Origin of the sequence: Legionella lytica (assembly GCF_023921225.1) — a bacterium.
Taxonomy (GTDB): Bacteria; Pseudomonadota; Gammaproteobacteria; order Legionellales; family Legionellaceae; genus Legionella; species Legionella lytica.
The window spans coordinates 2061698-2177040 of the sequence record NZ_CP071527.1; the positions used below are offsets into that span (position 1 = coordinate 2061698).

A 115343-nucleotide genomic window follows, 5' to 3' on the forward strand; every position below is an offset into this window, starting at 1 on the left:
GAAGCGATGTATCAGAAAGAAAAAATACCCTACATTAATTCCACGAAGTACTCTATTGAAGAAATTTCTACCAAAATACTCGCCGCTGCGGGTTTACAACGAAAAATTTAAGTACTTAACGTAGCCTGGATAGAGGGCAGCGCAATCCGGGATCTATGGCTCCAATAACCAAGCCTCGATCCCGTATTACGCTGCGCTATACTGGCTCTACATTTGTCGTCATTACAATGACGGCAGGGTTTAAATTGAGGCCTATATGGCCCCATACCCCATAATCATGTCTACCTACAACGTCCACATTGCCATAAAATCTTCAACCTTCATGGCAGCTAAAGAGTTGGTATCACTCATTGCCTTCGTGATCTTTTCTACACGATCGGCAGAAAACTGAGTACTCAAGTTCTTCTTGAATTTAGACAATAGAACAGGAATGCCTTCTTCACGTCGACGCTTGTGACCAATCGGATATTCAACCGTGATCAATTCACTCTCAGTGCCATCTTTAAACACTAATTTGATGCTATTAGCAATCGAACGCTTCTCAGGATCATGATACTCACGTGAAAAACGCTCATTTTCAGTCACATGCATCTTTGCGCGTAACGCATCAATGCGAGGATCTGCGGCAACATCATCTTCATAATGCTCAGCGGTTAAATCACCAAATAATAGGCCAATAGCCACCATGTACTGTAAGCAATGATCCCGATCTGCTGGGTTATGAAGTGCGCCTTGCTTACTGATAATACGAATCGCTGATTCATGAGTAACGAGCTCAACCCGCGCAATATCATCAAATCGCTCTTTAACCATAGGATGTAATGCCACCGCACACTCAACTGCTGTTTGCGCATGGAACTCCGCTGGATAAGATAATTTAAACAGCACATTCTCCATCACATAGCTGCCATAAGAACGCTGGAATTTAAATGGTTTCTTACCAAATAGAACATCATAAAAGCCCCAGGTAGGTACACTTAGAGCGCTGGGGTAACCCATTTCGCCCTGCTTGGCAATTAACGCCAGGCGCACTGCGCGCGACGTAGCATCACCTGCAGCCCAAGATTTACGTGAACCCGCATTAGGAGCATGTCTGTAAGTTCTTAAACTTTGGCCATCCACAAAGACCTGAGACAAAGTTCTTAGCATCATGTCTCGGTCTGCTCCAAATAACAAAGCAGCAACTGCTGCACTGGCAACTTTTACTAAAATAACATGGTCCAAACCGACACGGTTAAAACTGTTTTCAAGGGCCAAACAACCTTGAATTTCATGGGCTTTAATCATCGCAGTAAGAACATCTTGCATTAAAATTGGAGCCTTACCTTGAGCACAATTTTGTCGACACATATAGTCAGCAACTGCAAGAATAGCACCCAGATTATCAGATGGATGTCCCCATTCTGCCGCCAGCCAAGTATCGTTAAAATCCAACCAACGAATCATCGTACCAATATTAAACGCCGCTTGAACAGGATCCAGTTCGTACGAGGTTCCTGGAACACGAGCCCCACCCGCTAAAGTAGCACCAGGAACAATTGGTCCCATTAACTTAGTGCATTCAGGAAAATTAAGTGCCAAGATACCACAGCCTAAAGTGTCCATTAAACACAAACGTGCTGTTTCGTAGGCTACAACACTATCAATTTTTTTACTTAACACATAATCAGCAATATCAATAATCACCTGATCGTAATCAGGCTTCACATTATCTTCTACATAACTGCTCATATTAACCTCTAGTATTAATTGCAGGGAATTCTCTAGGCTCAGGACCAGTGTATTTTGATGATGGGCGGATTAATTTATTATTCGCACGTTGTTCAAATACATGGGCAGCCCATCCAGTAATGCGGGACATCACAAAAATTGGCGTGAATAAGAAGGTCGGAATTCCACAGTAATGGTATGCAGAAGCACTGTAGAAATCGAGATTAGGGAATAATTTCTTCTCTTGCCACATCACTTCTTCGATGCGCTCAGAAACATGATACAAATCAAGCTGTTTCTTTCCTTCACCCAAACGGAATGACCACTTTTTAATAATATCAGAGCGTGGGTCACTGGTTGTATAAACTCGATGACCAAAGCCCATAACCAATTCTTTGTTTTCCAGCATTTTTTTCAAACCGGCCTCAGCCTCATCAGGAGTTTTAAAACGCTCGATAACTCCCATCGCTGCTTCATTCGCACCGCCATGTAAAGGCCCACGTAAAGTACCAATAGCGCTAACAATAGCTGAATAAAAATCAGAAAGTGTTGCGGCAGTCACACGAGCTGCAAAAGTTGAGGCATTAAACTCATGTTCCGCATATAAAATCAAGGAAACATTCATCATGTCGACCTCAAGCTGGCTTGGCTTACGACCATGCAATAAAGCAAGAAAATGCCCCCCGGTAGTAGGCTCTTCACTTAAGCCGGATATTTCTTTATTGTTAAAATGATAGTTATACCAATAACAGATCATGCCGGGGAATAATGCGAAAAGACGATCTGCAATTTGATGCTCCTCAGAAAAATTATGTTCTGGTTCAATATTACCCAAGAAAGAGCAAGCTGTTCTTAATACATCCATCGGATGGGCATCTTTAGGGATCATTTTTAATATAGTTTTTAGTGCATCAGGCAAAGTACGCAAGCCTACAATTTTCTTCGTATAGGCATCCAACTCGCTCTGTGTTGGCAACGAACCATAGAGCAATAAATAAGCAACTTCCTCAAAAGTGGCATGCTCTGCTAAATCATGAATGGAATAACCTCTATAATTCAAACCATTTCCCAGCCCAACTGTAGCAATAGCTGATTCCCCAGCAATAATTCCGGCTAAACCGCCACTTTTAACACTCATTGTCTTCTTCCTCCATCAATTGGTCTAGTTTTTGTTCGTAAAGGTGATAACCAAGAACTCCATATAATTCTTCACGAGTTTGCATTTTACTCAGCATGGATTGTTGTGTGCCCTGCTGAATAATTGCTTGATAAGTAGTTAAAGCAGCTTGAGACATTGCTCTAAACGCGCTTAATGGATATAGAATTAAAGAAACACCCGCTCCGGCTAGCTCGTCACGAGTAAATAATGGGGTCTTCCCAAATTCTGTAATGTTCGCAAGGATTGGTACATGAACTGCGCTACTAAAGGTTTTATATTCATCCAAAGTAGTCATTGCCTCAGGGAAAATCATGTCTGCGCCTAATTCAACGCAAAGCTGCGCGCGCTCAATTGCAGCATTCATGCCTTCAACGGCATAAGAGTCTGTGCGTGCCATAATTACAAAATCAGGATCTTGACGTGCGTCCACTGCGGCCTTAATGCGGTCTCCCATCTCTTTCATGGAAACAATGGCTTTATTGGGTCGATGCCCGCATCGTTTTGCCAGGATCTGATCTTCAATATGAATTGCAGCGACACCTGTTTTTTCCATCAGCTTAATGGTTCGTGCAATATTAAATGCGTGCCCCCAGCCAGTATCAACATCAACAAGAAGTGGTAAAGGAGAAGCTTCCGTAATACGACGAGCATCTTCAAGTACTTCGGCTAAACCAGTCATTCCTAAATCAGGTATCCCATAAGAAGCATTCGCTACTCCAGCACCTGAAAGATAAATCGCCTGTGCACCTGATGATTGAGCCAACATTGCAGAATAGGCATTGATTGTGCCAAGCACTTGTAACGGCTTATTATCTTGTACAGCCTGCCTGAATGCTTTCCCCATAGAACGAGCCATTAACGATCACTCCTTGATTTTTAAGGATTATCATTATGCGCTCATCGTTGAAGAAATCAAGAGATGTGAACTGTTATCTCCCACTTGCAAAATATAAGCTTTCTGCACTATATTTATAGTTTGAGAATTACCCTATTTTTTATCTATATATGTTTGAGGATAACCAACAAGCGATGACTCACCACGTCAAGCTATCACGTAAACTAATCACTGCACGAAACGACAAGCAAGCTGCTTTTCTCGATTCTATTGATCGTAATGCCATCACGTTCGCTGTAGGCCCTGCTGGAACAGGTAAAACCTATCTTGCCGTATCTAAAGCCATTCAATGCTTTGAGAAAGGTGAGGTCCAACGACTTATTTTTGTAAGACCCGCGGTCGAGGCAGGCGAGAAACTTGGTTTTCTTCCTGGTGATTTAGTAGAAAAAGTACTGCCCTATTTAAGGCCAATTTACGATGCTTTATATGAAATGATTGGTTTTAAAGAAACTCAAAAACTCATTCAAAGCGACATCATTGAAGTATTACCATTAGCATTTATGCGTGGACGTACATTAAATGAATCGTTCATTATCCTTGATGAGGCTCAAAATACCACTGTGATGCAAATGAAAATGTTTTTAACACGTATGGGCTTTGGCTCTAAAACAGTGATTACTGGGGATATGACCCAGGTGGATTTGCCTCGAGGTATTGATTCGGGACTCGCCCATGCAGTAGGATTATTCAAAAAAATTCCAGAGATTAGCATTCATACTTTCACAAGCCGTGAAGTAGTAAGACATCCTCTGGTATCAAAAATTGTTGATTGCTATGATCGTGACTCAACAGGAAAAACTAAATAATTTATTATGACTTATTATATAGACATTCAAAATGCAACAGATGAACCTCTGGCAATGGATGAGGATCAAATAACGCGATTGGCCTCACTAGCATTGAGGGATCACAAAAAAGAAGCTGAACTAACAGTTCGCTTTGTTACTTCAGAAGAAATTACTCATTTAAACCATACGTATAGGAAAAAAGATAAGCCTACAAATGTTTTATCCTTTCCCAGTGATTTGCCTCCTGAAATCCAACTAGAATGCCCTCTTTTAGGCGATGTAATTATTTGCCCACAGGTATTACTTGCGGAATGTGAAGAGCTGAATAAAACGTTAGATGCTCATTGGAGCTTAATACTGATTCATGGAATACTGCACTTATTAGGCTATGATCATATTAAGGATGATGATGCAGCCGTAATGCAGGCAATTGAAATCAAATTGTTAGCAGAATTAGGTTATACTAATCCTTATGATGCAGAGGGTAATCAACTTGACTAAAGAGGAAGATGGAAGTTCGTGGTTTGCACGCTTAAAACATTTTTTACAAGGTGAACCACAAAATCAAGAAGAGCTAGTTAGTTTATTAAGAGATGCTCAAATTCGTTCCCTTATCAATTCAGAAACGTTAGCAATGATTGAGGGTGCTATTCTTTTCTCGAAAATGCGTGTTCGTGACATCATGTTGCCGAAAAACCAAATGGTTTGCTTTAAACAAAATGATGAATTCAGCGAGATTATCAAAACAGTGACCCAAACGGGGCATTCACGCTTTCCAGTAACTGACGAGAATGGAGAAGAAGTCATCGGCATATTGCATGCCAAAGACTTACTACGCAATCAAGCTGATAGCAGTAACTCCTTTGATTTACTTGATATTTGCAGACAAGTCACCTTTGTTCCTGAAAGCAGGCGTCTTGATAGTTTGCTTAGCGAGTTTCGCAGTAATAAAAATCATATGGCAATTGTTGTGGATGAATACGGGGAAGTTTCCGGATTTGTCACTATTGAAGATATAATAGAACAAATCATAGGTGATATTGAAGATGAGTTCGATATCGACGAAGATGCCTACATAAAAGCCCATGACAATGGGCATTACATTGTTAAAGCGCATACGCCAATTGACGAGTTTAATGAACAACTCCACACTAATTTTAGTAATGAAACCTATGATACAATCGGTGGAATTGTAATGAACAGTTTTGGTTACTTACCTACACGCGGAGAAACCATAACCATTGATTCTTTAGAATTTAAAATCATTAATGCAGATGCACGCCGAATTAAGCTTATAGAGTGCATTGAGAAACGCTCTTAAACCAAGGCATATCATGAATGGAAATATACTTGTAATCGATGATGATACGGAATTAACTGATTTGCTAGCCCAATACTTAGAGCCGGAAGGTTATCATGCTATTTGCGTACATGATGGTGAAAGTGGCGTGAAAAAAGCACTAAATCAACCTTTTGACGCCATTATTTTGGATGTAATGCTCCCGAAGTTAAACGGTTTTGAAGTATTAAAATCGATTCGTGAACATCTTGAAACCCCGGTGTTGATGTTAACCGCACGTGGCGATGACATTGATCGTATCGTAGGTTTGGAAATTGGAGCAGATGACTATTTGCCAAAGCCATGTAACCCACGTGAACTAGTTGCAAGATTACGCGCTATCTTAAGACGTACACAAAAAATACCTACTAGCAAACCCATAATTGAACATCATAATATTGTTGTCGATTGCTCTAAACGACACGTTACTATGGCTGGGCATTATCTTGAATTAACTAATGCAGAATTTAATATTCTCGAAATGTTAATTAAATCTCCTGGACAAGCTTTTTCTAAAGAAGAGCTGACTGAATATGCTCTGGGAAGAAAATACACGGCTTATGATCGCAGTATCGATGTGCACATCAGTAATTTAAGAAATAAGTTGGGTGATAATCCAGAAGGCGAACCTATTGTAAAAACAGTAAGAGGCTTTGGATATTTATTTAATGCGTAGTTTATACTGGAAAATTTTCGTTTCTTTCTGGTTAGCAACTATCCTTATCATTATCACCACAGCTTGGGTTATCAGTCATGTAGCCCAAAAGTCCTCTCTACCTGCTCAAGAACAGCTTTTTATGGATAGCTATGCAAATGCTGCAGTGGCTACTTTTGAATCCGGAGAACACGCCGCACTGCTAAAATGGCTGAATAAAATTGGGATTTCCCGGCATATGACCATGTTCCTAATTTCGAGTACAGGCGAAATTATCGGCACAGAGGCCCCCCCTGAGAATGTCAAAGAAGTTGCAGAAAATTTGCTTAAAGATCAATTAAGCGAAGGAATTTTAAAATCAGGAAAATTGATTGTTAGTCATGAAATCCTATCCACCTCAGGTAAATTCTATCGTTTGGCAGCAGTAAGTGAAAAGCCTCTATCTCATTTTGTAGGTATTCCCTGGGCAGGCCTTGCAATTCGTCTTATCTTGGCTACATTTATTAGTGGTCTAATTTGCTACTTACTTTCGCGTTACCTAACCCAACCTTTACGCTCATTAGGTATGGCAGCAAAGTCTATTGCCAAAGGTCAGCTAAATACGCGTGTTGGGCAGTTAAAAGGGCATCATAAAGACGAAATCGCAGAATTAAGTGACGAATTCGATCGCATGGCAGAACAGCTTGAAACCTTAGTTAACTCAAAAGAGCGCTTGTTACAGGATATTTCCCATGAATTAAGATCACCTCTTGCACGCCTGCAAATTGCAATCGAATTAGGACGAAATAAAACCAACCAACTTGCTGAAACTGAATTTAAACGTATGGAGCTTGAGTGCTCACGATTAAATGCGTTAATTACTGAAGTATTAGATTTTGCACGACTGGATAAATCTACTACTGAATTGCATCTGTCTCTGGTCGATATGCCTGCTTTACTACAAGGTGTTGTGCAAGATGCCAATTATGAATGTAATCACGAAACAAATCGCGTACGCGCAGAAACATTAGAACCTTGCCAGTTATTAGTTGATCCGCGCTTAATTCATCGCGCCATTGAGAATATCGTACGTAATGCCTTACATTACTCTCCTGACACAGAACAAATATGCGTATCGCTGCGCTATGATGAACGTAGAGAACATGTATACATTGACATTAGTGATAAAGGCCCCGGCGTTCCTGAGGAACAACTAGAAAAAATCTTTAATCCTTTTTATCGGGTCGATACCTCTCGTGAGAAAAAGACGGGCGGCTATGGTTTAGGTTTAGCTATTGCGTTTCGCGCCATTCAATTACACCAAGGCATTATTAGCGCTGAAAACAACCGCGATGGTGGTTTATTAGTGCGAATTATACTGAAGGTGCCAACCTAATCTGATTGTTTTTTCTTAATCATCGGCACCTCGTTGCAAGCTACCAAATCCTCTTTAATGCACTAAAAATACACATCGTCAAACCCCATGCTAGTCGCGCACGATTAGACTTTCCAGCTCTTATAAATACTGGATTTCCTTGTCCAATTAAGATACAATATGCAAGACATAGTGCAATCGGAACAACAACTATATGCCGAATACCAAATATTTAGAAAAATCGAGTGGCCCTCTTTTCTTTACCGGCTTTATAGCATCCAAACTTCAGTACGTGCCCTTTGCTGCGGCAGCTGCTGCCTTCCGATTTATTTCATTAGGCCTCTATCTTATTGCTTACAGTTTCTGGTTTGCTGCAAGCTACAACCAACCCGAGCATGAACGAGCGGATAAAGAATGGTACGGTTTTGCTCAAATTAAAGAACAATTTCTTTTTTCATCATTAACTGGGTTTATCGCGACCGTTGTTAGTGTTGCCGCTATTTTTGTACCAGCCCTCTTCCCACCAGCAGCCTGGCTGTTTGTTCTTGGTAATGCTTTTTGGACTATAGGGGAATACCATAAACTAAATAATCCACCCAAAGATCAAGATTTTTCTTATTCACAACAGGAAGCGTACACATCCTATGCGCTATCCACATCAATTATCAGTGTAATCAGCGCCATCTCAGCCACAATAATGTTTGTATTTCCCCCAATTACTATGCCTCTTTCTATCTTCACCATCCTTGTTTGCGCCGGTTTTGGGGTGTTAGCTTGTGAGTATTTATTAGACTATAATTTTGGCGATCATCCGACAACCTTTACCTCATCAGCTGATGCAATGGAAAAAGGCCTAGGCGCAGGCGTATCCCCCCAAAATGACCATACTCCTTCTCAAGAACCCGTACATACAAAACAAATCTTTCAAGATGCTTCTCCTGGGGCTCAAGAGAGTTTAAATCCAGTAGTAACCGAGAATACCATTCCAAATAATCTAGCCATACAATAACTTCTACTCTATAATCTAGCCTTTTCAATTTTGTTCAGGCAAGAAATAAATGGACCCAGTAATTGCGAAAATGATTTCCAAAGCCCACGATGTGCTTGCACATTCGTATGCGCCCTACTCTAAATTTACTGTTGCATGCTGTATTCGTACTGAAAATGATAATTTTTACACAGGTACCAATGTTGAAAACGGCTCCTACAGTTTAACTGTCTGTGCGGAAACATCTGCTATTTCAGCGATGGTTACAGCCGGAGAACAGCGTATTAAAAGTATGGTCGTACTTGCTGGGACAAATACATTATGTTCTCCTTGTGGTGCATGCCGACAAAGAATTCATGAGTTTTCAGCTCCTGATACGATGATACATCTTTGTACTAAAGACTCAATCATTCGTAGCATAACTGTTAAAGAACTCTTACCATTAGCTTTTGATTTTAACCCCTAATAGGATAATTTGTATGATGAACACTGCAGCAAAGCAGAGCTATCCCCATTTAGCAGCGGACTATATTAAAAATTTGCACCCATCGTTTAAACCAACCGTTGCTGTTGTTTTAGGCTCAGGTTTAGGCCAATTTGCTGATGAATTACAAGACTCCGTTCGTATTAGCTTTGACGATCTACCTGGCTTTCCTAAAATCACAGTGCAAGGCCATGGCGGAAATTTAATTTTGGGCTATTGGAATGGCGTGGGTGTTATTTGCTTGCAAGGCAGAGCTCATACTTATGAGGGTTTAGAAAATTATGAAACCGTAAAGACCTATGTCCGTACCTTAAAACTTTTAGGATGTAAGTATTTTATTGCAACGAATGCATCTGGTTCCTTAAGAGAAGATGTAGGGCCCGGTGAATTAATGCTGATTCACGATCACATTAATCTACAACCACACAATCCTTTAATTGGCCCAAATGATGAAGAATTTGGCCCCCGATTCTACCCACTCGATAATGCTTATGATAAAACCATGCGTAATGATTTACTTGCTATTGCGCAAAAGCAATCGATTAAGCTAGCACAAGGTGTTTATATCTCCGTATTAGGCCCACACTACGAAACTGCAGCCGAAATCAAAGCCTTTAAAATTTGGGGCGCTGATGCAGTAGGAATGTCTACAGTGCCTGAAGTATTAGTAGCGAATCATTGCGGTATGCAGGTAGCCGTTATTGCAACCATTACTAATTATGCTACAGGGTTAACGCAAACAGCCCATAGCCATGATGCGGTTGTTGAAATGGCTGCCAATGCCGCAAAACAGCTTAATAAACTGATCAAAGAATATATTGCAGGACTCAAGTGATTTTGGAATCTTCGTTAAATGAGGTTTTGGGATTATTGCTCAATGCCCAGCCCCAAACTGTAATTAGCGCGAAGCGGTTAATTCACGCTCTTGACCTCACCTTATTAGATGAGGAGGCCTCTAGTGCCTCCTTGTCTCAGCTGAAACACGATGCCTGCGAGAATCAGGTCGCGGCGGTGTGTGTGTACGGTAAACATCTCCCAAGCTTCCAACAACTTGGCGCAATTGAGCTAGCCACCGTAGTTAATTTCCCAGACGGCAACGAAGAACTTAATCAGGTTTTAGACTCAATTCATACAGCAATAGAACTTAATGCTACTGAAATAGACTACGTACTTCCCTATAGGTTTTACTTGGAAGGTAGAAAAGATGATGCATTAACTCAATGCCAAGCAGTTATTAATTTATGCAAGCAAGAAAATCGTACATTAAAAATAATATTGGAAACTGGTGCTTTTGCTAAGCTTCAGAATATTTATGAAGTAAGTAATCAGTTAATTGAGCTGGGTTGTAATTTTTTAAAAACATCCACAGGAAAAATTCCCCAAGGTGCTTCATTGCCCGCAGTATTTACGATGTTAACTGCGATAAAAGATTCAAGCTCACAATGCGGTATTAAAATATCTGGTGGGGTGAAAACACCAACCCAAGCGGCCAACTATGCAAAATTAGCAGAATTGGTATTGGGTAAACCGATTGATAAACGTTGGTTTCGCATTGGTGCAAGTAGTTTATTAGCAGAATTAAACGCTACATTAACAAAAGTGTAGATCAGGTCCATGACCTGGTATTTCATGCTCGGGGAATTGTTCGAGCATGAAGAATGATACACCCTATTGAACTTCAGAAAATTCCGGGCCATGAGTCCGACCTACTATATCCCGTCTTTTAATAGCAATAAGCAATTAAATTCGCTAGAATGCCCTAGCAATCAATGAGCAATTACTGGAGTTTATTTACCATGAAAAACAAATCCGTATTTAAATTCATTTTAGTGGCCTTTTTAGGACTGGCCTTAAGCAGTTGTAAAACAACACCACTAGGGGAATATGATGCCAATGAAGTAGGCAAAATTAAAAAAGTTATTCCCGGTACCGTTATCTCCAAACGTACGGTTAATTTACACCGACAAACTGCCGCAAAGAACTCATCCAGCGGTGACTTTGTTGATAATGGATACAATCAAACACGTGGGGTTGAATACGTTATTAAATTAAAATCTGGCGGTATTATTTCAGTTGTTCAATCTGAAGATCTCAACTTGAAAAATAAGCAAAAGATTTTGGTAATTTATGGCAAGCACACGCGTGTAGTTGCCGATAATGGTAGTGAAACATTTTAATTTCTATAACTGAGGTCCCAAAGACCTCAGAATTCTCGTTAGTAATCTAGTCCTAAAGCAAGCCAACAATTCGATAGACTTCACTGCGTTCGCAATGACGACAAGGGTTAAATGAAACGACTGTTCCCGTCATTGCGAGAAACGTAGTGACGAAGCAATCTATGTGTACGTGGCACAGAGCCCTAAATAGTCTCACTTCATCACCATGACGGCAGCATGTGAATGCTACATAAATTCCAACGACATTTGCTGATTATCTGAAAACTGGCTTAAGGTTTTTGTTAAAATAAAATTCTCATATTTCGACATCAACAATTCAGCGATTAATGTCGATTGTTTTCCCGCAATCGCTGCTTCCTTTATTGTCTTAGTAACAAAACGCATAAGCCGACTAAATAAGGCATCTAATTGCTCTGGCTTCGCAATCAGATAAGCTTCAATTTCACTAATATTATCTTTAATTGCATCAACGAAGATATCATGAGCATTTGTAGCTAGCGATGGAACAGAAGAGGCGAAATGCTTATTATCATTAATCATTCGTTGATTATGTTTATGAATAGACGCCATTCTATTGGGCGCAACTTCATGTTGAGGGTTCAATTTTAAAACGGTGCTATACAGTGAATAAGCAGTTATAGGCAGATTTTTAAATGGTAGCTCCCTGGTTTTATAATAAAAATCAGCAACAACTGATAATAAATTCGCTAAGAATCCAGCATTATTATAATTTTCAGCAATGTGATACATCGCATGCTTAAATGCTTTATGGTGCCCTTTAGGTGCGACTGGTGGAACTTGAGGGGCCATATCCTGAGGTGCAAAAAAACTATTCCCCGCCAACGCTAAAGTAGTTGGTCTAGTTGTTACCACATCGATATGTGGCCCAAGGCGTCCAGAATGAATAACCAACTCATCTGCAGTCTCAATTTGAATATTTATATCAAGCCGAGGTGAAGAATCAGCTACATCCACTGCTCTGAGAGAAGAGCCCTCTCCTGATTTAATATCAGTTGCTTTTCTATACTTTGACTTACTTTCAACTGTAACTTCAGAAAGTTCCGTGGAAGTGGCGGTAACGACCTCATCATCCTCATCCTCGATAATGCATGGGCGCTTTCTTTTTTTATTCTTCATAGGGATGATCACTTCATCCTCAACTACAACTGGCAACCGAGCCATTAATTTGCGAAGATCGATAAGTAACTCACTCTCTTCATCTAAGTCTATAGTCTTATTTATAAGGTCATTACACTTCTTGGCAAGTTTATGAGCATGCGGATTATTATTCTCAACAGCAACTAAAAGTTCATATCCTAGAAGTTCCAGTTTACGATGAGATGACAAATCTAAATCATGCAATGAATTATCTCTGATATAGTCTGCCATTCGCTTAAGAATCCGTTTGTTTTTTTCGCAATGAAAAGCTCGCTCTAAAACATTTAGATAGCCTAAGTGTAATTTGGTTTCAATCTCAACACCGGCTAACTTCTTATTATTTATGGCACGTGTTAACCAAGTTAAGGCAATTAGAAATTGTTTTTCCGTTGGCTTATTTTTCGTATTATTATCGAGCCAGTCGACTAAGCGATCACTAACTGCTTCTGCAGCCAAAGCAACCGCAGAATAAACAGTATCCATGCGCTCAGGAGTTGTCTGAGAACCTACATATCGTTGAATACTATCACTATTATAAACAACATTCAGCTCTTGAAGACTCGCGCTGATGTCCTTCCACAGTTCAAGCACTTCGGGATAATTTAACCTACCGGTAAGTGATGCTCTAAGCAGATCGGTAGCGCAAACAACAACATCGCAAAGAACATAAGCCAATGCATCGTTATAAACTCTGCTCGCAGTAAAACCTCGTTGTGCTGCGAGTTGCAACAGATGCTTAAGACCTCTTTTATAACAGGTTAATGCACCTGCAAAATCATGTTCATTATATTTGATATCCCCGTTGATCTGTTCTTGACTACCAAAATAATAGGTCATGATAAATAAATACTCAAAAAAAGAAGGCATCCTACCATATGGACTACTTCTGATCAATTAAGTATTTAACATAAAGTACTTACTTAGATATAACTGTAATATTACAAAACAATTGCTACTGCAAGCCACATGAGTGCACCATAATAAACACTGATGATAAATGCTCTAAAACACTGTTCACGCTCGCGTTTACTGATCAATTTTTGCTGATACAGCAAAACCATGGCCGCAGCAAACCAAAGAGCGTAAAAGCCGATGCTGCCTAGCTTGTTACTCAATGCCCAATAAAGCCATAAACCATGTACCAAGCATTGTAATAAACCAATAATAAAACGATCGTAACTAGCAAAATAAATTGCCGTAGATTTTACGCCGATGCGTAAATCGTCTTCCTTATCAGTCATCGCATACATCGTGTCATAAGCCACAATCCAAGCAAAGTTAAGTAAAAACAATAAAGTACATTCCGCATTTAAAGGCGCATGAGAGGCCACATAAGCCATGGGAATTCCCATCGAAAAGGCTAAGCCCAGAATGAACTGAGGCGCGCTTAAAAATCGTTTACAAAACGGATAAAGAATCGAAATGAATAAGGCAATTACCCCTAAATACCAACAATCCCAAGGTAAACAAAGCAATACAAGTAATGCAGCAAACAGTAAAATAAACAATACCCCCAGAGCCTCTTTTAGGCTGATTTCCCCCGAAGTTAACGGGCGAAATTTGGTTCGTGCTACATGTTTATCAATATTGCGATCCGCAATGTCATTAACCACGCAGCCTGCTGCACGCATTAATAATGTACCGCTTAAAAATAAAACAAATAATTTAAACGAGGGAATCCCTTTATTTGCTAGCCACAAGGCCCAGGCCGTAGGAAACCAAAGTAATAAAATTCCCACCGGCTTATCAAAGCGCATAAGGCGCCAGTATGCAGACCACTTCATGGAGTAATTTCTCCTAACTCAGGAAACATAATTTCTACTAAATAAAACGATTCTTTTTCCATGAATAAAAATTCGGCGATACGAACCCAAAGTACATCTCGAATCGTGGGAATATATTTTTTTACCCAATAAAACTCAACACATTGGTCATCTACAGGATAATGAATAGAGTTAATACGTCTTACCTCCTCCATATTAAAGATCAAATTCTTAACTGACTCTTTACGTAGGCGACCAAAGAATTCCGTATTTAAATCATAACAGCGCTTTGGAATAATCGTCCGTGCGTACCAGTAAGGGACATCATGGCTTTTCATGAGAATTTCACGTTGAAAAACAGAAGCATCACGCACATCAAGCAAGCTTTTAGACCAAAAGTCTGTTCTAACCCATTGCTGAGATAACAACTCAATTCGTGCATCGCCTTGCGTATCGCGTAATTTATCAGTTAATGATTGTTTATAATTCACCCACTCTAAAAATGTTCTAGAGCTCTCGGCTTTCAGTGAAAAAATAAGGCGTGTATTAATTGGCATGTAGTTCAGATCAGCGATAAAGTGATTCGCCACCATCTTACAAAATTAATGATTTAGCGACAAGTTATTGATTTCTCTTATTCACCCTCAAGTTGCAACTTATTATGATCCCTCAGGGCTTTTTTAAAGAGCCACTTCTTAATTTGGAACATTTAGTTTAAAATATGCTCATAAATTAAAGTACAAAGACAAGCAATGTTCCAAATCATTAATCCAAAAACGCTTAGCGCTAAAAACGCCGAAAAACTTTATGCTTTTTTTAACGCACAATATCAGCAAAGTATAGATACGTGGTCAAAGGATTCGACGTATGTTTTTGCCGATGGGAGTCGCTTTTCATTTTCATCTAATGTGGTTATGCGCCTGCGTAAAGAGGGAAAAGTTGGTGTTCGTTATGAATTTGTAAGTGATCGTTTGCTTGGTAAAGGACAGTTTGGAATGGTTTATCAAGTAGAGGGTACCTTCGCAATTAGCAAAGACTCTTTTCGGTTTAAAGAACATGGTTCTAATGGGAAGACGAGAGCTATCAAAATACAACATCATGATTACCGCCGCCCCCAACATCAAGCTTTGCACGAATATTATTTATCGAAAAAGGCTTTACACCTGGCGATTAAACAGCCTACCTTTGAAAAAAAAGGAAATAATTCGGTAAGTTATACAGTAATGAACAAACTAAAAGGTGTTGAGTTACGTAAAATTATTCAAGCTGACCAATTAGGTAATCGTACTTTAACCTTAAAAGAACGCATCGAGTTAAGTAAAGCTTTATTAATAGCCCTTAAAGAACAGGTAACTGATAACGGGATAATCCATAGAGACATAAAACCAGAAAACATCTTAGTTGATATGAGCACCAACCCAATTACCGTAAACATTATTGATTTCGGGCTCAGTACAAATGCTGACCATGCGGATGGAATATTTCCTGGAACCCCCCTTTATCAAGCACCAGAAATGTGGGATCAGGTATCGCAAAGCTGTAAGGCAGATGTTTTTTCCATGGCACGACTTATTGCAGAATTATGGCACGATAAAACTATTTTAGAGCTCGAAACAGTTGGTACCTCTGAGCATGCAAGAAATAACGCCCATAATGTGAGTTTACATACCTTATTTACTGGGATCAGTGAATTAGATGAGAAAGATAGGTTTATTATTAGAGCAACTCTTGCAGGAATGTTTCTTGCTGACAGTAACCAGCGCTACTCAATTGAGCAGGCTATAAAACTTTTTTCCCAGGTTGGTTTGAAGCCTGCACAAAACATTGACGAAGAAGCTATAGAGGTCCTTCCTCCTGCCAATCTAGTTCCTACGATTGAACAAAACATCGAGAATAACGCCATTCTTACTAGGTATCATACTCAAAGTATACTGCGAATTGAAGCTATTTTAGCTCAGATAAAATTATTGAGAAAACATGAAATTGATTTAATAAATAGAGATTCGGTCGATGTAGCAGAAAAACTCGGTCGACTGGCTACGGATATTGAAGAAAAGATGAATCAACTAAAATATATGTCTCTCACAAATTACAATCAGAGTGTTGAGCATTATGCCGCTGATTGCCAAACCTTAATCAATAACAGTAAAGAGGATTTTGCCAATCATCGAAATATTAACTATATTTGGGCGAATATTGCGTTGGCAATTGCAGGACTTGGCGTTGTGTATTTAACCGCTGGAGTTATTAATCTGGCGTTGACCAGAGGTAATGATTTCTTATTCTTTAAAGAAACCAAAACCAGCTCTTTAGTGAGATCCGTAGAAAAAAATCTAGATGAAATGGGGCAACTAATGAAACAAGAACAAGCACCCGTTTCTGCTGTGATTAAAGCTGATATATAGCAGGTTAGGCTCATGGCCCACAATAAAAATCGAGCCACACCAATACTCAATGCTCCCATACAGAGTAGCCCTGCGTACATGAGAATAAAGCTAAAGTTCCCTTATTCTCCCCAAGCGATTTAAAATAATCTCTGTAGACTCATCTTTATCCCTGCTCACCAAGATAAAACGACCGTTACACATCGCATTTGCAGGATTATTAGAAAAAATAATCCTGTTTCCAGGGCGTGCACCAATCCAAGACAGCTGCCAACGAGGATGATGCCATTGCCATTGATACAGGGGTTCTATTTTATTAGTCTTTTTATTTTGAGTACTCAACTGCAGCCCATTAGCCCAATTTAAGGAATCATCTATGGGAGAAAGAAAAACGGTACTGTTTAAAATAAGCGCTTGTGTTTTCGCATATTGAACTGCGTTCTTTAATTCATCCACAAGTGTTTGCCGTTCGTTTTTACGTAAAAAAGAAGAATACGATGCGATTGCAACTAAAAACAAACTAAGCACTAACATCATGGTGATTAGTAGTTCAAGTAATGTAAATCCCTTTAATTTCATAATACAAAAATTTAGGATACCAGCTGCTTAATTTCGCTAAGAACCTTAAAAACTGTTCTTTTTTCTTTAGGATTACTGAGTAAATAATCCAAATCGAGCGTATTAAAAACAGGCGTTTGCTCCTTAGCAAGCAACTGTTCCTGGCTTAAACCAAATACCAATGTTGCGAAAGGCGTCAAAGAAGCATAACGATGCAGTTCCTCTTTTTGAGTAGGAATAACAGTTAGCTCATCCTCATTCAAATTCAGATACCTTATCATTTGCTGTAGCAGAGATCGCGCTTTGGTGCTCAGAGTTGATGAAACAAATACAGCTACCTTTACTGAATTTGGTTTTTCTTGAAGTTGCTCTTGTACTTCTCTCTTAATCCAAGGCCTAATTCCTATTTGATTTAGATAGTAAAGCGTCAGGTTACTGTACATAAATTAGGCTCAGACAAAAAATTTAGTATATCTTGAAATAGGCATGCAGTCAGTATATTCATGCACTAAAACTCGTTAAAGGCTGCATCTCATCGGAAAAATCCTCATTATCCTCACAATATTCTCCATTGACGACTTTTTGCAAAGGCTCATCTCCTCTACTCAAAGAGTTCAGCAATCCAGTCGCAACAAGGTCCGTGTAGTTATTCAATACATGTAATACACGTAAACTTTGGGTAAAGGATAAATTCCAATGTGCATAAAATTCATTTTTATAAACTGAACGATTACTTTTAAATGCTTTTATTACTTCAGCAAATGCATCATAAACTTCTTGTCTTGGATTTTCTCGCAATTCACTAAATAAATTAATCACGATATGTAGCATGACATTAATCGGCTGTTTTAGCTTTACCAAATATTCTAAGCTGGCAAAAGGAGTCCGCAGCGCTAAGGCATGCCTTGCCTCCTCAAAAAGTCGTTTATCCGCATTATCTTTTAATAAATCAGGCGTTAACATCAAAAACACAGGGTATACGGCAAGTAACACTTTATAATTCTCATTATCAATCAGAGGCTGTGGCTCTTGAGGTATTGCATTACCAAAAAATGTTAAGGAATTGTCTTCTATTGGCCTGTCATTTTTTGGTGTGGTCTTAGTTTTCGCTTGAAAATATAACGATCTCAATTCATTAATTTGACTTAATATTCCTGCTTTATTCGGTATGTTTGCCTCTACGGCGATACGGTTAATGCGTTCAAACCAATCAAACTCATCGCGATAACAACAATAAGATAATAAATCCCCTAAACAAGTATATTTAGAATACATATACTCATCATTTTCAAACCCCCCATCTTCCTTACAGATGTACCGCATCTTTAAATAACTTATCGTTGCATCATATCCGGCCTGAATCATTTTATTCCGACTTTCATCATCAACTGTAAAAGATGTAGTGGAAACATTATCCACATTAATCACAATGGATTGGGAGGAATATTTACGGAGTTTTAAACGATCCTGCTCCCAACCACTTGCTGGATCATCTACGCCGGTAAGGACGCGATAACCCCAATTCATGAAAAAATGCTCTTTATAAACCCGCTCCATCACGCGATCAATTGCGGTTCGCTCAGTTCCATTATCAAATTGAACTGCCAAAACCTTCAAATTATTACCATATTCCGACTCCAATAAGGTCGAATGATCATCAAAAAACGCTTCAGTTGGAAAGTTCGTTAAAATTCCTCCATCATTATGCTCATCACCATCTAATACAGTTGAACGATAAACAATAGGAAAACTTGCAGAAATTTTCACGGCCTCACTCACCTCAAAATCCGGTGAACGCTGTAATGAAAAATAGCGTGTTTTTCCTAATCGTTTATTGGTTGCCGTAACAACAAGCTCTTGACCTAGCCCACAATCAGGAACACGCTGTCTTATAGCTTCAAGCGTTGCAAAGGTAATTTTTCCTTGCGGATAAGGAATACCGTATTGGGAAACAATTTGGTTTAACTTATAAGTAATTGCATAATCAAGGGCCGTCTTTAACGAGCGCGGATCAGACATACCATTTATATCTATGTCAAAATGAACTAAGTGTTCTTGTTTAAAACTTTTGAAGAACTCTGTAATTTCGTTCGCGGTATAACCTAAGTAACAGAGTAAAGCCATAATCGCGCCAGCGGAGCTCCCTGCAAATTTTGTGGGATGAATTTGCGCGTCATTAAGAGCCTTCCAAAAACCTACATGCCCATAAATCTTCGCCCCACCGCCACAATAAACAATATTATCAATATCAGGACGTTTCTCTCTTACCAGAATTTCCTGGGTCTTACTGTAGTAATCAATTTGTACCGTCTCGTCTTGATATAAAGAAATTAAATGATTCTCCTTAACCACACTACTTTTGGTTTTGTTAGCCTCAGAAGAGCCAGGAATTATCCAATTCCACAAGCGCACATACCAAGGCGGGTGCGCTAAATAACGTTGTGTACTTCGGTAATCATACATCTGTGCCAAACGCTCTTGCAGATTAGCAACATAAACAGAATGAGGATGTGGATTTTTACAAATAGATTCAAATTCTAAGTGTTGAATATCTTTATGAATTAATTGGTCAACAAGCTGTTCGGTAATAAATACCCTCTTTGTATTCCCTAAGGGGGCTTTTTGTAAGTCATTTGGGTCATGGTATTTGGTATCTGAACCAGGAACCAAAAATTGATCAAAACCGATTAAAATACCATGTTTACCATGGCACATTTCCACACCAATTAATTGGTAATTTAGGGAAATATTTAAGTCCGTTATTTTCCAGTACTCAGAATAGCGCTTATTGATCCAGCTTTTGACAATGCCCCACCAGTTCAAAAAAGCTTCTGCTGTGAAACCACGATACTCATTAACTGTCGCACCTCTAAAATGGGCTCGTGTCTTATCTTTCTGATGTGGTCCCAAAAGCCATTGTGTAAACAGCTTTCTTTTCTCTTCGCACAAACGAGTAAAATCGAACATAATATTTTCATTATCAAATAGATAGCTTGCTAATGAAATTTTATTATCAGGTGGCAATCCATTAATTTGTAAACGGCCTAATTGAGCAGTGATAATAATTTTTTTTAATAAGTCCAGGTTTTTGGGGTATTTGGTGTCCGATTCTAGTAGTTGACTTATTACGTGTTGTGGTGTCATCACTTAGCTCCCGAGTATGAAAGTCCTTTCCATAAACATCTGGATAATTTTTTTTGCCTTTACTCCTGATAATTAATTGGTTGTGAACAAAGTTTTCTATCGGTCCCATCCAGGGAATTAATCTTATCCATGACATAACCTAGGTTAAAGCCTCGCCGTAATCTAAGATCCTGAGTCAAGCCCTACTCCCGAATTACACTACACTCCATCCAGACTACAGTTTGTTTCGCCACTGTTCTGCAACATGAGGAAAAAAGCCTGTATAAAATATAATTAACATGATTTTGTGTAATGCGTCAAACTTATTGATCCTTAGATTTTCTCGATCATCTGAGTTATAAACCCTTTGTACAAAAAGATCCGCTTGCTTAGTCCATAACTTTGGATGTAATAAGGTTTTCTCAGCAGTTTTAACACGTAAAAAAATTTGGTGGGGCTGCAAAAGCTCGTAATCGACGTGAACCTGTGTGTCAAATGAAATCAGCGTACAAAAGTTAGATTAAATCGGAATAGGAGCACAGATACCATAAGAAACTCTCCTTGATAAGCTAATACTTTATTCAATGAACGGGCAATATAGTTTGTATGTTTATGGGTCTTGGTATTGAATGGGAATCAGAAGCATCTAGATTTGTATTCACTTATGTTTTTTATGTCAATAAAAAATCCTAAAAACATAATAATTAACCAATATAATCAGTAGGCTGGAGTTAAAAACCGTATAGCAAAAGACTATAGTGAGGTTAATATCTTTGCAATAACCTGCTCAGGATCACTTGCTTGAGTAATTGGACGGCCTACGACCAAATAATCACTGCCCGCTGCTTTTGCTTCTGCTGGCGTCATAATGCGTGTCTGATCATTTTTAGCATCTGTTGCCAGTCTGATTCCTGGCGTTACGGTAATAAAGTTATTTCCGCATTCATTTTTAATTTCGCGAACCTCGTGCGCCGAGCTTACAACGCCATCTAAACCGGACTCTTTAGCTAGATGCGCTAAATTCTTAGCATGCTCTATTACAGGAATAGTAATGCCTATTGAGGCTAGGTCCGTTTGGCTAAAACTGGTTAATACAGTTACCGCAATTAAAATGGGTCTGTGGGTTCCGTAAGGCTCCAGAGCCTTTCTCGCAGAGCTCATCATGTTCACTCCACCAGAGGCATGAACATTCATCATCCAAACCCCTAAATCCGCGCCCGCTTTACAGGCGTTAGCGACAGTATTAGGAATATCATGAAATTTTAAATCTAAAAAAACCTTAAATTGTCGGTCAACTAATTGTCGCACAAACTGAGTTCCAAAAAGTGTAAACAACTCACTGCCAACTTTTAACGAGCACTCATTAGGATCCAACTTATCAACTAAGTGAAGAGCATCCTGCTCACGATTAAAATCCAGTGCAACAATTAGTGGGGATGACATTAGGCCATAACCTCTTCTTCTTGAGGAATTAATGCTTTTTTAACTGCCTCAACCACTCTAACTTGCTCAGCCTCTTGTAAGTAAGGATGCATAGGCAAGCTAATTACACGATGACTTGCTTTCTCTGCATGAGGGAAATCACCCTCTGAATAACCTAAATAAGCCATTGCTGCTTGTAAATGTAATGGCGAGGGATAATGCACAGCTGTTGGAATACCAGCATCCTGCATGGCTTGTTGGAACTCATCACGATTATCCACTTCAATGGTATATTGAGCATAAACACTCGTGTTATGGCTATGGATAAATGGTGTTCTTACCAAAGAAGAAAGCATATTATCGTAGCGCTTAGCTACTTTTTGACGCATGATAATTTCATCTGGGAATAATTTCATTTTTTCAAGCAAAACAGCAGCTTGAATTGTATCCATACGTCCATTGATACCAATACGGCTATGGCAATAGCGTGCATTTTGTCCATGGATTCTAACTTCAATTAATTTTTGAGCTAATTTGTCATCATTTGTAAAGCAAGCTCCAGAATCACCATAGCCACCCAAAGGCTTTGATGGGAAAAAGCTTGTGCAACCAATTGTTGATAAAGCACAAGAGCGTTTGCCTTTATAGGTAGCCCCGAAACTTTGTGCAGCATCTTCAATTACCGCAATACCGTGCTTATCAGCAATAGCGTTAATCGCATCATGATCAGCACACTGGCCATATAAGCCAACTGGCATAATCGCTTTAGTTTTGCTGGTAATTGCTGCTTCCAGCTTTTGGGGATCCAGGTTATAAGTTAATGGATCAATATCAACAAATACTGGTTTCGCATGGCAAAGACTGATTACTTCAGAGGTTGCGAAGAAACTAAAAGGACTTGTAATAACTTCATCACCAGGTTGAATTTCTAATGCTATTAATGCCATTAATAAAGCATCCGTTCCACTTGAATTCACAATAGCATGCTTAACACCAACAAAATCCGCTAATTGCTCTTCCAATTGGGTGATTTCAGGTCCCATGATGTATTGACCATGGTTCAATACATTTCGTATGCCATTTAAAACTTCGTTCTCAATTAAAGAATACTGTGTTTTCAAATCGATAAATTGCATCTTAATCTCTTCATATAGTGTATAAACGTTAATCGTATCGCCTTGATAGGTTGTTTATCCTTTACGTTATCAAAACGTTACCACTAATACCCTTCTAAGCCATGCACCGGCTTCATTCTTCCCCAGTTTTTACAACTAGGGCAATGCCAATGCAGATGTTTACCACCAAAACCACAATGGCTACATCGATACACTGGTTTATTATCTAAAAACTTGCTTGTAATATCATAAAGCATTTGTAATTTGTCGCGCACTTTTCCATGAGCTGATTCAAGGTGCCAATTAATTAAATGGTTTAAACCTCGTATTGATGGATGTTTGCTCAAATTATCCGCCACAAAATCAATAGCGGCATCCATGTTCTTGTGTTGTCTTAAATAGTCCGCAATTACAAAAATTACTGAAGCTCTTGGATGATGTTCCAAAGTGTCCTCAAGGTAATTAATGCAATCTCCCATGGAGTCTAATTCCATATGGCATCGAACTAACGGCTCAATAATCTCTGTTAAAAAATCTGCGTCTTGTTGCGGAACTCGTTTTAAAGAACGAATCGCATGTTTATAACGCCCTTCTTTCATTTCCAAACCGGCATGCATTAGGCTTGCACGTACTGAATCTGAATCAACATTCATTGCTTGTTTAATACAATAGGCCGCACGGTCAATCGCATTAGCCTTCAACGCTTGATTCGCCATTTCGCAATAATAATGTGCTGCTTGTGTATGAAAACTGGTTCCCGTAGAAATTTCCAGTTTTTTAATAATATCTAGTGCCTTTTCCCAAGCTTTTTCTTGTTGGTATATTGCCAATAAACCATGCAAACTACGCGTTTCTTTTGAACCGCCTAATTCAACAACTTCTAAAAAAATCCTTTCGGCACGATCAAAGAGTCCAGCACTCATATAATCTTGTCCTAATGCCATTAATGATTCTTTTCTTTGCTGGATACTAAGTTGCGGTCTAGCAATTAAATTTTGATGAATACGAATGGCTCGGTCAACTTCACCTCGACGTCTAAATAAGCTTCCCAGCGCTAAATGGGTTTCTACTGTATCGCTATCGACTTCTAATAATTTAATAAAGATATCTACAGCTTTATCTGATTGCTCATTTAATAAATAATTCAAACCAACTACATATTCACGAGACAAGCGATTATAAAGATTGGGATCTGGTTTCGATTTATTGCGGTTTGCTACCCACCAGCCTGACCATGCGGCAGCAGGCAATAGTAATGGCCACAAATCAATCATTTAATATTCCCCTCTCGCTTTTTATTAAGTTCCATCATAATAAAATTAATGTTGATCTTGTAAAGGTATTGAACGAAGATTTTTAATTTCTTTTTCTGTCAACTTTAATTGGTTTCTTATTCTAAGGCATTCAGCCTTTAAACGCCAATAACGTCCAATAAAGAGAATAAACCCAATCAAGATCCCGATTCCTAACATAATGGTTATTAGAACCGATATAGGCATAGATACTGTATTAAAATAAAAATTAACATCCACAGAAGCAGCATTTAATGCCGCAAAACTAACGCCAATAATAATAAGCAGTATATAAATAACCAGCATTACTATGCGCATAATTGTTCCTTTTTTGTTGGTTGAGCAATCTTGCTCAACAATCAATTTCTGCAATAAGTACAGCTTAACTTATTCGCACCGCAGTTGAAATAAATACGCAACTACGTTGCTGGACTTCATTTATATGTAAGCGTTTACGTAATAGTGTCAACTTAAACTCGTATTAGATATAGGCTGGGCTGTAAATCCCGGCATCGAGGATAAGCACGGGCTTTATTTTCTGGGCCCTGCGGCAGCTCGGCCTACGCGAATACGTTTTCGATCTCATGTTACTTTAGTAGACACGATTACGTAAACACTTACATTAATTCTTCGGAAAAATAAAAAGCGTAGATAAAATCTACGCTTTTTAACTCATTGATTAAGAAGGAAATTATTCGCCTTCTTTGCTTGCCATTTTCTCTTTAAGTAAATCACCTAAAGTAGTTGTAGAAGCACCTTCAGTTCTAGAGTACTTCTTAATAGCATCAGCTTCATCTTGAGCATCTTTCGCTTTCACAGAAAGAGAAATTGAACGGTTTTTGCGGTCAACGTTGATGATTTTCGCTTCGATTTCATCACCTTCTTTGACAACAGTCGTTGCATCGTCAACACGCTCATCAGACAATTCGCTAGCACGGATAGTACCAGTAATGTCATCAGTTAGCGAAACAGTAACAGTTTTTGCATCTACTGCAGTCACTTTACCTTTAACGATCGCACCTTTAGTGAACTCGTCAACAAAACTGGTGAAGTTATCACCTTCTAATTGTTTCAAGCCTAAAGAAATACGCTCACGCTCTGGGTCAATTGCAAGAATAACAGCTTCTAATTCTTGACCTTTCTTAAACTGCTTCACAGCTTCTTCGCCAGCAACAGTCCAGGAAATATCAGATAAATGAACTAGACCATCAATCTCGCCATCTAAGCCGATGAAAATACCAAAGTCAGTAATTGAACGAATCTTACCAGTTACTTTTTGACCTTTAGAGTGAGTAGAAGCAAATTGTTGCCATGGATTGCCAACACATTGTTTCATACCTAAAGAAATACGACGACGTTCTTCATCAATTTCAAGAACCATTACATCAACGACATCGCCCATAGACACAACTTTGCTTGGGTGAACGTTTTTGTTAGTCCAATCCATTTCAGACATGTGAACTAAACCTTCAACGCCTTCTTCGATTTCAACGAAGCAACCGTAATCAGTAATGTTAGTAACTTTACCTTGTAATTTCTTGTGTAAAGGATAACGCTCAACCAGGTCAACCCAAGGATCGTTTCCTAATTGTTTCATACCTAAAGAAACACGGTTTCTTTCGCTGTCAAAGCTTAATACTTTAACTTTAACGTCTTGACCAACTGACAATACTTCACTTGGATGCTTCACACGCTTCCAAGAAATATCAGTGATGTGGAGTAAGCCATCTATGCCGCCCAAGTCAATGAATGCACCGTAGTCAGTAAGGTTCTTAACGATACCATGAAGCTCTTGGCCATCATGTAATGATTCAAGCAAGGCTTGTCTGTCAGCACTGCTTTCCTCTTCAACAACTGCACGTCGAGAAACAACGATATTGTTGCGCTTTAAGTCCATCTTGATTACTTTGAACTCTAGCTCTTTGCCTTCTAAGTAAGAAGGATCTCTTACAGGTCTGACGTCTACTAATGAGCCAGGTAAGAATGCGCGGATTGTACCGATTTCAACAGTGAAACCACCTTTAACTTTACCAGAAATAAGACCAGTAACAGTTTCATTGTTTTCATGTGATTTAGATAATTTGCGCCATGCTTCTTGACGTTTTGCTTTTTCTCTTGAAAGGAGCGTCTCGCCGTAGCCATCTTCAACTGAATCCAATGCTACTTCGACAGTATCGCCTAGGCTAACTTCCAGTGCTCCGTCTTTGTCGTAAAACTCTTCTACGGCAACAATACCTTCGGACTTAAGTCCAGCATTTAAAATGACATAATCATCATCAATACCAATAACTTTAGCAGTGATAATGGCACCAGGATAAAATTGAGCACCAGCAATACTTTGCTCAAACAATTCTTTGAAACTTTCAGACATGTTAATAAACTCTTTAGTAAAAAAATGAAAGCATGAGTTCCACTCGGCTTCCCCCCTAAAACAAAGCCTGCCCTCATCTTTGCCATCTTGATGGATAGCAAAACGAAAACAGACCTAGTTAAACATTATTCAAACGTTCCTCTATTAATTTTAATACAGTATTGAGCGCTTGTACAATGGTTAATCTTGTTGTATCAATTTGCACTGCATCATCTGCAGGCTTCAATGGTGCGTGAGTACGTGCAGTATCCCTTGTATCACGTTTAACCAATTCTTCTACAACCTGCGCGAGGCTAACATTATTTCCTTTTTCTTTCAACTGTAAATAACGTCTATTTGCTCTTTCTTGCTCATCTGCATACAAAAAGACCTTTAAAACAGCATCAGGAAATACCACCGTGCCCATATCACGTCCATCAGTAACTAAGCCTGGGGGCTGCGCAAAATTACGTTGTCGTTCTAGTAAAGCTAATCGAACCTCTGGAATTGCCGCAATTCTTGAGGCATCTTGCCCACATTGTTCGCTGCGAATGTCCGTACTTACATCTTCATTATTTAAAATAACTAAGGACGCATTATCCTCAGAAGATTCAAAGCGTAAATCTAAAGTACGTGCAAGTTCTGCAATTTGATTGATGTCCTGAAAATCAATATTATTTTTTCTAATGGCATAAGCCAAAACTCGATAAATAGCACCACTATCAAGCATATTCCATTGTAAACGCTTGGCAAGCAAATGGCATAAAGTTCCTTTACCGGTCCCACTTGGACCATCAAGAGTAATTACGGGAATGTTTTTATCGTACATGTTCAGCTACTTCCTCTACTTGAAGTTGGAGTTCTTTTGCTGTTGCAACAAATAAAGGGAATGATGTTGCCACATTGGCACAATTTTCCACTGTTACTGGTGCTGAGGCGACAGCTCCTGCAATTGCAAAAGACATCGCGATACGATGATCACCTAAACTATCCACTGTTCCGCCTTGTACTTTACCTCCTTCAATCAAAGCACCATCCTCTACGGCCTGGGCTTTAATACCTAACTGATTTAATCCATTAATCATCGCAGCAATGCGATCACTTTCTTTGAAGCGTAGTTCTTTTGCGCCGTGCAGTGTGGTTTGACCTTCAGCACATGCTGCAGCAACAAAAATAATAGGAAACTCATCGATTGCAAGCGGAACAAGCTCTGGGGAAATATTAATACCCTGTAGTGGGGCATACTGTACACGAATATCAGCAACTCGCTCTTCTCCCTGCTGGCGCTGATTTAGCAGAGTAATGTTGGCGCCCATTTCTAAGAGTATGTGTAAAATTCCCGTGCGTGTGGCATTAATACCAACGTTGCAAATAAGTAAGTCAGAACCAGGAATAATAGTAGCAGCAACAATAAAAAAGGCAGCAGAAGATATATCACCAGGAACAAAGATCTCCGTTGCGATGCATTCGCTTTTAGAATCAACTGTAATGGAGTTTTCTTTACGAGATATAGGATAAGAAAAACTTTCTAACATGACTTCAGTATGATTACGACTAATACCTGTTTCAGTAACAGTAGTCTCACCCTCTGCATACAGGCCCGCTAATAAAACACAGGATTTCACTTGAGCACTTGCTTCCGGCATAACATAGGTAATACCCTTCAGCTTGTTACCACCTTTGATCTTAATCGGAGGCTTTCCATCAACTGTAGATATATCAGCACCCATCTCCATTAAAGGCTTACTAATGCGTAGCATGGGACGTTTCATCAAGCTTTCATCCCCAATTAGCTCGCTATCAAAATCCTGGGCAGCTAATAATCCAGCCAACAAACGCATACTTGTCCCAGAATTTCCACAATCAATCACTTGATTGGGTTTCTTTAATCCGTGCTTACCTACACCATAAATAATAACTTGTTGTTCATCGGGGCCTTCAATCTGTACCCCCATAGCTCGAAAAGCATTTAGGGTAGCCATGCAGTCTTCGCCATCAAGGAACCCATTAATGACGGTAGTTCCTTTAGCAAGAGCACCAAATATAACAGAACGATGAGAAATTGACTTATCCCCGGGAACACGGATTTCACCGGTTATCGACTGTGATGGCTTGCTAAGCAAATTAATTCTTTTCACGAGCAATTTTTCCTTGCAAATTCAGACATAAATTCAATTAAGGCCTCAACACCAGACATCGGCATGGCATTATAAAGACTAGCACGGATTCCGCCTACGAAACGGTGCCCTTTTAAAGCACTTAAACCTTGCAACTGTGCCTGATGTATGAATTGTTCTTCAAGATCAAGATTCTTTAATGAGAAACAGATATTCATGATTGAGCGTGCTTCTTTATCTACATGAGTAGTATAAAAATCATTTGCATCTAGATACTGATATAATTTAGCAGCTTTTTTACAATTTACTTCATACAGGGCATCGACTCCACCTTGGGCTTTAACCCAATCAAACATTTTAGCTGCCAAATAACAATTAAAAACTGGTGGCGTTGCATACAATGAATGCTGTTCGGTTTGAAACTTATAATCAAACATCGTAGGAACCGTTGGATTTGGCACTTTTGCTAATAAATCATCGCGAACAATCACTAGCGTTAAACCCGCATTGGCAATATTTTTTTGAGCGCCAGCAAAAATCAAACCATAATCACAAACATTTATAGGTTCACTCAGTAGACAAGAGGTCATATCAGCAATTAATGTAAGTCCTCTAACCTTTGGAACAAAAGGAAAACGAACGCCGTTAACCGTTTCATTCGGAGTGTAATACAAATAACTAGTGTTTTCTTTTAACTCCCAACGCTTAGGATCAGGAATAGACTTGTAACCATTTGCTTCATCACTTGCCACACAATAGGCTTTTTTTAATCGTTGTGCTTCAAGAAGTGCGATGTGGGACCAAATTCCCGTATCCAAATAACCGGCCTGTTCATCTGGATGTAAAAAATTCATGGGAATCATAGCAAACTGCGTGCGCGCAGCACCACCTAAGAATAAAACCTGATAATTTTCAGGTATGCCTAAGAGGTATCTTAGCGTTTGTTCAGCATGCTCTAAAAGAGAGATAAACTCTGGGGTTCTATGGCCAACTTCTAAAATCGACATCCCCGTGTTACTCCAATCAAGGAGCTCTTCCTGGGCCTCTTTTAACAGAGACTCAGGAAGCATTGCAGGACCTGCACCGAAATTATAGGTCCTGGTTGTCATCTTGATCATCATTATTTTCGATTTCTAATGAACCGTCTTCATCCAAATTATCCTCTAGATCTTCAGAACCTTCACCTAAATCTTCAATTTTTTGCATACCAACGACTGACTCTCCAGAGCTAACGTTGATTAAGCGAACCCCTTGAGTATTTCGACCAATAATTGATAATTCGTTAACTCGGAAGCGCACCAGGGTTCCTTTATCAGTAATCAACATGGCTTCATCACTATCATTCACTTGAACAGAACGAACTACTTTACCATTACGTTCGGTCACTTGAATGGAAATAACCCCCTGACCACCACGACCAGAAACACGATACTCTTCAATAGCCGTACGTTTTCCATAGCCATTTTCAGTTGCAGTTAGGATGGTTCCATTAGGATGAGCAACAATCAATGAAATTACGGATTGGTCCTCTTCAATACGAATACCACGAACCCCACGTGCAGTACGACCTGTAGATCGTACTTTCGATTCATCAAAACGAATGACTTTACCGGTATCAGTAAATAACATAATGTCTTTGGTACCATCAGTAATATCAACACCAACTAAGCGATCATTTTCGTCTAAATCAATCGCGATAATTCCATTTGACCGTGGTCTGCTAAAGGCATTGAGAGGAACCTTTTTCACTGTGCCATTACGAGTAGCCATAAAGACATAAAACCCTTCCTGATAAACGCGAACAGGCAACATGGCATTAATTTCCTCGCCTTCTGCCAAGGGAAGAATGTTAATAATCGGTCTACCGCGTGAAATTCGGCTAGCTAACGGTAACTGATAGGCCTTCAACCAATATAGCTTACCGTGGTTTGAGAAGCACAATAAGGTATCATGAGTACTTGCAATCACTAAACGTGAAACGAAGTCTTCGTCTTTAACGTTTGTTGCTGATTTACCTTTTCCACCACGACGTTGTGCTTGGTAAGCACTTAAAGGCTGATATTTCACATAACCTTGATGCGATAAGGTAACCACAACATCTTCTTCAGTGATTAAATCTTCGATGGTTAAATCTTCTTGGGACGCAGTAATTTCAGTACGACGCTCATCACCAAACTGAACTTTAATGTCGATAAACTCATCACGAATCACCTGCATTAGGCGCTCAGGTGAAGCCAAGATATCTAACAATTCTTTGATTAATTTTAATAACTCTTCAAACTCACCAAGAATTTTGTCTTGTTCTAAAGCAGTCAAGCGATGTAAACGCAATTCAAGAATTGCTTGTGCCTGCGCTTCAGATAATTTATAGCCTGCAACACTTAAGCCAAATTCAGCGCCTAAATCATCAGGTCTTGATGCATCAGAACCAGCACGCTCTAACATCGTTTTAACCAGACCTGGCTGCCATTCTCTTGCTAATAAGGAAGCTTTTGCTTCTTGTGGTGTTGGAGATTGTTTAATTAGAGCAATCATTTCATCAATATTAGCTAAGGCAATGCCCAAGCCTTCTAATAAATGAGCTCGAGCTCTCGCCTTTTTCAAATCAAATAAGGTTCTGCGAGTAACAACTTCACGACGGTGCCTGATGAAGTACTCAAGAATTTCTTTTAAATTCAAGGTGCGTGGCTGGCCATCAACCAAAGCAACCATATTAATACCAAATACATTCTGCATTTGAGTATGAGCATATAAGTTATTTAGAACAACATCCGCAACCTCATTACGTTTCAGTTCAATAACAACCCGCATACCCTGCTTATCAGACTCATCACGAAGCCCAGAAATTCCTTCGATTTTCTTATCACGAACTAATTCAGCAATACGTTCAACTAAACGTGCTTTGTTTACCTGGTAAGGTAACTCATGAATAATAATTGCCTGACGGCCGGTATCTTTATCCGTTTCAACTTCAGTGCGAGCACGAATAACTACCCGTCCTTTACCAGTACGATAGCCTTGAATAATTCCAGCTCTACCATTAATAATGGCCGCAGTAGGAAAATCAGGGCCAGGAATAATTTCCATGATTTCATCCAGACTTAATTCTGGATTATCAACCAAGGCGATACAGGCATTAACAACCTCAGTTAAGTTATGTGGAGGGATATTGGTTGCCATCCCTACCGCAATACCTGAAGAACCATTTACTAGTAAATTAGGTACTCGTGAAGGTAAAACTACAGGAGCAAACTCAGTCTCATCATAGTTTGGACTAAAATCAACAGTCTCCTTTTCTAAGTCAGCAAGTAAAGCATGTGCTACCTTTGACATTCTTACTTCGGTATAACGCATTGCCGCCGGAGCGTCACCATCGACAGATCCGAAGTTACCTTGACCATCAACCAAAAGATAACGCATTGAGAATGGCTGAGCCATACGTACAATCGTATCGTAAACTGCAGTATCACCATGTGGGTGGTATTTACCGATAACATCCCCTACTACACGAGCAGATTTCTTATAGGGTTTGTTCCAATCATTCCCCAATTCACTCATTGCATAAAGCACACGTCGGTGAACGGGTTTTAATCCATCACGTACATCAGGTAAGGCCCGACCTACGATAACGCTCATCGCATAATCCAAATAGGATTGCTTTAATTCGTCTTCAATGTTAACCGGCAAGACTTCTTTAGCTAGATAAACCATGGTATGGATGTATCCTTATGATAAATTCTGCGGTCAAGGATAACATACCGTCGAATGTAATTGAATCAAGCGCTGAAAAAATGTGTACGCACACGATATTCATGCTCAAAAACAGAATTAAGTACAACTTTCAACCACCTAAATTAATTCCTTTTTTCCCTGTCTTTATTTACAAAACTCAACCATAATATGAGATTAGAGTAGGTTTAAATTGACTGCACGTGTAAATTTTGTATATAGTGCCGCGCACAATAAATAATTAAGATGCTTAGAAACAGGAGAAGCAATGACTAATAAAACAGCAAAACTTAGCATTGAAGGCCACGAGACATTAGAATTACCAATTTATACGCCTACTATGGGTAATGATGTTATCGATATTACTCAACTAGGGTCAAGTGGTGTCTTTACCTTCGATCAAGGTTTTCTTTCTACAGCATCTTGTGAATCTAAAATCACCTATATCGATGGTGATGATGGTATTTTGCTGTACAGAGGATATCCAATCGAGCAATTGGCAGAAAAGAAAGATTTCCTTGATGTATGCTATCTCTTATTGAATGGTGAATTACCAAATACAACAGAGAAAAAAGACTTTGTAGGTTTGATTAATAACCACACCATGGTACATCAACAAATGTATCAATTCTTAAATGGTTTCCGACGTGATGCACATCCAATGGCGATTATGGTAGGAATGGTTGGTGCCTTATCTGCGTTTTACCATGATACCATGGACTTAAATAATGCCCATGACCGTTTTATTTCTGCAATTCGCCTTGTTGCTAAAATGCCTACATTAGCAGCCATGAGTTATAAATACTCCACTGGTTTGCCTTATATGTACCCACAAAACAAAATGTCTTATGCAGAAAACTTCTTACATATGATGTTTGGTGTTCCTTCTGAAGACATTACTCCAGACCCTGTTTTAGTTAGAGCATTAGATACTATTTTCATCTTGCACGCGGATCATGAACAAAACGCATCTACTTCTACTGTTCGTTTAGCTGGCTCAACTGGTGCGAATCCTTTTGCATGTATTTCTGCAGGTATTGGCGCTCTATGGGGACCCGCTCATGGTGGTGCAAACGAAGCATGCTTGAATATGCTTAAAGAAATTGGTGATGTAAGCCGTATTGATCACTTTATTAAGCGTGCTAAAGATAAAAACGATTCATTCCGCTTAATGGGTTTTGGCCACCGCGTATACAAGAGTTACGATCCAAGAGCAAAAGTAATGCGTCAAACCTGTTATGATGTTTTAGAAGCCGTTGGTGCAAAAGACGAGCCTTTATTCAAACTAGCAATGGAATTAGAGCGTATTGCCCTTGAAGATGATTACTTCATTGAAAAGAAACTTTATCCAAACGTGGACTTCTATTCAGGCTTAACATTAAGCGCTATTGGCATTCCAACAAACATGTTTACTGTAATCTTTGCTTTAGCAAGAACTGTAGGTTGGATGAGTCACTGGATGGAAATGGTTGCTACTAAATCAAGAATTGGTAGACCACGCCAGCTTTATACTGGTGAAAAAACTCGCGACGTTCCTTAGTCCTATTAGAGGTAGCCTGCAATGCAGGCTACTTTTCTTATTTTATATCTCAATCCTTCTTTATTTTCCCACTCTAATTACTGATGTCATGCCTAGCTTGGATAATGCCTGTTGCCATCCTAAATAATCTGCCTCAACTATTTCCCGAGCACGCTCAGGATAAAAACATTGCTCAATAGCACCTACTTCATCAAGTGAACTAAATACCCCAGAGCCTAATGCAGCCAATAAAGCAGCTCCTTTCGCCGTAGTTTCTATATCTTTAGGTTTTTGTACCTGCAATTGACATTGATCAGCTAAAAACTGTAAAAACCAACTATTAGCAGCCATTCCTCCATCCACACATAATAAAGATAAATCGAGATCACTGTCTTCACGCATACAGGTAAGAACATCTCGCGTTTGATAACAAACGCCCTCTAATGCCGCTCGTGCAAAATGAGCTCGTGTGCTGGAAAGGGATAAGCCAAACATTGCAGCGCCAGGATCTGAAAACCAATGAGGCGCTCCCAAACCTGTAAAGGAAGAAACTAAATAAACGCCACCATTACCCTCTAAAGAACGAGCTAAGGTTTCTGTTTCATCGGCATTACTAATAATTTTCATCTCATCACGTAGCCATTTCACTGTAGTCCCTGCGTGATAAAGGCTTCCTTCCAAACCATAAATGGTCTCGCCCTTAATTTTATAGGCGATGGTTGTTAATAATTTATGTTGTGATACTACTGGCTTAGGCCCTGTATTTAGTAGTAAGAACCCCCCCGTCCCATAAGTTGCTTTGACCATGCCCGAAGCAACACAACCTTGCCCTACTAATGCGGCTTGCTGGTCTCCAGCAACTCCAGTAATCGGTAACTCAATGCCCAACCATTGTTTATCAATTATTCCAAAATGGCTGTCACTGGCATAAACTTCCGGAAGCACTGATTCAGGAATTGAAAATAGTGCTAATAAATCTTTATCCCATTGCTCTGTTTTAATGTTAAAAAGCATGGTTCTTGAAGCATTCGTGACATCAGTTAAATGCCGATGCTCTTTCGTTAAGCGCCAAATAAGGAAGCTGTCTATGGTGCCAAATGCTAACTCACCTTTTTCAGCAAGCTGTCTGGCTTGCGAGTTATTTTGTAATAACCAATTAAGTTTACTGGCCGAAAAATAAGGATCTGGAAGCAAACCTGTTTTTTCCTGAATCACCGATGCTTCAGAGGAAAATGCCTGGCAATATTCAGCCGTTCTGCGATCTTGCCAGACAATAGCTCGAGCTAGGCAAGTACCGGTATTTTTATCCCAGATAACAGTTGTTTCCCGTTGATTAGTAATCCCACAGGCAAGAATAGCATCTTGGGGTACTTGAGCAACCACATCACGCAATGCGGTCAATGTTTTACGCCATATTTCCTCAGGATCATGTTCTACCCATCCTGCCTCAGGATAATACTGAGTTAATGAATACTGACTGCAGGCAACTAATTCACCGCTTAAAGTATAAATCATTGCACGTGTACTGCTGGTTCCTTGATCAATAGCAAGTAAATAGTTCATCGTCTTGGCATTCCTTGTTTTTTATTACTAGGTTATAGTTATAAGTGTAATCTTTTTTTATGGAGACCAAAACATGGATCAAGTTTTTGATGTTGCAATTATTGGTGGCGGCATCAACGGCTGCGGTTGTGCTGCTGATGCGGCCTTAAGAGGCCTGTCTGTTGTTCTTATAGAACAAGATGATTTGGCTTCCAAAACCTCCTCCAATAGTACTAAGCTTGTCCATGGTGGCTTAAGATATTTGGAAAATTATGAGTTTGCTTTAGTGAGAAAAGCATTGACCGAACGGCAGCGCCTTTTTGATTTAGCCCCTCACTTGGTGCATGCTCAGCCATTGGTTTTACCCTATGAAGAACACATGCGCCCATCTTGGTTTCTACGTCTAGGTTTGTTTTTGTATGATCATTTAAGCAGTAAAAATCGCTTACCCAAATGCAAGAGTATTAACAAAAAAAATGAAGCTCAGTATTTTTCCCCTTTGAAAGAAGGGCTTGAGAGTGGATTTTTATTTTATGACGGTGCCGCTGATGATGCACGCCTAACCATTGCAAATGCACTGCAAGCAAAACAACATGGTGCAAGCATTCATACACGTTCTACAGTCATCAAAACCCAAGTTATTAATAATTTATGGCATGTAACCGTACAACCACAATCAGGAACAGCTTACATCATCCAGGCTAAAGCATTAATCAATGCGGCAGGACCATGGGTTAAATCAGTCGAACAACTCACCCACATCCCTGATCAGCAACAAATTAGCTTAGTTAAAGGCAGTCATATACTTGTGCCTAAATTATATGAAGGAGACCACGCTTATTTTTTACAGAATGAAGATAAACGCGTTGTTTTTGTCATCCCCTATCATAGCTACAGCATGATAGGCACTACGGATGTGCCACTCAATGAGCCATTAGATCAAATCCACATTAGTGACGAAGAAATTACTTATTTAATTAAATTAGTAAATACGCATTTCAACACGAAAGTATCTGCAAAGGATATCGTCTACACCTGGAGTGGTGTTCGCGCTTTATTAGCCAATGAAGATAAAGAGGCTCGTGCCTTAAGCCGAGATTATCATTATGAATTTCAAGTTAAACCAGCCCCTATAATTACCATTTATGGGGGGAAAATAACCACTTACAGACAATTGGCAGAAGAAGCCATCAATAAATTCAGTGCTGTTTTTCCTAATCTAAAACCCTCCATTACCGCAAATGCCCCATTACCCGGAGCGACTTTTGGAACCATGGCTTTTGCCGAGTATATTCAATATGCACAAAAGAAATATTCATGGATGGATAAAGAATTACTGCATCGCTATTTATATTCCTATGGCAGCTGCATGGAAAAATTTCTCTCATTGAGCACGAGCGAAAAATCATTAGGGAAGAACTATGGTTCAGGCTTGTACCAGGCTGAAGTAGATTATCTAATATTGGAAGAGTGGGCTCGCAGTAGCGAGGATGTCCTGAAACGTCGAACCAAGCTTGACTTAACACTGAATGCAGCCAGAAAAAAAGAGCTGGCTGCTTATGTTGAAAGTATTACTGTTTTTCATCCTCTTCAAACTGAGCCTTTATTGCACTAACATCCGCAGCAACAGCCTGCTCAACTAACTCATGTAAGGTTGATGCGGGAATACTTCCCGCATTAGAGTAAATAACAATACCTTCTTTAAACACCATCAAATGTGGAATCGAGCGAATTTCAAAAAAATCAGCTAATTCTTGCTCTGCTTCAATATTCACTTTAACAAATTTAATATGTGGATATTGACCAGAAACTTGCTCATAAATCGTCGCAAACTGCTTGCAGGGAGCACACCAACCAGCCCAAAAATCAACAAATACAATTTTGTTTTCATTAACTAATGCTTCAAAATCGGCAGTCACTACATTTTCGCAGGGCATACATCTTCCTTAGCTTCAATAGAGTCAATAATTTTATGAAATACATCATCTACATTACCACTACCAGAAACGCTATGGAATGCTGGTGCATCATGGTCACCAGTTTCTGCCCAATTTTTATAATAATTAATTAACGGGGCTGTTTGTTTTCGGTATACTTCCAACCGTTTTTTTACAGTTTCTTCTTTATCGTCTTCACGTTGGATTAACGGTTCTCCAGTGAGATCATCCAAACCTTCTTGTTTTGGAGGCTGATTCACAATATGGTAAACACGGCCAGATGGTTGATGAATACGACGCCCGCTGATTCGTCGGATAATTTCATTATCATCTACAGCAATTTCAATAACATGCTCCAAATGAATCCCTGCTTGCTTCAAAGCATCCGCTTGCACTAAAGTTCTAGGGAAACCATCAAATAAGAAACCATTTTTGCAATCACCCTGCTTTAAACGCTCTTTGACTAGGCCAATGATAATATCATCAGAAACAAGACCGCCTGCTTCCATAACTTTTTTAGCACTTAAGCCTAATGGGGTGCCTTGCGCAATAGCAGCACGCAACATGTCACCAGTTGAGATTTGTGGGATTTTATAGCGTTCAATTATTCGTAAAGCCTGGGTCCCTTTTCCGGCCCCTGGACCACCCAAAAGCATTAATCGCATCAAAAAACTCCTTAGAACATATCTCAGTTTGATTCATCTGAGTATACATCACTTTTATACGTTTATACCCAAGACTGTTTTAAATATTGGGTCTCTTTTAGATTCTGCTTAAAAAACAAAGCAAAATTTACCATAAAATTAAAACCAGGAATGCCTCTCTAGACTTCCTCGGCAAGAATTCAGCTGCATTGCATAAAGCTGCGAACGTGCTTTCACTTTACGCGCCACTGGCATTAACCATGCTTTTCTTAAGTAAGATCTACGCATATAACCTCCTACCCCCTCATGATAAGCGAGATAAAGATTGTAGGCATCCGCACGATTCACTCCAGCTCGTCGATTAGCCTGATTGGCGTACCAACCAATAAAATCAACTCCATCAGAAAAGTTATGACGAGAAGATAATAATCCGCCATTATTCTGCTTGTATTCATTCCAAGTCCCATGCAGCGCTTGAGCATAACCTGTCGCTGTTGTAGGTCTTTTCCAAGGAATAAATCCAAGTAATTTTTTACGTGGCGGCTTTGCATGCGCATCAAATTTTGACTCTTGATGAATAATAGCCATTTGCACTGGAACTGGAACCTTCCAACGATACTCAACATCTTTAGCATGAGTATACCATTTTGGGTATTCCCTAAATATGTTACAGACATTATTCAAATCTGAAGGAGGTCGGCTGGCACAGGCAGAAAGCACAGCAACACATAAAGGCAACAATATAAGTTTTAACTTCTTAAATTGAAACAAAGATTCCATAAACGATCAAATAAGAAAAAGGAAGATATTAACAAATTTAATTCGGACAATCTATGTAAATATAAATTAAATCGCTGTTGCCTCCTTGGTCCGCGTGATACTATTTGCTTTTGCAACTCACTAAAATAATAAGCAGTTTCCATGAGCACTCTGGTATTTGATATTGAAACCATTCCGGACATTGAATCCGGGCGTAAGTTATATGATTTACATGGATTATCTGATAAAGACACCGCTCAAGCGATGTTTGCACTAAGACGTGCTAAGGTAGGAAATGACTTTCTTCCTCATTATTTGCAACGAATATGCGCTATTTCTTTAGTTCTTAGCCAAGGTTCTAGCGTTAAGGTTTGGTCACTCGGTGATGAGCAATCGGATGAAAAAGAGTTAATTACTCGTTTTTTTGCTGGAATTGATAAACACACCCCTACTTTAGTTAGCTGGAATGGTAGCGGATTTGATTTACCGGTCTTACATTATCGGGCATTACTTCATGGTATTCCTGCACCAACCTATTGGGAGTCAGGGGAAAATAATCAAGCGTTTCGTTGGAATAATTATCTAAGCCGTTTTCATTACCGTCATATGGACCTTATGGATCTTATTGCCGGATATCAAAACAAGGCATTTGCTCCTTTAGATGAACTATCCAGCATGCTAGGTTTTCCCGGGAAAATGGGTATGAGCGGCTCAAAGGTATGGGAGCAATATTTTTCTGGAAACATAAAAAGTATTCGTGATTATTGTGAAACAGATGTGTTAAATACTTTTTGTGTGTTTCTACGCTTTGAATTAATCCGTGGGGTAATTAATCAGGATGAATACCACAGCTCAATTGAGCGCTTAAAATCGTATTTAAATTCTGAGAGCGAAAAACAACACTTGCAAGAGTTTTTGGGGAATATGGTTTAATGTAGGCCCCTAGCCTAACATGAGATTGCTAATGTGGTACAATGCCCATTAGGTTTTGGTCCCAATGGACACCAGAAGAATTGGCTGCGCTCATAACTTCTCGGATTTCGCTATGCTTGCTACATCCAGGCTCCATTTAAAAGTAGCCTGAATGCTTGCAACTAGAAGATCATGAGTGCCATTATGATATGGGCCCAACATTTAAAAAGCTCGAGGTTTAGGTAACTCAGCCATCGTTCTTTCCAACTCAATAAGCTCCACCGCTTGTGCAAACTCAGAACCATCCAAATGCTCCAAAGTCCGCGCGTAACGCTCCTCGCCTAATTTAGCATATTCATTTAAATCAACAGCCGTAGCTTCAAAAGCTAATTGCATCCATGACCATAAAGTAATCCACCATTCAATCACGGGTTTATATGCCTGGTACCAAGCTAAAACAGACTCGCTCACTAGTCCCTCACCAAAATAAGCTTCTAAATAGATAAATTCCTGTTTTTTAGATAACTTGCCTTCAATTGCAAAATATGCCAAATCCCACAGGAAATCATTATTGCTTGAATACTCCCAATCAATCTGATAAATCACTTCTCCCTGTTCTGAATCAGTCAACATGTAATTAAGTGGTGTTGAATCATTATGACAAGGTACTTTATTAATTTGATAGGCGGAGAAAAGATTTTGTAGCTCATTCATTTTATTAGCAATAAAATTTACTCGCTCCGGCAAAGGAAATTCTTTTTCTTCTAACGCCGCTAACAAACCAGCATTACGGGAAAATACATCCGTATCATTTAAAAACTGTTTTGACTGATGCAGTATCTTTGCTTTTTCTGCAAGGGCCTTTAATATCTCCACTCGCTCTAACCTGGTTTTATCAAGTGGTTTTACATCAGCAATAAACTCAGTAACTTGTACTCCTGAATTTCCATTAAAATAAGCCACGGGAACATTCAGTTTTAAATCTGAGGTTTGCTGCGCATTATTTTGCTCATGCTTTCGGTCAACAGAGAATAATGAGACATCACCAGGAAAACGAACAACCCATCGTTGACGTTTCTCAGACTCATAATTAGCTCCGACAGTAAGCTTGTAGGTCGCATTAGTCATTCCACCAGCCATTAGTTTGAAACTTAAAACATCTAAAGTTAACTGCGAAAACAGGGGAATTTCATTGATTTGAGGAAGTAAGCTCATGTACTTCTGGGCTAATTTCACTAACTCATTCCACTCTTTAGAAACAGTGGATAGATTATGTAACGATTCAGCATCAAGAAAACTTAAAATATAAGCAGCCAAGCCTGTTTTAAGCTTATATTGAACCCCAGTATTGCTAGTAAAAAAAAGCCATTTCATGAGATTGCCTTTTGATAGAAAGGCCCGGATTATATAAAATAAAAACAAACAATTACAACAAACAGCACTTTAGATCATTAATAAACCACAGGAATAACTAGATGCACATTGATCTGCTGATGAGAATCGAGTACACTATCTTTTAGTTCATTAAATAATCATTTAGTCTTGATATAAGCCATTCAATAAAATGCGCATAACGCCTAAAAAACATCAAAGACTTAAGAGCAAAAACAGCAAAACCGCATCAAAAACAAGGCTTATCTTATGTCCGAACCATTAATTCCGATAACTAAAAAACAGGCTATATTGTTTGCTTGCTTTCTCGTCCTGTATGAGTTCTTAACGTATGTCGCTAATGACATGATTATGCCGGGGATGATTAGTGTTACCCATGCATTTAACGCGCCAGAATCTGCCGTTGCCACCTCACTTACCATTTATATTCTTGGTGGAGCCAGCTTACAAATATTTTTAGGTCCCATATCGGATGCCTATGGACGTCGTCCTATGATGCTACTGGGTGCCTGCTTATTCTTTATTTTTACCTTATTTATTGCCTGCTCTAACTCAATGAGTCAATTTATGACTGCGCGCTTCTTTGAAGGTATGGGACTATGTTTTATTGGTGTTATTGGCTATGCAACCATTCAAGAAATTTTTGAGGAAATGGATGCTATTCGTCTTATCTCTATTATGGCTAATGCGACGATTCTTGCGCCGCTATTAGGGCCACTTTTAGGTGCGGTAGTCATTCATTATACCTCCTGGCGTTATATCTTTATTTCCATTGCTCTATTTGCTTTAGTTGCCCTGTGGGGATTATGGCGTTACATGCCCGAACCTATTGGACAAAAGAAGAAAAATGGAGAGCTGACTCCTAAAACCAAATTTTCGTCTAAGAAAGTTGTTGCTAATTACAAAACGTTGTTTACCAATAAAGTATTTGTCATGGGAACCTTAGCTGTCGGTACTGTGGGTATTCCTTGCCTAGCTTGGATTGCTTTGTCCCCCATTATTTTAACACTTGAGGGAAAACTAACCGTAATCCAATATGGGCTTTGGCAGCTACCAGTTTTTGGAGCCACAATATTAGGCAACTGGTTTTTGCACAAGCTAACCTATAAGTTTGAAATTAAAAAAATCATTTCTTTAGGGTGTGTGATTATGATAGTTGGCGCGGTATTAATGTCGGCTCTACCTTATCTGTATGGAAATGACTACCATTACCTGATGCCAGGCATCATTATTTATTTCTTTGCTCTAAGCGTGATTAATGCACCGCTAAATAGATTCTGCCTCTTTATTACCTCGGTAAGCAAAGGCACCGCCTCAGCATTAGTGAGTCTAAGTGTTATGGTTATTGGCGCACTTGGGACCGAAGCAGCAAATATTATCTATAAAGACCATAATAACCTGCACTTTTCGCTGTATTGTAACTTAATACAGCTTGTGTTCTTTATCTTTGCTGGCTTAGCATTTTGGATGCATAAGCAGGTGGAAAATAAAGAAGTATTAGAGAATATAGAAGCCTGCAAGAATGCCTGAACAGTGTAGCAACTGTCTTGAATTAAAATTCAGGACAGTTGCTATTACGGGTAAATAATAGCTCACCGCTTTGCAGGATGAGACTCTTTAAGTAAAAATGTTGCGATTAATAGACTAGCCAAGAAACATAGAGGCATAACCAATAACGCTGTTTGGTAGCCTGATATGCTATATACATAGACTCCATTCACACTGTGTCCAGAATTCGTATGTTGTAAGATATACCCTACTAACGGTTGGAATATCGCACCGCCAATTAATACGGACAGATTATTAAAACCAGACGCAGTCCCTACATATTCAGCCGTATTATTTTCTTTTACAACAGCAAAACTTACTGTTTGACCACCAGCACCTAAGCCTAAAACAAATAAAACAACAGGTGCCCAACCATAAGTAAGCCCAGGCCAATAAAGAAGTATCAAAGTGGCCACCAATCCTAAAACGGCGCTAGTAACTAACGCAATTCGCCGGCTCTGAATCTTGTCACTAAGCCATCCTAATAGAGGGCTACCAATTCCAATGCCAATCCAAATCATGCTGCATAAAGCTGAAGCAGAAACCACGCTAATTTGGAATTTTTCTTGAAGAAAAGGAACCCCCCATAAAGCGGCAAATACGGCGATTGGGGTCCAAATTGCAAATGCATAACCACCGATGATCCAAGTATGTGCATGCTTACATACTGCAACTAATCGTTTCCATTCATCGCGAAGATAATGTCCAGGAATTTTCTGATTTTGTTGATCAGGATAATCACGAATATACATCCAGAAGAATGCCGCTAGAATAAAACCAACAAAGGCTAAGATAAAACTCGCATTACGCCAGCCAACACCCTGGATTAAATAAGCTAAAGGTACTTCACCAAACATTGCTCCAACGGAACTCATTAGCTGAGCAACACCCGCCAAAATAGCGAAATAATGAGGAGGGAACCAACGTGATACCAACACGAGGACACCGATAAAAGAAAACGCAGAACCAATTCCAATAAGGAAACGCCCGATACACGCAGTAAATACGCTATCTGTTGACGCAAAAAATGCGGATCCTAGGGCACATAAAAGAATAGCTACTGTCATTAGCTTTCTAGGACCATAGCGGTCGTATAAAACCCCTGCTGGCAGCTGAGTAGGCGCATAGGCATAAAAATAAAAGGCGGAGATAAACCCAAATCCTTCCCCGGTAACACCAAAAGTTTTCATCATGGGCTCTGCCATAACGCTTGGCGCCACTTGCAAAATAAATTCGTATAAATAAAAGGATGCCGCTAAGAAAAAGATGAAGTACGCTGTTGTTAAACTACCCTTTTCTTTTTGATGTGTGTTCTCAGTGTAATATGCGCTCAATTTCAAATCACTCCGTTGTGAATCACTCATTTAAGCCTATAGCGATTTACTTTGTCAATATGGTTTTGTTAGATTTATAGGTTTGCTTAGATGAAATTCGTAGCCCGTATTAGCCCAGTGTAATACGGGCTACGTCTCATTAACTACGCATGTATATTGCCCCTAAAACTGCAGGCTTTTTTGAACCAGTTATAGCACTTAAATCTACTGGTTGCTGATTCATCGTTTGTGCTGCAAGCCAAGCAAACAGCATGGCTTCTAAATAATCGGGGCTGACTCCTACCTCGGCTACACTTTTTACTGTAACTTCCGGTAACAAATCCTGGATCATTTGCTTCAGTGCCAAATTGTGGGTTCCCCCTCCGCAGAGAAATAGTTCCTTTACCCCTTGGTACATATCCGTCACCGCATCAGCAATAGGATGTGCCGTAAATGCCAAGAGCGTTTTCTGAACATCCACAGCTTTATAATCGTGCTTTAAATGTGACTCTAACCAAGATAATGAAAAATATTCCTTACCGATGCTTTTGGGAGCAGCTAATTGGATAAAAGAATCGGCTAATAATGCGTCTAACAAAGGCTGAATCACCGTTCCTTGTTGTGCCCAAGCGCCATTCGCGTCGAAAGGCTTACCTTGATGTTTGGCAATCCAGGCATCCATTAAACAATTTCCTGGTCCAACGTCCCAACCACGCGTAGGATGTTCTGCATTAATAAAGGTAATATTAGAAATTCCACCAATATTAACTAAAGCAATATTAGAGAATTGCTTACTGAATAGCTCTTGATGATACAACGGTGCAAAAGGTGCTCCCTGCCCTCCATTCACTAGATCACGTGTGCGAAAATCAGCAATTACGGTAATACCCGTTAATGAAGAAATACTGTGTCCACAACCTAACTGCAAGGTATAAGGAATACTACTTTCGGTATTATGACATACAGTTTGCCCATGACTTCCTATCGCACAAATATCTTGAGCGCTCAGTGCTGCCTCATGTAAAACCTCTTTAGCTGCTTGCGCGAAATCACGACCTATTAAGGTATTCAATTGGCATATCGAGGCCAAACTCAAATCAGAACCATCGAGTAGCCTATTTAGCCCGTGCATTACCTCATCACTGTATTTTTTGGTAATGCCACAAATTAATTTATTTGAGGGAATATCAACAATTGCTGCGTCGATTCCATCCATGCTGGTCCCCGACATTAATCCTATAAATAGAGTCATTAGTTTCTCACTAAGTAGGTTAGGCTCATGGCCCAACTTGCAGTTTATGCTAACTTAAAACACTCATAAAAATTTCGAGTAGTTGCTTCGGCAACCTCTTCATAGCTAATACCACGCAACTGAGCCATAGCCTCCGCTACATGCTTTACCAAGGCAGGATGATTTTGTTTACCACGAAATGGAACGGGTGCCAAATAAGGCGAATCCGTTTCAATAAGTATTCTATTTAAAGGCACTTGGCGTGCAACCTCTTGCAATGCGGTTGCATTTTTAAAGGTTACAATTCCTGAAAATGAAATATAAAAATTCAGATCAATCGATTGCATTGCAATATCTAAACTCTCTGCAAAACAATGCATCACACCACCTATATCCTGGGCATTTTCTTCAACCATTAATTTAATCGTATCTTCAGCTGCCTGACGGGTATGAATGATTAAAGGCTTAGAAGTAATTAAAGACGCCTTAATATGCTCGCGAAAACGGTCACGCTGTTCTTCCTGTGCTTCTTCTGTATGGGTACGATAATAATCAAGCCCTGTTTCCCCAATCGCAATACAGGCTGGATTCGCAGCTAAATCACAAAGCATTTTTGCAGTAACCGGCTGGTCCATCTCTGTGTTTGGATGAACACCAACTGAGATATTAATATTAGAATTTTCAGCAGCTAGCTTTTCCAGTGCAGGATAATCAGTTAATTCCACACAAACACTAAGGAAATGCTGTACATCATTTTCTTTTGCTCGGGCTAAAACATTAGCCATATCCTGATTAAACTCAGCGAGATCCAAAAAATTTAAATGACAGTGTGAATCGACTAGCATAAATTGATAACCTCAAATTATTAAAGTTTGGCCGTTTTAAACCGTATCTGTTACTTGCTGTGATTTTAACATTTCTGCTAAATAGATCTCTATTTTACTGCGCAAATCACAACCATGATCATTGATAAATTGTACTCCTACTCCCGGAAATCGACTCGCTTGTGCTTCCACAGGGGTAATCCAGACTACTTTAGCATCAATATAATAAAACTCATCCTCATTCATTAAGTTTACAACTAAACTAAGCCCAGAGCCTAACTCATAGAGATGCTGCGTGCGAATAAATAAGCCGCCGCCTTTTACAAAAGGCATGTATGCTGCGTATAAAGAAGAAAGGTTATCAAATACACAATTAATTTGCTGCATCCTGTCACACTAGAAATCGAGTAATAAATCTTCCAAAACCAACGTAGAATTCATATTCAGGTTATGGCTTAGTTTGCGCCGTAATAAGTTTATTTTATCAATTTGAGAAAAAATAACGATTGGGCTCAGTAAATTGGACAATTTTTGTAACTGTTGGGCTGCCGGCCCGGTTAACATCGACTTATTAATCCACATAGTCTGAATTTGCGCATAAACCAGATAAAGAAACCATAAGATGGTATTAAGCTCAAATTCAGCCCATTTGGGTACCACAACACAAGGATGGCTTTTCTTTTCAATTACCGCAATTAATCCATCTAAAAGAGATTCCGCCTGCTGAATAATCTGAGCTTGCGCAGATTCTGGGGAGTAGCGCTCCCCCAAAGTTAAAAGATTTGTAATCGATAAATCCATAGGTGGCGCAAAATGGAATACCTGGCAACGGCTTAAAACAGTAGGAAGTACCGTACTTAGCTGTTGAGCCATTAACAAAAATAAGGTATGCGCGGCGGGTTCTTCTAATACTTTTAATAAAGCATTAGCTGCAGCGGTATTCATTCTATCCGCTGATTCAATAATAATTAAACGATGAGAGGCCCTCTGGGGTGTCAAATACGAATAACTTTGTAGTTCGCGGATTTGATCAATTTTAATTGGGCCCCCAACTTTTTCCGGTTTAATCCATTCAACATCAGGATGCTCCCCCCGGGCCGCCATTTGGCAATCAATGCATTTTTGACAAGGATTAGCAGAAGAGACTTTGCATAAGACCAACATAGTAAATTGCGTAGTAAACTCGGCTAAAGCACGGTCCATAGCCCCAACAAACAACATAGATTGTGGATTGCGTCCTTGTTCCCATGCTAAACGCAAATGCTCCCATTGAGATTGATAAACACTCATGCCTATTGCTCTATAAAAGTATGCAAGGCATCTTGAATTGCCTGTTGCACTACGGGCAGAGGGAGGCTAGCATCAATCGTTATTGCATTAGGATTTTTTTGTACATGATGCAAATAGCTATCATGCACCCGGTTAAAAAAATCTATAGATTGCTGTTCGATACGGTCAAAGGCACCACGTGAACGAACTCTCTGCATTCCCTCTTCCGGACTAATGTCTAAATACAAGGTCAAATCCGGCTTGAAACCATCTAATGCAAAGGCTGACAAGCGCTCAATCATAACTTGATCTAAACCTCTACCGCCTCCTTGATAAGCCATAGTCGACAACTCAAAGCGATCTGCAATAACCCAAGTACCTTGTTTTAAAGCAGGTTTAATTACTTGTTCTAGTAGCTGTATTCTCGCCGTGTATAAAAGTAACAGCTCACTTTTATCATCCAAAACATCTTTATACTCTGGATTTTTAATTACCTCACGCAGCACCTCACCAATGACAGTACCACCAGGCTCACGGGTAGTGATGGTCTTAATGTCTAACCGGGTTAGAAATTCAATGATTGTGTTTACTGCGGTAGACTTTCCAGCCCCTTCCAGGCCTTCAATAACAATTAACTTCCCCATTAAGGATAACATTAAGAACCCTTGCGTTGATATTGATTAATTGCTTGTCTTTGTTGCTCATAGGTTTCTGAAAATTGATGGCTACCATCACCCTTAGCAACAAAATATAAATAATTAGATAATTGAGGATGCGCTGTCGCATCAAGCGCCTCTTTACTTACCATCGCAATCGGTGTTGGAGGTAAGCCACGATATCGATATGAATTATAAGGCGAATCAACCTGCATGTCTTGATGCGATAATTTACCAGTATAGGCACTCCCTAAGCCATAAATCACTGTAGGATCCATTTGTAGAGGCATATGTTTATTCAAGCGATTAACAACAACGCCGGAAATCAATTGGCGCTCTTGGGGAATTGCCGATTCTTTTTCAATAATTGAAGCGGCTATGAGTAATTCATAAGGACTTTTATAGGGTAAATTAGCTGCTCTATTAGCCCAGACATTATTGAGGTAATTTTGTAAATTACGATGAGCTTGTTCTAGTAGTTTTTTACTGCTACTCCCACCTTGATATTGGTAGGTGTCGGCTAATATTAATCCCTCAGCGTTCGTATGATTACCCTTAATTAAGGACCAATCTTCCTGGTTATAATCCAAATAACTCGCTTTTGCCAAATCCTGTGAAATTTTCTGTTGTGTAGTTCCAGCAATAATCGTAAAGTTTTGCGTCAAAACATCACCAGCAACAACACGATAAAGCAGCTCTACCGCAGTTTCACCAGGCTTGATTTGATAGACCCCAGCCTTTAGCTTTTGAGAAAGCCCTGTAAAACGAATAATCAACAGTAAAGGTCTACGGCACTGAATTAAATTGTTATCTTTTAATGTTTGTACGAATTGTGACGCAGAGGCCGCTCGGCTCAAATTAATAATTTGTGCGGGCTCTTGTTTCGAAATAAGTGGAGTCGCTACGATGTTATAGAAATTCCAACATAAAAAAGCAAAAGACACAAAAAACAGTATTACTATAGAAAGAATCAGTTTTTTGTGTCTTGAGGCGGTCATTTAGATTCGCTTGAATCAATTCGCTTGAAGATTAGGCTACCGTTCGTTCCACCAAAGCCCAAAGAGTTACTTAATACATAATTAATAGTTCTCTTTTGAGCTTGGTTTGGTACATAGTTCAAGTCACAACCTTCATCAGGATTATCTAAATTAATCGTTGGTGGAGCAATCTGATCTTGGATTGCCATAATACTGATGATTGCTTCAACGGAACCTGCAGCACCTAATAAATGTCCGGTCATTGATTTGCTTGAACTTACGGCTAAATCATACGCATGTTCTTTGAATACACGTTTAATTGCCTTAGTCTCACCCAAATCATTTAAATAGGTAGAGGTACCATGTGCATTAATATAATCAATTTGCTGGGGATTGATATGAGCATCACGAATCGCTGCTTCCATCGCACGAGCAGCGCCATCCGCATCTTCATCAGGAGCAGTGATATGATACGCATCTCCAGACATACCAAAACCAGCTAATTCAGCGTAAATTTTTGCGCCACGGGCCTTAGCATGTTCGTATTCTTCTAACACAAGAATGCCGGCTCCCTCACCCATGACAAACCCATCACGGTCTCTGTCAAAAGGTCTTGACGCTTTTTCTGGCTCATCATTACGTTTGGATAAAGAACGCACAGCCGAAAAACCAGCTAGGCATAATGGGGTTAGCGTCATTTCCGCGCCACCACAAACCATAACATCAGCATCACCATAAGCAATCATTCGTCCTGCTAAACCAATATTGTGTGTGCCTGTAGTACAAGCAGTTACCACGGAAATATTTGGTCCTTTAAGGTGATGACGAATAGAAATCTGACCTGCAACCAGGTTAATAATACCCCCAGGAATAAAAAATGGAGACACTTTGCGTGGTCCACCAGCAACAAGCTTATCCTGGTTATTGGTTATTGTTTGAACACCGCCAATCCCGGAGCCAACAGCAACACCTGCACGGTATTGTAATTCAGGGTCGTCAAGGTCCAGCCCAGAATCGCGTATTGCTTCATCTGCTGCAGCAACACCAAACTGGGTGAACCCATCCATCTTACGAGCTTCCTTGATTGGCATGTAGTCTTCAATGTTAAAATTCTTAACCTTAGCCCAGATTTTTGTACTGTATTCAGCAGTATCAAAATCTTCTACTACACTTACGCCACTAACACCAGCTACAATATTTTGCCAAGTATCTTTCACATTTAGTCCGACAGGAGTAAGCATACCCATGCCTGTGACAACTACACGCCGCTTATTCAATCAAGACTCCTCGAAGAATTATGCTTCTTCTTTATCTAAATTAGATTCAATGTAATCAATTGCTTCTTGAATCGTAGTAATTTTTTCAGCTTTCTCATCAGGAATTTCTGTTTCAAACTCTTCTTCAAGAGCCATAACCAATTCTACTGTGTCTAGAGAATCAGCTCCCAGATCATCAACGAATGACGCATCATTTTTTAGATCTTCTTCTTTAACGCCTAATTGTTCAACAACAATCTTGCGTACACGATCTTCAACAGTACTCATAACTTAATTTTCCTCTTTCGGTTGATAGAAACTTTTTATTATTCCTGATAATTAAAACCACTCCCATTTAACTTTAACCTCTTAAACACCTTGTCTAAAACACCTTCAAAAGGTCAAAGTTAAACAGGAGGGTATAGTTTATTCATTTATACAGATAACGCAAGTGCATTTAATCCATATACATTCCGCCATTTACATGGATTGTACTACCTGTAATATATTTAGCATCATCTGAGGCTAAAAAGGCAACGGCATTAGCGATATCCTCTGGCTGACCTAACTTGCGCAACGGAATGCGCTTCATCATTTCATCCTTTACCATATCAGGTAAAGAAGTAGTCATATCGGTATCAATGAAGCCTGGCGCGACCACATTCACTGTAATGTTTCTGCTACCTATTTCTTGCGCTAAAGATTTAGAAAAACCCACAATACCTGCTTTTGCTGCTGTATAATTCACCTGGCCTGTATTTCCGCTTGATCCGACCACTGAACCAATAGAAATAATCCTACCCCATCGTGCTCTAAACATCGATTTTATACAAATTTTAGACATTCTGTATATGGAATTCAAATTTGTATCGATAACTTTAAACCATTCATCATCGTCCATACGTAATAAAAGGTTATCTGAAGTAATTCCAGCATTATTAACCAAAATTGCTGGTGCATGGCTTGCCTCAGCCAGAGCATCTATAACTTGTTCTATTTGTTCGCTATTTGTTACATCAAGAACCAAGCCCTTACCTGCTAAATTTTCCTTTTTTAAGTATTCCGTGATAAGCTCAGCACCTTTTTCAGTGGTTGCAGTGCCGTAAACAAAAGCCCCACTTTGAGCTAACTTAATAGCAATCGCTTGGCCTATCCCACGACTGGCACCAGTTACTAAGGCAACTTTACCTTCTAAATTATGCATGGATGTTCCTTAAAATAAAAATAGCTTCAAGCAAATAGTTAATATAATATGCCTCATTTAGGCGACGTATTTACGCTAATTGTTCTGCCACTTGATCCAGGCTAATAGTATCGTAAATACTAATTGTATTTAAACTTCTATCAATTCTTTTAATTAAACCATTGAGGACCTTACCTGGACCACATTCTAAAATCAGTTCAACACCCTGATTTTTAAAGAGTTGAATCGTCTCAACCCAACGCACGGGGCTATAAAGCTGCTCTTTTAGGCGATCTTTTATTTGTTGTGCTGATTCGTAAATACTTAAATCGACATTACTTACTACTTTGATATTCGGTTTTTTAAAATTAACTGCATCTAAATGCGCGGCAAAAGATTCTGCTGCATCAGTTAATAAAGGACAGTGGCATGGAACACTGACAGGTATAATCTTAGCTAAACGTGCACCGGCTTCTTCAGCTAATGTAATCATACGATTAACTGCGGCAGTATGCCCTGCAACAACAATTTGTTCGGGTGAGTTGTAGTTTGCTGGAGTAACGAGTTCATCTCCTTGACTAGCTTCTTGGCATAATGATTTCACTTGTTCATCATTAAAGCCAATAATTGCGGCCATAGCACCAGCACCTAAGGGAACAGCTTGTTGCATTACTTGACCTCGACGCGCAACCAAACGTGCACCTTCAGTTAAAGTTAATGCACCAGCACAAACTAATGCAGGGTATTCACCTAGACTATGACCAGCCATAAACTCAGGCGTGGCAAGGCTTTCTTGCTCTAATAAGCGGTAAACAGCAACATCTGCAGTCAACATAGCAACCTGAGTATATTCTGTTTGGTTAAGGCGTTCAGCGGGCCCCTGCTGAACGAGCTGCCATAAATCATAGCCTACAGCCTCAGAAGCTTCTGCAAAAGTATCTACAATAATAGGATATTGTAATTCAAAGTCAGTTAACATCCCTACTGATTGCGATCCTTGTCCAGGAAATACGAACGCTGTTTTTACCATAATTAAGTCAACTCCAATCTATAGTAATTTAAATAAGTCCCGAGATTAAAACCACCGGTCTTATTAAAATTACACTCAAGATAAAATTATTAATAACGAATCACCATTGCACCCCAAGTCATTCCGGCACCAAAAGCTTCAATCAAAAATAAATCATCTTGTTGAATTTGCTTGTTTCGGATGGAATGATCAAGAGCCAAAGGAATAGAAGCCGCCGAAGTATTGCCATGATTACCAATAGTCACAACAACTTGGGACATGGGAAGCTCTAATTTTTTAGCGATAGCTTGAATAATACGCTGATTAGCCTGATGGGGAACTAACCACTTAATATCTGACTTTTTTAATTGACAAAGTTCTAAAACCTCATCAACTACGTTACCCATGATATTAACAGCAAGTTTAAATACTTCATTGCCCTTCATCGAAATTACCGCACGCTCTTCTTTAAGGGAATAGTTCTGAAGTTCCAAGTATCTTTCTGTATCATAAGAAGAATGGAGTACGCTTCCTATAATCCCTTGCCGATTACTTGCACTTAATACAACAGCACCGGCCCCATCGCCAAACAAAACGCAGGTGGCTCGGTCATTCCAATCAAGCGCATGAGACATACGCTCACTACCTATAACTAAAACATTATTTACTGTACCGGCGGTTATATATTGCTTTGCAATATCCATAACATAAACAAAACCGCTACATGCAGCGCTAACATCAAAGGCAGGGATTGGTTTTTTAATTTTTAATGCGTTTTGCACCGCACAGGCTACGCTAGGAAAAAAATTATCGGGCGTACAAGTCGCCACAACAATTAAATCAATCTGATCTGCATCCAGATTTGCAGCGAGTAAAGCTCGCTCGGCAGCTTTAGCTGCCATATATGAAGTTGTCTCATGCCCTTGAGCGATACTGCGATTACGAATCCCTGTTCTCGAAGCAATCCATTCATCACTGGTGTCTATCATCGACTCCAGTTCAACATTGGAAAGCTGTCTCTCCGGACTATAGCTCCCAGTACCACTAATTACAGCATATTTCATAAAAGCAACCCTTGATTCATAAAGTCGTTTATACGAGCACGAACTAAATCAATGACATCATTCTTTACTTCAAGAACAGCTTGCTCTATTGCATGTTGAAAACCTACTTCATTGGTTCCGCCATGGCTCTTAACGACAATACCATTCAGCCCTAGTAAACTGGCCCCATTGTAACGTGAAGGATCCAAACGGCTTTTTAATGGTTTTAATACAGGCATTGCAATTAAGCCAATTAACTTAGTAAGTATATTGCGTGTAAAAGACTCTTTGAACAGCCCTAGGAAAAGTCGAGCAAGACCTTCGCTCGCTTTTAAGGCAACATTGCCAACAAATCCATCACAAACAACTAAATCAATCTCACCTGAATAAAAATCATCTCCTTCCACATATCCAACATAGTTCATAATAGAACATTCTTCAAGCATATGTGCAGTTCGTTTGACTTGGTCATTGCCTTTTATTTCTTCAACACCAATGTTTAATACGCCAATTTTTGGGTTTTCTTTGTTTGAAACTGCTTGTACTAAGGCAGACCCCATAACGGCAAACTGAAACAGATGTTCAGCACAGGAATCCACGTTGGCCCCTAAATCAATAACCCAAGTTCTCCCCTTCATTGTCGGAAGTTCAGAAACGATCGCGGGCCTATCAATACCGGGTAACGTTTTTAATACATAGCGTGCAGTAGCCATTAATGCACCTGTATTTCCAGCACTAACACAGGCTTGTGCTATGCCTTCTTTAACCAGGTTAATCGCTACACGCATGGATGAATCTTTTTTATTGCGCAAAGCAGATGAAGGCAATTCGTCCATAGCAACAACCTCAGAGGCATGCACTATAGAAAATTGCTTCGACGAGGAAACGCCTAACTTTTTCAAATAGGCATCAATCTTGTCGTGAACACCAACAAGAATCAGCTTTAAATTAGGATTGTTATTCGCTGCGCGCACACAGGCAGGAATCACTACACTCAAGCCATGATCCCCACCCATCGCATCTATTGCAATGGTGATATTTTTCAAGAAATATTACTCTTCGTCTGATTCGTAAGCTGTATCTGCATCAAGAATCTTTTTGCCACGATAGTAACCATCTGGAGTCATGTGATGACGTAGATGAGTTTCACCTGTAGTAGAATCAACAGATAAAGTAGGTGCAGTTAAAGCATCATGCGAACGACGCATATCACGACGTGAACGCGATTTCTTATTTTGTTGTACGGCCATTGTATTACTCCTAAACAATTTGCTTTCATAAAGCGGGAATATTACCCATATTTTAACATCAATCCAAGTATTTATTGAATAAAATATTAAGATTGCCCGTTTTTTTAGGTTAAAAATTGATTTATTTCATTGCCGCAATCCCCAATTTCAGGATGAAACTGTGGCGCGTAGAGATGCAACTCATCAATTATAAGATCTTCGAGGCTTACTTGTAAGTTAGAAGCTACGATACATTCATAGCGTTCTAGAAGCTGTTCGGCTCGCGCATCATCACGGCACACAGCAATGATGGTGTTATTCTCGTAAGAATAATTAAAATCATCCATACAACGCTGACATAACAGAGCCAGTTCCCCACGAACCTCGAGGTTAATTAAGTAAAAATCTTCTCTAGTCTCAACATGATAGTTTACGTTTAACTCACAAGGCGTTGCAATAAAATGCGGTACCCGTTCAGTAAGCGTTACTGTTTTGCTTTGTTGGCCTTGTTTGGCTAGTTCTTGTAAATAAAGCATTTTCCTATATTCCTTTGTGTGTTGCATTATGGCATCACTTTCACCTGAGCTACTTTTATGACATAATGTTCTGTTTACAATCTGCACTTTTTAGTGCCAACCCACTATTACACATTAATATAAGCGGTATCTGGATTTTATGAAAGAAAAAGTTATTGTTGGAATGTCTGGAGGTGTCGATTCTTCTGTTGCGGCCTGGTTATTAAAAGAACAAGGCTACCAAGTTGAAGGATTGTTCATGAAAAATTGGGAACAGGATGATACGGATACTTTTTGTCCAGCAGCCCAAGATCTTGCTGATGCACAAGCAGTATGCAATCAATTAGATATCCCTCTGCATAGTGTTAATTTTGCCGAACAATACTGGGAGCGTGTTTTTACTCATTTTTTAAGTGAGTATGAAAAAGGACGAACGCCTAATCCGGATGTACTCTGTAATAAGGAAATTAAATTTAATGCTTTTTTAAACTATGCATTAGAGCTAGGCGCCGATTACATTGCTACCGGCCATTATGCTCGCAATAAAATCGAAGGCAATGTCGGCCATCTCCATAAAGCTAAAGACCGTGATAAAGATCAAACTTACTTCTTACATGCGGTAGAACCTGAAGCCCTAGGAAAAACCTTATTCCCTATTGGCGATTACACAAAACCCGAAATTAGAGAGTTTGCAGCCCAATTAGGTCTTGTCACTCAAGCAAAAAAAGACTCAACAGGAATCTGTTTTATTGGTGAGCGACGTTTCAAAACCTTTTTAAAAGAATTTATTCTGGCCAAACCTGGTGAAATGAAAAGTACTGATGGTACCGTACTGGGTAAACACGATGGTCTTATGTTTTATACCTTGGGCCAACGACAAGGTTTAGGTATAGGTGGTATGCATAGCTCATCAGATGAGCCTTGGTATGTAGTTGATAAAGACGTAGCGACGAATACCTTATATGTAGCTCAAGGAAGCCATCATCCCATGCTGTATTCACAAGGCCTCATTTGTGGTCCAATACATTGGTTAGCTGAATGCAGTGACCAATTACCGCTTACCTGCTATGCAAAAACAAGATACAGACAACCTGAACAAGGCTGTATGATTTCTCCTCCGGATAATGGTCAACACTATGTGATGTTTTCCAATCCGCAACGAGCAGTGACACCTGGACAATACGTGGTTTTTTACGATAAAAACCAGTGCCTGGGTGGAGCGACTATTGAACAGATTATTAGATAGTTGAAATAGTAATGGACCATATGCACAGGTCAGCCCGAACAGCATGGCCTGAATTTTAACCTGAACGATTACTTAATATCCAGGTATAATATATAATTTATAAATGAACAATCGGAGTTATTACAATGGCTGCTATAGATATATCCCCCACTGACAGCGATATTCGTTTTTCTGTTAATGCCGCAGATAAGGTAGCTGAATTAATTCGCGAAGAAAATAATTCTAATCTGAACTTACGTGTTTCCATCTCTGGTGGTGGTTGCTCTGGATTTCAGTATGGCTTTAGTTTTGATGAAGAAATTAATGAAGACGATACTGTAGTTATTCAACACTGCTCTGATGGCGTTTCCTCAGTAAAATTGCTTGTTGATCCCATGAGCCATCAATACCTTCACGAAGCAGAAATCGATTACATTCAAGGTATCCAAGGAGAGCAATTTGTGATTCGTAATCCTAATGCGAAAACCACCTGTGGTTGTGGTTCTTCGTTTAGTATGGATGATGATGAGTAATCTGGTTTAATAAATAATTTTGTATTCAAAATAAAAACCTGGTTGCAAGCAACCAGGTTTCGCTTATTAGCTTTTAATAAGGCTTAATCACCACTTTCGTTCCAATTTTCATAAAATTATGACTTAGCCATTTTGCATCACTTGGTGGTACACGGACACAACCATGGCTCGCATTGTAATTGGGGACTTCATGAGAGCCGTGGATCGCATAATTTTTACTAAAAAACATACAATATGGCATTGGAGCCCCACCTCCCCCTAGAGGGTAACGACTGGAACGGCATCCTGGACCACCTTTACTCGAGATACGAAATACACCGCTCGGCGTTTTACAACTACGATGAATATCTGGACAATATTTTCTGCCCGCAGAACCTCTTCCAGTGCGAACTACCTGACCATGTTCATTGATAGCCTTCCAACTTAATGTATTAGGATTAAAAATGAAGGTATTTCCTGCAGAGTATGCCGAACATACAGGAAACATAAATAATACAAATAAAGCCAGGGATAAAAAGCGAGGTGTTAATACAGCAGATTGTTTTTCCATAATTGTTCCTTTTTATTTCCATCTCAGCATATAACTACAGGCCTTATCTCTTCACACGAAAACATCACAGCACGAATAAAGAGTTACCTTAACTTCCAGTTTAGCCCAAATAAAGTACAAAATAAATTTTTTTACGGCAAAATGAGATTATATGTTCTACTATATTAATTGAGGGAAACAGATTAAGGAAAATAGATCATGCAAAAACAAACACTTATAGCAGTCTCTATTTTATTGGGAAGCAGTATTGCTTGTGCGGATACAACACCCAGTACAACAACTACTACAGCACCTGCTGCTACGTCAGTAGCTCCTGCAGAAGCACCCGCTGCTCCAGCAGTACCAGCAGCAACAGAAACATCTCCTGATGTTACTTCGGAAATGACTAAAGACGCATGGCTAAAGGCCATTGAGCCTATGTTACCAACTCTAATCTGTAAGGGCTTTATGAATGATCCAGATTTGAAACAACGCCTAGAAACAATCAAAATGACTTATGATCAATGTGTGAGTGTGATTCCTGAAAGTGTAGATAAGTGTCACAATCAACTTTATGCATCCATTCCAGCAAAAATCAGCAATACTGACGCCTCTACGTGGGGGAAAACGTTAGGTGAATGTATTGGTAAAGATTTTGCAATGAAATACCTTATAAAATAACTCTTCATTACTGACCTGAATAGGTTTCCCTATTCAGGTTTTCTTATAAAAAATCCATAATACTCACTTAAGAATCGCTTGGTATAATCAATGCTCACTAAACGATTTCAGCAAAGCTTTAAGGATTTTTTATGGGTAAATATCTTAACCAGCTTAGTTCACGTATTCAGCTAACAGATACAGCATACCGAAGAGAACAATACCAATCCTTTATGACGGGTCCAGAATGGCGCAATGTAGAAATGGCAGAAGAATATGCCAAACTACTTCGTGAAAACAAATCCATGTTCCAATTCCCCTACTTCCGGCAAATTTTTGATTTATGGAAGGTTGTATTCAACTCCTACTCCTCTGCCCGGAAATACGACAGTATCAGCTCAATATTGTTTTCTGAATACATGATCATGGACCTATTTATTGCAACATTCACGACGATGGAGCTACTTCCTAAAGGAATTATATCGCTGTTACTTTATCCCTTTTTAAAGAAAGACAATGAGAGCGAAATGCAACAGCATTTAGCAACGACTTTTGAACAGTATGCTGCTAACTTACAAACGGTACCATTCTATGATCATAAGTACAGTGAAATGCGTGCTGAGCTCGCAGAAAGATACCGACAATGTGAAAATAAAACTTGGGTTGATTGGTTTTCATGGACTGTAGTTTCCTGTGAGTTATGGGCTAGAAAATGGATTTCTAAACCGCTAAGTTACTGGTATCACCAAGAAAATAATGAAGTACCTCCATCAACTGATATTCTAGTTAAATTCGATGCTCAAGACGTAGACAATCCTGAGGATGCTAAACGCCTATTCCAACAGCAATTAGCCCAGGTTGAGCAAGCACATGCAGTTCAAGTAGTTGACTCCCATATTTATGCGAAAGACACTCCAAAAACTAAAGATGGACATACCTATACTTCAGTGTACGCCCGCCTTAATGCTCCACGCTATGCAGCATTTCAACCCGTGGTAAGAGCTCTTGGCGAACAAAACATTCATTTACGTGAGATTGCTGGGGAAAAACGAGTACAAGTGAAATGCACTATTGATACAGATAGCGCAGATAAACTTTTAGCTAAAGAAGAAGCCTTAAATCAAACTAAAAGAGCAGAAGCCCTCTATAGCTATGGCGATCATATTCATAGTAATCGCAAAATTTGCCTTTTTGATGTTCCCGTTAGAGATCTACATAAGACTCTTAAACGTTTAGAAAAACAAGACGACGTAGAAGTAAATTTTATCCATAATTTTTAAAGGAAATTTTACCATGCCTGCATTACCGAAACTTGGATATTTTAATGAAATTCCAGCCGGAATGATTGATAGAATCTATCGTGATAAAGCCACAAGTTTTTTTGGAAAAGCGTTTCAGTTTATCCAAAAACGAGTCATTTTTGCTTTTGGTTTTATGCCCCTATCATTTGTTGATATGGTTGTTAGTGGAATTACTGCCACTATTTATTCTTTCCGTGCATTCTTCACTACTGATGAAACACAAGAGGCTCGCTTAGAACAAATGAAAGTCTATGCGAACAATTTTAGTAAAAATCTTTATGCCCTGCTCGCCTCGGTATTTGGTTTAATTAGCCCGAAATTAGTAAGCTTGTACTTCGTTCCTAATGTGCATCAAACAGGAGTCAGCGCAGGTGGTGATTATCATCATGCTCGTAACGCAGTGATGGAGTCACCCGAATCGCTTGAGGAATTACAAGAGCTTGTTAAAAATGCAGCCCGTGAAGGTAAAAAGATAATGCCAATCGGTGCAGGCTTTAGTCAAGGTAAGCAATTTCTTCCTGAAGGGGATGAAAACCTAATTGTCGTTGATTTAAGTAATTTCAATACTGTTGAAATTCACTCCAAAGACAAGCAAGCCATTGTAGGTGCTGGGGCAGTTTGGTCTGATATAAAACAAGAAGCGAACAAATTTAAGCTGGCTTTAAAAGTAATGCAAGCCTCGGATGTGTTTTCAGTAGGTGGCTCCCTAGGTACCAACATCCATGGCTGGAACATTCACGATGGGATGTTATCTACAGTTGTTAGTTCAATTACGATTATCAACGCTCAGGGCGAATTAGAAACCCTCACCCCTGAAGATGATAAATTCCATAATGTTACTGGCGGTTTAGGCTTGTATGGCATTATTGTTTCGGCCACGATTGATCTCACTGATAACGAATTACTGAAAGAAAAAGGCGTTGCAATTGAACCTGAGCACTACGTTGAACACTTTCGTGACAACGTATTAACTGATCCAAATACCCGTATGCACTTATATCGCCTATCTCTCGATCCTAATAACTTATTGGGTTCAGGTGTTGCAGTCAGTTATGTGAAAGAAGATGAGAGGAAACCACTTCAAGATAATTTACGTCCAGAAGCAGCGCATGGTACTCGATTTGATCGCATTATGATTAACATGGCTCGCCACTCTCCATGGGCTCGCCAAAAATATTGGGAAATGGAACGCACACGTCTACTTGCCAACAATGGCGAGCTGATGAGCGTGAATAAAATTATGCAACCACCTATTAATGCTATGTTTAATGCATCAAAAAGTGAAACTGAATGGTTGCAAGAGTTTTTCTTACCCGAAGAGAACTTAACTGATTTTCTTAAAGAATTAGGCGCCTTACTGCAAACAAACGACGTTGCACTACTGAATGCCTCGGTACGTTTTGTTAAGAAAAATGACCGTTCACCTATGTCTTATGCTCATGATGGCGACCGATTTGCAGTAGTACTTTGCTTTAACCAATCGTTGGAAGAAACGGCGATCATCAAAGCACGTAAATGGATACGTCAAGCACAGCACCTTACCGTTGAAAAAGGTGGCGCTTATTACCTTCCTTATCAACACATTTCAAATCCGGAAGATTTCCATGCAGCATACCCGCACGTGGATGAGGCATTACGTGCAAAAGATGAAGCGGATCCAGATCATTTATTTGTCAGTGGTTTCTATCAGCGTTTTATGCAACCCAAACCTGAAACTACCAATCACTTTAAAGCGATTATGGCAAACGAAGAAACTAAAACAAAATTTGCTGGCTTTTTGAAGAATGTATTACATCGTATAGACAGTGATAAGTTTTTTGCCTTGTTAGAAGACATTATGCAATACAACGACAGTCATGAAGAAATTTATCAGGAGCTAGCGCGCCGTTTACCGGAAATCGCTCCTGGAACTGTGGGTGATTTAAGTCGTATTCTTGACTCCTTGTCAGCAATCAAAACCGACCTAGGAGAACAAGCACACACTCTATTGCCTCAAGAAATGAAAACCATTAATGGTCTTGTTGAAATTGGTTATCCAGGTCGCTTTGTTAATGGATTCAAACAACATTACAAAATTACCGGCGAGATTGTTGCTGTGTATGAACAACAATCAATAACAGATTACATCCAAACTGGCTTCCCACGTCCATATGATCGCTTCGAGCAATTGGATTACAGTAGACCTAATTTAGCTAATCTTAAAGATAATAGTGCTGATGTAATTACCTGTTACGTAGGTTTGCACCATTTTGAAGATGATGAGTTAGAGCATTTCCTGGAGGAGGTAAAACGTGTTCTGCGTCCTGATGGTCGCTTCTTGCTCGTAGACCATGATGTCACTGATGAAGAAACCATGAGCATGGCTCATATGGCTCATACGATCTTTAATGTGGTTACGGGTGTATCTCTTGAAGAAGAGATGAAGGAAACGCGTAAGTTCCACTCTATGGATCATTGGAGACAGAAATTACAAGAGCATGGTCTTGGCTATGCTGTTAGTGGTCCGGATGTTCCTCTAGTCCGTAATGGCGACCCTTCACGCAATCGTATGGTGAGTTTTGCTAAACCAGGGCCTTTAAATCAATTAAGCCAAGTGGTGGTGACTGAGCCGATTAATGATGCGGAAGTGGAACACAGACAAGCCCAAGTAATTGTGCCTGATTTTCGTATTCCTAGTACTAATTCGGATGCACAAACACTGAGTCGTCAAGGTGTATTCCAAGGAGGCAATACTACTCAATCTCCAACGAATGTTTCGGAAATTACTTTGAAATTATAAGTAAATGTAGGTTGAATCCATGCCCCAACCTGGAGTTCGGGTGTGGCTCAAGATCATGTTGGGCCATGGGCTCAGCATGATCTTGAATGTTCTATGCCTCTTCCCAATGATTAACCCCAGACTTTTTACATAAAAACTCAATAAAGTTCTGATGCGACTCAATTTCATCAGCTAAAGCCTGTACCACAATAGGATTGGCTAAACGAAGAGAGGCTATTTCTTGTACTTGGACTTCTTTCTTGACTGTCTCTTCAACCTCACCAAACAAACTACTCTGTCCACCGGTTAATGCCAGATATACAAAGGCCAAAATCTCCGCATCAAGTAACGCGCCGTGGAATTCACGATTAAAATGGTCAATACCAAAACGTTTGCATAAAGCATCTAAGCTATTACGTTGTCCGGGAAATTTATCTCGTGCATAGGTCAAGGTATCGAATACATCACAATATTCATCAAGTGTTTTCTTCCATTGCACATGCCTTAATTCAGAGTTCAGAAATCCCATATCGAACGCGGCGTTATGAATGATTAATTCCGAACCACCGACAAATTGTAAAAAATCAGAAACAACATCAGAAAATAAAGGCTTATCTTTTAAAAAATCATCGCTGATCCCATGCACCCGAAATGCACCTTCGTCAACCAAACGTTCAGGGTTAAGGTATACATGGAAGTGTTTTCCAGTTAATTTTCTATCAAATAATTCCACACAGCCAATTTCAATGACACGGTGGCCTTGCTCATGCCCGATTCCGGTGGTTTCTGTATCTAATACAACTTGTCGCATCAATTACTCACTTAGTTCTTCAATACCTTGGTTGGCTAATGCGTCAACCAATTCATTTTCTGTATGCCCTGAGTGTCCTTTAACCCAATGCCACGTTATTTTATGGCGTGATGCCAATTCATCTAAAAGAGTCCAGAGATCAGCATTTTTCACTGGTTCTTTTTTTGAGTTGCGCCAGCCGTTTTTTTTCCAACCGTGCAACCAGCTCATCATACCTTGTCTTAAATATTGGGAGTCAGTATATAAATCAACATCACAAGGGCGAGTAAGTGCCTCCAAGCCTTTAATCGCAGCCATAAGCTCCATACGATTATTGGTCGTATGCGCCTCTCCACCATGTAAAGTTTTTTCCGTACCTTTATAGCGAAGCAGAACCCCCCAACCACCAGGTCCAGGATTCCCTTTACACGCCCCATCTGTATAAATTTCTATACTCACTCAAACCTCGTTGTTTAACTTAACGTTGTTTACATTTCAGACCGAGAAAACTCCTCGCGCAAAATCATTTCCTTTACCGCAGCAATATCCGGCGCAAAATAACGATCATGGTCATAAGGAGCAACCACTGCTCGCACTGTATTATACACATCATCCAACAAGGGTGAAGTTTTTAAGGGTTTATGAAACTCAATTCCCTGACATGCTGCGAGCATTTCGATTGCTAAAATAGTCGCCGTATTATCATTCATCTCATGTAAACGCCGAGCAGCACTCGTTGCCATTGATACGTGATCTTCCTGATTGGCTGAAGTGGGCAAGCTATCTACTGAATGAGGATGAGCTAGAGCCTTGTTATCACTGGCACAGGAAGCGGCCGTAACATGGGCTATCATAAAGCCTGAGTTTAAACCGCTTTCTTTAATTAAGAAAGCAGGTAAGCCACTGAAATTCTTATCAATTAATAAAGCAATTCGACGCTCAGAACTCGCCCCAATTTCAGCAATAGCTAAAGCCAGATTATCTGCAGCCATGGCAACAATTTCCCCATGGAAATTACCACCTGAAAGTATATCGCCCTGTTCACTAAAGACCAAAGGGTTATCCGAAATAGCATTTGCTTCAACTTGTAGGGTTTCTCGGACAAAACTAATTTGATGTAAGGCCGCTCCCATAATTTGTGGTTGGCAACGTAATGAATAAGGGTCTTGGACTCGAGAACAATCCCGGTGCGATTCGCGAATTTGGCTTCCTGCTAATAATTCTCGATATAATGCGGCAACATCACGTTGTGTTTGATGGCCACGTACCTGATGAATACGGTCATCAAAAGGCACATCACTGCCCTGTGCGGCATCAACCGATAAGGCCCCTGTAATAAGAGCTACTTCAAATAAACTCTCAGTAACAAAGAGGGCTTTTATTGCAATGGCGGTAGAAACCTGTAGGCCGTTAAGCAAAGCCAAGCCTTCTTTGGCCTCCAGCTCAAGTGGCTCAAGTCCTGCTATTTTAAGACCTTCCAAGGCACTAATTATCTTGCCTTGATGCCGTACTTCCCCCACACCAAGTAAGGGCAAAGACATATGTGCTAAAGGAGCTAAATCACCGGAAGCACCGACTGAACCTTTAGCAGGAATACAGGGATACACTTGATGATTAAACAAAGCAAGCAAAGCTTCGATTAACTCCAGACGCACACCGGAGTAACCTTGAGCTAGATTATTGATTTTAAGCAACATAATCATAGCGACGATGTCATCTGCTAACAATTCTCCAGTGCCACAAGCATGGGAAAGCACAATATTGCGCTGTAATTGTTTTAATTTGTCAGTGGGAATTGTTTGGTTTGCTAATGAACCAAAACCAGTATTAATACCATAAACAGTCTTTTTATCTTGAATTACTTTTTTTACCGTTTGATGAGAAGTATTAATTGCTGCGAATGCATGGTTTGCAAGAGAACAAGGTAATTGATTACTCAAAATTTGTTTGATTGAGTGTAATGTTAACTGACCCGGTTCAAGAATAAAATGCTCAGACATAAAACTAACTCCTTTTTACCACTTAAAAACATGTTGCGTTTTAGGGGTGTACCCTCTCCCTCACTACCATAACTTGTAGGTTGAGCCCATGCCCCAACATTGAGTTCGCACCTGGCTCGATGCCCCATATATTAGGCCAAGGCCCCACAATGACGGTAAGGGTTAAGCTTATTCCCCCAACCCAACCAACGTCCTATTTCACCATGGGCAACCACAGCCCATTTTCTTTAGCACAGTTTTTCGCAAGCTCATAACCTGCATCAGCATGACGCATCACCCCAGTAGCTGGGTCGTTATGCAGCACTCGATCTAAACGTTGCGCTGCCTTTTCCGTTCCATCAGCAACAATGACAACTCCAGCATGCTGAGAGAATCCCATACCTACCCCCCCACCATGATGAATACTCACCCAAGTAGCTCCACCAGCACAATTTAGTAAAGCATTGAGTAAAGGCCAATCAGATACGGCATCACTTCCATCCATCATGCCTTCTGTTTCGCGATTAGGACTAGCAACCGAGCCTGAATCCAAATGATCGCGACCAATAACAATCGGTGCCTTGACCGCCCCACTCTTCACCATCTCATTAAAAGCCAAAGCTAATCGTGCTCTATCTTTTAATCCCACCCAACAAATACGCGCTGGCAATCCTTGGAAGGCAATTTTTTCTCTAGCCATATCAAGCCAACGGTGTAAGTGTTTATTATCAGGGATTAGTTTTTTAACCATTTCATCCGTTGCATAAATATCGTCAGGATCGCCAGATAAGGCAACCCAACGAAATGGCCCTATACCTTCACAAAACAATGGGCGAATATATGCAGGCACAAACCCTTCAAAATCGAATGCATGTTGTTCACCGGCTTCAAGAGCCATTTGGCGAATATTATTACCGTAATCAAAAACCGGGATTCCTCGCTGATGAAACTCAAGCATTGCATGCACTTGAATTGCCATTGACTTTTTAGCAGCCTGGACCACATCATCAGGAGCTGTGTGCCGCATTTTTTCTGCATACTCTAAAGTCCAACCCGCAGGCAGATATCCATTAAGTGGATCATGAGCACTGGTTTGATCCGTTACTAATGAAGGGGGTGCACCACGTGCAACTAACTCTGGAAATACTTCCGCCGCATTTCCTAACACAGCCACGGATATAGTTTTTTTCTGAGCGCAAGCTTCATTAATCCAGGCTAAAGCTTCATCTAAATTGGTGGTGTATCGGTCCAGGTAACGCGTTTTCAAACGCTTTTCAATGCGCGATAAATCGCACTCCACCGCTAATACACTGGCACCAGCCATTGTCCCAGCTAAAGGTTGCGCGCCACCCATGCCGCCTAAACCCGCAGTAAGAATCCAGCGACCGGACAGATCACCCTCATAGTGTTTGTTGGCAGCAGACACAAAAGTTTCATAAGTGCCTTGAACAATTCCTTGTGAGCCAATGTAAATCCAACTTCCTGCCGTCATTTGGCCATACATCATTAAGCCTTTCTTATCGAGCTCATTGAAATGGTCCCACGTTGCCCAACGAGGAACAAGATTTGAATTCGCAATTAATACGCGAGGTGCGTCTTCATGAGTGGTAAAAACCCCTACCGGCTTACCAGATTGAACCAACAGAGTCTGATTTGCGTCTAATGATTTTAGTACTTCTTCAATTTTTTCAAAACACTCCCAATTACGCGCAGCTTTTCCCAAACCACCATAAACAATTAATGAGTCAGGATTTTCTGCCACCTCAGGATCCAAATTATTATGAAGCATACGCAGTGCTGCTTCGGCTAACCAATTTTTGGCTTGCTTTTCTGTACCGTGATTTGCCCTTATTTCCCGCTTAGACTTGTTCGCATCCATAAAGCTTGCTCCATAGCTAAAAAATTAAATGAATCATACACTAGAGAGCATTCAGCGCATAGAGATATGCTTGGGGCCTTGATGCAGCACCACGTAATCAATATGAGATAAGTGAGAAAACCTTGATTACGCGGCACTGCATCAAGGCTACACACTTAGACAATATAGGCACCTAAAATATGCTATGATATACTCAGTGCAATCTTAATTAATTGTGAATATAAAAAGTGCAGAATCATGTTGAAAAACACCCTAAATCTCTAGGGATTTACTTTGCAACTGAGATGTGGGAACGTTATGGTTTTTATGTCGTACAATCACTTTTAGCCCTCTATCTAGCCTTACATTTTAAATGGCCTGACAAAAAAATTTATGCGTTGGTTGGTTCCTTTACCGCCCTAACCTACCTATCCCCAGTAGTTGGTGGATGGATTGCTGATAAATTAATTGGCCAAAAAAGAGCGGTTCTCTTAGGCGCAATCGTACTATTTATCAGCTATTGCCTGCTTTCTTCCGTAGATAGTGTAAACGTACTCACAGCCTCACTAGCAGGTATTGCTGTAGGTACGGGCCTATTAAAACCCAATATCTCTTCTTTGCTAGGTAATGAATATTTGCAAGGATCCGCCCGACGTGAAAGTGGCTTCACCATTTTTTATATGGGGATTACTTCCGGTATCATCTTAGGTACTACGCTGCCAAGCATTCTTACTGAACATTTTGGTTGGGCCGCTTCGTTTACCAGTGCTGCAATAGGTATGATTATTGCCTTTTTAGTGTTTTCTTTTGGTGTCAAAAAATATCAAATCAAAGACTATAATCTGTTTGTATTTCAATTTAAAAAAATTGTGCTCGCCTTCCTATTAATAGTTTTCCTCTGGGCCTTATCGTTTTACATTTTGAATTCTCCCAAATTAGCGAACGTTATCTTTGGATTAGTGGTCTTATTCTCCGCAGGCTATATTAGCTACGCAGTTAGCGGTGAAAATGCCAATCAATCACGACAAACACTGGTGATTGGTTTATTGTGCATTATTTCGGTCGTGTTTTGGGCATTCTACTTCCAAATGTTTATGTCATTGACTCTATTCATTTCACGAGTGGTAGAGCCAACTTTTTGCGGTATTCAATTCCCTGCCCCTTATTATGTTACCATTCAAAGTATTGGGATGCTCCTAATCGGTTATTTTTTAGCGAAAAGAAATCCACAACTTAACTTAATAGAACGCGGATTAAGTATTGGCAGAAAATTTTTAGCCGCTATTTTTATTACTACAGCAGCCTATGCAGTAATTGTTTTGGTAACTAATTTTACCGACCGTACAGCATTATTGTTTCCATTATTGATTATCCCCGCTTATTTAATGTTTTCATTGGCTGAATTATTGCTCTCGCCAGTGGGCTTATCTGCAATAACCTTGCTCGCTGATAAAAATAAAGTAAGTACCATGATGGGTATTTTCTTCGTTTCTTTAGGAATTGGAGGCTTTCTTTCTGGAAAATTGGCCTCTTTAACTTCAATTCCTACGGGTGAAACCAATATCGCGGTACTTAAATCGCTATATGCTGCAGCCTTTACCCAACAACTAGGGATCCTTTTTATTGCGGCCATTGGTTGTCTGGTTTTATTTGCTGTAATTAAGTTTTTATTAACACGTGTGAATCTTTCTGATTAATGTAGAACCTAGTCATATTTTGAGCCGAAAAATACAGTGGCAAAGCAGCCAAGCGCTGCTTTGTTCCATTTTCGCCCTGGAAAAATTTAAATCAAAAATCTCAGTTTCAAAAAAAATAATAGCAAATTAACATTATTAAGATTCCCTTAAGTTTTAACGATTACTATTGGCTCTATACATTTTAGGGAACATTAAATATGTTTTATAAAGCAGTTAAAGCTCAATATACTTTTATGATGAATCGTATTGATAATTTATCCGAAGCATTTTCTAACTATAAGTCGGGTAAGGAAAGTTTTCCCTATTCCAAGCTCTTTGATTTACATGATGAAATTAGCGCCATAAGCAATACTAAAGCAAAAATTGAATTACTAGTGTATTTAAGCAATGAAGTTGTAGGCAGACTTCTACATTATAATCCTAAACTTTTCTCATATTATGAAGCGCTAGAGCAAGAAATCAGCAGTTTTAATATAGATTCTGGGACTATTGCTTCTGAAGTTACTCTAGAATTTTAGAATAATACAGGAAGACAGAAGTCTCAGTTACTGGCTTCATTCGCAATGAGCTTCTAAATAAGGTTATTCTCCGGTATTTAAACACAACCCTTTTTATATTAAAAAAATGCTGTTATCATCCGGAGTTTTTTAGAAGATACCTTTTCTTATGTCTGATCAAAACCCAATGCTAGTGAAACTATTACATGCGCTTGAAGATATTCAGGCTTCCGATATAAAAGTAATTGATGTCCGTAAACAAACGACCATCACCGATTACATGCTTATTGCTTCAGGCCGTGCTTCACGTCACGTAAAGGCAATTGGTCAAAAAGTTATGGAAGATATGAAGTTAGCTGGTTTGCCTGCATTACATTGCACAGGACTTGAGACCGGTGACTGGGTTCTTATTGATTTTGGCGACTTTATTGTTCATGTCATGCAACCTGAAAGTAGACAATTTTATAATCTAGAAGGACTTTGGGAAGAACAACCCAACAATTAATTACCATGTTAAAAATTACCGTTATTACTTTAGGCAATAAAATGCCGGATTGGGTTGCTCAAGGGAGTAGTGACTATGCCAAACGATTTAATGACGGTATTCAGTTAAAAATAATTGAGATCCCGCTTATTCGCCGTAGTAAATCTTCTGATCTAACACGCATTATGGAAAAAGAGTCTGTGTTAATGAAAGAGGCTATTCCTACTGGCGCACGGATTATTGCTTTGGAAATTGAAGGGAAATCCTTTAGTAGTGAAGAATTAGCGCAAAAAATAACTCTATTGCAGCAAACCTCCAGCCATTTATGTTTTCTAATTGGCGGCCCCGAAGGGCTATCCCAAGAGGTACTCAAGCTATGTAATGAACGCTGGTCTTTATCAAAACTTACCTTGCCCCATCCTTTAGTTCGGATCATTTTGTTAGAAACTTTATATAGGGCTTGGTCGATTATGAATAATCATCCTTATCATAAATGACCTAGGTAGAGTCTACGACCTAATTTCTCGCAGCACATCGAAGTTTTGTAATACTAAAGAAAACCACGTTATTTAACAGCCTCAATGGCAAAAACCTGGATTTTAATATACTATGCATCCTTTTGAACCCCGTTAGCTGACTGTATGCAATGCGTCTGAATCAATCATTTAATAATTATCAATCAGAATCACAGAGTCAACGTTTTAGACTTAATTTGCTGGTCGCATTTATTATTATTTTATCTTTAATTCTGGTGTTAAGGCTTGCTTACCTACAAATCTCCGAATTTAAAAAATACCAAACCCTATCCTTAAAAAATCAGATGAGCATTACGCCCATCGCCCCTCCTCGCGGGGTGATTCTTGATAGAAATGGAGTCTTATTGGCAGAGAATATTCCTGTTTATGTTCTGGAAATAATCCCTGAACATGTTAAAGACATCCAACGAACCGTAAAACAGCTGCGCGAATTACTTCCCTCTATTACTGAGGATGATGAAATCAGTTTCAATCGAGCACGCAAGCAAAACCGTTCATTTATGCCAATTCCGATTAAATTAAAATTAACTCAAGAAGAAGTTGCCCTATTTGCAATTAATCAATATCACTTTCCAGGCGTCAGTATTAAAGCACGCTTAATGCGTCATTACCCACTTGGCGAGATAACTGCTCATGTTTTAGGTTATGTTGGCCGTATTAATATCCAGGAATTAAAAACTGTTGATCCAACTAATTATCGAGCAACCAACTTTATTGGGAAAGCCGGAATTGAGAAATACTACGAAGATATTTTGCATGGAACTGTGGGATATCAGATGGTAGAAACAGATGTGAGTGGCCGTACCTTGCGAGTAATTGACAAGATGAATCCTCACTCCGGAGCCAAGCTTTATCTAAGCATCGACATCCACCTGCAAAAAGCAGCCTACGAAGCTCTTCAAGGTAAACGTGGGGCAGCAGTCGTCATTAACTCTAAAAATGGCGAAGTGTTAGCTATGGTTAGCTCGCCAAGTTTTGATCCTAATATTTTTGTTGGTGGGGTTAGTTCCAAAGACTACAAGATCCTATCGAACACCTTGCAAAGACCCTTATTTAATCGCGCCGTACGTGGTGTTTATCCTCCAGCATCAACCATCAAACCCTTTGTGGGATTGGCCGGACTGGATAAAGGATTCATTACGACCTCTAGTACAATTTATGATCCAGGTAAATATAAACTTCCTAACTCCAGCCATATTTATAGAGATTGGAAAAAGGGTGGCCATGGAATGATTAATTTTAAGCGTTCCATTACCGTTTCCTGTGATACATTTTATTATCAGCTAGGTAATAAAATGGGAATCTCGAATATTGAGGACATGCTGGTTAAATTTGGCTTAGGCCATTTAAGCCATATTGACCTTTATGAAGAGGCCTCCGGTATTGTGCCAAGCCTTCGTTGGAAAAAACAAACTAAAGGGGTAACTTGGTATCCTGGCGATACATTAATTACTTCTATTGGCCAAGGCTTTATGCTTGCTACACCACTGCAAATAGCAAATGCAACCGCCTCACTAAGCCAGCATGGACAACGTTTCCGTCCTCATTTACTTACAAAAACAGTAAACAGTGATACAGGTGAAGTAAAACCCTATAAACTTGTTGAAGAATACCCAATTTATCTTAAAGACGAAGCCAATTGGGATATTGTTAAAGAAGCCATGCATAGCGTACTAACCAGTAATGAAGGAACGGGCTATCGATTTGGACGAAATCCACCCTACCCTGTAGCGGGTAAAACAGGGACAGCACAAGTCTTTAGTGGTCGCCAATATGAGAAAGCCAAATACGAAGATATTCCTGAAGCCTTGCGTGATAATTCACTATTTATCGCCTTTACTCCAGTAGATAAACCGGAGATTGCCGTAGCTGTAGTAGTTGAGAATGATTTTACGGCATCCATGGTTGCACGCAAGATACTGGATACTTATTACGAACTTTATCCGATGAAAACAGCTCATGAACAGAAGAAACAATAAACCCGTTTATCGGTTTACAACAAAATCGCTTCATATAGATCTCCCGTTATTAGGCCTTTTACTGCTTTTAATTAGTTTGGGCCTGTTAATTCTATACAGCGCCTCAAATGCTAATATAAGCATGATATTACGCCAATCCATGCGCTTAGTTTTTGCAACCTTAATTATGATCGTGCTCGGTTTTATCCCACCTCATAAGTACAAAATCTGGACCCCATGGATTTATAGTGTTGGTTTGGGCCTCCTGATTGCAGTAATGCTGATGGGTAAAATTGGTAAAGGCGCTCAGCGATGGCTAGAGTTAGGATTATTTCGTTTTCAACCTTCTGAAATTATGAAATTAGCGGTGCCAATGATGGCTGCTTGGTATTTCGATCGCCAAACCCGTCCCAGCAGCTTAAAATCCATTTCTGTTGCAGGCATTATTATCGGTATCCCGGCGTTACTTATTGCTAAGCAACCCGATTTAGGTACCGCCATTATGGTGGCTGCAGCAGGGTTCTGTGTCATATTCCTCGCCGGTATTCGCTTCAAAGTGATTTTAATGCTGATCTTATTAATTGGCGCAGCAATCCCAGCAGTTTGGCATGTGATGCACGATTACCAAAAACAACGTGTGTATACGCTACTCGATCCAGAGCAAGACCCGCTGGGTTCAGGATATCATATTATTCAATCCAAAATTGCTATTGGTTCTGGGGGCCTGGTTGGAAAAGGCTGGTTACAAGGAAGCCAATCGCATCTGAATTTCCTACCTGAGCATGCTACCGACTTTATTTTTGCAGTAAGTGGTGAAGAGTTTGGCTTTGCCGGAGGATTTGCCATTATTGCCTTAATTGTCTTAATTTCATTAAGAAGTCTTAATATCGCCTCTAATGCACAAACGACCTATACCCGGCTTCTCGCGGCAAGCCTTGCTATGTCATTTTTTATGTCAGGCTTTGTGAACATCGGTATGGTTATGGGAATTATTCCAGTTGTGGGTATCCCTTTGCCTTTAGTGAGTTATGGTGGAACGGCCATGGTTACCTTTCTGGCTGGGTTTGGGGTGTTAATGTCGATTAGTTCGCATAAGATTTTGTTTAATTGTTTGCGGTAAGCTTGATTGCATCATGCAGCAGCTGTCTTAAATTTTATTTCAAGACAGCGTTGAATAATATAAGAACAAAATGATAGAATACATCCCATTTTAATCGACATGAAAGATCTCATGCTACAAGCCCAAGTCCTATTTCACGCGAAACGAATCCATAGAGAGATCCTTTCTAATATAAAATACCAGGAAACCTTGCAAAAGATCATTTCTGGGACCCATCCTCATATCGAGTGGTTGGAAAATGCCCTATACGAAGGTCAGCGCGTGGGCAGTGCACGCATTGATCGCGCACAACATGGGCAAAGACTTATTTTTACTTATCTTCGAAACGCCCAAGGCAAACGATGTTTATTTATCTTAGGTGAAACTCATCATGACTATAACGAAGTCGCCCGGTGGCTAAAAACAACCGGGATTACCACGGTGGGTAGCCTGCTGGTGAAGGCCGAGATGGTGGATGAGCGTTTCCTAGACCTCTTTGATGAGCAGCCCCCTACAGAAGCTCAAGAACGTCCGCATCTCGCTTTTTTAGATGAATCCCAACAACAGGCCTTAAATCACACCGCAACCTCGCTCATGTTCTTAGGTCCTGCAGGTGCCGGAAAAACCTTGGTTTTAGAAACCTTTATGGCAAATCACCTCACTAGTGCTGAAGTAGATATCCATCAAGCCAGTTCCAGCACCGCTTCCGACACCAGTTTGTTTGTTTCGCAATCCGAACTATTACTTGAGTCTTTAAGAAAAGAATGCGATGTCCCTGAAGTCCACTTTAACACTTGGGAGCACATGCTGGCCGCTCATTTTAAAGGTCAGAGTAAAATAACCCACTCAGCATTTAAACAATGGCTCACCAAAAATTTCCCCGGGGATGATGCCGAGCAAGTGCATTTTGAATTGAGTTTGATTGTGGCTTACGGTGAGAGCGCCTATTTAGGCCTGGAGGGAGCACGACAAACCTACTACAGTGGGAATAAAGCCAAGCAACAGCAGTGCATCACTATTTTAAAGGCTTGGCAAAAGCATTTACATGCCAATGCCAGTTATGACCCCATGACCAGTCTATCTCCGCCTGCTCCGGTTAAAGTAAAAACCTATTGCGATGAAGGACAAAACTTTCCCCCGTCAGCCCTGGCTTATCTCATTGAACAAGCACAAGATAACCACTTCTACCTTAGCTTTGACCCAGAGCAATCCCTAACCTCTCCCTTTACCTATGCCTTCGTCAAACAACGGCTTAATAGTAAAGGCTACTCCAAAATAGAACGCCTGCTGGAACAAACCTGGCGTAATCGTCCAGAAGTCGTGGAGGTAATTAATTTCCTGATGGCACAAAAACACCATTGGGAAGGCAATCACCACAAACGCCCTTATCAGACCATTCGCTCCGCGCAAGCCCCAGGAGGACAAGTCTCTTGGGTAACTAATGCCTCTTTGGATAAATTACGAAATCATGCCCAACATGCCTCCACGGTAGTCATTGCCGAATTACCCGAAGAACCTAAGGCCCGCGAACGGGAACGTCAAGAAATTATTAAAAAAATGGGCACCCATCAAATTCTATCCGCCTCCGAGGCCATTGGCATGACGTTTAAAACCGTCATCTTGTGGAAGCCCGTCTCACTGAACCCCTGTGTACGCAAGATGCTTGCTCAAGAACAGATTAACGCCTTAACTCTGGAGCAATGGATTTCTCTTAATGCCATCCAAATCGCATTGGGTCGTGCGCAAGAGAATATTTTCATGTATGAGCCAGAAGAGCATTTTCGCACCAAAGGAGAATTATGCTTTGGTAATAACTTGCCTATTGATGGTGCCTTAAAAGTCGCGCCGGTCGATGATAAAAAAGCTCAGGATGACGCTTGGAAGAAGAAAATTGAGGAACATCTGGCTGAAGGAAATAAAGACTTAGCCATTGATTTGATGCGCAATCAGCTCCATCTTACAGAAGAACAAATTATACACAAGCTAGGTCCTGTTGCAGAGCCAAGTTCACTACCCCAAGAATCACGCCCCCAAACAAATAAAAATCAGACTAAGTCTAAGAAAAGTGCACCAGTGCCGGTAGCAAAACCAAGTCAGCCTAAAGTAACAACAAAAACACCCAGTGCTGCGAAAAAAGGAGCTACTCCCTCCGCAGCAGCTACTGCAATAACTGTTCCTGTAGTATCAGCCCCTTCAATAGATACCTTATCTCAACTCGAAATTATTGCCGTGGTGAAGGAACTGAATGCTGCTTTTGCAAAAGGAACTACTAATGAAGCCAAAGCCAATTTAAAAACCAATTTAAAAAAATTACTTAGCCATCCTCAGGCTATACGTTATTTGTTTTATTCACCAAGTTTGGCCAATACTTGCTTAGCCATGAAATTTATGGGCGATGCGGAGTACCAACCCATGATTCTTAGTTACTTAGGAAGCAATTGCTCATTAAATAATTTAATAGAATATCAAGATCCTGCTGTATGCGCGGAAATCCTTAATTTTATTTCACAGAGTGAAGAGGGAATTCGGTTTTTTAAAGAATCACTAAACCAAACCGCCCTGTTAGATGACGTATACGCCTCTTTTCTCTATTCATTGACTGCTTCGAATATTGGAATCGACCTCCTGTACGAATGGCTTCAAGCTTATCCTCCATTAATCAAAGGAATTAGTGGTCGAATGCTGTGTGTAGCACGCCCGGAAAATGGTATAATTTATGCAAATGCCTCCCCTCTATACTGGCTTTGCTCGTCAGAGATAGGACAAAAAATCCTATACCTGCTACTGAGAGAAAATCCTCAATTGGCTACAGAAATCAGCAGTAAAGCCTTGTGCTTACCGCGCACAGGAGCGAATACATCTCCTTTATATTGTCTTTCTTGCACCACTACAGGAAGAGCTATTTTAGATATATTAAAATCCAAAAATCATGAATTAACTCAATCGGTTATCGAAGAAAACCTATCTTTAATAGCAACTGCTAGAGCCTCTGAAGATAATCCACTAAATGGAGTTGTCTCTCAAAATAACTTAAATTTCCAGAGCCAACCCAAAGTAATCATACACACGTTCAGCCCAAAAAGTCAGACGTCCACAACCAATCTTTTTCACGAGGCTGATATTAAAGAATTGCATATACCTCAGCCATGGACTTATGTCGCCGCACCTGAAAAACAACAAAAAGTAACATTGCTTCCCCTCCCTGAAAAAGAAGGTCGTGAACCAAAGTCACTAGTCATCCGATCTCACGAAACAATTCACTATTTTTGTGCAACAGCCACTAAGAGGCCCCTTGCCCCTCTCCCCCCATCATTCCTACAGGCAGCAGGCTTTACTGTGCAAAAAGCTGCTCACGCTCCGAACCAACCTACCGAAATAAGGCTTTATTTCAAATACCCTGAAGGTACCAATCATACTAAACCACCTATTAGTTTGCGCACGCTACTCAGTGATAAACAATATCAACCAACGAGGACGCAGTTAGTCGATTTTATAACCCAGTTAATTGCGGAAATGGATTGCTTACCTCCTAACCTTAATTTTTATCCCTCATTGGATACTGTTTTTATTATTAATCCTAAAAAAATTGGCACTAATCGGCCCTTAAAATTTCAATTCTGTCTTTCCGCTTTGTTTCTGGATAAGGAACTAGAACCAGGCCTAGACCGTAATAAAATACACTGCCGTATGACCGCAATGCTCTGTTTACACATTGCCACCCAAACAATCGATTTAAACGAGCCTACGCTACTTCAAAAAATAAACGTAGCCCAGAAAAAGTATCCCGCATTGATTGCCATTTTTACTGAGCTATGGGAGTCAACCTGCAAACAAGAAATCACTCAAAAGAAACATATTCAACTTATGTGGCAGATATCCCCCACAATTAATGCACTGCATAAAATTCGCAGCACAAAAAGCCAAACCTGGAATACAGCCGAATTGTTTGCGCTACTCTCGGGAACTGCGTGTGATGATTCAGAATCAATCAGCCAAGCATCTGCTGCAGCATTACTTAATTTATATCTGAACAGCGATGCAGAAGATAAGCTCAAGATGACTCGGCTTCTAGCCCAATGCGTTGAATTATTGATGCCATGTGAAAAATCTGCTTGGACTGATCCAAGATCAAAATCCAAGAGTGGCAGTTGGATAAGTCGAATAAATCTAATAAGTGCCTTATTACAAGAGTTAGCACAGCTGGATGATTTGGACACCCTGCATCAAACACAACAACGCCTATTAGCAGCAGGTATAGGAAATCAGCTTAGTGGTAATTTGAATGATCATAAGGTAAATTTCATATCTCCTACTTTAGTGTCATCAATTAAAGCCGCGACTTGGATGTCGTTCCAATTTGCCACCATCAAAACACGTCTTATTTTTGAAAACAATGTAAAAAAATTGACGCAAATGCTATTTGATGCCACAAAACCCCAGGTGAGCGAACGAGGGACTACATCCTCATATATGACCACCACAGAATGTGAACAATACATTCTTATGCTATTGATCATGGCCGATTTTGGTAAATGGATTAAGCAGCCCTCGCATAATTCGCTACCCAATCCAGATGATATTGATACAAAACTGTTAAATGTATGGAACAATATAGATCTTCAACTTCTATTAAATTTTGGTCTGCCTAGTTCTCCTGATTCACTATCTGATGAGACGATTGAACTCATGAAGAAGAAATTAGAACAACATATTATCCGTTTAATTCAAAAATCAGCCCAAGCTCCATTAAATGACCGTGAACAGCAACAACTGTCTATCAGTCTTAGTTATTTGAAGTCCTTTACTTGGCGTGCTCACGAGCAAGTAACTAATATCTCTTTCCAATCGCTCTATACCAGCCATTTTATAGCGCTTATTTTTGCCAAGCCACGGCACACTGTGTTTTATGAAAAGAAACCCTTGCTACCGATAACTCCTCTTGCTCACTCCATGCAACAACTCATTGATGCCGCGCACGCATCAACGAATCAAACCCAGGCCGTGTCTAGCCGAAAACAACAAAAATTAGCACTTAGTCCCCACTATCTAAGAGAAGTTGATTCGCGACATCGTCGCAAAGCATACCATCACTTTACTCCTGATGCAGCGACTTCTGGAGCTCCTGAAGATATAGAGCAATTTATTTTTTCCTTACCAGAGGGTGGATTAATCCAATATTATTGTAATGCGAAAACGGATCTTTTTAAGAAAAACAGCTTTCATAGCTTACACTCTCGTGAATTAGAAAAAATAAAGCAACAATTTATCCCTGCAACACTCAGCACCGCACAAAGAATCTGTAAAGTAGAAGATAAAAAGACGGGGACACAAGGCTTATTCGAAGTCCGTGTGATTGATGCGGGTGATTCTAACTCACTCCTCATTGGCCTAACTTGGAATAAAACATTAAATGGAGAAAACACCATCCCAGGAGCTACCGCAATGTCGATTGCCCTTGATAGCGCTAGTGGAAATATCTGCTTTTTAGATGCTAAAAATGGGGCGAAAATAGAATATCCGTACACAAAACCCTTACACTCGGGTTCAATAGTCTCTTTTGGTATCACGGGGAAAGAGGTATATTGCATCGTCGATAACACTTTTTATCCGCCGATTAGTGGTTTTGAGCTGCCTCTAGGAGGTGATATTCATCCATTAATTCGCATAGGCTGCCCGGGAATTAAACTAAGTTCACGAGTTATGGGCGCAATATGGACAACAGAACGAAATCCCGATAACACATTCAAGTATGCCCTATCCAATCCTCTTGCTTATAATCTCTATTTAGCCCAGCTACGGACAACAGTGTGTTCACACTATACCCCCCAGAAGCATAAAATGGATATTGATGTCTTTACTGAATTACTCAGCACCCCTCAATTAATAGCTAAACAGGAGTTGAATATTCAGTTAGACCTGCTCATGGTGCTCTTGGCAAAGCATGAGTGTTTATTCGAGCGTTGTGTTGTACCTGGGATAATAAGGAAGCTTATTAACGATATACTCAATACCCCTGTGACAGATACCCAAAAATATCGCGTTAGAGTATCCCCAGAACGAATAATCGAACTCGTTAACGTGCTAGGGCTTACCGAACTTGAGTCAGCTATAAAGCAACGATTTAGCGAAAAGCCCTCAATGGTGCCACTCTCCCTATTTGCCTCAGATAAAAAACCAGTACAGTCGAATGACAAAGTAAATCAGGCACAAAATATCGATGAGACTAAAGAGCGAGCAGGCTTATCTTGAACACAGCAAACTGTGGTGACAAACTCTGGGAAGCCTCAATAAAACTAGAGTAAGGCCGCCACTGGTGCATAACTTCTGCGATGAATCTGGCAAGGCCCTAATCGGGCTAAAGCCTCTCTATGAGCAACTGTAGGATATCCTTTATGGCCAGCAAAGCCATATCCAGGATAAATGGCATCCAGTGCCTCCATTTCCTCATCACGTAAGACTTTCGCGAGTATAGAGGCTGCACTGATTTCAGGAATCAGGCCATCACCTTGAATAATCGCCTGACAGGGAACGCTTAATTTTGGAGCATGCGCTCCGTCAACTAAAACTTCATCAGGTTGAATAGGTAAAGCTTCTACAGCTCTCTGCATGGCCAGTAATGTAGCTTGATGAATATTCAAAGTATCAATTTCACCAACCTCGGCGCGGCCATAAGCAAATGCCAAGGCCTGCTCCTGGATTTGCAGAGACAATAATTTACGCTTCTTAGCACTTAATTTTTTAGAGTCAGCCAGCCCTCCAATAGGTTCTTTTAAAATAACTGCCGCAGTCACTACGGCGCCCGCCAAAGGTCCACGCCCCACCTCATCTACGCCGGCAAGCAATCTCATCTTATTCATTATTATCCCAGATGCCTTAAAAAGGCCCCTAATGATACCGAGACATACGTCGTTTGCAACTCTTCTTTTTATGATTAAAATTGATTTCTCATTCAGGAAATGCGATCATCGCGTACAAATAATTAGCAAATGAGCATCATATGAATAAAATTCGCTGCGCCGTGATTGGTGTTGGTTACCTAGGTCGTTTTCACGCACAAAAATACCAATTGATTCCTCATGCCGAATTAGTTGCCGTATGCGACTTACACGAAGAAGCAGCAAAAAGAGTAGGTCAGGAGCTAAATGTTCCTGCTTATACTGATTATCGTGACTTATTTGATAAAGTTGATGCGGTAAGTATTGCAGCTACAACCAGTATGCATTATGAACTAGCCAAAGCCTTTTTAGAGCAAGGCATTCATGTTTTACTAGAAAAACCGATGACCGAAACCACGGCTCAAGCAGAAGAATTAGTTCTGTTGGCGAAAAAGCACAAAGCCAAACTACAGATAGGACATCTTGAGCGCTTTAATTCTGCACGCATGGCTCTGGACAACTACTTGGATAAGCCCCTGTTCATTGAAGCAGAACGTCTGGCACCATTCACACCTCGTGGAGCCGATGTAAATGTAATATTTGATGTAATGATCCATGACATCGATTTAATACTAAATATGGTAAAAAGTCCTATTGTTTCCATCTTAGCCCAAGGAACACCAATTCTGACAAAAGCCATTGATATCGCTCATGTACGTCTTACCTTTGCAAATCACTGCGTGGCTAATTTGACAGCAAGCCGAGCCAGCCTCAATTCGTCTAGAAAAACACGGATATTCCAGGAAAATTGTTTCTTATCCATTGATTATCAAAACAAACAGCTTTCTGTATTTAAAAAAGGGACGGGTGAAATGTTCCCTGGAATCCCAGATATTATCCATGAACAAAAAGAATTGGAAAATGGTGATGCATTATTTGAAGAAATAAAAGCATTCTTAAAGTGCATTGCCGAAGACAGCACTCCACTGGTTACAGGTGAAGATGGGCTTGCAGCCTTACTGACTGCAGAGCAAATTACTACACTAATTCACAACAACCTTATGGAACGTCATGCACAAAGCTAAACGGGTCGTTATTATTGCAGGTGAAGAGTCTGGTGATGTTCATGCCTCCGCATTGGTTAAGCAACTAAAAGCACACTATTCCAATATAGAGATAAGTGGTATTGGTGGTAAGCATATGCATGATGCAGGCGTCGAGTTAATTTCAGATTTAGCTCGTTATGGAGTTACCGGAATCACTGAAGTAGTTCGTCATCTTAAAGTCATTCGTAACGCATTTCAGGCAATTAAAAAGCATCTACAGCAACAAAAACCTGATTTGCTAATTTTGGTGGATTACCCAGGTTTTAACTTACGGCTTGCCAAGTATGCAAAGCGTAAATTAGGAATTAAAATTCTTTATTACATCAGTCCGCAAATTTGGGCCTGGAAAGCAAAGCGTATTCATCTAATTAAAGAATGCGTTGATCGCATGGCGGTTATCTTACCCTTTGAAAAAACAATCTATGAACATGCTCAAGTACCAGTAAGTTTTGTTGGCCATCCATTAATAGAAAAAATTAATGCTGTTGGTGAACGTGATTCGCAGCGAGCCGTATTAAATATTCCTGTGGGGGCTAAAGTTTTTGGCCTGCTTCCAGGAAGTCGCCATAATGAAATTGAGCGCCACATGCCCATACTCCGCGATACTGCAGAACGACTACACCAACAATATCCTGATTGGCAATTTGTTATTCCTATTGCTGACACTATTGATTCAGAAAAGATTACTAATTATTTTGCACAAAGCAATCTACCTATAACCTTTGTCGAGGGGCAGGCATTAAGCTGTATGGCTGCTGCGGATTTTGTCATCGTCGCCTCAGGAACTGCCTCTTTAGAATGTGCTTTATTAAAAAAACCAATGTGTATTATTTATAAATCGTCATTTATTACTTACGTATTGGCCGCCAAATTCATTAAAGTTAAATTTCTAGGTCTATGTAATCTTTTATCAAATAAAATGATAGTTCCAGAATTTCTACAATATGATTGTAATGTTGATGAGTTAACACATTATGTGACTCAATTTTTTAACGATCACTCACGTCAAGCAAGAATGCTCGAACAATTAGGAAAACTTAGAACCTCATTGTCATCCGAGGAGTCTGATTGCTCATTATTTGCCCTAGTAGAGAGTGAATTGTTCGAAAAAAATGCATGTTTTTAGCTTGAAAATATAGAATATCAATTACCCTTCATGTACAATCGATGTTGCTTTCATTGCATATGTAAGCAATTGGACTGTTGTTGATTTAATTAATAATAAGGAAGTTAAGATGAATGTCATTGAAACACCTGAAGTTACCCAGTCAATAATCAAACAAGACCAAGGTCTCCAGGATTTAGTTTATAATCTGGTTACTCGTTTTCTTTCAGAAAATAAAAACAAAAGTATTGACGACCTTTATGACATGATTTTGTCTGAAGTTGAACCTCCATTATTACAAGCAGTAATGGAAAAACGTCGTGGTAACCAGCTACAAGCAGCTAAAATGTTGGGTATTAGCCGCGGTACAATCAGAAAGAAATTACAAAGATATTTCGGAACAAAGTACTTCCGATTAACTGATGAATAATAAGTTAATCTCTTGACTCTGTTTTCACCTCACTAAGTTGGAAGAAAACAGCATTTAATGAAAAGCCCGATTATCGGGCTTTTCTTATAATGAAGATGAACTATTTGTTGACTACTTAATATGATTGTATAAAATACATCCTGAGAATATTGGGAGTGCAACTATGCTATCTGATGATAAGATTATCGAGTTAATCCACGTAAAAACCAACGCTTATCTAAGCATGGCAAACTATTTCACTCTACGCCAGCATTGCCTGGACCAGCAAGCACTTTCAGTTATCCTAGAGCAAATTCAAAATGATATAGCCCAGTTAGTTTATGATGAGAAAAATGAATACCTTACCACTCAAATACAAATAGCATGTACAAAACAGGCTCAGCAAGATCTCGATGAAGATAGACGTGATATTGAAGAAGCAGAAGTAGAAAAGCACCAATGCACCATATTAGAAAAAGAGTTCGCCTCTATTAATGAGAAACTTGTGTTTGCGCGACAAGAGAAAAGCAAGCAAAAGGAAATTCTAAGTAATCTACGTCCATTAATCGATTCACTAGAAAGACAAATTTGTCTACAGGAAACACTCCATGAGCATACACATTCTGAGGATGGGCGTAAAAAAATAACTCATGAACATGGCCAGCAACATACAAGCCATGAACATTCTCATCTTGAGCATAGCTCTCAAAATACCCATCACGCTCACTCACAGCATACATCAAGTTATAACGAGCTAATCGCCCTAATCTCTCCCGTGCCCGCAGAAGCCCAAAGCCAACTGATAGTACAAAAAGAGCAGATGAAAGTTAAATACCGTGCTGCACAGAAAAAGCTTGAAGCTTGCCTCGAAACAATTGAAAAATATGCTCAAAGACAGTGCGAACTGAGGATCAAACTTACGAGCGAAATTCCACAAAAACAGCAAGCTCGTCGAGAACGCGCCAATACGCGCCTATTACGTGCATTAGCTCGTTCAAATCACGCCCCTATACACGCACAATTATCCGCCCAAAATTATTCCTTATTCGCGGAGATGATTCGCAAATTCAACGCGCTCAAAGACTATCAGGGAAAACAGGCTGTTACAAAAGCCCAAAAGTTCTCTTATAGGGAATACATTTATTGCCTTATCAATGGCCTGCAGGCGCATCGAACTACTTCTTTAAATTTTTATGAGTGGACTGCACTAACCCAAATTGCTAAGCACATGCAAGAAAGCATTCTCGTTGCAGACAAAGAACAACTTACGTTGTCTATGTTAAAAAATGAACAGCAAGTTAAGAGAGATTTAGATAATATTCTTAGTGATAAAGAGGAGGAGCTGCTTAGCTTACAACGCGCCAATCCGATGCTAACCAACCAAAATTCACGCTTTGATGAAGACAATAAAAGGCTAACCCAAACAATTAGCGAACGCCTGCAAAATAGAAACCAACTCCTCACAATTGGTGCAGGTATACTATTGCTCACTCTTATAACCGCTCTGCTGGCATTCATTGGAGGTATGGAGCTTATATTTTTTATCCCTTCAGCATTATGCGCAACAGCAACATTAGGCTTATTCGTTACCTCACTAATCTATACAGCTCAGAATAGCTCTGAAAGACATCAACTCAAGAAGAATCAAGTTAGTATAGAGGAAAATTCAAAAAAAATATCAACTCAAACTGGGCAAATCAGCACTTTAGAAATAACGACCATACCGGAATTAAGAAGACAAATAAACCAAGTACATTTAAAGATTGAGAAACTTAAACAAGAGCTCGAGGATTTAAACAAAACACGACTACTCTTTATAAGCAAAGCAAATAAAGTTGTTCTTAATAAAACAGAACAAATTTATCCAAGCGTAGGTACATCAACTACAAACAATCCAGATGATACCCCATTTTATGATCTTTATCCTTCTAACTTTGATACGGAAGACGATACTAGTCCTCGGCTATAGAGATTTCCACTAAACTAAATCCAGACTGTAAGTTGGGCTCATCGCCCAACCTACAATACCTTTAAGATAAAACCAATAACTTATTGACCCGGCTAATAAAATCAGCTGGATTATCTAGCTGCCCACCCTCAGCCAAGACGGCTTGTTCAAACAACATGGTTACCCATAATTCAAAAAGACTGTCATCTTGAATATCATGTAGACGTTTGATTAAGGCATGCTCTGGGTTAATTTCAAAGACAGGTTTGCTTTCTGGAACCTGTTGGCCTGCAGCCTGGAGAATACGTTGCATTTCTAGGTTCATATCTTGCTCATCAGCAACAATACATGCGGGTGAATCAGTTAAACGATTGGTTAATAATACATCTTTAACTTTAGCATCCAGAACTTTCTTAATATGATTCAACATAGGTTCTAAAGTTTTTTCTTGCTCTTTGATTTGTTCTTCAGACTCATCACCAAGCTCTACTTTACCTTTAGAAATGGATTGCAGCTTTTTACCATCAAATTCACTCAGGTAACCAACTAACCACTCATCAATGCGATCACTAAGTAATAATACCTCAATTCCTTTTTTATTAAAGATTTCCAAATGAGGGCTATGTTTAGCTGCGTTGTAACTTGAGGCAGTAATATAATAAATTTTATCTTGCCCTTCTTTCATGCGACTAACATATTCTTCAAGTGATACTTCTTGTTTCTCAGAAGCTGATTTAGTCGTAGCAAAACGCAATAATTTAGAAATAGCATCTCGGTTTGCAAAATCCTCAACAGGCCCCTCTTTAAGTACCAATCCAAATTCATTCCAAAACTTCTGATACGTTTCTTTATCTTGTGTGCTCATCTTTTCAAGCATCGATAAAACACGCTTAGTGCACGCAGAGCGAATGCTTTCAACTTGCTTGTTGTCTTGCAGAATTTCTCGCGATACATTCAATGGTAAATCACTGGCATCAACAATCCCTTTGATAAAGCGCAAATATCTTGGCAAGAATTGTGCTGCATCATCCATAATGAAAACGCGTTTGACATAAAGTTTCAAACCGTGTTTGTTTTCATGTTGCCATAGGTCATACGGAGCATGAGCAGGAATGTAGAGTAATGAAATATAGTCATTCTTACCTTCTACATGGTTATGAGACCAGATTAAAGGATCCTGGAAATCATGAGAAATATGTTTGTAGAGTAACTTATAATCTTCGTCGCTAATTTCAGATTTTTGCATGGTCCATAAAGCGGTAGCCTTATTCACGGTTTCCATCTCATTGCTATCTTTATTTTCTTCGCCACGCTTTTCCATAACAATTGGCCAGCAAATATGATCAGAGTATTTGCTAATGATATTACGAATGCGCCAATCACTTAGAAACTCATCATCTTCAGCTTTAATGTGTAAAGTAATTTCTGTTCCACGAGTTGCTTTGGTTTCAGACGCTATAGAAAACTCGCCTTCACCATTCGATTCCCAAACAATACCTTCTTCAGGTTTTAGGCCAGCGCGTCGACTTTTAACAGTCACTTTATCAGCTACAATAAATGCAGAGTAAAATCCTACCCCAAATTGTCCAATTAACTGTGAATCTTTAGCGTTTTCACCAGTCAATTGGCTCATAAATTCTTTAGTACCTGATTTAGCAATTGTACCCAAATTGGCCACAGCCTCATCCCAACTTAAACCTATTCCATTGTCATTAATCGTTATGGTTTTCAATTTTTCATTAACATGAATGCTGATCTTTAAATCAGAATCATTTTCAAATAGGGTGCTGTCAGATAAAGCTAAAAATCTTAGCTTATCTAAGGCATCTGAAGCATTAGAAATTAGCTCTCTTAGAAAGATTTCTTTGTTACTGTAAAGCGCATGTACTACTAAATGCAACATTTGCTTCACTTCTGTTTGAAAGCCCATCGTTTGTTGCTTATTGACCATCTAAAATCTCCTGTATGTACTTGTTATTTAGGTCATATAGGGATTTATTACAGAATTTCAAGGGTCAATAATCAAAATTTGGTATAGTCAGAGTTCCCCCTGAGTGGATAACCAGCACATTTCCTTTAAGTGCTTTACGCTCAATAAATTGTCTTGCTTCATAAAATAGTTTTGCAGCATAAATTGGATCAGCCAAAATCCCCTCTTCTCGTGCTAAACGCTTTACTTCATTTTTAATTGTTTGATTGACTGCTCCGAATGCTCTTGCTGTAGTTGGATAAAAACAGTCATAATTTACAGGCTCACAATTAAGCCATGAATGTAATTTAGATTTAAAGAGTGCCTCATCATCAGCAAGCAAAAGCACGTGAACTTGGGCCTGATGTTCTAACAAGTTTAAACCTTTAATTAGTGCAGCGGCAGAAAACCCGGTTCCTGCATCGATAAAAATATGCTGAAAACGGCAATTTAAAAACACTTCATTATCACAAACATCTTTGGCAAGACTCATTGCACCAACCAGAGCTTGTGGAACACTAGCCCCCTCCAACAACACAAAGCCTGGCTCATTCAATGTTTTTAGGTAATTTTGCGCCTGTTCATTTACCTGCCCCCAATCTTCACGTGTTACCCAAATGATTTCATACTCTTCTAAAAAAAGAGAACTCAATTTAAAGTTGCCTTTTCGCTCTAACTTCCAAGGTTTAATGAGAAATGCCGTAACTTTTAAATTAAACTCTCGTGCTAATTGTAAGGCAGCAAGCAAATTATTGGACTGAGGGCCAGCAATAATCAGTAAATGCTTAATTCCTTGCTCCATAAGATAAGGCATCAGCGACGCATATTTACGTAATTTAGAGCCACTAATGCCACAACCTAACTCATCATCTCTTTTGGCATAGCAAGTAACACCTTGCTTAGGAAAATGATTTAAACGATGGCTTCGGCTCGATAAATTCCACATGATACTTAACGAATAAAATCAAAATGCGTTTCCGAAGAGCTGGCTTGATGGAATTCATACCCTAATTCATTAAACTGTTTGATCCCTTCAGGATTATCAATTTGATTTTCCATTAAGAATTTAGCCATCACTCCACGCGCCTTTTTGGCATGGATGCCAATCATTTTCAGTTGATTATTCTTATGCTCATAAAAATTTATAGTAACTACAGAATAATTTAATTTTTTCTCATTTACCGCTTTAAAATACTCTGTCGAGGCAAGATTTACTACTACAGGATTTTTCTGTGTTGCTAATTGCTGATTCAGTGTATCAGTAATAGTACCTTGCCAGAAATCATACAATGATTTACCCACAGGATTTGCTAAACGTACCCCCATTTCTAACCGATATGGCTGGATAGCATCTAAGGGATTTAATAGACCATAAAGCCCCGACAAAATACGCAAATGCGATTGAGCGTAAGTTACAGTGTCTGGTTTCCAAGTATCAGCTTGCAATCCTTGGTAAACATCACCATGAAATAAAAATAGCGCAGGATAAGCATGTGGCGAATGCCCATCAAAAACAAATTCCTGATACCGTTCAAAATTCAAAGTAGCTAAGTCTTTAGATAAATCCATTAATGCAGCAATATCCTCAACAGACTTGGATTTCATTAATTCGACTAAAGTTTTAGTTTGTTCAGGAAATAAAGGTTTTGAGATCGTTCCAGAATAGGGTGTTGAAGTTTGTAGTAATTTTTTTGCTGGCGATAATAAAATTAGCATTTTTTAGTACCTGGATGTAGTGAGTAGGATTTTGATGCTGCATGAGTAAAGATCTGTTTCCATCGTGATATAGGCTGAGCTGATGCAAGGCTCAGCATTGAGAATAGCACAAAAATGTTTGCCGGGCTTTACAGCCCAGCCTACGACATTACAAGCTGTAATACAGCTCAAACTCATAAGGATGAGTTAAGCTTCTGATTTTAGCAACCTCTTCTCGCTTCATATCAATATAGTTATTAATAAAGTCACGCGAGAATACATCTCCCTGCACTAAGAACTCATGATCTGCCGCTAAGCTATCCAAAGCTTGCTCCAAAGATGCACTCACTGTGGGTACATCCACCAACTCTTCTGGCGGTAGATCATAAAGATCTTTATCCATTGGTTGACCTGGGTGGATTTTATTTTGAATTCCATCTAGACCAGCCATCAACATTGCAGCAAAAGCAAGATATGGGTTCGCAGTAGGATCCGGGAAACGTACTTCAATACGGCGAGCCTTTGGACTACTCACATGTGGAATACGAATTGCTGCAGAACGGTTTCTCGCAGAATAAGCCAGCAATACGGGCGCTTCAAAACCAGGAACAAGACGCTTGTAGCTGTTTGTTGATGGGTTTGTAAATGCATTTAATGCACGCGCATGCTTAATGATTCCGCCAATATAATACAATGCGGTTTCAGAAAGTCCTGCATATTGATCACCAGAGAATAAATTCTGCCCATCTTTAGCTAAAGATTGATGACAGTGCATACCACTTCCGTTATCCCCAACCAATGGCTTAGGCATAAAGGTAGCTGTTTTACCGTAGTTGTGAGCCACATTATGAATCACGTATTTTAAAATTTGTAAGCGGTCCGCTTTATCAGTTAATGAGCTAAAGCGAGTTGCCAGTTCGCATTGGTTTGCTGTCGCAACTTCATGATGGTGCGCTTCAACCACTTCACCAAGTGCTTCAAGAGTCAAACTCATGGCCGAACGAATGTCATGTGATGAATCAACAGGAGGAACAGGAAAATAACCACCTTTTATTGAAGGACGGTGGCCAATATTTCCGCCTTCCATTTCTTTAGAGGAACTCCACTCAGCCTCTTCTGAATCAATTTTATAAAACGAACCTGACATACTTGTTTGCCATTGCACGCTGTCGAATATAAAGAACTCAGGCTCTGGTCCAAAGAACGCAGTGTCCGCAATACCGGTAGATTGTAAATAAGCCTCTGCGCGTTTCGCCAATGATCTGGGGCAACGCTCGTAGCCCATCATTGTTTTGGGATCAACCACATCACAACGAATAAATAAGGTATTGTCCTGGAAGAAAGGATCAAATTTAATAGTTTCCAAATCGGGAATTAACGCTAAATCTGATTGGTGAATTTTCTGCCAACCCTTGAATGAAGAACCATCGATCATTTTACCATTTTCGATTAAATCATCATCAACACAGGAAATAGGAACAGTGATGTGTTGCTCTTTTCCACGTATATCAGTGAATCGTAGATCAATAAACTTGGCATCATGTTCCTTAATTGCTTCAAGTAATACTTTTTTACTCATTTATCATTCTCCAGGATAGTCTGGGTGTAGTGTACCTTAAGTGACTTATTAAACCCAATAGATTAGACTCTATGTTTTATATTAATTTAAAGCATAAAAAAGAATGGGTGCGTATCAATATCAAGCATTGAAAAAGAATGGCAGCACAAGTAAAGGAGTGCTGGAAGCTGACTCAGAACGCCATGCACGCCAATTATTACGCGATCAAGGATTGATCCCTACCCAGGTACAGGTATTAACCCAACAGAGATCTGGCAGTAGTGGCAGCAGCAAAGGCAAAATCTCTGCCGCCGACCTTTCCCTCTTTACTCGTCAATTAGCTACTTTATTAGCAGCGGGAATCCCCGTTGAAGAATCATTGCGCGGCGTTAGTGAGCAGACTGAAAAAGATAAAGTGCGTGAACTGATTATTGGCGTCCGCGCCAAAGTACTTGAGGGTTATGGTTTAGCCCAGGCAATGTCTCAATACCCTCAAGCGTTTCCTGAATTATACCGCTCGACAGTGGGTTCAGGGGAGCAAACCGGACACCTTGATGTGGTCCTGGAAAAACTTGCCGATTACACTGAAAATCAGCAACAAACACGGCAAAAGGTGCAACAAGCCTTGATCTATCCGGCGATTATGATCCTCGTTTCTATTGGTATTATTTCTTTTTTGCTCAGCTTCGTAGTTCCCAAAATTATTGAGGTATTTACCAGCAGTGGACAAACACTACCAGGAATGACCGAGTTATTAATTACTATTAGTAATTTTGTAAAATCCTATGGCCTATACGCTTTACTGGGTATTATTTTGGTTCTTTATGCCTTTAAGAAAAGTCTAAATAATATAAAGGTTAAAACAGCTTGGCATCGTCTGCTGCTTAAATTACCTGTGGTTTCCTATTTAGCAAAAACCATTAACGTCGCTCGTTACATTCATACTTTCGGTATTTTATTTGCCGCAGGAGTAAGTGTTTTGGAAACCATGCGTGTTTCTGCAAGCCTGGTAACCAACTTGGTCATGAGGCAAGCATTCGACGCAGCAACCATCAAAGTACGAGAAGGCTCGGGAATAAGTGAGGCTCTAAGAGAAACAGGCTATATTAGTCCTATGGCTATTCATTTAATATCCAGTGGTGAAAAAAGTGGACAGCTTTCGCCTATGATGGAGCGCTCCGCTAGCCACTTGGATAATGAAGTAAAACGTCTTATTGACACATCATTAACCTTATTAGAACCTTTAGTTATCTTATTGATGGGAGCCGTGGTGTTATTTATTGTGTTAGCAACATTATTACCTATTTTCTCAATGGAACAATTGATAACATAAGAGCGGATTTTTATTAAATTTAGTATTTATTAAATAGCAGGAGTAACATGAACAGACAAAAAGGTTTTTCCTTAATTGAAATTATGGTGGTTGTGGTCATTTTAGGTATTCTTGCCTCCATTGTTGTTCCCAAAATTATGGGCCGTCCCGATGAGGCGCGTCGAGTCAAAGCAAAACAAGACGTCCTTGCTATTCAAAATGCCCTTGATTTATATAAACTGGACAATGGTAATTACCCCACTACAGATCAAGGCCTAATGGCATTGGTAGAAAAACCAACGTCGAACCCGATTCCTCACAATTGGAAGCAATATTTAAAATCATTGCCCAAAGATCCATGGAATAGAGATTACCTGTATTTAAATCCAGGCCAGCATGGTGATGTAGACGTCTTTACCTATGGGGCAGAAGGCCAACCAGGTGGTACTGGCATTAATGCAGAAATTGGTAACTGGGATGAGAAATAACCGAGGTTTCACCCTAATTGAAATTATGATCGTGATTGTGATTATAGGCATTACCGTTGGTTTTGCCTTAATCGCATTTGGTGATTTCGGTGAAGGCAAGCGCATTCAATTTGCTGCGGAACAATTAGTAAACAATATGCGCCTTGCGCAACAGCAAGCTATTTTAGAAACAACCACTTTAGGCTTGCGTATTGATAGTAAGAGTTATCAAATTCTGCAATTACAAGGTTCTCAATGGAGCCCTATGTCTAGTAAGGGAATTTTTAAGACAACTTATTTTCCTAACAATACCGTAATTACCCTGAATACGCATTACCGCTCCTCTATAGGCACTCCTCCCATCATCATCACCGCCTCTGGCGATATGACGCCCTTTACTTTAAGTTTTGGTAGTACGAAGGAAACCCAGCTGGTAATACTTACTGGGCGTCGTAATGGTGATTTAATACTTAAGGCAGCGAATACAAAATGATGATGCAGCGCAAAACCTCTGGTTTTACCTTAATTGAGGTTTTATTAGCCCTCACGATTATTGCCGTCGCTCTCACCGCATTACTTAAAGCAATTGCGCAAAATGTGGAGCATACACAACGTATTAAAGAAAAAACCATAAGCCATTGGGTAGCGATGCAAGGTGTTGCAATGGTGCAATTAGGTTTATTGCAAATTAGTCAAAGTCAGGAAACCACTCAGGATACCACGATGCTGGGTGAGCATTGGTTTTGGCGAGCAAAAACCAGCACCACCCCAATAAAATCCATACAACTCATCACCATCTTCGTCAGTATGGAAAAAGCCGGACCTTTTCGAGAAGAATTGCACGCATTTAGGTATGTACCATGAAAAAAGAATCAGGATTTACGCTCATTGAAATTTTAATTGCCTTAGCCGTATTCGCGATTTTAGCGTCAATTACCTCATCTACTTTATATTACGCTTTTAATACACGTACCCGTGTTAATGAGCAAAGTGAACGTCTAAGTGCGTTACAACTTGCAATTAGCATCGTTCAACAAGACATCAGCCAAACAGCCGAGCGTGCGATTCGTGGTAATGATATGCGTTTATTTCCGATTTTTACCGGTCGTCCTGATTATGTAGAATTTACCCGAGATGGTGATGTTAATCCGGGAAGTATCGAAAAACGCAGCACCCTCAAACGGATCGCTTTGGTATGCCAAAATGACTCATTACTGCGCCGAACTTGGGATACTTTAGATCCATTTGACCGAAATACTCATGCCGATAAAGTGCTCATTTCACATTTGAGTGATTGCCATTTTGGTTATTTAAACCAAAGCTTACAAGTATTTCCTGAATGGAGGGCTGATGCAGTGAATCAAGATCAAAATAAGGAATCATTACCTAAGGCAATCCAGGTCAATCTCAATGTGAAAAAGCTAGGAGAACTTAATTTATTATTTACGATCCCCGGAGCACTTTATGCCAACAGCTAATTCATCATCGGCATACCCTCCGCTAATAGTTTCATCAAAATCACATGGTGGAGCGTTACTTACCGCGTTATTTATTATGACCTTGGTAGCTATTGTTGCAACGGCCATGAGCTCTAGGCTACAAGTTGATATCTATCGAACTCGCCTGATTATCAACCATGATAAACTCTACCTTGCCTCTCAAGCGGTTACTTTCTGGGCGATGAGCGAACTGGGAGACGCTAAGAAAAAATTTTCCGCAGCTAATTCTGAAGGAATGGTCAGCTCCTATCCCAGAAATATGGGATCAATCTATCCCTCCGTTACCTTAAGTGGGAGCATTTATGATTTGCAAGGGCGCTTTAATCTTAATAATTTGACCAATAAAAAATACATCCTAGGCTTTATTAATTTTATTAGTGCAACAGGGATTCAAATGACCCCTGCTGAAAAAATGAATTTGGCATTAGCAATTAACAACTGGGTATCCCCTTATGAGCTTGGAGTAGGTGAAGACAATTTTCTTTCTTATTACCTACAGCAAAAGCCCCCCTATCATACCAGCCGTCAATTAATGGTCAGTATCTCAGAGCTTCGCTTAATTAAAGACGTAAGCCCGAAAATTTTTTTAGCGTTGCAGCCTTATATTACCACCCTGCCTGACTTAACTGCCATCAACATCAATACTGCCTCGAAGCAAGTACTGATGTCGTTAAACAACACAATGAATGAGCAAAAAGTTGAAGAATTTATTGAGCTGCGAGGGAAAAATGGTTTTACTCGTCTAGAAAAAGCAAATAGTTTATTAAAAAAACTGAATGTCGCTAATGACCAGATCACCTTAGAAAGTGCTTATTTCCTTAGTGTGGCGCATGCGTCCATAGAAAACCTTAATTTTACTGTGTATACCTTACTTAAAAGAAATCGAGATAAAAAAGGAAAAATTACAGTAAGTATTCTACGTGAAAGTTTTAATGTTTTTTAAGCTTCATGTTGGCTTACCCCTGCGGGGAGGCCAGCCTAGGTTTTCATGCACCCAATTGACCCATATAAGAACAAAGTGCTAACATAATGGCTCTTCAACCTTAGCAAATAGCCCATGCCCCAAGTCCAGATCTTATTTCACGCAAGACGCCTCCATAAAGAAACGCTTACTAATAGGAAGTACCAAGAAACCCTACAAAAGATTATCTCGGGCACCCATCCTCAGATTGAGTGGCTGGAAAACGCGCACTATGAAGGCCAACGCGTGGGCAGTGCCCGTATCGACCGTGTGCAACAGGGACAAAGGCTTATTTTTACCTACCTTCGCAACGCCCAAGGCAAGCGATGCCTCTTCATTTTGGGTGAAACCCATCACAACTATCATCAGGTAGAACGGTGGTTAACCACAACCGGCATCACCAGCATTGGCAGCATGATGGTAAATGCCGGAATGGTGGATGAGCACTTCATCGATGTCCTCGAGGAACAACCCGTTGCAGCACCACAAGAACGCCCACATCTTGCTTTTTTGGATGAATCGCAACAACAAGCCCTAGCCCCCAGCTCAAGCCCACTGATGTTCTTAGGTCCTGCCGGGGCAGGCAAAACCTTAGTTTTAGAAACCTTCATGGGCAACCACCTGCATGAAGTTGAAGCCGACACGCAACAAGCCAGCTCCAGTACCGATTCCAATGCCAGCGTGTTTGTTTCGCAATCGGAACTCTTGCTGGATTCCTTAAAGGAAGAATGCGAGGCCCCCGAAGTCCGCTTTAGCACCTGGGAACGTATGCTGGCCAACCATTTTAAAGACCAGAACAAAATACCTCACAACGAGTTTAAGCTCTGGCTCAAAAAGTACGCGCCAGGGGAAGATGCCGAACAAGTGCATTTTGAATTAAGCTTGATTGTCGCTTATGGCGATGCCGCCTATTTAGACTTACATGGGGCACGACAAACCTACTACAGTGGCAATAAAGAAAAGCAAAAACGCTGCATCGCCATTTTAAAGGCGTGGCAAGACCATTTACACACCACCTCCAGTTATGACCCGATGACCAGTCTGCCTCCACCCTCGCTGGTGAAGGCAAAAACCTATTGCGATGAAGGGCAAAACTTCCCTCCTTCCGCACTGGCATACCTCATCGAGCAAGCGCAAGCTCATCATTTCTACATTAGCTTTGACCCCGAGCAATCCCTTACCTCGCCCTTTACCTATGCCTTTGTCAAACAACGGCTCAACAGTAAAGGCTATGCCAAAATAGAACGATTGCTGGAACTTACCTGGCGTAATAGTCCAGAAGTCGTAGACGTGATTAATTTCCTGATGACACAAAAACACCACTGGGAAGGAAATCATAACAAACGCCCTTACGCTGAAATTCGTTCCGCTCAAGCCCCTGGTGGGCAAGTCTCTTGGGTAACCGATGCCTCCTTAAATGAATTAAAAAAACATGCCCAAAATGCCTCAACCGTAGTCATTGCCGAATTACCCGAAGAGCCCAAGGCACGTGAACGTGAACGACAGGAAATTATTAAACGCTTTGGTACCCATCAGATTCTCTCCGCCTCTACCGCCATTGGCATGACCTTTAAAACCGTCATTTTATGGAAACCCATATCTCTAAACCCAACCGTACGTAAGCTCCTTTCCCAAGAACTCATCGATGGCTTAACTCTAGAACAATGGATTGCTCTCAATGCCATTCAAATCGCATTGGGACGCGCACAAGACAATATCTTTATTTATGAGCCAGAACAGCACTTTAGGCTAAAAGGGGAATTATGCTTTGGCAGCAACCTACCCACCGATGGGGTCTTAAAAACCGCTCAGCTGGATGATAAAGAGGCTTGGAAGAAAAAAATTAATGAACACCTGGCTGAGGGAAATCGTGAACTCGCCATTGAACTAATGCGACATCAACTGCAGTTTACGGAAGAGCAAGTTAAACAAAAACTAGGCCTTGTTGAGGAACTCAATCCACCAGTACACGAATCAAAGCCTAAGGCAAAGAAAAGTCATCCCACCAAGCCGAAAAAAAGTACTCCAGCACCTGCTGTAGCTCAACCCAGCAAGCCTAAAGCCACACCCAAAGCAGCTCCGGCAAGTGCACCGAAAAAAGCCGCGCCTCCGATAACACCTGTCCCGAAAGCAAACTCTTTGTCTCCGCTCGAGATTATTGCCATTGTGAAGTCACTGAATGCTGTCCTTGCAGAAGGTGCTACTGACGACTCCAAGGCTGATTTAAAAACCAATTTAGAAAAACTGCTTAGCTATCCCCAGGCGATGCGGTATTTGTTTTATGCGTCAAACTCAACTAATTGCTTGGCCATGCGATTATTGTTGAGCAATGATGAATACCGACACATCCTTTTTAGCTGCTTACGAAGCAATAATGTCTTAGAGAATTTAATGGATTACCCAGAGGAGCGAACAGCGTTTATTAATTTTCTTGCTCAAAGTGAAGAAGGTATTCTGTTTTTTAATGAATATCTCGAAAAAACCGTCTTATTAGAAACCCCTTCAGATAAGACTTATTGCTCTTTTTTATATAAATTAACTTCGTCGAATATTGGACAAAGCGTTTTGAACCAATGGATTGAAAATAATCTTCAATTAGCCAAAGGCATTAGCCCCAAAGTTTTATATTCGCCACACTCAGCCAAAACAGGACCAAGCACGAACACATCACCTTTATATTGGTTTACTTGCTCTTCTGTTGGAAGAAAAACACTACGTCTATTATTGGAAATAAATCCTGATTTAATTACTGCAATCACTGGGAAGATCTTATGTTTGGCGCTCACACCTGGACCATGGTGGGCACACGATAATACTTCACCGTTGTATTGGCTTCTATCGTCTGAGGATGGTCAACAAATCCTGAAACTATTATTGGAAAAGAATCCACAATTGGCTTCAGAAATCACAGGCAACGATCTATGTTTATCGCGAACAAAACCAGGCCCCAATAAAAATCTTTCTCTTTTATACCTTTTGACCAACTCTCATGAAGGGCAAAAAATATTTAATCTGTTACTGGAAAAAAATCCTCAAATAGCCACAGAGATATCCGTCCAAACTTTATGTTTAGCACTCACTACTACAGCAGGAAAATACGCCAACACATCTCCTTTATATTGGCTTATTTTAACTGGGTTAAAAACACTAACATTATTACTGCAAAAGAAACCTGCTTTGATAAAAGAAATCAGTGGTAAAGCGTTATGTCTAGCACGCCCAGAAGAGGCGGGGCCTGAAGAAAATACATCTCCATTATATTGCCTCAGCTATTCTAGTGAAGGGCGAAAAGTTCTATGGCTATTACTGGAAAAAAATCCTAAATTAGCCAAAGAAATTAATGGTAAATCCCTATGCTTAGCGCTCACATCAAAGTCCAGCGCTGATGAAAACACATCCCCCTTATCCTGTCTTAGCTCTTCTATAGATGGACAGAAAGTGCTCCATCAACTACTCGAAAAAAATACTAAGTTAGCCATGGAAATCACTGCCTCTGACTTATGTTTGATATACCCTGAATCAGAAGGGATTTATGGAAATGACTCCCCTTTCTATTGGCTTTCTACTTCGGAGATAGGCTGTACTATTTTAAGTCAATTGTTTCATAGGAATCCTGACTTAGCCAAAGGAATTACTATGGAAAGTCTCTCCTTAAAAGTAAATGCGAGAACAGCCTTGTCTCATTTTGCGGAGACAACTTATGGTCGTGATTTACTACAGCGCTTAGCAAAACTTAATCCGACATTAGCACCAATTATAGAGGAAACATTAACAATAAAGAATCAAGTTCACTTAGGCCTTTTTTCTTCACCTACGTTAACAGTTGTAACTGATGAGAACATGAAGCAAGGACTAGGCATGATGAATCGATAAGAGGCAAACTCTTATACTGATTTATGAGATTTGCGTTAATTTTTGAAATAAAGCATTTAATAGATCTATTTGGCGCAGTTGAGGCCCCTCTCAAAAGTATGCCTCTTTTTTATCGCGGCTGCCCAAATTTATGTAAGTTGTTTTTTTTATTAGAAAAATTGACAAAATAAAAGGCATCGCGATACACTCCCGCCCCCTAAAGATAAATACTTGGTCACAAAAAGCGAAATCAACATTGAAATAAGGTTTCTCTTGTTGACTCCATCAAAATTTTTTAGAAATTAGATTTTGATAGGGAAATGTAAATTTTAACTGAAAGGATATCATGACTTTGCAACCGCTTAATCTACTTGAAACCGCCCAAGAATGCCCCTCATTATTGGAGATATTTTCTGTTGAAGAATTAAGTAACCTATTTAGTTCCTGCCACGATTGGCAAAATCACATCAAAGAACAATATCACGATTCCTGGCTTTTAACCGCGATTAATCCAAATGCAGAAGTACCCTATGAAATTGACGATCCGGTACTGAGAAAAACAGAACAAGGACATTTAGCTAATTACCTCCATCAGCTCAATAGCCTTAAGTTACCTCTTGAACGACTCCCATGGTTAACTAATCATGCGACACAATTTATTGAGTGGATGGAGCAATGTACCTATTTAAACCACTACGCCCTAATTAATGAATTACTCCAGCTTGTACGCAAAGCCCCCCAGAGAGATACGCTTACACAGAAGATATTTTCCAGTCCCTGGTGCCAGGAATTTACTCTAAACTCTCCGTGGATGCTCCAGGAACAAACAGATTTTGCAGTTCCCTTTTATTGGTTACTCACTAAATACAATCAAATAGATTTACTGGAAAAGCTTAGATCCCTGGAACCGCAAACCCCTATTGACGTAAATGCAGCACCAAATGCCCTCAATCACCCTGACCATGGAATTACTCCAGCTTGGTGGCTCGCTAAATACAATAAAATCGAGTTACTGGATGAACTTAGAGCCAAGAATCCTCAAATAGCCATTGATTTAGATGCAGCACCAACTAATCCTGCTCATCCATGCTATGGAATCACTCTAGCTTGGTGGCTTGTTGCAAATAAACAAATTGACTTCCTGAAACATCTGATAGCCCTGCAACCCCAAACACTCATTGATGTTAGTGTAGCGCCAATTCAAAAAGATGGTGAATACCATGGCATCCCCGTGGCTTGGTGGCTTGCTTCAACTGATCTTGATTTGCTGGAAGACCTTATAGACCAGCAACCTCACGCAACCCTTGATTTAAATGCATCTCCACCTGATCCTCATAACATAGACCACGGCGTATCCTTAGGATGGATGCTTGCCGGAAACAATGAAATTGACTTACTGCAAACACTTAGGGAACGTAATCCCGAAACCGTCCTTAACTTAAATGCAGAACCAACTCATCCCAACCATGTATATCATGGGATTACTCTAGCTTGGTGGCTTGCCAAACATAATCAAATCGATTTATTAACCGCGCTCATAGCCCAGCAACCACAAGCAAACATTGATTTAAATGCAACCCCCACTAATCCTCATACTGAAGACTATGGGATCACTTTGGCCTGGTGGCTTGCCAAACACGGTCAAATTGAGTTACTGGAGGCGATCAAAGCCCAACAACCACAAACAGCGATTGATTTTAATGCAGCCCCTATCCATCCCGGTAATGAACATTGTGGTATCACCCTAAAGCAAATGCTTGATGACAAGCAATTAGCTGCATTGTCTTCTTCCTATCTAACCACCTTTTCTTTTTTCAATACCTCAACGAATAACACGAGTAATAATTCAAATACTCATAAGCCTGACTCTGAAGATACAGAAATGAGCCCGAGAAATTAACCAAAGAAAAAATTCGTGGTAGCGGCTTGTCCACGATGCGTCAAGCATTAAGATCGATTTTGCTCAAGCAGAAACTGCATTTAAAAATAGGGGTGCCTTCCACTCTCCAGAAATGGATGAGGTCAAAAATCAGTTTGCTGAATTTCTACAACAATTTAATTTTACAGTCCCTAAAACACCGGTCATTGCGAATATAAATGCCATGCCGTACAAGGAAGGCAGTGTTCATCACAATTTAACAGAACAAATAAACCATCCTGTACGTTGGACCCAGGGAGTGGAATACTTGCTAGACCTTGGAGAACATGATTTCGAAGAAATTGGTCCTGGCGTGGTATTGCGCGGTTTGATTAATCGAATTAAAAACAATCAATAAATTATATCTCCCTACCCTACAAAATAATGTCATTCCTACACAATCGGGAATGACTCAATCCAAACAAATGCCCACAAAAGTCTATAATTTATATATTATGATCAATATATGGACATATCTATTAATCTATAAAGTGAGACTTATGATGAAAACTTTATATGAACCAACTGGAAACGGAAGCGCACGCCAACCTAAACTACACAGTACTATTTGTCGTTGTACTTTATGTATGAAAAGTAAAATACCTGATCTGATTGCACAAGACCATACCCAAGGGTTAAAAGCGACTATGGTTGATAGAAGAGATCCTGATGTAGAAGACAGTAAACCGTTAATGAAAGCAACCCAAGCCCATGCCATTCTTAAAGCAGGAACGACAATAAATATGCTGGAAGCAACAGGAATTTCTGAGGAGCAATTGCCTGATCGAAGCGGCAATATCAGAATAACTCCTCCTCAAGAGTTAACAATAAAAGCAGCGTGGAAAAACAAAAGTGAAGAAACGGCCAAAAGCGGGCGCAATGCCAGTGTTTTTGGTAATTTAGGCGTATTGTTAATCCCTCCCAGCGTGAAAACCATTGATATTCCCAAAATGAATGCACTGGCGGTACCTTCATCCTTCTTAGAAAAATACGGCGCAGAACTCATTCCGCTGGGCAAACCCTTTACCTTAGATGCGGTAGAAGATGAGGAATTAGAAAATCTTTACCTGGTTCAATATGACTGGGATCCAGACTACATTCAAAACTATGTAATGAAACTCCAAGGGGGAGGTGGTTTATTTGTGGAAACTCACCCATTCCCTCATGTATTCACACCCTTATCTCCTGACTGTAAAGGCGCATTAATTTTAGGCGTTGACCGACATGATGGTACTTTTGATTTTGCTTCCTTTGAAATACCCTTTGGTTATACCATGAAAATTGGCAGTAATGTGATTCATGGAGACTCCTTCTTTGTTGGCCCTTATGCCATAGCCCTAACCGAAACTGAACTAGCTGACTCGGTAATTTTGAAACAAGAAACTCCCACACGTGATGTACAGCATGTAATTCAAACCTCCACTCCTCTATTCTCGTTACCCTTATTAATGGAGCATCGATTATCCTCTGAAGTTAATGAGCGAATGCAAAAATTGAATAATGAGTTAATGGTTAAGAAAATTCGCCATGAAGGTGCAACAGGAAAAGGGCTTAGTTTCTTCCAGCATTTACCAGGAGATGTACTATCTGAGGTCCGTGATTTATCCGCTGAAGCACAAGAAGCTTATGATCAACGATATGGATTGGTGACTTACATGCCGAAGTAACGGCAAACGTAGGCTGGGCTGTCAAGCCAAAAAACTCAGTTTTGTGCTACAACCAAATGCTGGGCTTAACAGCCAAGCCTACACCTACTTATATCCAATAACCTTCGCCCCAACGCATGCGTGTACGGTCTTAAAAGTTAAAACCATTAATTCTCATCCTCATCCTTTGGAGGTGGAGGTACTAACTTCTTAACTAACTGGTCAGCTTCTTTCAACTCCTGCTCAGATAATTTACCTTTTAGCCCCTTCACCTCTTTAAGCGCAGGGGGATATTTACCATCAGCTGCCAACTTATACCATGCATAAGCAGTAACCCAGTTTTTTTCTACCCCAAGGCCTGCCAGATAGAGATAACCTAATTTAGCTTGCCCCATAGGATTCCCTTGAGCCGCAGCCTTAGTAAACCAATAAGCAGCTTGTTCGTAATCCTTATCAGTTCCAGTTCCAGTCAATAATAATTGCCCTAATTGAGCCTGAGCATCCGCCTCTCCCGCCTGGGCTGCAATTTGGTACCAATAAACCGCTTTTTGTGGATCTGCATCAACACCTAGCCCATTTAGATAATAATAGGCTAAATAGTCTGCTGCTTTAGGATGATTTTGATTAGCCGCCTGGGAGAACCAATAAAAAGCGGAGCTATCGTCCGCTGCAACCCCTGGTTGCTGACCAGTATAAAGTAAGCCTAAACTATACTCCGCTCGCGCATCGCCCTGTTCTCCTGCCTTTTTATACCAATAAAGAGCCTGATTCACATTTTTCTCAGTACCAATACCCATGATGTAGGAATAGGCAAGATTGACTTGGGCTTTGACATAACCTTGCTGTGCGGATTTTTTAAACCATAGCAATGCACTTTTGGGGTTCTGTTTAACACCATCTCCCGTAGAATACATTAATCCTACGTTACGTTGTGCCACAGGGTTATTTTGCTGAGCAGCTTTCATATACCATTTGAACGCCTCATCAAAATTCTGCTTAACTCCCTCACCCAAATCATACATAAACCCCAAGCTTAATTGGGCTAAAGCATAATTTTTATCAGCTGATTTTTGGTACCATGTTAATGCTTCGGCGGGATCTTTATTGATACCTTGTCCATATTGGAACATACGCCCGACCAAATACATAGCTTCAACATTACCTTCCCGAGCAGCTTTCATCAAATGAGGGTACGCAGTGGTATAGTCTCCATTTTCAAAAGCTGTAAAACCAACAATCTCATCTGCATACGCAACGTTTACCATTAATAAAATTGCGAAAATTAGATTGCGCATACCGACTCCATTCATGTCCTTATATTAAAATAGTAGAATATTGAACCAACAAAGCAAGTATTTATACTCACTAATAGTTTGTTCGCAATGAAGGCGGCAGAATTTAAGTGGATGAGTCGTTACTTAACATCGCTTCGTCACTACATGCTTCGCAATGTTAAATTAAAAGATAGTGCCCAAATAAAATACCCCGTCATTGCGAAGAATGTAGTGACGAAGCAATCCAGAAGTATGGGGCACAAAACCCTGGACTGCTTCACTGTGTTCGCAATGATGGTAGGATTTTAAATTGAAGGATGGCACTCAAATAGTGCCTCGCCATTGCAAGGAACGTAGTGACGAAGCAATCCAGGAATATGGAGCACAGAACCCTGGTTGCTTCACTGCATTCGCAACGACGACTGTTTTTGTATAACTATCCTGAACGCATTTATTCAAGAAAAACTTTTTCCCTTATTTCCCTGCAAGCATCATTTTTCCAATTAGTATCGAACCACAACGTGTTGCGATATTCGGATTAATATCATTACCCACCGCCAAAATAGACTGGAACATTTCCTTCAAGTTCCCGGCAATAGTAATTTCATCTACTGGAAATTGAATTTCACCATTCTCGACCCAATAACCACTGGCACCACGTGAATAGTCACCAGTAACACCATTCACCCCTTGGCCCATTAATTCAGTAACCAATAAACCCGTTCCCATTTTTTTCAATAAATCAGAAAGATCACCCGCAGTAGGATCAATAGTTAAATTATGAACGCCATCAGCATTTGCAGTGGTTTTTAATCCCAAACGACGTGCAGAATAACTTCCCAACACATACTGCTTGACTCGCCCCTTTTCAATAATGTGATTTGGACGAGTTGGAACCCCTTCCGCATCAAAAGGTGAACTTCCTAGAGCTCCTGGCAAATGCGGTTGTTCATACACATTGATAAACTCTGGAAAAATTTGCTGATCAATAGAATCTAATAAGAATGTATTTTTGCGATATAAATTAGAACCGCTAAGCGCATTAATTAAACTGCCAAATAAGCCACTGGAAACACGAGAGGAAAAAATAACTGGTACTGTTTGCGTTTCCACCTGCTTTGCACCTAAACGACTTAAAGCACGTTCTACCGCATTTTTTGCAATATGATGTGGGTCGATAAGATCTTTCGCATTACGCACGGTGGTGTAATCATAGTCTCGTTGCATTTCCTCGCCATCTGCAGCAATCAGCGAACAACTTAAGCTATGACGCGTGGTGTGAATAAAGCCTGAACCACCATTGGTATTCGCAAAACCATGATGTGACTCATAACTGGAAACATTCACCCCATCAGAATTAGTAATGCGCTTATCTAAAGATAAAGCGTGCGATTCGCATTTCATCGCTAATTCAATGGCTCGCTCTGGACTAATATCCCAAGGATGATATAAATCTAAATCTGGATATTCTGTAGTCATTAACTCTTTATCAGCCAAACCAAAACAAGGATCTTCGGCACTAACTCGAGCAATATCACAAGCAGCCTTTACCATAGCTTCTAATGCAGCAGGTGAAATATCAGTACTACTTGCCCCACCTTTACGCTGACCAATATAAACAGTTAAACCAACACCTTTATCTTCGCTAAAAGCAACAGTTTCTACTGCCCCCATGCGCACATCGACCGAAAAACCGCGATCGTTATTCACTGCCACCGCAGCATCCGTTGCGCCCTCTTTTTTAGCAAGCTCCAGCACATCATTCATCAATTGAGTTAATTCTATTGTTGACTTATGTACTTCAGTATTGTTATGTTGCGTTCTAATTTGCATAAAAAATTCCATGGTGTTGAATCGATGCAAATAAGGATACAATAACATGTCTTCGCAAACCAATAATTATGCTGAAAACAAATCAATTTTGTTTTATTTGCTGTTTTTTCTGGTCAGTCTGTTGACTCCAGTTTACGCTTATTCAGCTGGAAATTGGCGCGAACTAAGCCCTGGTATTGAGTATCAAGACCTTGCAGGGGGCTTGCTCGCGCCCTGGTCTCATATTTATGCATTTCGCATCGACCTTAATAAAAATAAGCTGGCAATCGTCAGCGCCAAATCTTTAGCGCTAAAGAATGCATCAGCCGATCAATTTGCTGAACACAGCCAAGCCCTACTTAGTATTAATGGTGGTTTTTTTGATCATAAATTTAATCCTCTTGGGCTAAGAATTAATAATTATCGACAAGAAAATCCTCTCAAACGCATTAGCTGGTGGGGAGTTTTCTACGTAAAAAATAACAAAGCTCATATCTCTAGCCTTAATCGTTTTAATCAAGATAATGACATTAGCTTTGCTATGCAGAGTGGTCCTCGATTACTGATTAAAGGCAAAATCCCTTCACTAAAACCAGGAGAGGCAGATCGCTCCGCCTTAGGCATCACTGCCAAAGGCAAAGTTATTATTCTGGTTTCAACTAATGCCACCATGTCCACCAACAAATTAGCTCGTTTGCTAAAAGCCCCTCCGTTATCTTGTGTTGATGCCATCAACCTCGACGGAGGAAGTTCAAGCCAGCTTTATGCTCATATTGGCTCATTTCAACTCAACGTTCATAGTTTTTCGAATGTTAGTGATGCAATTATTGTAAAAAAAGCATAGAATCGCCGCCCTTGTGTAAGATCGTAGCCTGGATGGAGCGAAGCGCAATCCGGGATCTGCGTCGATCCTGATTACGTCAGGGGTAAATTGGTGCACGAATAAAAAAATATAAAAACACACAAGTTATCCACAATATACTCCCAATTTATTCTATTGACCCCTACACGAAAACACATTATCTTGTATCTAAGGCGCGAAAAACATCTACATATTGGGTTTTCTGCTATAATCTAATTAATAGTGGATAAAATTCGCTCGACAACTGATAACAACCATACGAGGTGGAGAAAAAATGTCCGCAATTCTTGATCCGGTAAATGATGTGCCGCTAACGAGTCAACTGGAATTGACAGCTAATACTCCAGGTGTGCTTAAAACAATTAAACGCAACGGCAAAGTCGTGAATTACGATGACTCTAAAATTAAGGTTGCAATTACCAAAGCCTTTATTGCCAATGAAGGCGGTACAGCTCCTACTTCGGATCGCATTCATGAACAGATCGAAGAATTAACTCGTCAAATCACTCAAGCGTTTAAACGCCGCTTACCTACTGGTGGTGCAATTCATATTGAAGACATTCAGGATCAGGTTGAATTAGCGCTAATGCGCAGTGGTCATTACAAAGTTGCTCGTGCGTATGTACTTTATCGTGAAGAACATCGCCTTGCGCGCCAAACAGAAATAAAACAACAAGCAAGCGACAGCAAAACACTATTAATTACTATGCCTGATGGTGAGTTAAGACCATTAGACATGGAACGTGTAAACACTATTGTTACGGAATCATGTCGTGATCTCGCCAATGTTACTGTAGAACCAGTAATCAAAGATGCTATGCGCAATCTTTATAATCAAGCTAAGTTCGAAGACGTGCACAAAGCCTTAATTATGGCTGCTCGTACACTCATTGAAAAAGAACCCAACTACACCTATGTAAGTGCTCGTTTGTTATTAGACACCTTACGTATGGAGGCTCTTGGCAAATTAAACATTAAAGCAGATGCTACCTTTGATGAAATGACAGGCCTTTATCCAGCCTACTTCAAAAACTATATTAGTCATGGTATTCATCAAGGCTTACTTGATGCCAAAATGGCTGATTTCGACTTAGATAAATTAGGTAAAGCCTTATTACCACAACGTGATATGCAATTTACCTACTTAAGTCTACAAACATTATATGACCGCTATTTCCTACATGATCAAGGTGTGCGTTATGAATTGCCTCAAGCATTCTTCATGCGCGTTGCCATGGGTCTTGCTATGCGTGAAAAAAATAAAGAAGAAAAAGCAATTGAGTTCTACTTATTAATTTCCTCTTTTGACTACATGTCCTCTACACCAACCCTGTTTAACTCCGGTACTGTTCGCCCACAATTATCCAGCTGTTATTTAACTACAGTACCGGATCATTTAGATGGTATTTACAGCGCAATTAAAGACAATGCCCTACTTTCAAAATTCGCAGGCGGATTGGGTAACGACTGGACTCCAGTACGTGCTATGGGTTCACACATTAAAGGTACCAATGGTAAATCCCAAGGTGTTGTACCTTTCTTAAACGTTGCCGATGCTACAGCCGTTGCTGTAAACCAAGGTGGTAAGCGTAAAGGTGCTGTATGTGCGTACTTAGAATGCTGGCATAAAGACGTAGAAGAATTCCTCGACTTAAGAAAAAATACTGGAGATGACCGCCGCCGTACTCATGATATGAATACCGCAATTTGGATTCCAGATTTATTCATGATCCGTGTTCGTGAAGAAGGGGAATGGACTTTATTCTCTCCTGATGAAGTACCCGAGCTGCACGATTGCTACGGGAAAGAGTTTGAAGCTCTATATAAAGAATACGAAGCCAAAGCACGTCAAGGCATCATCAAAAATTGCAAAACGCTTCCTGCAGTGAAGTTATGGCGCAGAATGCTTTCCATGCTGTTTGAAACAGGCCATCCATGGATGACATTTAAAGATCCATGTAACTTACGTTCACCACAGCAACATGCTGGTGTGGTTCACAGTTCAAACCTATGTACTGAAATTACACTCAACACCTCTGAAGAAGAAATTGCAGTATGTAACCTAGGTAGCGTTAACTTACCAGCACACATTAAGAATGGTCAGCTGGATAAAGAGAAGTTAAAACGTACGATTACCACTGCGATCCGTATGTTGGATAACGTAATTGATATTAACTACTATTCTGTACCACAGGCACGTAACTCAAACTTACAACACAGACCAATTGGTTTAGGTTTAATGGGCTTCCAGGATGCCTTGTATGAGTTGAAAATTGATTACGCATCTCAAGCAGCCGTTGAATTTGCTGACTCCTCTATGGAATTAATCAGCTACTATGCAATTGAAGCTTCTTGTGACTTAGCGAAAGAACGGGGCAGCTACTCAAGTTATGAGGGTTCACTATGGAGTAAAGGAATTCTACCAATTGACTCCATTAACTTATTGCAACAAGCGCGCAGCAAATACCTAGAGCAAGACCGTTCGCAACGTTTGGATTGGGAATCATTACGTATTAAAGTGCGTACTCAAGGTATGCGTAACTCAAATGTGATGGCAATCGCTCCTACTGCTACTATTTCCAACATTTGCGGTGTAGCACAATCTATTGAGCCTACGTACCAAAACTTGTATGTAAAATCAAACCTCTCAGGAGAGTTTACTGTAATTAACCCATATCTGGTTGCTGACTTAAAAGCACTTGATCTCTGGGATGAAGTAATGGTTAATGACCTAAAATACTTCAATGGTAGCGTACAACCAATCAGCCGTATTCCTGCTGAATTGAAAGCACGTTATGCCACTTCATTTGAAATTGACCCCATGTGGTTAGTTGATGCAGCTTCACGTCGCCAGAAATGGATCGACCAAGCGCAATCACTCAATATCTACATGGCTCAGCCTTCCGGTAAGAAACTGGATCAACTGTACATGCATGCTTGGATACGTGGATTAAAAACTACTTATTATTTACGTAGTTTAGGAGCAACAAATGCTGAAAAATCCACCATCACTGATGGCGCATTAAATGCGGTTAAAATTATCAGCGAAGAAGCGCCAAAAGTATGTTCCATACTTGATCCAGACTGTGAAGCCTGCCAATAATTAGGAGAATATGAATGCAAAATCTAGATACACAAAAAACAACTCCTAGCGTGGGTGCAACGGGTTATGAGTCTCTTGAAATGGGTGCTGCACGCATCCATGTAGATGACAAGCAAATTATCAATTGCCGTGCAGATTTAAACCAGCTGGTCCCATTTAAATATAAATGGGCCTGGGATAAGTATCTTGCGGCTTGTGCAAACCATTGGATGCCCAATGAAATTAACATGAGCGCTGACGTAGCTCTGTGGAAAGATCCTAATGGTCTTACCGAAGATGAGCGTATGATTATCAAACGTAATCTAGGATTTTTCTCTACAGCAGATTCATTAGTTGCAAATAACCTGGTGTTGGCAGTATATCGACATATCACTAACCCAGAATGCCGCCAATATCTGTTGCGTCAAGCCTTCGAAGAGGCATTACACACGCATGCTTATCAATACATTATTGAAAGCTTAGGCCTTGATGAAGCTGAAGTCTTCAACATGTATCGTGAAATTCCATCGGTGGCAACAAAAGCCTCTTGGGCTCTACCCTTTACCCAAAGTTTAGGGGATGAAACATTCCATACTGGAACAGTTGAAAATGATCAACGTTTACTAAGAGACTTAATTGCCTTCTACGTTATTTTCGAAGGAATTTTCTTCTACGTTGGTTTTACGCAAATCCTTTCTATGGGACGTCGTAACAAAATGGTAGGAACTTCAGAACAGTTCCAATACATTTTACGTGATGAATCAATGCACATGAACTTTGGTATCGATGTGATTAACCAAATTAAAATTGAAAGTCCACATCTATGGACTCCAGAGTTCAAAGAAGAAATCATTCAACTGATTCGCCATGGCGTTGAGTTAGAATATCAATACGCTAAAGACACCATGCCACATGGTATCTTAGGCATGAACGCAGAAATGTTCGAAGAATACCTGCACTTCATTGCCAACCGTCGCTTAAGTCAAATTGGTTTACCAGAGCAATATCCTGGTGCTGAAAACCCATTCCCATGGATGAGCGAAATGTTGGATTTGAAGAAAGAGAAAAACTTCTTTGAAACCCGCGTTATTGAATATCAAGCCGGCGGTACTCTAAGCTGGGATGATGACGAGTAATTAAAACATTGTAACCTGGTTGCTTGCAACCAGGTTTTTTCTAAACCGCAACCAATCAGATTGCTAATAGCAACCTCTTTCCCTCTATTTAGACATAATTTCACACCCTTGCATAAACACAAACCAAATTAAACTTCCCTTTTACTTACACAACTGTTACATTTCTAAACGGATTAATTACAGAAGAGGTGAGAAAATGGGTAAACCGTTACGCCAACAAAATGAAACCAATAATTATTTCCTACTCCAACTCATGGCTGGAATCGGTGCAGCCACATTAGCAGCTGCCGCAATCGCAGCATTTTTTGTGCTAAAATCCGGTGCTACAGTAGCAACAGCTGCAGGCTTGGCTGCAACCAACATGATGTTTGCATCCTCATTAGTAGCAGCTACCCCCATTCTCCCAATGCTGGTTATGGGTGGAATTGGATTTGTTTTCCTCATGGCGCTGCTTAACAGTTGTAGTAGTAGTAACAATAATACAACAGTCCGAGTTGTTCCTAATAGACCATATGGCAGTTTCTGGGGCGGCTCAACTTATGACACTTGGGGCTCCTCACCAACAGTTCATGTGCATCATACTGGAAATAGTGGACCAGTACATCACCGAGGTGGGCATGTTGAGGTACACAATGGGCCAATTCATGGAAATGGACCAACCCATGTCCATCCATCCTCAAGTGGAAATGTGCATAATCACTTTCCTAGCCATGGTGGTGGAGCACGAGTAGAAGTGCATAATAATCATGGACATAATACTCATGGACATCGAATGATGTAAATCGATTACACAGCCCCCTGTTCAATGCCCGTCATTGTGAGCGTAGTGTACTAGTACCAACAGTTAGGAAGCATCACTCGGTATTATTTTCGCTACAATCACAATGACAATGACAAACTTTACATACACATAAACACGTGCACTCTACCTACAAAACCATCCCATTAACTTGGCTATCCCATAATTTTTTAAAATAGCTTTGCTCATTACGAATCAAATCATCAAATGAACCCTCTTCAATAATCGCCCCACCCTCCATAACGATAATTCGGTCCATGTGACGAATAGTAGAAAGACGATGCGCAATGGCAATCACTGTCGCATTATTTTGCTCCAGCATCGCATTAATAGATTGTTGTATTCCCTGCTCAGAAATACTATCTAAACTCGAAGTAGCCTCATCCAGTACCACAATAGGCGCATTTTTTAAAAAGGCACGCGCAATAGCAATCCGTTGACGTTGCCCGCCCGAAAGCTTAACGCCTCGTTCCCCCACCATGGTGTCGTATTTTTCCGGTAATGATTCAATGAATGAATCAATATTCGCCATTTCTGCAGCGTGTTTAATTTCCGCTAAAGTTGCATCCTCTTTTGCATAGCCAATATTTTCAGCAATCGTACGATGAAACAACATAATATCCTGAGGAATCAGTGAAATTTGCTGGCGTAAAGCATCCGAAGTGATATTTAAAATAGGCTCGCCATCAATCAGAATTTGCCCTGATGACACTTTAAAATTCTTTAATAGCAAGGCAATTAACGTAGACTTGCCCGCCCCAGAATGCCCTACCAAACCAATCTTTTCTCCTGGCTTAATGCGCAAATTCAAATTAGAAAAAACCGGAGCTGCATGCTCATAACCAAATGACACCTGTTGAAACTCAATCGCCCCTTTTTGAATTTGAAAAGCTCGCGCTTGAGCATCATCCACTGCCTCATGGGGAGTCTGCAAAATGGTAAATGATGACTTAAAATCCCCTATTTCTTTTAAGAAAGTACAAAGACCGCTCATCAAAGTCCACAAATCAAAGGAAATCGTCAGAGCAGTCAACATCACAAAAAGAAAATCACCCGTTGAAACACTACCCTGTTTACGCAGATAAATCATAAAGAAAAACACGGAAATAAGCATAAACCAATACAGTACCGAACCGACCATATTAAATTTAAAATCATATTGATAAAGCTCTATTTGGCGCGGAACAAAATCATCGGCCATAATCCCATTAATCCGCTTATATTCAGCACGTCGTTTCGCAAAATAAAATAAGGAAAAAATATTGGTAATATTATCGGAGAACGTTCCCATGACCTGATGCTTACTTTCAGCAGCTCGATTAGAAAGCGTATTCAACTTCAACGCCATAGGCAGCATAAGCACCATGACCAAGACACACCAGGCAAGCATAAAGAAAAACACACTCAGATTAACAATCATAAGTACAAAAACAGAAACCACCACCACACAAAAATGCTTACCGACTATATGATGCAAATTTGCAAAAACACTGTCATAACCATCCAAAATCCCTTTCAACTTACTAATGACCGTACCCGTTGGCGTATTTTGGAAATAATTATAAGAATGATGCTGCACATAATCATAAGCCGTAGACAACAAACGCTGCCGCGCATAAGGCTCAGCCCGCCACTCAGCAAAATCACTCAAACGCCAAAAGACATCCAGAGAAACCTGAGCCACCACGAATAAAACAATAGGAAAAAGCAAATTAGAATAAGAAGAAACATCCGCCCCTGAAAACGCATCCACCAATAACTTAAAGGAGTAATTATTAGCAAAAATATAAATAGCAGTAAAAATAGGCGCCTGTAGCATTAAGACATACCACCAGCGGTAAGGCTTAATTACTTGCCATAAGAAGTGCCAAGGAGAATGAAACGGATAGCTAATATCAGCAGACTTGCCCATAATAAAACGCTCTAAATCCAGGGTCAGCCCAGTATATCACACTGTAAAAAACCAGCCCATTAATTTCCAAGCAGGTTGTCATTTAGCCATGATAGAGGTAGACTTATCGATTACGTCCCGGTGGCACAGCTGGATAGCGCAGCCCCCTCCTAAGGGGCAGGTCAGCGGTTCGAATCCGCTCTGGGACGCCAATAAAATCAATAGGTTAGATTTAAACGATCAAGAACCATATGCCACACAGGGTGCTCTCAGGGTGCAAATTGAATGTGCAATATAATAAAATAGGAAATATTCATATATACCAGAAAATCGAGACCCTTTCCTATTTACGGGAGCAGCGTCAATCATCCGCAGACACCTTAACACGCACTCAACAACCCCATTGATCCTAATGTTAAGCATCCCGATTCGTTGATCTTGTCCATTCTAATACAGCATTGATATTATGTTGCAAATAAAAACCAGGAGCCGTGTTTGGTTCAAAAACCAACTGACCTATCGCTTCATTAAAGTGATGGCGTGTATGTTCATACCCAGGGATATGAAGACGTTTGATCATTTCCAATACTTGGTTTTGTGGTAACCTTTGTTCTGCAATCAAAGAGAGTAATTGCATTAACCCATCAGCCCCAAGAAACATAGACAGCGATACATCATTTATAATGCCCTTATATTTTTGATATACCGATGTACAATTATATTGACAGGATTGTCCATGAGAGCCCGATCTGGCATGATGCACAAGGCGAAGATCTTTTGCCTCATTCATAGATACAATCCATTCTACCCTCCCATCTTCTGGCCTTTGAATCAATTCATCACACGAGTCGCAAATCCAGGTTTCCACTAATTGTTTTGAGTGCACGTAATGCTCCACTTTTTATTTAAGTAATAGTAAGATTAAACTAATCTTGCTGCCAACCCTTTTGATCCAATCATATTGTTTATTTTTTAGAAATCAAGTGTAATAATTAGACGTATAACCTTGATGAACACAATTATATAAAAAACTTATATGCTTATCTCTAATCGATTATCAAGCTTGATCGCATCATTGGCTCTTTTGTATTTCTCTAGAGGAGGGGTATTCTTCCGAGGATATCTAGTAGAAACCACATACTGTAAAATAATTCCACAACAATTTATTCAGCTAAATCTTTGATAAAACAATTTATAATGGATGCCGCAAATTCGCAGGTAGGGAAAACTAAATTTAATAATTATTATTAAGACAAAAGAACTATTAGAGAGAACAGCAAATTTATTTAGGAAATTTTAAATGAAATTAAATAGAAAGCCGTATTAACTACGGCTTTCTTTGTTGATCCAACCAAATATCTAAATCCTCTTTTAAATAACGAATAGAACGCCCTATTTTAATAAATTTAGGCCCAGGGGTTCTGTTCTTTAAAACACCATTTACTCTATCTTGAGAAAGAAAAGAACGACTCATACAAATATAGTTCGCGGCTTCAACTTCTTTAAATACTCTTTTATCCATCATACATCCTTATATAACGAGTTATTTATAAACATATCTCATTATATACGCATTAAAAGTATAATTTCAATATAAATACGTAAACGGGTATAATTATTTTAAAATACATTCTTTAACCTCGTAAATTCTCCTTTCAGCAGAGAATTGATCTTTAAATCGCTTTAGGCCATCCTCTCTCATTTTTGCAGCAAATTGATTGAAATAGTTAGTCAGAGAGTCTTTATTATCTAATTGATATTGAACTGTAAGTTTTTTTTGACTCACAGTATCTTCATTTTCCGGCTTTAAAATATGAGCGTTAATGAACCCAGAAAATTGAAGCATCTCTCGGGCATGCTCTTTTAACCATGACTCGAATTGATTGTAAATGTTCTCATCAATAAGCAAGTTCACTTCGTAGACAACCATTTTTTGCATCCTTAAAATTAATAGTTAGTAGACATAAAGCAGCACAGATGCTGATCGGAATTCCCGGATTTAAATGATTATTAAAGGTTGCAATTAAATAAGGTAACATTCCACCAAACAAAGCCAAGCTTAAATTATAAGAAATCGCAAGAGCCTTCCCTCTTTGATTAATGTCAAATATTCTTACTATATATGCAGGCAAGGCAGAGTTTAATAAAGCCTGAATAATAGCAAAACAAGCCAATGTTATCGTACACTGAAGATAATTTAACTGCGGCATGACAGCAAAAACCCCATAAGAAAAGAACAAATAACACAACGCTGCAATTTGAATTTGCTTCTTGACTCCTATTCTATCAGCCAAAACACCTCCGACAGGCAAAAACAGCACGTATAAAATAAGCGCGCACGAAGTCACTAATATGGCGTGTTGGTGTGTATGTATTTGCCATAAAGAAGATAGCAGTGTCGGAAGAAAAACGAATGTTATATAAAATGCCGAAGCGGATAGGCTGGAGACAATAAATACAATCCATAATTCTTTTTTATATCTTTTAAAAAGATTTCTATAACCATTTGATTCATTATTGCTCTTTATCAAATTAAATTCCAAGCTATTCCTAATGCACAGCAAAACAATGCAGCCCCCTACCCCAATTAAAAAAGGGATTCGCCAACCAAAATAAATAATTAGATCGTGAGGCATTCCATAAAGAATAAATAAAGCACTCAAGCTTGCAAGTAATAGTCCAATACTGCCACCAATAAAGGCAATGCATCCCGGGAGTACAGAGTTTTTTCCTTCTTCAACAGCAAGAATAATAGCAGTAGAAAATTCCCCTGAAATTGCTAACCCCTGCACTACTCTACAAACTATTAAACCAGCTCCATAATACATTCCCATTAAATAAGGAGATAACATGCCAATGGCAGCAGTAGCGAGAGTCATTAAGACAGTAGTAAATAATAGTACTTTTTTTCTTCCCCATCGATCTGTCCAAGCCCCAAAAACAAT

Annotated in this window: 101 protein-coding genes and 1 tRNA gene (2 of these 102 running past the window's edge); 47 read left to right on the forward strand and 55 right to left on the reverse strand. The window is 39.9% G+C overall.

Annotated elements, in window-relative coordinates; translation table 11 throughout:
• Window positions 1-111 carry the 3' end of a posphoenolpyruvate synthetase regulatory kinase/phosphorylase PpsR gene (gene ppsR / locus J2N86_RS09070; RefSeq protein ID WP_252582433.1) on the forward strand. The gene continues 708 nt to the left of window position 1, outside the view, so only the last 111 of its 819 coding nucleotides appear in the window; its start codon lies beyond the left edge, outside the window; it ends in the stop codon at window positions 109-111.
• A 174-nt stretch (window positions 112-285) separates the two neighbouring features.
• Here the strand turns inward: ppsR and J2N86_RS09075 are convergent, their stop codons facing one another.
• Genes J2N86_RS09075 through prpB form a run of 3 tightly spaced genes read right to left on the reverse strand, consistent with a single transcriptional unit; the run spans window position 286 to window position 3725 of the window.
• Window positions 286-1731: a bifunctional 2-methylcitrate dehydratase/aconitate hydratase gene (locus J2N86_RS09075; protein ID WP_252579076.1), complete on the reverse strand. Its 1446-nt coding sequence runs from the start codon at window positions 1729-1731 to the stop codon at window positions 286-288.
• Between the two features lies 1 nt (window position 1732).
• The gene (prpC, locus tag J2N86_RS09080) at window positions 1733-2848 is read right to left on the reverse strand and encodes a bifunctional 2-methylcitrate synthase/citrate synthase (protein ID WP_252579077.1); all 1116 of its coding nucleotides are present in this window, start codon (window positions 2846-2848) and stop codon (window positions 1733-1735) included.
• Window positions 2838-3725 carry a methylisocitrate lyase gene (gene prpB / locus J2N86_RS09085; RefSeq protein ID WP_252579078.1) on the reverse strand — a complete coding sequence of 296 codons (888 nt, stop codon included), beginning with the start codon at window positions 3723-3725 and terminating at the stop codon, window positions 2838-2840. Before prpB ends, prpC begins: the two co-directional genes overlap by 11 nt.
• 149 nt (window positions 3726-3874) lie before the next feature.
• Here prpB and J2N86_RS09090 point away from each other — a divergent pair, with 149 nt between their 5' ends.
• From J2N86_RS09090 to J2N86_RS09135, 10 genes are all read left to right on the forward strand, one after another.
• Window positions 3875-4570, forward strand: a complete 696-nt coding sequence (locus tag J2N86_RS09090; RefSeq protein WP_322790901.1) for a PhoH family protein — start codon at window positions 3875-3877, stop codon at window positions 4568-4570.
• A 6-nt stretch (window positions 4571-4576) separates the two neighbouring features.
• Window positions 4577-5053 carry an rRNA maturation RNase YbeY gene (gene ybeY / locus J2N86_RS09095; protein WP_252579080.1) on the forward strand — a complete coding sequence of 159 codons (477 nt, stop codon included), beginning with the start codon at window positions 4577-4579 and terminating at the stop codon, window positions 5051-5053.
• Window positions 5025-5873 (forward strand): HlyC/CorC family transporter, encoded by an 849-nt coding sequence (locus tag J2N86_RS09100; RefSeq protein WP_252579081.1) that lies wholly within the window; start codon window positions 5025-5027, stop codon window positions 5871-5873. Before ybeY ends, J2N86_RS09100 begins: the two co-directional genes overlap by 29 nt.
• 13 nt (window positions 5874-5886) lie before the next feature.
• Window positions 5887-6567, forward strand: coding sequence for a two-component system response regulator CpxR (cpxR, locus tag J2N86_RS09105; protein WP_252579082.1), 681 nt, complete (start codon window positions 5887-5889; stop codon window positions 6565-6567).
• Window positions 6560-7921, forward strand: coding sequence for a two-component system sensor histidine kinase CpxA (cpxA, locus tag J2N86_RS09110; RefSeq protein WP_252579083.1), 1362 nt, complete (start codon window positions 6560-6562; stop codon window positions 7919-7921). Before cpxR ends, cpxA begins: the two co-directional genes overlap by 8 nt.
• A gap of 193 nt (window positions 7922-8114) precedes the next feature.
• Window positions 8115-8909, forward strand: coding sequence for a hypothetical protein (locus J2N86_RS09115; RefSeq protein WP_252579084.1), 795 nt, complete (start codon window positions 8115-8117; stop codon window positions 8907-8909).
• A gap of 49 nt (window positions 8910-8958) precedes the next feature.
• On the forward strand, window positions 8959-9354 hold the full coding sequence (cdd, locus tag J2N86_RS09120) for a cytidine deaminase (protein WP_252579085.1): 396 nt from the start codon (window positions 8959-8961) through the stop codon (window positions 9352-9354).
• Window positions 9355-9367: 13 nt separating this feature from the next.
• A complete protein-coding gene (locus J2N86_RS09125) occupies window positions 9368-10207 on the forward strand; it encodes a purine-nucleoside phosphorylase (protein ID WP_252579086.1) in 840 nt (279 codons plus the stop codon).
• On the forward strand, window positions 10204-10977 hold the full coding sequence (gene deoC / locus J2N86_RS09130; RefSeq protein ID WP_252579087.1) for a deoxyribose-phosphate aldolase: 774 nt from the start codon (window positions 10204-10206) through the stop codon (window positions 10975-10977). The genes J2N86_RS09125 and deoC overlap by 4 nt, the downstream gene beginning before the upstream one ends.
• 191 nt (window positions 10978-11168) lie before the next feature.
• Window positions 11169-11549 carry a metallophosphoesterase family protein gene (locus J2N86_RS09135; RefSeq protein ID WP_252579088.1) on the forward strand — a complete coding sequence of 127 codons (381 nt, stop codon included), beginning with the start codon at window positions 11169-11171 and terminating at the stop codon, window positions 11547-11549.
• Between the two features lie 225 nt (window positions 11550-11774).
• Here J2N86_RS09135 and J2N86_RS09140 read toward each other — a convergent pair whose 3' ends face one another.
• From J2N86_RS09140 to J2N86_RS09150, 3 genes are all read right to left on the reverse strand, one after another.
• Window positions 11775-13544 (reverse strand): hypothetical protein, encoded by a 1770-nt coding sequence (locus J2N86_RS09140; RefSeq protein ID WP_252579089.1) that lies wholly within the window; start codon window positions 13542-13544, stop codon window positions 11775-11777.
• A gap of 101 nt (window positions 13545-13645) precedes the next feature.
• Window positions 13646-14491 (reverse strand): 4-hydroxybenzoate octaprenyltransferase, encoded by an 846-nt coding sequence (ubiA, locus tag J2N86_RS09145; protein WP_252579090.1) that lies wholly within the window; start codon window positions 14489-14491, stop codon window positions 13646-13648.
• On the reverse strand, window positions 14488-15027 hold the full coding sequence (locus tag J2N86_RS09150) for a chorismate--pyruvate lyase family protein (protein ID WP_252579091.1): 540 nt from the start codon (window positions 15025-15027) through the stop codon (window positions 14488-14490). Before J2N86_RS09150 ends, ubiA begins: the two co-directional genes overlap by 4 nt.
• Window positions 15028-15222: 195 nt before the next feature.
• Here J2N86_RS09150 and legK1 point away from each other — a divergent pair, with 195 nt between their 5' ends.
• Complete coding sequence (gene legK1 / locus J2N86_RS09155) at window positions 15223-16875, forward strand: Dot/Icm T4SS effector kinase LegK1 (RefSeq protein WP_252579092.1); 1653 nt, start codon at window positions 15223-15225, stop codon at window positions 16873-16875.
• A 90-nt stretch (window positions 16876-16965) separates the two neighbouring features.
• Here the strand turns inward: legK1 and J2N86_RS09160 are convergent, their stop codons facing one another.
• From J2N86_RS09160 to gyrA, 12 genes are all read right to left on the reverse strand, one after another.
• Complete coding sequence (locus J2N86_RS09160) at window positions 16966-17433, reverse strand: GspH/FimT family pseudopilin (RefSeq protein WP_252579093.1); 468 nt, start codon at window positions 17431-17433, stop codon at window positions 16966-16968.
• Between the two features lie 11 nt (window positions 17434-17444).
• Entirely contained in the window at window positions 17445-17855 is a 411-nt protein-coding gene (locus J2N86_RS09165; RefSeq protein ID WP_252579094.1) for a DNA polymerase III subunit psi, read from the reverse strand.
• 58 nt (window positions 17856-17913) lie between these two features.
• Window positions 17914-20556: a Dot/Icm T4SS effector VpdC gene (vpdC, locus tag J2N86_RS09170; RefSeq protein ID WP_289781827.1), complete on the reverse strand. Its 2643-nt coding sequence runs from the start codon at window positions 20554-20556 to the stop codon at window positions 17914-17916.
• Window positions 20557-21288: 732 nt separating this feature from the next.
• Window positions 21289-21978, reverse strand: a complete 690-nt coding sequence (gene pyrF / locus J2N86_RS09175) for an orotidine-5'-phosphate decarboxylase (protein WP_252579096.1) — start codon at window positions 21976-21978, stop codon at window positions 21289-21291.
• Window positions 21978-23093, reverse strand: a complete 1116-nt coding sequence (locus J2N86_RS09180) for a DegT/DnrJ/EryC1/StrS family aminotransferase (protein ID WP_252579097.1) — start codon at window positions 23091-23093, stop codon at window positions 21978-21980. The genes pyrF and J2N86_RS09180 overlap by 1 nt, the downstream gene beginning before the upstream one ends.
• Before the next feature lie 83 nt (window positions 23094-23176).
• Window positions 23177-24346, reverse strand: a complete 1170-nt coding sequence (gene lapB, locus J2N86_RS09185) for a lipopolysaccharide assembly protein LapB (protein ID WP_252579098.1) — start codon at window positions 24344-24346, stop codon at window positions 23177-23179.
• A 45-nt stretch (window positions 24347-24391) separates the two neighbouring features.
• Window positions 24392-24682: a lipopolysaccharide assembly protein LapA domain-containing protein gene (locus J2N86_RS09190; protein ID WP_058535274.1), complete on the reverse strand. Its 291-nt coding sequence runs from the start codon at window positions 24680-24682 to the stop codon at window positions 24392-24394.
• Between the two features lie 373 nt (window positions 24683-25055).
• Window positions 25056-26735, reverse strand: a complete 1680-nt coding sequence (gene rpsA / locus J2N86_RS09195) for a 30S ribosomal protein S1 (protein ID WP_252579099.1) — start codon at window positions 26733-26735, stop codon at window positions 25056-25058.
• Between the two features lie 118 nt (window positions 26736-26853).
• Entirely contained in the window at window positions 26854-27543 is a 690-nt protein-coding gene (gene cmk, locus J2N86_RS09200) for a (d)CMP kinase (RefSeq protein ID WP_252579100.1), read from the reverse strand.
• On the reverse strand, window positions 27533-28843 hold the full coding sequence (gene aroA, locus J2N86_RS09205; protein ID WP_252582434.1) for a 3-phosphoshikimate 1-carboxyvinyltransferase: 1311 nt from the start codon (window positions 28841-28843) through the stop codon (window positions 27533-27535). Before aroA ends, cmk begins: the two co-directional genes overlap by 11 nt.
• 5 nt (window positions 28844-28848) lie before the next feature.
• Complete coding sequence (gene serC / locus J2N86_RS09210; RefSeq protein WP_252579101.1) at window positions 28849-29940, reverse strand: 3-phosphoserine/phosphohydroxythreonine transaminase; 1092 nt, start codon at window positions 29938-29940, stop codon at window positions 28849-28851.
• Window positions 29921-32542, reverse strand: coding sequence for a DNA gyrase subunit A (gyrA, locus tag J2N86_RS09215; protein ID WP_252579102.1), 2622 nt, complete (start codon window positions 32540-32542; stop codon window positions 29921-29923). Before gyrA ends, serC begins: the two co-directional genes overlap by 20 nt.
• A gap of 286 nt (window positions 32543-32828) precedes the next feature.
• On the opposite strand from gyrA, the gene gltA reads away from it, so the two are divergent.
• Window positions 32829-34100 carry a citrate synthase gene (gene gltA / locus J2N86_RS09220; protein ID WP_252579103.1) on the forward strand — a complete coding sequence of 424 codons (1272 nt, stop codon included), beginning with the start codon at window positions 32829-32831 and terminating at the stop codon, window positions 34098-34100.
• Between the two features lie 60 nt (window positions 34101-34160).
• Here the strand turns inward: gltA and glpK are convergent, their stop codons facing one another.
• On the reverse strand, window positions 34161-35642 hold the full coding sequence (gene glpK / locus J2N86_RS09225) for a glycerol kinase GlpK (RefSeq protein WP_252579104.1): 1482 nt from the start codon (window positions 35640-35642) through the stop codon (window positions 34161-34163).
• Window positions 35643-35715: 73 nt separating this feature from the next.
• On the opposite strand from glpK, the gene glpD reads away from it, so the two are divergent.
• On the forward strand, window positions 35716-37236 hold the full coding sequence (glpD, locus tag J2N86_RS09230; RefSeq protein ID WP_252579105.1) for a glycerol-3-phosphate dehydrogenase: 1521 nt from the start codon (window positions 35716-35718) through the stop codon (window positions 37234-37236).
• Here the strand turns inward: glpD and J2N86_RS09235 are convergent.
• From J2N86_RS09235 to J2N86_RS09245, 3 genes are all read right to left on the reverse strand, one after another.
• Complete coding sequence (locus J2N86_RS09235; protein WP_252579106.1) at window positions 37193-37558, reverse strand: thioredoxin family protein; 366 nt, start codon at window positions 37556-37558, stop codon at window positions 37193-37195. The two genes, glpD and J2N86_RS09235, sit on opposite strands and share 44 nt — an antisense overlap.
• Window positions 37540-38223 carry an adenylate kinase gene (adk, locus tag J2N86_RS09240; protein WP_252579107.1) on the reverse strand — a complete coding sequence of 228 codons (684 nt, stop codon included), beginning with the start codon at window positions 38221-38223 and terminating at the stop codon, window positions 37540-37542. The genes J2N86_RS09235 and adk overlap by 19 nt, the downstream gene beginning before the upstream one ends.
• Window positions 38224-38361: 138 nt before the next feature.
• Entirely contained in the window at window positions 38362-38982 is a 621-nt protein-coding gene (locus tag J2N86_RS09245) for a transglycosylase SLT domain-containing protein (RefSeq protein WP_252579108.1), read from the reverse strand.
• A gap of 141 nt (window positions 38983-39123) precedes the next feature.
• Here J2N86_RS09245 and J2N86_RS09250 point away from each other — a divergent pair, with 141 nt between their 5' ends.
• Window positions 39124-39894: a 3'-5' exonuclease gene (locus J2N86_RS09250; protein ID WP_252579109.1), complete on the forward strand. Its 771-nt coding sequence runs from the start codon at window positions 39124-39126 to the stop codon at window positions 39892-39894.
• 201 nt (window positions 39895-40095) lie between these two features.
• Here J2N86_RS09250 and J2N86_RS09255 read toward each other — a convergent pair whose 3' ends face one another.
• A complete protein-coding gene (locus tag J2N86_RS09255) occupies window positions 40096-41247 on the reverse strand; it encodes a phosphotransferase family protein (protein WP_252579110.1) in 1152 nt (383 codons plus the stop codon).
• A 267-nt stretch (window positions 41248-41514) separates the two neighbouring features.
• On the opposite strand from J2N86_RS09255, the gene J2N86_RS09260 reads away from it, so the two are divergent.
• Window positions 41515-42795 (forward strand): MFS transporter, encoded by a 1281-nt coding sequence (locus J2N86_RS09260; RefSeq protein ID WP_252579111.1) that lies wholly within the window; start codon window positions 41515-41517, stop codon window positions 42793-42795.
• 62 nt (window positions 42796-42857) lie between these two features.
• Here the strand turns inward: J2N86_RS09260 and J2N86_RS09265 are convergent, their stop codons facing one another.
• The 15 genes from J2N86_RS09265 to J2N86_RS09335 form a co-directional block, all read right to left on the reverse strand.
• Complete coding sequence (locus tag J2N86_RS09265) at window positions 42858-44177, reverse strand: MFS transporter (protein ID WP_252579112.1); 1320 nt, start codon at window positions 44175-44177, stop codon at window positions 42858-42860.
• Between the two features lie 109 nt (window positions 44178-44286).
• A complete protein-coding gene (locus J2N86_RS09270; RefSeq protein WP_252579113.1) occupies window positions 44287-45378 on the reverse strand; it encodes an anhydro-N-acetylmuramic acid kinase in 1092 nt (363 codons plus the stop codon).
• 44 nt (window positions 45379-45422) lie between these two features.
• The gene (locus J2N86_RS09275) at window positions 45423-46202 is read right to left on the reverse strand and encodes a TatD family hydrolase (RefSeq protein ID WP_252579114.1); all 780 of its coding nucleotides are present in this window, start codon (window positions 46200-46202) and stop codon (window positions 45423-45425) included.
• Between the two features lie 36 nt (window positions 46203-46238).
• Window positions 46239-46568 (reverse strand): PilZ domain-containing protein, encoded by a 330-nt coding sequence (locus J2N86_RS09280; RefSeq protein ID WP_252579115.1) that lies wholly within the window; start codon window positions 46566-46568, stop codon window positions 46239-46241.
• Between the two features lie 9 nt (window positions 46569-46577).
• Window positions 46578-47471, reverse strand: coding sequence for a DNA polymerase III subunit (locus tag J2N86_RS09285; protein ID WP_252579116.1), 894 nt, complete (start codon window positions 47469-47471; stop codon window positions 46578-46580).
• A 2-nt stretch (window positions 47472-47473) separates the two neighbouring features.
• On the reverse strand, window positions 47474-48106 hold the full coding sequence (gene tmk, locus J2N86_RS09290; RefSeq protein ID WP_252579117.1) for a dTMP kinase: 633 nt from the start codon (window positions 48104-48106) through the stop codon (window positions 47474-47476).
• The gene (gene mltG, locus J2N86_RS09295; RefSeq protein WP_252579118.1) at window positions 48106-49104 is read right to left on the reverse strand and encodes an endolytic transglycosylase MltG; all 999 of its coding nucleotides are present in this window, start codon (window positions 49102-49104) and stop codon (window positions 48106-48108) included. Before mltG ends, tmk begins: the two co-directional genes overlap by 1 nt.
• Window positions 49101-50360, reverse strand: a complete 1260-nt coding sequence (gene fabF, locus J2N86_RS09300; RefSeq protein WP_252579119.1) for a beta-ketoacyl-ACP synthase II — start codon at window positions 50358-50360, stop codon at window positions 49101-49103. The genes mltG and fabF overlap by 4 nt, the downstream gene beginning before the upstream one ends.
• Window positions 50361-50378: 18 nt before the next feature.
• Entirely contained in the window at window positions 50379-50627 is a 249-nt protein-coding gene (acpP, locus tag J2N86_RS09305; protein ID WP_006871648.1) for an acyl carrier protein, read from the reverse strand.
• Window positions 50628-50796: 169 nt separating this feature from the next.
• Window positions 50797-51543, reverse strand: a complete 747-nt coding sequence (fabG, locus tag J2N86_RS09310) for a 3-oxoacyl-ACP reductase FabG (protein ID WP_252579120.1) — start codon at window positions 51541-51543, stop codon at window positions 50797-50799.
• A 70-nt stretch (window positions 51544-51613) separates the two neighbouring features.
• A complete protein-coding gene (gene fabD / locus J2N86_RS09315; RefSeq protein ID WP_252579121.1) occupies window positions 51614-52552 on the reverse strand; it encodes an ACP S-malonyltransferase in 939 nt (312 codons plus the stop codon).
• Between the two features lie 89 nt (window positions 52553-52641).
• Window positions 52642-53595: a beta-ketoacyl-ACP synthase III gene (locus J2N86_RS09320; protein ID WP_252579122.1), complete on the reverse strand. Its 954-nt coding sequence runs from the start codon at window positions 53593-53595 to the stop codon at window positions 52642-52644.
• Complete coding sequence (gene plsX / locus J2N86_RS09325) at window positions 53592-54620, reverse strand: phosphate acyltransferase PlsX (protein WP_252579123.1); 1029 nt, start codon at window positions 54618-54620, stop codon at window positions 53592-53594. The genes J2N86_RS09320 and plsX overlap by 4 nt, the downstream gene beginning before the upstream one ends.
• Window positions 54621-54626: 6 nt before the next feature.
• Window positions 54627-54824 carry a 50S ribosomal protein L32 gene (gene rpmF / locus J2N86_RS09330; RefSeq protein WP_058535299.1) on the reverse strand — a complete coding sequence of 66 codons (198 nt, stop codon included), beginning with the start codon at window positions 54822-54824 and terminating at the stop codon, window positions 54627-54629.
• Window positions 54825-54928: 104 nt separating this feature from the next.
• On the reverse strand, window positions 54929-55339 hold the full coding sequence (locus tag J2N86_RS09335) for a YceD family protein (protein WP_252579124.1): 411 nt from the start codon (window positions 55337-55339) through the stop codon (window positions 54929-54931).
• A gap of 139 nt (window positions 55340-55478) precedes the next feature.
• On the opposite strand from J2N86_RS09335, the gene mnmA reads away from it, so the two are divergent.
• Both mnmA and erpA read left to right on the forward strand, forming a co-directional pair.
• Window positions 55479-56564, forward strand: a complete 1086-nt coding sequence (mnmA, locus tag J2N86_RS09340; protein ID WP_252579125.1) for a tRNA 2-thiouridine(34) synthase MnmA — start codon at window positions 55479-55481, stop codon at window positions 56562-56564.
• Window positions 56565-56689: 125 nt separating this feature from the next.
• On the forward strand, window positions 56690-57076 hold the full coding sequence (erpA, locus tag J2N86_RS09345) for an iron-sulfur cluster insertion protein ErpA (RefSeq protein ID WP_252579126.1): 387 nt from the start codon (window positions 56690-56692) through the stop codon (window positions 57074-57076).
• A gap of 73 nt (window positions 57077-57149) precedes the next feature.
• Here the strand turns inward: erpA and J2N86_RS09350 are convergent, their stop codons facing one another.
• Window positions 57150-57626: a L,D-transpeptidase gene (locus tag J2N86_RS09350; protein ID WP_252579127.1), complete on the reverse strand. Its 477-nt coding sequence runs from the start codon at window positions 57624-57626 to the stop codon at window positions 57150-57152.
• Window positions 57627-57824: 198 nt separating this feature from the next.
• Here J2N86_RS09350 and J2N86_RS09355 point away from each other — a divergent pair, with 198 nt between their 5' ends.
• The 3 genes from J2N86_RS09355 to J2N86_RS09365 all read left to right on the forward strand — a co-directional run bounded on the left by J2N86_RS09355 (window position 57825) and on the right by J2N86_RS09365 (window position 62345).
• Entirely contained in the window at window positions 57825-58286 is a 462-nt protein-coding gene (locus J2N86_RS09355) for a hypothetical protein (protein ID WP_252579128.1), read from the forward strand.
• 131 nt (window positions 58287-58417) lie between these two features.
• Window positions 58418-59545, forward strand: a complete 1128-nt coding sequence (locus J2N86_RS09360; RefSeq protein ID WP_252579129.1) for a hypothetical protein — start codon at window positions 58418-58420, stop codon at window positions 59543-59545.
• 13 nt (window positions 59546-59558) lie between these two features.
• Window positions 59559-62345: an FAD-binding protein gene (locus tag J2N86_RS09365; RefSeq protein WP_252579130.1), complete on the forward strand. Its 2787-nt coding sequence runs from the start codon at window positions 59559-59561 to the stop codon at window positions 62343-62345.
• 91 nt (window positions 62346-62436) lie between these two features.
• Here J2N86_RS09365 and dnaQ read toward each other — a convergent pair whose 3' ends face one another.
• The 4 genes from dnaQ to hutU form a co-directional block, all read right to left on the reverse strand.
• Window positions 62437-63135, reverse strand: a complete 699-nt coding sequence (gene dnaQ / locus J2N86_RS09370) for a DNA polymerase III subunit epsilon (protein ID WP_252579131.1) — start codon at window positions 63133-63135, stop codon at window positions 62437-62439.
• Window positions 63136-63138: 3 nt separating this feature from the next.
• Window positions 63139-63573: a ribonuclease HI gene (gene rnhA, locus J2N86_RS09375; RefSeq protein ID WP_252579132.1), complete on the reverse strand. Its 435-nt coding sequence runs from the start codon at window positions 63571-63573 to the stop codon at window positions 63139-63141.
• Between the two features lie 29 nt (window positions 63574-63602).
• Entirely contained in the window at window positions 63603-65114 is a 1512-nt protein-coding gene (gene hutH, locus J2N86_RS09380) for a histidine ammonia-lyase (protein WP_252579133.1), read from the reverse strand.
• 193 nt (window positions 65115-65307) lie between these two features.
• A complete protein-coding gene (hutU, locus tag J2N86_RS09385; protein WP_252579134.1) occupies window positions 65308-66972 on the reverse strand; it encodes a urocanate hydratase in 1665 nt (554 codons plus the stop codon).
• 227 nt (window positions 66973-67199) lie between these two features.
• Between hutU and J2N86_RS09390 the strand changes: the two genes are divergently transcribed.
• From J2N86_RS09390 to J2N86_RS09420, 7 genes are all read left to right on the forward strand, one after another.
• Window positions 67200-68648: a peptide MFS transporter gene (locus tag J2N86_RS09390; protein ID WP_289781828.1), complete on the forward strand. Its 1449-nt coding sequence runs from the start codon at window positions 67200-67202 to the stop codon at window positions 68646-68648.
• 197 nt (window positions 68649-68845) lie between these two features.
• A complete protein-coding gene (locus tag J2N86_RS09395) occupies window positions 68846-69166 on the forward strand; it encodes a hypothetical protein (RefSeq protein ID WP_252579135.1) in 321 nt (106 codons plus the stop codon).
• A gap of 148 nt (window positions 69167-69314) precedes the next feature.
• Window positions 69315-69650 carry a ribosome silencing factor gene (gene rsfS / locus J2N86_RS09400; RefSeq protein ID WP_252579136.1) on the forward strand — a complete coding sequence of 112 codons (336 nt, stop codon included), beginning with the start codon at window positions 69315-69317 and terminating at the stop codon, window positions 69648-69650.
• Between the two features lie 5 nt (window positions 69651-69655).
• Window positions 69656-70126, forward strand: coding sequence for a 23S rRNA (pseudouridine(1915)-N(3))-methyltransferase RlmH (gene rlmH, locus J2N86_RS09405; protein WP_252582436.1), 471 nt, complete (start codon window positions 69656-69658; stop codon window positions 70124-70126).
• A 149-nt stretch (window positions 70127-70275) separates the two neighbouring features.
• Complete coding sequence (mrdA, locus tag J2N86_RS09410; protein WP_252579137.1) at window positions 70276-72144, forward strand: penicillin-binding protein 2; 1869 nt, start codon at window positions 70276-70278, stop codon at window positions 72142-72144.
• Window positions 72125-73243 carry a rod shape-determining protein RodA gene (rodA, locus tag J2N86_RS09415; protein ID WP_252579138.1) on the forward strand — a complete coding sequence of 373 codons (1119 nt, stop codon included), beginning with the start codon at window positions 72125-72127 and terminating at the stop codon, window positions 73241-73243. The genes mrdA and rodA overlap by 20 nt, the downstream gene beginning before the upstream one ends.
• 111 nt (window positions 73244-73354) lie before the next feature.
• Window positions 73355-79471 carry a DEAD/DEAH box helicase family protein gene (locus J2N86_RS09420; protein WP_252579139.1) on the forward strand — a complete coding sequence of 2039 codons (6117 nt, stop codon included), beginning with the start codon at window positions 73355-73357 and terminating at the stop codon, window positions 79469-79471.
• Window positions 79472-79515: 44 nt separating this feature from the next.
• On the opposite strand, the gene rnhB is transcribed toward J2N86_RS09420, so the two are convergent.
• A complete protein-coding gene (gene rnhB, locus J2N86_RS09425; RefSeq protein WP_252579140.1) occupies window positions 79516-80079 on the reverse strand; it encodes a ribonuclease HII in 564 nt (187 codons plus the stop codon).
• Window positions 80080-80219: 140 nt separating this feature from the next.
• Here rnhB and J2N86_RS09430 point away from each other — a divergent pair, with 140 nt between their 5' ends.
• The 4 genes from J2N86_RS09430 to J2N86_RS09445 all read left to right on the forward strand — a co-directional run bounded on the left by J2N86_RS09430 (window position 80220) and on the right by J2N86_RS09445 (window position 84686).
• Complete coding sequence (locus tag J2N86_RS09430; RefSeq protein ID WP_252579141.1) at window positions 80220-81182, forward strand: Gfo/Idh/MocA family protein; 963 nt, start codon at window positions 80220-80222, stop codon at window positions 81180-81182.
• The gene (gene lpxB / locus J2N86_RS09435) at window positions 81169-82329 is read left to right on the forward strand and encodes a lipid-A-disaccharide synthase (protein ID WP_252579142.1); all 1161 of its coding nucleotides are present in this window, start codon (window positions 81169-81171) and stop codon (window positions 82327-82329) included. Before J2N86_RS09430 ends, lpxB begins: the two co-directional genes overlap by 14 nt.
• Window positions 82330-82438: 109 nt before the next feature.
• Window positions 82439-82738, forward strand: coding sequence for a helix-turn-helix domain-containing protein (locus J2N86_RS09440; RefSeq protein WP_252579143.1), 300 nt, complete (start codon window positions 82439-82441; stop codon window positions 82736-82738).
• A 163-nt stretch (window positions 82739-82901) separates the two neighbouring features.
• Complete coding sequence (locus J2N86_RS09445) at window positions 82902-84686, forward strand: hypothetical protein (protein ID WP_252579144.1); 1785 nt, start codon at window positions 82902-82904, stop codon at window positions 84684-84686.
• A gap of 61 nt (window positions 84687-84747) precedes the next feature.
• On the opposite strand, the gene htpG is transcribed toward J2N86_RS09445, so the two are convergent.
• The 4 genes from htpG to glnA all read right to left on the reverse strand — a co-directional run bounded on the left by htpG (window position 84748) and on the right by glnA (window position 89908).
• On the reverse strand, window positions 84748-86616 hold the full coding sequence (htpG, locus tag J2N86_RS09450) for a molecular chaperone HtpG (RefSeq protein WP_252579145.1): 1869 nt from the start codon (window positions 86614-86616) through the stop codon (window positions 84748-84750).
• Window positions 86617-86680: 64 nt separating this feature from the next.
• A complete protein-coding gene (locus tag J2N86_RS09455; protein ID WP_252579146.1) occupies window positions 86681-87580 on the reverse strand; it encodes a pyridoxal-phosphate dependent enzyme in 900 nt (299 codons plus the stop codon).
• Window positions 87581-87585: 5 nt separating this feature from the next.
• On the reverse strand, window positions 87586-88350 hold the full coding sequence (gene yaaA, locus J2N86_RS09460; RefSeq protein ID WP_252579147.1) for a peroxide stress protein YaaA: 765 nt from the start codon (window positions 88348-88350) through the stop codon (window positions 87586-87588).
• Between the two features lie 148 nt (window positions 88351-88498).
• The gene (gene glnA / locus J2N86_RS09465) at window positions 88499-89908 is read right to left on the reverse strand and encodes a type I glutamate--ammonia ligase (RefSeq protein ID WP_252579148.1); all 1410 of its coding nucleotides are present in this window, start codon (window positions 89906-89908) and stop codon (window positions 88499-88501) included.
• Between the two features lie 103 nt (window positions 89909-90011).
• Here glnA and lspF point away from each other — a divergent pair, with 103 nt between their 5' ends.
• The 10 genes from lspF (at window position 90012) to J2N86_RS09515 (ending at window position 101563) form a co-directional block, all read left to right on the forward strand.
• Window positions 90012-91220, forward strand: coding sequence for a GspF family T2SS innner membrane protein variant LspF (gene lspF, locus J2N86_RS09470; RefSeq protein WP_252579149.1), 1209 nt, complete (start codon window positions 90012-90014; stop codon window positions 91218-91220).
• A gap of 47 nt (window positions 91221-91267) precedes the next feature.
• Window positions 91268-91687, forward strand: a complete 420-nt coding sequence (gene lspG / locus J2N86_RS09475) for a GspG family T2SS major pseudopilin variant LspG (protein WP_058535325.1) — start codon at window positions 91268-91270, stop codon at window positions 91685-91687.
• Complete coding sequence (gene gspH, locus J2N86_RS09480; RefSeq protein WP_289781829.1) at window positions 91656-92159, forward strand: type II secretion system minor pseudopilin GspH; 504 nt, start codon at window positions 91656-91658, stop codon at window positions 92157-92159. Before lspG ends, gspH begins: the two co-directional genes overlap by 32 nt.
• Entirely contained in the window at window positions 92156-92530 is a 375-nt protein-coding gene (gene lspI / locus J2N86_RS09485; protein ID WP_252579150.1) for a GspI family T2SS minor pseudopilin variant LspI, read from the forward strand. The genes gspH and lspI overlap by 4 nt, the downstream gene beginning before the upstream one ends.
• On the forward strand, window positions 92527-93144 hold the full coding sequence (gene lspJ, locus J2N86_RS09490) for a GspJ family T2SS minor pseudopilin variant LspJ (protein WP_252579151.1): 618 nt from the start codon (window positions 92527-92529) through the stop codon (window positions 93142-93144). The genes lspI and lspJ overlap by 4 nt, the downstream gene beginning before the upstream one ends.
• Entirely contained in the window at window positions 93131-94108 is a 978-nt protein-coding gene (gene gspK, locus J2N86_RS09495) for a type II secretion system minor pseudopilin GspK (protein WP_252579152.1), read from the forward strand. Before lspJ ends, gspK begins: the two co-directional genes overlap by 14 nt.
• A gap of 114 nt (window positions 94109-94222) precedes the next feature.
• On the forward strand, window positions 94223-97999 hold the full coding sequence (locus tag J2N86_RS09500) for a hypothetical protein (RefSeq protein ID WP_252579153.1): 3777 nt from the start codon (window positions 94223-94225) through the stop codon (window positions 97997-97999).
• 325 nt (window positions 98000-98324) lie between these two features.
• A complete protein-coding gene (locus J2N86_RS09505) occupies window positions 98325-99878 on the forward strand; it encodes a hypothetical protein (protein WP_252579154.1) in 1554 nt (517 codons plus the stop codon).
• 112 nt (window positions 99879-99990) lie between these two features.
• Entirely contained in the window at window positions 99991-100254 is a 264-nt protein-coding gene (locus tag J2N86_RS09510; RefSeq protein ID WP_252579155.1) for an ACP S-malonyltransferase, read from the forward strand.
• Window positions 100255-100396: 142 nt separating this feature from the next.
• Complete coding sequence (locus tag J2N86_RS09515; RefSeq protein ID WP_252579156.1) at window positions 100397-101563, forward strand: hypothetical protein; 1167 nt, start codon at window positions 100397-100399, stop codon at window positions 101561-101563.
• Window positions 101564-101709: 146 nt separating this feature from the next.
• Here the strand turns inward: J2N86_RS09515 and J2N86_RS09520 are convergent, their stop codons facing one another.
• Together J2N86_RS09520 and pmbA are read right to left on the reverse strand one after the other, a co-directional pair.
• A complete protein-coding gene (locus J2N86_RS09520; RefSeq protein ID WP_252579157.1) occupies window positions 101710-102837 on the reverse strand; it encodes an SEL1-like repeat protein in 1128 nt (375 codons plus the stop codon).
• Between the two features lie 453 nt (window positions 102838-103290).
• Entirely contained in the window at window positions 103291-104649 is a 1359-nt protein-coding gene (pmbA, locus tag J2N86_RS09525; RefSeq protein WP_252579158.1) for a metalloprotease PmbA, read from the reverse strand.
• 46 nt (window positions 104650-104695) lie between these two features.
• On the opposite strand from pmbA, the gene J2N86_RS09530 reads away from it, so the two are divergent.
• From J2N86_RS09530 to J2N86_RS09545, 4 genes are all read left to right on the forward strand, one after another.
• Complete coding sequence (locus J2N86_RS09530; protein ID WP_252579159.1) at window positions 104696-105472, forward strand: phosphodiester glycosidase family protein; 777 nt, start codon at window positions 104696-104698, stop codon at window positions 105470-105472.
• Between the two features lie 292 nt (window positions 105473-105764).
• Entirely contained in the window at window positions 105765-108593 is a 2829-nt protein-coding gene (locus J2N86_RS09535) for a ribonucleoside-diphosphate reductase subunit alpha (protein WP_252579160.1), read from the forward strand.
• Window positions 108594-108607: 14 nt separating this feature from the next.
• Window positions 108608-109708 (forward strand): ribonucleotide-diphosphate reductase subunit beta, encoded by a 1101-nt coding sequence (locus J2N86_RS09540; RefSeq protein ID WP_252579161.1) that lies wholly within the window; start codon window positions 108608-108610, stop codon window positions 109706-109708.
• A 196-nt stretch (window positions 109709-109904) separates the two neighbouring features.
• Window positions 109905-110489, forward strand: coding sequence for a hypothetical protein (locus tag J2N86_RS09545; RefSeq protein ID WP_252579162.1), 585 nt, complete (start codon window positions 109905-109907; stop codon window positions 110487-110489).
• A gap of 148 nt (window positions 110490-110637) precedes the next feature.
• On the opposite strand, the gene J2N86_RS09550 is transcribed toward J2N86_RS09545, so the two are convergent.
• Window positions 110638-112419 carry an ABC transporter ATP-binding protein gene (locus J2N86_RS09550; protein ID WP_252579163.1) on the reverse strand — a complete coding sequence of 594 codons (1782 nt, stop codon included), beginning with the start codon at window positions 112417-112419 and terminating at the stop codon, window positions 110638-110640.
• A 114-nt stretch (window positions 112420-112533) separates the two neighbouring features.
• On the opposite strand from J2N86_RS09550, the gene J2N86_RS09555 reads away from it, so the two are divergent.
• A tRNA-Arg gene (locus J2N86_RS09555) sits at window positions 112534-112610 on the forward strand.
• Between the two features lie 203 nt (window positions 112611-112813).
• Here J2N86_RS09555 and J2N86_RS09560 read toward each other — a convergent pair.
• The 4 genes from J2N86_RS09560 to J2N86_RS09575 form a co-directional block, all read right to left on the reverse strand.
• Entirely contained in the window at window positions 112814-113284 is a 471-nt protein-coding gene (locus J2N86_RS09560; RefSeq protein WP_252579164.1) for a hypothetical protein, read from the reverse strand.
• Between the two features lie 441 nt (window positions 113285-113725).
• Window positions 113726-113923, reverse strand: coding sequence for a helix-turn-helix domain-containing protein (locus J2N86_RS09565; protein ID WP_252579165.1), 198 nt, complete (start codon window positions 113921-113923; stop codon window positions 113726-113728).
• A 90-nt stretch (window positions 113924-114013) separates the two neighbouring features.
• Window positions 114014-114328, reverse strand: coding sequence for a DUF4286 family protein (locus J2N86_RS09570; protein ID WP_252579166.1), 315 nt, complete (start codon window positions 114326-114328; stop codon window positions 114014-114016).
• Window positions 114297-115343 carry the 3' portion of an MFS transporter gene (locus tag J2N86_RS09575; RefSeq protein WP_252579167.1) on the reverse strand. Its footprint extends 186 nt past the window's final position, so 1047 of the gene's 1233 nt are visible here — the last part of the coding sequence; its start codon lies beyond the right edge, outside the window; the stop codon is at window positions 114297-114299. Before J2N86_RS09575 ends, J2N86_RS09570 begins: the two co-directional genes overlap by 32 nt.

Excerpts from the sequence above, each read along its gene's own strand:
- J2N86_RS09140 (WP_252579089.1), bottom strand. The coding sequence starts at position 13,544 with ATGACCTATTATTTTGGTAGTCAAGAACAGATCAACGGGGATATCAAA.
- J2N86_RS09535 (WP_252579160.1), top strand. The coding sequence starts at position 105,765 with ATGTCCGCAATTCTTGATCCGGTAAATGATGTGCCGCTAACGAGTCAA.
- acpP (WP_006871648.1), bottom strand. The coding sequence starts at position 50,627 with ATGAGTACTGTTGAAGATCGTGTACGCAAGATTGTTGTTGAACAATTA.
- J2N86_RS09280 (WP_252579115.1), bottom strand. The coding sequence starts at position 46,568 with ATGCAGCAAATTAATTGTGTATTTGATAACCTTTCTTCTTTATACGCA.
- htpG (WP_252579145.1), bottom strand. The coding sequence starts at position 86,616 with ATGGTCAATAAGCAACAAACGATGGGCTTTCAAACAGAAGTGAAGCAA.
- J2N86_RS09350 (WP_252579127.1), bottom strand. The coding sequence starts at position 57,626 with ATGGAAAAACAATCTGCTGTATTAACACCTCGCTTTTTATCCCTGGCT.
- J2N86_RS09125 (WP_252579086.1), top strand. The coding sequence starts at position 9,368 with ATGATGAACACTGCAGCAAAGCAGAGCTATCCCCATTTAGCAGCGGAC.
- J2N86_RS09260 (WP_252579111.1), top strand. The coding sequence starts at position 41,515 with ATGTCCGAACCATTAATTCCGATAACTAAAAAACAGGCTATATTGTTT.
- J2N86_RS09135 (WP_252579088.1), top strand. The coding sequence starts at position 11,169 with ATGAAAAACAAATCCGTATTTAAATTCATTTTAGTGGCCTTTTTAGGA.
- pmbA (WP_252579158.1), bottom strand. The coding sequence starts at position 104,649 with ATGCAAATTAGAACGCAACATAACAATACTGAAGTACATAAGTCAACA.
- J2N86_RS09250 (WP_252579109.1), top strand. The coding sequence starts at position 39,124 with ATGAGCACTCTGGTATTTGATATTGAAACCATTCCGGACATTGAATCC.
- J2N86_RS09190 (WP_058535274.1), bottom strand. The coding sequence starts at position 24,682 with ATGCGCATAGTAATGCTGGTTATTTATATACTGCTTATTATTATTGGC.
- J2N86_RS09565 (WP_252579165.1), bottom strand. The coding sequence starts at position 113,923 with ATGATGGATAAAAGAGTATTTAAAGAAGTTGAAGCCGCGAACTATATT.
- J2N86_RS09160 (WP_252579093.1), bottom strand. The coding sequence starts at position 17,433 with ATGAAATTAAAGGGATTTACATTACTTGAACTACTAATCACCATGATG.
- J2N86_RS09520 (WP_252579157.1), bottom strand. The coding sequence starts at position 102,837 with ATGCGCAATCTAATTTTCGCAATTTTATTAATGGTAAACGTTGCGTAT.
- prpC (WP_252579077.1), bottom strand. The coding sequence starts at position 2,848 with ATGAGTGTTAAAAGTGGCGGTTTAGCCGGAATTATTGCTGGGGAATCA.
- pyrF (WP_252579096.1), bottom strand. The coding sequence starts at position 21,978 with ATGTCATCCCCACTAATTGTTGCACTGGATTTTAATCGTGAGCAGGAT.
- J2N86_RS09165 (WP_252579094.1), bottom strand. The coding sequence starts at position 17,855 with ATGTACAGTAACCTGACGCTTTACTATCTAAATCAAATAGGAATTAGG.
- glnA (WP_252579148.1), bottom strand. The coding sequence starts at position 89,908 with ATGAGTAAAAAAGTATTACTTGAAGCAATTAAGGAACATGATGCCAAG.
- gspH (WP_289781829.1), top strand. The coding sequence starts at position 91,656 with ATGCAGAAATTGGTAACTGGGATGAGAAATAACCGAGGTTTCACCCTA.
- mrdA (WP_252579137.1), top strand. The coding sequence starts at position 70,276 with ATGCGTCTGAATCAATCATTTAATAATTATCAATCAGAATCACAGAGT.
- J2N86_RS09455 (WP_252579146.1), bottom strand. The coding sequence starts at position 87,580 with ATGTGGAATTTATCGAGCCGAAGCCATCGTTTAAATCATTTTCCTAAG.
- J2N86_RS09115 (WP_252579084.1), top strand. The coding sequence starts at position 8,115 with ATGCCGAATACCAAATATTTAGAAAAATCGAGTGGCCCTCTTTTCTTT.
- J2N86_RS09100 (WP_252579081.1), top strand. The coding sequence starts at position 5,025 with ATGATGCAGAGGGTAATCAACTTGACTAAAGAGGAAGATGGAAGTTCG.
- J2N86_RS09075 (WP_252579076.1), bottom strand. The coding sequence starts at position 1,731 with ATGAGCAGTTATGTAGAAGATAATGTGAAGCCTGATTACGATCAGGTG.
- J2N86_RS09550 (WP_252579163.1), bottom strand. The coding sequence starts at position 112,419 with ATGGGCAAGTCTGCTGATATTAGCTATCCGTTTCATTCTCCTTGGCAC.
- lspF (WP_252579149.1), top strand. The coding sequence starts at position 90,012 with ATGGGTGCGTATCAATATCAAGCATTGAAAAAGAATGGCAGCACAAGT.
- J2N86_RS09440 (WP_252579143.1), top strand. The coding sequence starts at position 82,439 with ATGAATGTCATTGAAACACCTGAAGTTACCCAGTCAATAATCAAACAA.
- rpsA (WP_252579099.1), bottom strand. The coding sequence starts at position 26,735 with ATGTCTGAAAGTTTCAAAGAATTGTTTGAGCAAAGTATTGCTGGTGCT.
- mltG (WP_252579118.1), bottom strand. The coding sequence starts at position 49,104 with ATGACCGCCTCAAGACACAAAAAACTGATTCTTTCTATAGTAATACTG.
- rnhB (WP_252579140.1), bottom strand. The coding sequence starts at position 80,079 with ATGAATAAGATGAGATTGCTTGCCGGCGTAGATGAGGTGGGGCGTGGA.
- tmk (WP_252579117.1), bottom strand. The coding sequence starts at position 48,106 with ATGTTATCCTTAATGGGGAAGTTAATTGTTATTGAAGGCCTGGAAGGG.
- J2N86_RS09365 (WP_252579130.1), top strand. The coding sequence starts at position 59,559 with ATGCCTGCATTACCGAAACTTGGATATTTTAATGAAATTCCAGCCGGA.
- fabG (WP_252579120.1), bottom strand. The coding sequence starts at position 51,543 with ATGCATAATTTAGAAGGTAAAGTTGCCTTAGTAACTGGTGCCAGTCGT.
- hutH (WP_252579133.1), bottom strand. The coding sequence starts at position 65,114 with ATGTCTGAGCATTTTATTCTTGAACCGGGTCAGTTAACATTACACTCA.
- cmk (WP_252579100.1), bottom strand. The coding sequence starts at position 27,543 with ATGTACGATAAAAACATTCCCGTAATTACTCTTGATGGTCCAAGTGGG.
- rlmH (WP_252582436.1), top strand. The coding sequence starts at position 69,656 with ATGTTAAAAATTACCGTTATTACTTTAGGCAATAAAATGCCGGATTGG.
- J2N86_RS09510 (WP_252579155.1), top strand. The coding sequence starts at position 99,991 with ATGGATGAGGTCAAAAATCAGTTTGCTGAATTTCTACAACAATTTAAT.
- gltA (WP_252579103.1), top strand. The coding sequence starts at position 32,829 with ATGACTAATAAAACAGCAAAACTTAGCATTGAAGGCCACGAGACATTA.
- J2N86_RS09530 (WP_252579159.1), top strand. The coding sequence starts at position 104,696 with ATGTCTTCGCAAACCAATAATTATGCTGAAAACAAATCAATTTTGTTT.
- adk (WP_252579107.1), bottom strand. The coding sequence starts at position 38,223 with ATGCGATTAATGCTTTTGGGTGGTCCAGGGGCCGGAAAAGGGACCCAG.
- J2N86_RS09500 (WP_252579153.1), top strand. The coding sequence starts at position 94,223 with ATGCCCCAAGTCCAGATCTTATTTCACGCAAGACGCCTCCATAAAGAA.
- cpxR (WP_252579082.1), top strand. The coding sequence starts at position 5,887 with ATGAATGGAAATATACTTGTAATCGATGATGATACGGAATTAACTGAT.
- dnaQ (WP_252579131.1), bottom strand. The coding sequence starts at position 63,135 with ATGCGACAAGTTGTATTAGATACAGAAACCACCGGAATCGGGCATGAG.
- J2N86_RS09265 (WP_252579112.1), bottom strand. The coding sequence starts at position 44,177 with ATGAGTGATTCACAACGGAGTGATTTGAAATTGAGCGCATATTACACT.
- J2N86_RS09245 (WP_252579108.1), bottom strand. The coding sequence starts at position 38,982 with ATGGAATCTTTGTTTCAATTTAAGAAGTTAAAACTTATATTGTTGCCT.
- hutU (WP_252579134.1), bottom strand. The coding sequence starts at position 66,972 with ATGGATGCGAACAAGTCTAAGCGGGAAATAAGGGCAAATCACGGTACA.
- vpdC (WP_289781827.1), bottom strand. The coding sequence starts at position 20,556 with ATGACACCACAACACGTAATAAGTCAACTACTAGAATCGGACACCAAA.
- J2N86_RS09545 (WP_252579162.1), top strand. The coding sequence starts at position 109,905 with ATGGGTAAACCGTTACGCCAACAAAATGAAACCAATAATTATTTCCTA.
- fabD (WP_252579121.1), bottom strand. The coding sequence starts at position 52,552 with ATGGTAAAAACAGCGTTCGTATTTCCTGGACAAGGATCGCAATCAGTA.
- J2N86_RS09505 (WP_252579154.1), top strand. The coding sequence starts at position 98,325 with ATGACTTTGCAACCGCTTAATCTACTTGAAACCGCCCAAGAATGCCCC.
- legK1 (WP_252579092.1), top strand. The coding sequence starts at position 15,223 with ATGTTCCAAATCATTAATCCAAAAACGCTTAGCGCTAAAAACGCCGAA.
- J2N86_RS09235 (WP_252579106.1), bottom strand. The coding sequence starts at position 37,558 with ATGCCCTGCGAAAATGTAGTGACTGCCGATTTTGAAGCATTAGTTAAT.
- lpxB (WP_252579142.1), top strand. The coding sequence starts at position 81,169 with ATGCACAAAGCTAAACGGGTCGTTATTATTGCAGGTGAAGAGTCTGGT.
- glpD (WP_252579105.1), top strand. The coding sequence starts at position 35,716 with ATGGATCAAGTTTTTGATGTTGCAATTATTGGTGGCGGCATCAACGGC.
- lspI (WP_252579150.1), top strand. The coding sequence starts at position 92,156 with ATGATGATGCAGCGCAAAACCTCTGGTTTTACCTTAATTGAGGTTTTA.
- prpB (WP_252579078.1), bottom strand. The coding sequence starts at position 3,725 with ATGGCTCGTTCTATGGGGAAAGCATTCAGGCAGGCTGTACAAGATAAT.
- J2N86_RS09445 (WP_252579144.1), top strand. The coding sequence starts at position 82,902 with ATGCTATCTGATGATAAGATTATCGAGTTAATCCACGTAAAAACCAAC.
- gspK (WP_252579152.1), top strand. The coding sequence starts at position 93,131 with ATGCCAACAGCTAATTCATCATCGGCATACCCTCCGCTAATAGTTTCA.
- lspG (WP_058535325.1), top strand. The coding sequence starts at position 91,268 with ATGAACAGACAAAAAGGTTTTTCCTTAATTGAAATTATGGTGGTTGTG.
- gyrA (WP_252579102.1), bottom strand. The coding sequence starts at position 32,542 with ATGGTTTATCTAGCTAAAGAAGTCTTGCCGGTTAACATTGAAGACGAA.
- rodA (WP_252579138.1), top strand. The coding sequence starts at position 72,125 with ATGAACAGAAGAAACAATAAACCCGTTTATCGGTTTACAACAAAATCG.
- J2N86_RS09515 (WP_252579156.1), top strand. The coding sequence starts at position 100,397 with ATGATGAAAACTTTATATGAACCAACTGGAAACGGAAGCGCACGCCAA.
- cpxA (WP_252579083.1), top strand. The coding sequence starts at position 6,560 with ATGCGTAGTTTATACTGGAAAATTTTCGTTTCTTTCTGGTTAGCAACT.
- yaaA (WP_252579147.1), bottom strand. The coding sequence starts at position 88,350 with ATGCTAATTTTATTATCGCCAGCAAAAAAATTACTACAAACTTCAACA.
- ybeY (WP_252579080.1), top strand. The coding sequence starts at position 4,577 with ATGACTTATTATATAGACATTCAAAATGCAACAGATGAACCTCTGGCA.
- J2N86_RS09150 (WP_252579091.1), bottom strand. The coding sequence starts at position 15,027 with ATGCCAATTAATACACGCCTTATTTTTTCACTGAAAGCCGAGAGCTCT.
- J2N86_RS09395 (WP_252579135.1), top strand. The coding sequence starts at position 68,846 with ATGTTTTATAAAGCAGTTAAAGCTCAATATACTTTTATGATGAATCGT.
- J2N86_RS09360 (WP_252579129.1), top strand. The coding sequence starts at position 58,418 with ATGGGTAAATATCTTAACCAGCTTAGTTCACGTATTCAGCTAACAGAT.
- glpK (WP_252579104.1), bottom strand. The coding sequence starts at position 35,642 with ATGAACTATTTACTTGCTATTGATCAAGGAACCAGCAGTACACGTGCA.
- serC (WP_252579101.1), bottom strand. The coding sequence starts at position 29,940 with ATGACAACCAGGACCTATAATTTCGGTGCAGGTCCTGCAATGCTTCCT.
- J2N86_RS09540 (WP_252579161.1), top strand. The coding sequence starts at position 108,608 with ATGCAAAATCTAGATACACAAAAAACAACTCCTAGCGTGGGTGCAACG.
- J2N86_RS09320 (WP_252579122.1), bottom strand. The coding sequence starts at position 53,595 with ATGAAATATGCTGTAATTAGTGGTACTGGGAGCTATAGTCCGGAGAGA.
- J2N86_RS09570 (WP_252579166.1), bottom strand. The coding sequence starts at position 114,328 with ATGGTTGTCTACGAAGTGAACTTGCTTATTGATGAGAACATTTACAAT.
- ubiA (WP_252579090.1), bottom strand. The coding sequence starts at position 14,491 with ATGAAGTGGTCTGCATACTGGCGCCTTATGCGCTTTGATAAGCCGGTG.
- lapB (WP_252579098.1), bottom strand. The coding sequence starts at position 24,346 with ATGATTGATTTGTGGCCATTACTATTGCCTGCTGCCGCATGGTCAGGC.
- lspJ (WP_252579151.1), top strand. The coding sequence starts at position 92,527 with ATGAAAAAAGAATCAGGATTTACGCTCATTGAAATTTTAATTGCCTTA.
- J2N86_RS09270 (WP_252579113.1), bottom strand. The coding sequence starts at position 45,378 with ATGACTCTATTTATAGGATTAATGTCGGGGACCAGCATGGATGGAATC.
- erpA (WP_252579126.1), top strand. The coding sequence starts at position 56,690 with ATGGCTGCTATAGATATATCCCCCACTGACAGCGATATTCGTTTTTCT.
- J2N86_RS09090 (WP_322790901.1), top strand. The coding sequence starts at position 3,875 with ATGTTTGAGGATAACCAACAAGCGATGACTCACCACGTCAAGCTATCA.
- J2N86_RS09430 (WP_252579141.1), top strand. The coding sequence starts at position 80,220 with ATGAATAAAATTCGCTGCGCCGTGATTGGTGTTGGTTACCTAGGTCGT.
- rsfS (WP_252579136.1), top strand. The coding sequence starts at position 69,315 with ATGTCTGATCAAAACCCAATGCTAGTGAAACTATTACATGCGCTTGAA.
- J2N86_RS09335 (WP_252579124.1), bottom strand. The coding sequence starts at position 55,339 with ATGCTTTATTTACAAGAACTAGCCAAACAAGGCCAACAAAGCAAAACA.
- J2N86_RS09180 (WP_252579097.1), bottom strand. The coding sequence starts at position 23,093 with ATGCAATTTATCGATTTGAAAACACAGTATTCTTTAATTGAGAACGAA.
- J2N86_RS09285 (WP_252579116.1), bottom strand. The coding sequence starts at position 47,471 with ATGAGTGTTTATCAATCTCAATGGGAGCATTTGCGTTTAGCATGGGAA.
- rpmF (WP_058535299.1), bottom strand. The coding sequence starts at position 54,824 with ATGGCCGTACAACAAAATAAGAAATCGCGTTCACGTCGTGATATGCGT.
- cdd (WP_252579085.1), top strand. The coding sequence starts at position 8,959 with ATGGACCCAGTAATTGCGAAAATGATTTCCAAAGCCCACGATGTGCTT.
- mnmA (WP_252579125.1), top strand. The coding sequence starts at position 55,479 with ATGAAAGAAAAAGTTATTGTTGGAATGTCTGGAGGTGTCGATTCTTCT.
- J2N86_RS09255 (WP_252579110.1), bottom strand. The coding sequence starts at position 41,247 with ATGAAATGGCTTTTTTTTACTAGCAATACTGGGGTTCAATATAAGCTT.
- J2N86_RS09420 (WP_252579139.1), top strand. The coding sequence starts at position 73,355 with ATGCTACAAGCCCAAGTCCTATTTCACGCGAAACGAATCCATAGAGAG.
- J2N86_RS09355 (WP_252579128.1), top strand. The coding sequence starts at position 57,825 with ATGCAAAAACAAACACTTATAGCAGTCTCTATTTTATTGGGAAGCAGT.
- J2N86_RS09275 (WP_252579114.1), bottom strand. The coding sequence starts at position 46,202 with ATGCTAGTCGATTCACACTGTCATTTAAATTTTTTGGATCTCGCTGAG.